The following is a 111,734-nucleotide window of genomic DNA, read 5'->3' on the forward strand; positions in this document are numbered from 1 at the left end:
AGTTACGGCGGCCATGGCGAGAGGGAAACGCCCGGTCACATTCCGAACCCGGAAGCTAAGCCTTTCAGCGCCGATGGTACTGCCCTGGAGACGGGGTGGGAGAGTAGGACGCCGCCGGACAACCATTACCGAACGGGGGTCAGAGCCACAGGCTCTGGCCCCCGTTCGCGTTGTCCGCATGTCAGCACCCGGCGGCTTGTGCGAGTGCGCCGCTATTCTATGAGGTACCCCGAAGACATGACTTCTCCGCGACGCGGTTCCGACGGCCCGCGCGGCTCCGGCAACGGACGCTCCGCAGGATCCGGCCGACCTGGCGCCCGGGCGCAGCGCCCGGCCGGCGCCTCGGGCCGTCCCGGCGTTGCGCGAGGTGTGGCCGGTGGGCGCTCGGGCGGCGGCGACCGGCCCGCACGTCCGCAGAGCGACCGCGACGCCCGCTACTTCGCTGAGCGGGGCGAACGGGGCGGAGCGGGGCGCACGTCGGAGGACCGCGGTGGACCGTCGGCCCAGCGGGGACGCCCGGCTGACCGGTCCTCGGGCAGTGGCGGCCGTAGCGGCGGAGCGTCACGTGACGATCGCGGCGGCTGGCAGGACCGCCGACCCGCTGGCGACCGCCCGCAGCGGGACCGCCCTCAGGGCGGCAACTGGCAGGACCGTCGCCCTACGGGGGATCGGCCCCAGCGCGACCGTCCGCAGGGAGGCGCCTGGCAGGACCGGCGCCCGTCCGGTGACCGTCCGCAGGGTGGCAATTGGCAGGACCGTCGGCCGGCGGGCGATCGCCCCCAGCGTGGGGGCTGGCAGGACCGGCGCCCGCAGGGTGACCGGCCGCAGCGTGATCGTCCGCAGGCTGGTGGCTGGCAGGACCGGCGGCCCTCGGGTGACCGCCCCGAGCGTGGTAACTGGCAGGACCGGCGTCCTCAGGGTGACCGCCCCCAGCGGGACCGTCCGCAGGGTGGCGGCTGGCAGGACCGACGTCCGTCCGGTGACCGCCCGCAGGGTGACCGCCCGCAGCGGGACCGTCCGCAGGGTGGCGGCTGGCAGGACCGGCGCCCGTCCGGTGACCGCCCGCAGGGCGATCGTCCGCAGGGTGGCGGCTGGCAGGACCGGCGCCCGTCCGGTGACCGCCCGCAGCGGGACCGTCCCCAGGGTGGCGGCTGGCAGGACCGGCGCCCGTCCGGTGACCGCCCGCAGGGCGCTCGTCCCCAGGGTGGCGGCTGGCAGGACCGGCGCCCGTCCGGTGACCGCCCGCAGCGCGATCGTCCCCAGGGTGGCGGCTGGCGCGATCGCCGTCCGTCCGACGACCGCCGTGGTGGTGGCGAGCGGCGGCCGGGGCCGGCCGAGCGCACCGACCGTCGTCCGCCGCTGCCCCCCGGTCCGGACATCCCCGAGTGGGCCGACCCGCGCGACCTCGACCCGGCTGTCCGCTCCGCGCTGCGCGGGCTCGACCCCCGCGGCGTCGACAAGGTCGCCGCACACCTGGTCGCCGCCGGCTCGCTGGTCGAGGACGACCCGGACGCAGCGCTGGCCCACGCCCGGGCCGCTCGCGACCGCGCGTCGCGCGTCGCGCTGGTCCGCGAGGCGGTCGGCATCGCGGCCTACCATGCCGGCGACTACGCCGAGGCTGCCCGCGAGCTGCGCGCGTACCGGCGGATGAGCGGCGACCACGGCTACCGTGCCGTCCTGGCCGACTGCGAGCGCGCCCTGGGGCGCCCCGAGGTCGCCCTGCGGCTGGTGGCCGAGGCGCTCACCGAGTCCCCCGGCGAGGAGGAGCTCGCGGAGTTGCGGCTCGTCGAGGCGGGCGCCCGCCGGGACCTCGGCGAGGACGCCGCCGCGCGTCTCGTCCTGGAGGCCGCCATGGGTGGACGCCCGACCACGGAGTCGCTGCGCGAGGGCGACGAGATCGGACTGCGCTTCGCTGCCGCCTACGCCGACCTGCTGCACGCCCAGGGTGAGGAGGCGCTGGCCCAGCAGTGGCACGACGCCGTGACCGCCCTGGACCCGGAGGCGCTGGCCGACTCCGTGGAGTTCACCGACCTCGCCGAGCTCGAGGACGACGAGGACGAGCTCGACGACGCGGAGACGGTCGAGGCAGCCATCGAGGCCGAGATCGAGGCCCCCGCCGGCGACGGGCCCGACGCGGACGGCACCTTCCCCACGGCGGGTCGATCCTTCCAGGACGAGGTGGAGGCCGAGGTGGCCGAGCTGCTCGGCGAGTCCGGTGAGGACGTCGCCGGAAGCACGACCGAGGACGGGTCGGACAGCACGGACCGCTGACGACCGGCGGCGGGTCGTCCACACCCGCCGCCCGGATCCACAGATGGCGGTCGCCCCTGGGCCGGGGGCGGCCGCCCGTCCAGGCTCGGTGCATGAGCGTGGCTGTGATCGACCGGAACGACGTGGTGCTGCGCGGACGGCTGTCCGCACCGGCGGAGGTGCGCACGCTGCCCAGCGGCGACACCCTGGTGAGCTTCCGCCTGGTGGTGCGCCGGCCCGAACCGCGTGCCCGCGGTCAGTCGGTCGACGTGCTGAGCTGCATCACCTACGACAAGGCGCTGCAACGGCGGGTCGCGGCCTGGCAGCCCGGGGACGTCGTCGAGGTGGAGGGCGCGCTGCAGCGTCGCTTCTGGCGCACCGGGTCAGGCACCGCCTCGGTCTGCGAGGTGAACTGCCGGCGCGGCCGGAAGGTGCCCCGCGCCGCAGGGACGGCGGGGGAGCGGACCGCGTGAGCTTCTCAGTCGGCGAGCGGCCGCAGGACCAGGCCGGTGCGCGGCTTCGGCACGAACAGGGTCGACTTCCGCGGCATGCGGGCCCCCGCCCGTGCCACCGCGGCGACGTCGGCCGGCGACGGAGGGCGCAGCAGCAGGGCGACGCCGGCCCGCTCGGCCGCGGTCTGCAGCGCCTCCTCGACGGTGTGCGCGATGAGCACGCCGTCCGGCTCGTCCGGCCGGTGCCACAGGCCCTCGATCAGCCCCTTGTGCGCGAGGACGACGTCCAGACCTCGCCACGCGGCCGGCGCCTCCGGGGGGACCAGCGCCCGGACCGGCGCCTCGGGCTGGCCGAGGTGCAGCAGCCGGATCCCGTCGCTGATCAGGTAGCCCGTCCCGCCGGAGTCGGCCGACCACGCCCGCACGGCGTCCGCGAGAGCGCCCGGTCGGTCCGGACCTTCGGGCACCGGGACCTCGCTCACGGTGAAGCCCGCCGCGGCGGCGTGTGCGGCGTCGTCGAGCGCCAGGTCGGGGACCACCCGGTGGATGGCGGCCACCCGCAACCCGCCGGGTCCCATGGGCGTCAGCAGCGCGAGCACGGCGTCGCAGCCGGGGCAGCCCGGGTCGGTGCGCTGGTGCGCGCGGGCGGCGGCGAAGCGGTGGTGCCCGTCCGCGATGACCGCGCCGGTGCGGCTCAGCGCGTCCACGACCTCGGCGACCAGCGCCGTGTCGGTGACCCGCCACAGCCGGTGCAGCACCCCGTCGTCGTCGAGCACCTGCAGGGTCGGGTCGCCCTCCCGGGCCCGATCGGTGAGGGCCGCGACGTCGGCGTCGCGGTCGTGGGCGAGCACGATCGGCTCGAGGTCGGTGCGCGTCGCGGCCAGCAGAGCCCGCCGTCCCTCGACCGCAGCCGGGAAGGTGTCCTCGTGGGGCAGCACGGCGGCGGAGCCGGGAGGTGGGAGCGCCACGGCACCGAGCCAGCCGACGGTGGCGGGGCCGCCGCCGGAGGGCTGCAGCTCGTACACCCACAGCGCGGCGGAGTCGTCCCGGACCAGGACACCCTCGCGCTCCCAGGCGCCCAGCAGCCGTGCGGCCCGGCCGACCCAGCGGGGTCCGCCGTCGGGGGTCGGCGGCGCGGCCTCGGCGGGCTCGCCGGCCTCGGGCAGGATGAGGTGCACGATGTTGTGCGGGTGGAGACCGGCGAGGCGCTCCCGTCCCGAGGCGGTGACCAGGTCGTAGGCCGGTGAGCTCACCCGGGCGAGGTGCCCGGGGTCCTGCACCCGGTAGGTCAGCGCCCGGAAAGGGCGGACGTCGAGACCGGTCGCGGGATCGGACGGGCGGCGGTCCGGCGACGACGGGGGCACGACGAGATCGTAGGAGCGCCACCCCGGGGCGCCGCAGCCGCACGATCGAGCGCGAGGAGAACGACAGCGATGACCGGCACCAGCCCCGTACCGCCCCTGGCCGCCGGGTCGGCGTCCCCGCTCACCGCGGCCCACGACGTCGCCCTGCTCGACCTCGACGGCGTGGTCTACGTCGGGCCGGACGCGGTGCCCGGGGTGCCCGAGGCGCTGCAGGCGGTGCGGCGCGCCGGCATGCGCCTGGGCTTCGTCACCAACAACGCCGCCCGGACCCCCGAGGACGTCGCAGAGCACCTCACCGAGCTGGGCATCGCGGCCGACGCCGCGGACGTCATCACCAGCTCGCAGGCGGCCGCGACGGTCGTGGCCGAGCTGCTGGGCCCCGGCGCCCGGATCCTCGCCGTCGGCGGCCCGGGCGTTGCGACGGCGATGCGGGCCGCGGGCCTGGTCGTCGTCGAGCGGGCCGAGGACGGGCCCGCCGCGGTCGTGCAGGGCTACGGCCGGGAGGTGGGCTGGGCGCAGCTGGCCGAGGCGGTGGTGGCCGTGCGCAACGGCGCCCGGCACGTCGCCACGAACGCCGACGCCACCATCCCCTCGCCGCGCGGGCCGCTGCCCGGCAACGGGGCGATGGTCGGGGTGGTCCGCGCCGTCACGGGGCAGGAACCGCTCGTCACCGGCAAGCCCGATCCGGCGATGCACGCCGAGTGCGTGCGCCGCACCGGGGCGGCTCGGCCGCTCGTCGTCGGCGACCGGCTCGACACCGACATCGAGGGCGCCCGGCGGGCCGGGGCTGCCAGCCTGCTGGTGTTCTCCGGGGTCACGGATCCGCGGACGCTGCTCGCCGCCCCGCCGGTGCAGCGTCCCGACCACCTCGCGCCCGACGCCGGCGGGCTGCTGACGGCCCACCCGGCGGTCGCCGGCACGAGCACCGGATGGCGCTGCGGGACCTGGGAAGCCCGGACCGGTGAGAGCGACGTCCTGCTGCTCGTGGACCCCGGGCGCGTCGGCGCCGGGACGTCCCCGGAAGACGGGCTCGACGGGCTGCGTGCACTGTGCGTGGCGCACTGGGCCCGGCACCCCGGGCAGGGAGCGCCGGCACGCGTCCTCGGGGAGGGGGCGGCCGCGACCGCGGCCCTGCGCGCGTGGGGGCTGGCCGACGGCTGAGTGCGGGCGCCTGTCAGCCGGACGCGGTCAGAGCAGCTTGCGCAGGCGCAGCATGTCGCGCAGGCCGGCCTCGAGCTTGACCCGGCCGGTCGCCCACGCCGAGCCGAAGGAGAGCTGCCCGGCGGTGAGCGCGACGAGGTCGTCGCTGGTCATCGTCAGGCGGATGTCGGCCTTGGCCACCGAGGGGCCGTCCGGGATCACCTGCAGGTCGTGCACAGCGCCGGACGCCAGCCGGCCCACGACCACCTGGTCGAGGTCGGTCAACCGGCAGGACAGGCTCCGGTCCAGACCGGCGGCGGCCGGGTTGGACGCCAGGTCGCCGAGGATGCCCCGGAGGGCGGTCAGGCACTGATCCATCGTGGCCACGCGGGGGACTCTCCTGCCGACGTCGGTACGTTGCGGGCGCCAGACGGTAGCGTCCGGCCTCCGTCGCGCCGTGCCCCGTCGGCGCTGACCGGTAACCTCGGCGCAGCACCCGGACGGTGCCCGACCGGCAGGCGGCGGCACGCGGGCGACGCTCCGCCGGCCGCCGGCGGCCCCAGCGCGAGAGGCAGGACGATGACCGAGCCGAGTCCGCAGCGACCCGTGCCGGGTCCGCCGCGCCCGGCTCCGCCCGCCGCGGAGGAGGCGACGACCGAGGACCGGTTCGCCGGCCTGGAGCAGCGTCCCGTCGCCGAGCACGTCGCCGTCTTCGAGGCCGAGCACGGTCGGCTCCAGCGCGAGCTCGGCACGATCGACCAGCTCTGATGGCCCGTCGCAGACTCGATGCCGAGCTCGTGCGCCGGGGCCTCGCCCGCTCCCGCGAGCACGCCGTGGCGCTCATCGCGGAGGGGCGGGTCGCCGTCTCGGGCCGGGCCGCGACCAAGCCCGCGACCGGCGTCGACGCCGGCGATCCCGTCGTGGTGCGCACCGACCCGGACCGGCCCAGCTGGGTCTCCCGGGGGGCGCACAAGCTGCTCGGCGCGTTGGAGGCGTTCCCGGTCGCGGTCGAGGGGCGCCGCGCGCTCGACGCGGGCGCCTCGACCGGCGGCTTCACCGAGGTGCTGCTCGACCGCGGCGCCGCCGAGGTCGTGGCGGTCGACGTCGGCTACGGCGAGCTCGCCTGGTCGCTGCGCACCGACGAGCGGGTCCGGGTGCACGAGCGCACCAACGTGCGCACCCTGACCCCCGAGGCGATCGACGGCGCGGTCGACCTCGTCGTCGCCGATCTGTCGTTCATCTCGCTGCGCCTGGTGCTGCCGGCGCTCACCGGGTGCGCCGGCCCGGACGCCGACCTGCTGCCCATGGTGAAACCGCAGTTCGAGGTGGGCCGCGAACGGCTCGGCGCCGGTGGCGTCGTGCGCGACCCCGAGCACCGGGTCGGCGCCGTCCTGGAGGTCGCCGCCGCGGCGCAGGCGCTCGGGTGGGGGACCGCCGGGGTGGTCGCGAGCCCGCTGCCCGGCCCGGCCGGGAACGTGGAGTTCTTCCTCTGGCTGCGTCGCGACGCGGCGCCGGCGCAGGAGGACGACGTCCGTCGAGCAGTCCAGGAGGGACCGCAGTGAGTTCGACCAGCGAGGGCGGGAGCGCCCCGCAGCGGCGCGTCCTGCTGACCGTGCACACCGGGCGGCGCGACATCGTCGCGCTGGCCCAGAGCTCCGCGGCGCGCCTGCAGGCCGGCGGCATCGTCGTTCGCCTGCTCGAGGACGAGGCCCGCGACCTCGGGATCAGCGGCGCGGAGGTCGTGCCCGCCGACGCCGAGGCCGCGCACGACACCGAGATCGTCATGGTCTTCGGCGGGGACGGCACCTTCCTGCGCGCCGCCGAGCTGGCCCGCTACACCGACGCCGCGCTCATGGGCGTCAACCTCGGCCGGGTCGGCTTCCTCGCCGAGACCGAGCCCGAGGCCGTCGAGGAGACCCTCCAGGCCATCGAGGGCTGCGAGTACTCCGTCGAGGAACGCCTGGCCATCGAGGTCGACGTGCTGGACGCCGACGGCGCGGTGGTCGGCGGCACGTGGGCGCTCAACGAGGTGTCGGTCGAGAAGGCCGAGCGCTCCCGCGTCCTCGACGTCGTCATCTCCATCGACGGCCGGCCGCTGACCAGCTTCGGCTGCGACGGGGTGCTGTGCGCGACCCCGACGGGGTCGACGGCCTACGCCTTCTCCGCCGGCGGGCCGGTCGTGTGGCCCGACGTCGAGGCGCTGCTGCTCGTGCCGACCAACGCCCACGCGCTCTTCGCCCGGCCCCTGGTGACCTCGCCCAACTCGGTGCTCACCGTCTCGATCCCCGCCGACGGCAACCGCGCCCGGGTCGCCGCTGACGGGCGCCGCATGGTCGTCGTCCCCGACGGCGGGCGGGTGGACGTCCGCAAGGCCTCCCGGCCGGTGCGCATCGCCCGCGTGCACGCCTCGACCTTCGGCGACCGGCTGGTCGCGAAGTTCGGCCTGCCGGTGCGCGGCTTCCGGGACGCCCGCCACGCCGGGCCCGGCCACGAGCTGACGACCAGCCGGAACGTCCTGACCCGCGGGGTCGTCGGTGGCGACGGGTCCGCCGTGGCCGGAGGGGAGGCGGCCGGTGCCGGCCCGCGCGACGACACCTGAGCGGCCCGCTGCGGCGGCGGTGTCCGACGCGGGTCCCGCGGCCGGCGGGCCCGGGCGGCTGACGGAGCTCCGCATCCGCGGCCTGGGCGCCATCGACGACGTCACGCTGGAGTTCGGGCCCGGCCTCACGGTGGTCACCGGCGAGACCGGTGCCGGCAAGACGATGGTCGTGACCGGGCTGACGCTGCTCTTCGGTGGGCGCGCCGATCCCGGCCGGGTGCGCGCCAACGGCCGCGCCGGCGTGGAGGGCCGCCTGGCGCTGCCCGCCGACGCGCCGGTGTGGCAGCGCGCGGCCGACGCCGGCGCCGACCCCGACGACGACGGCAGCCTCATCCTGGCCCGCACCGTGAGCGCCGAGGGCCGCTCCCGGGCCTACCTGGGCGGGCGCAGCGTGCCGGTCGGCGTCGTCTCCGAGCTGGCCGAGAGCCTGCTCGCCGTCCACGGGCAGACCGACCAGCTGCGGCTGTCCCGCCCGGCCGAGCAGCGCCGCGCGCTGGACCGCTACGCGGGACCTGCGCACCTGTCCCTGCTCGAGCGCTACCGCGCGGCCCACGACCGCTGGCGGTCGGCGGCCGCCGAGCTGGACCGCCGGCGCACGCAGGCCCGGGAGCTCGCCCAGGCGGCCGACGTGCTGCGGCACGGCCTGGAGGAGATCGACGCCGCGGGCCCGGAGCCCGGCGAGGACGAGGCGCTGGACACGCAGGTGAAGCGGCTCAGCGACGCCGACGCCCTGCGGGCCGCCGCCGACGAGGCGCGCATGGCGCTCATCGGGGACGTGACCGGTGACCTCGGCGGGGGCGAGGTCCCCCAGGACGCCACGGCGGCGCTGGCCATCGCCGAGCGCGCGCTGGCCGGCTCCGACGACCCCACCCTGGTCATGCTCGCGCAGGACCTGGCGGACGCCGTCGCCGTCGTGTCCGACGTCGCCGGGCAGCTCGCCGGGTACGTCGCCGACCTGGACGCCGACCCGGCGCGCCTGGCCGAGGTCATGGACCGGCGGGCGCTGATCACCGGGCTGGTCCGCAAGTACGCCGACGTGGGGGAGGGGCTGGCCGGGGTGCTCGCCTGGGCGGCCGACGCCCGCGAGCGGCTGTCGGCCCTGGACGTCTCCGACGAGGCCCTCGACCAGCTCGCCGCCGAGCGGGACGCCGCCCGGGCCGAGGTCGACGCGCTCGGCGCCGAGATCTCCGCCGGGCGGCGCGCGGCCGCCGAGGGGTTCGCCGACGAGGTGGGCCGCGAGCTGGCCGGCCTGGCGATGAAGAGCGCCCGCGTCTCCTTCTCGATCGAGAGCGACCCCGCCGAGCCCGGGCCCGACGGCATCGACCAGGTCGCGCTGCTGCTCGCCGCCCACCCCGGGGCGCCGGCGCGCCCCGTGCACAAGGGCGCCTCGGGCGGAGAGCTCTCGCGGGTGATGCTCGCCATCGAGGTCGTCTTCGCCGGAGCCGACCCCGTGCCGGTCATGGTGTTCGACGAGGTGGACGCCGGCGTCGGCGGCCAGGCCGCGGGCGAGATCGGCCGACGGCTGGCGCGGCTGGCCCGCCAGCACCAGGTCGTCGTCGTCACGCACCTTGCCCAGGTCGCCGCCTTCGCCGACACGCACCTCGTCGTCGACAAGTCGCCGGACACCGGAGCCGGGGTCACCGCCACCGACATCCGGGCGGTCGAGGCCGACGACCGGGTGCGCGAGCTGGCCCGCATGCTCTCCGGCCTCGCCGACAGCGACACCGGTCAGGCCCACGCCCGGGAGCTGCTCGCCGTCGCCGCGGAGGCGCGCGGCTGAACGATGGGTGCCCGGTCGGGTGATCCGGGCGTGCACGACCTATCTGCGGGGTAGGGGTGGCCGGTGACCTGCTTCTCCTCGGCCGACGAGTCGGCTCATTACGGCTTCTCCGTGTGCATGCTCCTCGAGCACTACCGCGAGCAGCTCGGTTGGGAGCGCGACGGGGTCGTCGAGCTGGGGAGCGGCGACGCCACCGCCATCGCCGACGTCGTCGCGAGCCTCTCGGGGCTCCGCGTGCGTGGTTTCGACATCAGCGAGCCCTCGGTCGAGAAGGCCCGCGAGAACATCCGCGCCCGCGGCGTCGCCGACCGCTACACCGTGGAGCTGGGCGACTTCTTCGACCAGGCCGACTCCTCGGGCGGGCCGCAGGTCACCACCGTGATCTCCAACCCGCCCTACATCCCGGCCCCCGACCGCGACATCCTCATGCCCGAGCTCTGGGGCGGCGTGCACGGCAACGACCTGGTGCTGCAGCTGCTCAAGAGCGGCTACGACAACGTGATCGCCGCCGTCGCCAGCTACTCGGACCCGGTGGCCACGGTGCGCACCGCCGAGGACGCCGGCTACCGGGTGGCGAACTTCCTGGCCATGGGCCTGGACTACGGCACCTACAGCAGCGAGCCCAAGGTGCGCCACCACATCCGGCAGCTCGTCGCCGACGGGCGCGGCTGGGCCGGGGAGGACGAGTACATGGTCGCCGTCGCGCTGTTCACCCGGGACCCTGCCGTCCCCGGCGACCGCGCCGACCAGCTGCTCAAGGCGCTGCAGCTCTGACGGTGCGGGGCCCTGCGGCCCCGCACCGTCGGCCGGCTAACGCCGCTTCGCGTAGCCGGCGAGACCGAACTGCAGCAGGGCCAGCCCGCGGCGGCCCTGGCGGCGCAGCTCGCCCGAGAGCTCCGGGCCGCTGACCCCGGCGAGCACCCGGTCGCGCGCCAGCTCGAGCAGCGAGGCGTACAGGCCCAGCACGGCGTGCGCGGCCAGCCACGGCTCCACCTGGCCCGGCCACGCCCGCGTCTCCTCGGCGATGAGGCCGGCCAGCGCGTCGGTGAGCTCGCCCAGGATCTCGCGCTCGCGCACCTGCAGCGTGCGGCTGCCGCGGATGACCCGCGCCATCCGCCCGACGCCCTCGGCCGCCTCCGGCGCGCCGAGCAACCCGACCGCTGCGACGACGAAGCTGCCCGCCGCCGCGGACACCGACTCGCCGGACGGGCGGGTGCGCACCGCCTCCAGCAGCGCCTCGCGCATCGGCGGGTCGGCGTCGAAGACCAGGCCCTCCTTCACCGGGAAGTGGTTGAAGACCGTCTTCTCCACGACGCCGGCGCGCCGGGCGATCTCCACCACGCTCACCGCGTCGAAGCCCCGCTCGGCGAACAGCTCCGCGGCCGCGTCGACGATCCGCGCCCGTGTCTCCTGGTAACGCTGCTCACGTCTCCCGGGGGCGCGGGCGGCGCGCCGTGCGGCGTCGGCGTCGCCCTCGCGGGGCGGTGCGGCGGCCGCACCGGCTCCCGGGCCGCCCGAGGGCGCACCGGCCGTCCCCGGGGCGGTGGTCGAGCCCTCCGCGGGAGCCTCGGACGGCGGGGGTGCCGTCGGGAACGCCCTGATCAGCGGCGAGGGGACCGGGGGCGCGGGCTCGGCCGCCGGCGCCGCCGGAACGGGGGGAAGAGGGTCGGTACGGGGCACTGCGCGGGCCACTCCAGTCACGTGCGCAACGCTAGTCACGAGTCGGTAACGGTCCCGCGCATGCACCGACGGCGCCGTTGCTGGCGTGTCGCGCGCCCCGCGGTGTCGTGCACTGTGCGTGACTGGAACATCGCACTCGCGCGTCGGAGGAACGGCCGGTGACGCGTGCGTGAAAGCATGGAGGTCATGCGCATCGGCACCCTCGGACGTGGCCGGGCACAGGAGTCGGGGCCCGGCATCGGCGGGACCGTCCGGCTGGACCGCCGCACGAAGAACCTCACCAAGCGGCTGCGTCCCGGCGACATCGCCGTCATCGACCACGTCGACATCGACCGGGTCAGCGCCGACGCGCTCGTCAACTGCAAGGTCGCCGCCGTCGTCAACGCCGCGCCCAGCATCTCCGGCCGTTACCCCAACCTGGGCCCCGAGATCCTGGTGAACGCCGGCATCCCGCTGCTCGACGACGTCGGCCGCGACGTGTTCGCCGCCCTCAAGGAGGGCACCGCGGTCCGCCTGGTCGACGGCGAGCTGCGCACCGAGGACGGCACCGTCGTCGCCAGCGGCGTGGCGCAGGACGCCGAGCGGGTCGCCGCGTCGATGGCCGAGGCGCGCGCGGGCCTGTCCACCCAGCTGGAGGCCTTCGCGGCCAACACGATGGAGTACATGAAGCGCGAGCGCGCGCTGCTCCTCGACGGCGTGGGCGTGCCGGACGTGACCACGCCGATCGACGGCCGCCACGTGCTGATCGTCGTCCGGGGCTACGACTACAAGGAGGACCTGCACGCCCTGCGGTCCTACATCCGCGACTACCGGCCGGTGCTCATCGGCGTCGACGGGGGCGCCGACGCGCTCATCGAGGCCGGGTACCAGCCCGACATGATCATCGGCGACATGGACTCGGTGAGCGACGCCTCGCTGACCTCCGGCGCCGAGGTCGTCGTGCACGCCTACCCGGACGGGCGGGCCCCCGGCCTGCCCCGGGTGCAGGAGCTCGGCGTCGACGCCATCACCTTCCCGGCGGCCGCCACCAGCGAGGACATCGCGATGCTCCTGGCCGACGAGAAGGGCGCCAAGCTCATCGTCGCCGTCGGCACGCACGCCACCCTCGTGGAGTTCCTCGACAAGGGCCGCGGCGGCATGGCCTCGACCTTCCTCACCCGGCTGCGGCTGGGCGGCAAGCTGGTCGACGCCAAGGGCGTCAGCCGGCTCTACCGCAGCCGCATCTCCACGGCCGCCCTCGTCGTGCTCGTGCTCGCGGCCTTCGTCGCCATCGGCGCCACCCTCGCGGTGTCGGCGGCCGGGCGGGTCTACTTCGACCTGCTGCTCGACCAATGGAACAGCTTCGTGTTCTGGCTGGAGAACCTCTTCTCGTGATCGACTTCCGCTACCACCTGGTCTCGCTGATCGCCGTCTTCCTGGCGGTGGCGCTCGGGATCGTCGTGGGCACCACCCAGCTCAACGGGCCGATCCTCGACCGCCTCGAGGCCCAGGTGGACGCCCTCGAGCAGGACAAGCGGGCGCTGGAGGACTCCACCCGGTCGCTGCAGGGCGAGCTCGACACCTCCGACGCCTTCGAGACCGCCGTCGCCCCGGCGCTCATCGGTGGCGCGCTGACCGGCCAGAGCGTGCTCCTCGTGGTCGCCAGCGAGGAGGTCGAGGACGAGGACGTCGAGGAGGTCAGCACGCTGATCACCGACGCCGGCGGCAGCGTCAGCGGCCGGATCAGCCTGACCCCCGAGTACACCGACCCCTCGTCGGAGTCGAGCCTGCTCAGCTACGCCACCGGGTCCGGCCTCCCCGCCGGGATCACGCTGCCCGACGTCGAGGACGCCGGCCAGCTCATCGGCTCGCTGCTGGCCCAGGTGCTCATGGTGCCGCCGGGCGGGGTCGCCCCGGACACCGCGGCGACGTCGTCGGTCCTGGCCGGCCTGCCGGCGCTGGACGTCCTGAGCACCGACAGCGACTCGGTGAGCCCGGCGAACCTCGCCCTCGTGCTCACCGCCGGTGAGTTCACCGGCGAGCAGGCGGCCGAGCGCAACGAGACCCTCGTGGAACTGGTCACCGCCCTGGACGCGGGCGGCTCCGGCGCGGTCGTCGCCGGGGACGCCGTCGCCGCCCGGGAGGACGGGCTGATCGGCGTGGTGCGCGACGACCCGGCCGTCTCCGCCGCCGTCTCCACGGTCGACAACCTCGGGTCCCCGGCCGGCCGGATCAGCACCGTCCTGGCCCTGCGCGCGGAGGCCGAGGGCACCTCGGGTGCCTACGGCACCGGCGAGGAGACCCAGCCGGTGCCGCCGCTGGCCCCCGCGACCCCGTGACCCGGCGGTCCTCCGCCCGGGACCGCGCCGGGCTGGTGCTCGCCGGCGCGGCGGCCGGGCGGGCGGCGCTCGCCGCGGCCGGGGCGCTGTCCTCCACCGACGCCGGCGCGCCGTGGCGCCGCACCAACTACGCCGGTCGGCCGGTGACCCTGCTCGGCGGGCCCGCGCTCGCCGTGGCCGCCACGGCCACCGGCGTCCTGGGCGCCCCGGCGGGGCTGCGCACCGCGGCGGCGGTCGTCGGCGGGGTCTCCGGGCTGGTCGGCGGTTACGACGACCTGGCCGGCGCCCGTCCGGAGCAGGCCCGAGACAAGGGCCTGGCCGGTCACCTGCGGGCGCTGCGCGCGGGGCGGGTCTCCGCCGGAGCGGTCAAGGTGGCGGGGATCGGTGCCGCCGGGGCGGTCGCCGCGCTGCTCACCGCGCGCGGCCGCGGCGCCGGGGCGCTGACCGACGCCGTCCTCACCACCGGGCTCGTCGCCGGCACCGCGAACCTGGTCAACCTGCTGGACCTGCGCCCCGGACGGGCGGCGAAGGCCGGCGTCCTCGCCGCCGCCGCCACGCTCGGCGGCCCCGCCGGGCCGCTGGTCGCCGGCCCGCTCGGCGCGACCCTCGCGGTGCTCCCGGCCGACCTCGGCGAGCGGGTCATGCTCGGCGACGGCGGGGCCAACGCGCTCGGCGCGCTGCTGGGCCTGCGGCTGGCCGCCGCCCCCTCCCGCGGGCGCCGCGCCGGGCTGCTCGCCGGCATCGTCGCGCTCACCCTGGCCAGCGAGAAGGTCAGCTTCACCTCCGTCATCGAGGCGACCCCCGGCCTCCGGGACCTGGACCGGCTCGGCCGCCGGACCTCGTGACCCGCCGCACGGTCGTCCAGGGGGTCGCGGGCGCCGCGGCGCTGATCGCCGTGCTGACCCTGCTGGCCCGCGTGGCCGGCTTCGGCCGCACCCTCGTGTTCACGAACGCGGTGGGCGCCGACAGCACCGGCGACACCTACCAGGCGGCGAACACCGTCCCGAACATCGTCTTCGAGGTCGTCGCCGGGGGAGCGCTGGCCAGCCTGGTCGTGCCGATGCTGGCCGGTGGCATCGCGGCCGGCGACCGGGAGCAGGTCCGCCGCACGGCCTCGGCGCTGCTGGGCTGGACCCTGCTCGTCCTGACCCCGCTGGCGGTGCTCCTCGCGCTGTGCGCCGAGCCCGTCGCGCGGCTGCTGCTCGGCGACGGCGACCGAGACGAGACCGACCTCGCCGCCCGCTTCCTGGTGGTCTTCGCCCCGCAGGTGGTGCTCTACGGCATCGGCATCGTGCTGGCCGGCGTGCTGCAGGCGCACCGGCGCTTCTCCGCCCCGGCGCTGGCGCCGCTGCTGTCGAGCGTCGTGGTCGCGATCGCCTACCTCGTCTTCGCCGCCCTGGACGGCGGCCGCGACGTCGGCTCGCTGTCCACGCCCGCGGAGCTGGTGCTGGGCGTCGGGACGACGCTCGGCGTGGTGGCGCTGAGCCTCAGCCTGCTCCTCCCGGTGCGCAGGCTCGGCCTGGGGCTGCGGCCGGCGCTGCGCTTCCCGGTCGGTGCTGCGCCGCGGGTGCGCCGGCTGGCGGTGGCCGGGGTGCTCACCCTCGCCGGCCAGCAGCTGGTCGCGGCGGTCGCCATCCGGCTGGCCAACGACGGCGTCCCGGACGGCACCCAGGTCGTCTACGCCGCGGGCCTGACCCTCTTCCTGGTGCCGTGGGCGGCGCTGGCGGTGCCGCTGGCGACGTCGGCCTACCCCGGGCTCACCGAGCGCGCCGACGCCGGCGACGCCCCGGGGTTCGCCCGGGCGCTCGCCCCCGTCGCGGTCCTCACCGTCGCCGCCTCCGCCGTGGCCGCGGGGCTGCTCGCCGCCGTCGCCGGGCCCATGGCGCGCGTCTTCCTGGCCTCCGGGTCCGACGCCGCGGTGGCCGCGCTGCGGGACACGACCATCGCGTTCGCGCCCGGGCTCGTGGGCTACGGGCTGGTCGCGCTGCTCACCCGCGCGCTCTACGCGCAGGGGCTGTGGAAGGCGCCGACCGCCTGCGTGGTCGGGGGCTGGCTGGTCGCCGTCGCGGCCGACATCGCGCTGGCCCGGGCGCTCGACCCGGCCGACCGCGCCCTCGCCCTCGGGCTCGGGCACACCCTGGGCGTGACCGTCGCCGGGGTCGGGCTGCTCGTGGTGGTCGCCAGGGTCAACGGGCCGGCGGCCCTGACCGGTGTCGCGCACGCGGGTGGCGCGGCCCTGCTGGGCGCGGCGGCGGGCACCGCCGCAGGCCTCGCCGTCGCCCGCGCCCTGGGTGCCGACCCGGTCCCGTCGGCGGGTGTGCTCGCCGCCGTCGGCGCGGGGGTGCTCGTCGCGGCGGTCGTGCTCCTGGTCGCCGCGGCGGTCATGATGGGTACCGCGCGCGGCCCGCTGACCGCCGCGCTGCGCGCCCTGCGCGCCCCCGACCGGCAGGAGGTGCACCGTGGCTGAGCGGCCGCCGCTCGCTGGTCGCCGCGTCGTCGAGGTGCTCGCCACCAGCGCCGGCGGCGTGGGCACGCACGTCCGGGCGCTGCTGCCGGTGGTGCGCGAGGCGGGCGCCGACGTCGGGGTGTGCGGCGCCCCGGCCACCGAGGAGCTGTTCGGCTTCACCGCGACCGGTGCCGACTTCACGCCGGTCGGGATCTCCAACGGGCTGGCACCGGTCGCCGACGCGCGCGCCGTCCTCGCGCTCCGGCGCGCCCTGGCCGGTGCCGACCTGGTGCACGCCCACGGGCTGCGGGCCGGCCTCGTCGCCGCGACGGCGCTGCGCCTGCCGGGGCGGCCGCGGCCCCCGCTGGTGCTCACGCTGCACAACGCCCTCCAGGAGGGCGGCGGCCGGCTGCGCGCAGCGATGCAGGCGCTGGAGCGGGTGACCGTCCGCGGCGCCGACCTGGTCCTGGCCGTCTCCAGCGACCTCGCCGCGAACGCCCGGAGCGCCGGCGCCCGCGACGTGCGGGTGGCCCCGGCGCTGGCCCCGCCGCTGGCTCCCGCGCAGCGCGGGAGCGCGGAGGTGCGCGCCGACCTCGGCGTCCCCGACGGCAAGCCGCTGGTGGTCGCGGTGGGCCGGCTGCACCCGCAGAAGGGCTACGACGTGCTCCTCGACGCCGTCGGTCGCTGGGCCGGCCGGGAGTCCGCGCCGCTGTTCGCCGTCGCGGGCGACGGGCCGCTGCAGGACGAGCTGGCCGCCCGGATCGCCGCCGAGCGGCTGCCGGTCGTGCTGCTGGGCCGACGCGGCGACGTCGCCGACCTCCTCGGCGCCGCCGACGTGTGCGTGCTGCCCTCCCGGTGGGAGGGCAGCCCCTTCACCGCCCAGGAGGCGCTGCGCGCCGGGACCCCGCTGGTGTCCACCCGCGCGGGCGGCATCCCCGAGCTGGTCGGCGACGGCGCCGAGCTGGTGCCCGTCGGTGACGCCGGAGCTCTCGCCGACGCCCTCGAGCGGGTGCTCACCGACCCGGCGCACGCCGCCGCGCTGGCCGAGGCGGGCCGGCGGCAGGCCTCGGGGTGGCCCGACGAGGAGGGGGCCGGGCGCCGCGTCGTCGCGGTCTACCGGGAGCTGCTCGGGGCGGCGGGGACCGCGCCGCCGGAAGCAGCGCCGCGGTGAGCAGCGCCCGGCGGTGGGCGCTGCCGCTGGTGCTGCTGCTGACCGCCCTGCTCGGCTGGACCCCTCCGGCCGCCGCGGCGGAGGGTGATCCGCCGCCGGTCGACCGCGTCGTGGTCGTGGGCGTGCCGGGCCTGGTCTGGACCGACGTCGACCCCGACACGACCCCGAACCTGTGGGCGATGGCCGAGGAGGGGTCGATCGGCGCCCTCTCGGTCCGGGCCGCCCGCGGCACCACCTGCCTGCTGGACGGCTGGGCCACCCTGGGCGCGGGCAACCGCGCCCGGTTCCCGGGCCCGGACGAGGGCCTCCCTCCCGTGCCGCTGCCCACCGTCCCCCTGCCCGAGGAGGGGCCCGGCGAGCCGGTGCCCGACGGCTCCGGCGACCCGCCGGCCACCGACCCCGGCAGCGACGAGGAGCCCGAGCCGCGGGTGGACACCTCGCTGTCGCACTGCGGCCTGCAGGAGCGGATCGCCGCGGTGGCGCTCGAGGACCCGGCCGCGACCGTGCAGCGCACCGCCGACGACCCGGGCACCGCCCGCTTCGGCGCCGAGCCGGCGGCGCTGGGCGAGGGCGTCGGCTGCGCCGCCGTCGCGGGCCGGGCCGCCGCGCTCGCCGCCGCCGCACCCGGGGTGTCGCTCGACCGCGTCCCCACCCCGCCCGCCGAGCCGGCCGAGCTCGCCGCCTTCCTCGACGGCTGCCCGCTGGCGCTGCTGTCGCTGGACCAGCTCACGATGGCCGGCACCCCCGGCGCCGACCAGACCGACGACGGCACCGAACCTCGCCCGCGAGCCGGCGCGCTGACCCGCATCGACGAGTCGGTGGGCCGGCTGCGCGCGGCGGTCGACACGCTGCCGGGGGAGACCCTCGTGCTGCTCGCCGGCATCTCCGAGGTCAACGACGGCCGCCCCCAGCTGCACGTCGGCATCGCCACCGGGCCGGGGTTCGCCGACGCCGGCTGGCTGCGCTCGGCGAGCACCGGCCGGGCGCCCTACGTGCAGCTCATCGACCTGGCGCCCACCGCGCTGCGCGCCCTGGACCTGGACGTGCCGGCCTCGATGAACGGGCAGCCGCTGCGCGTCTCACCGGACCGGCCGGCGCTGGCCACGGCGGTGGAGCAGCTGGCGGACATGAACGTCGCGGCCACCGTGCACCACCGCAACGTCGCGGACTTCTTCTGGCTCGTCGTGCTCGCGGGAGCCGCCCTCGTCGGCTCGGCGATCCTGGTCCTCGGGCTGACGCGTGGGAAGGGTCTCCGCGGGCGGTCCGGCCGCGGTGCCCGGCGGGCGCTGCGCCTGGCCTGCCTGGCGGTCGCGGCGCTGCCCGTGGCCACCTACCTGGTCAACGTCGTGCCCTGGGAGCGCTCCGGGTCGCCGCTGGCCACGCTGGCCGTGTCGACGGCGGGGGTCGTCGCCGTCCTGACGGCGCTGGCCGCCGCCGGCCCCTGGCGCGGGGCCCGGCTGGGGCCGCCGCTGTTCCTGCTCGCCGTCACGCTCGCCACGCTGATCGGCGACGTGCTGACCGGCTCCCGGCTGGAGCTCAACGGCCTGCTCGGCTACAGCGCCATCGTCGCCGGGCGGTTCACCGGGTACGGCAACCTCAGCTTCGGCCTGCTGTCGGTGAGCGCGCTGCTGGTCACCGCGGCCGTCGCCACCGCCGTGGGCCGTCGCGTGCGCGAGGCGCGCCGGCGGACCGTGGTGGGGGCGGTGGTCCTCGCCGCCGGGGCCGTGACCGTCGTCGTCATCGGTGCCCCGCCGCTCGGCCGTGACTTCGGCGGGGTGCTGGCCGCGCTCCCCGGCTTCCTGCTGCTGGCGATGCTGCTGGCCCGGGTGCGGGTCACGGTGGTCCGGCTCGCCGCGATCCTGGCCGCCGCGGTGGTCGCCGTCGGCAGCATCGCCGTCCTCGACTGGTCCGGGCCGGCCGCCGAGCGCAGCCACCTCGGCCGGTTCGTCGAGCAGGTGCTCACCGGCGAGGCCTGGACGGTCATCAGCCGCAAGGCGCAGGCCAACGTCAACATCCTCCTGGGCAGCCCGCTGGCCTGGATGCTCCCCGTGGCCCTGGTCGCCGCCGTGTGGCTGCTGCGCCCGGGCGGGTTGCTGCGCAGCGCCGGCGGGACCCCGCCCGCCGGCCTGCCCGCGGCCGACGCCGGCGTGCTGCGCGCCGGCCTGCTCGCCACCGCGCTGAGCCTGACCGTCGGCGCGGCCGTCAACGACTCGGGCGTCGCGCTGCCGGCCACGGCGGCCGCGCTGCTGGTGCCCCTGCTCGTCTGGCTGGCCGCAGCCCCGCCGGAGCACACCCCCGGGACGGGGGAGGGCGCGCGTGGCACTGCCCACTCCGGCCCGGACGACGACCCGGACCGTGTTACGGTCGTCTCCCGTGGATCGACCGTCTGGAACGCCTGAATCCGTCGCGTCACGCGGCCTCCTCCGCAACTCCCAGCCGACGAAGTTCGTCTTCGTCACCGGCGGGGTTGTCTCCTCCCTCGGCAAGGGCCTGACCGCCAGCTCGCTGGGCGCGCTGCTGTCCGCGCGCGGGCTGCGGGTCACCATGCAGAAGCTGGACCCCTACCTCAACGTCGACCCCGGGACGATGAACCCGTTCCAGCACGGCGAGGTGTTCGTCACCGAGGACGGCGCCGAGACCGACCTGGACGTCGGGCACTACGAGCGCTTCCTGGACATCGACCTGTCCGGCCGCGCCAACGTGACGACCGGGCAGGTCTACTCCGACGTGATCGCCAAGGAGCGCCGCGGCGAGTACCTGGGCGACACCGTGCAGGTCATCCCGCACATCACCAACGAGATCAAGTCGCGGATCACCGCCGTGGCCGAGGGCCCCGAGCGGGTCGACGTCGTCATCACCGAGATCGGCGGCACCGTCGGCGACATCGAGTCGCTGCCCTTCCTCGAGGCCGCCCGCCAGGTGCGGCACGAGATCGGCCGGGACAACTGCTTCTTCCTGCACATCTCGCTGATCCCGTTCATCGCGCCGTCGGGGGAGCTGAAGACCAAGCCGACCCAGCACTCGGTCGCCGCCCTGCGCAGCATCGGCATCCAGCCCGACGCGCTGGTCTGCCGCTCGGACCGGGAGATCTCCGAGGGCCTCAAGCGCAAGATCAGCCTGATGTGCGACACCGACGCCGAAGGGGTCATCTCCTGCCCCGACGCGCCGTCGATCTACGACATCCCGAAGGTGCTGCACAGCGAGGGCCTGGACGCCTACGTCGTCCGCCGCCTCGGGCTGCCCTTCCGCGACGTCGACTGGACGGTGTGGGGCGACCTGCTCGACCGGGTCCACGCGCCGAAGCAGACGGTGACCATCGCGCTGGTCGGCAAGTACATCGACCTGCCCGACGCCTACCTGTCGGTCACCGAGGCGCTGCGCGCGGGCGGCTTCGCCCACCGCAGCCGGGTGCAGATCCGCTGGGTGCCCTCGGACGACTGCGAGACCCCCGAGGGTGCGGCCAAGGCGCTGGCCGGCGTCGACGGCGTCTGCATCCCCGGCGGGTTCGGCGTCCGCGGCATCGAGGGCAAGCTGGGCGCGATCCGGCACACCCGCACCAACGGCATCCCGACCCTGGGCCTGTGCCTGGGCCTGCAGTGCATGGTCATCGAGTACGCCCGCGACGTCGCCGGGCTGGAGAAGGCGAACTCCACCGAGTTCGACCCGGAGACCCCCGAGGCCGTCATCGCCACGATGGCCACGCAGGTCGACGTCGTCTCCGGCACGCGGGACATGGGCGGCACGATGCGGCTGGGCAGCTACCCGGCGACGCTGCAGCACGGCTCGGTGACCGCCGGCGTGTACGGCTCGACCGAGATCACCGAGCGGCACCGGCACCGCTACGAGGTGGCCAACGCCTACCGCGACCGGCTCACCGAGGCCGGGCTGGTCTTCTCCGGCACCTCGCCGGACGGGACGCTGGTCGAGTTCGCCGAGCTGCCCAAGGACGCGCACCCGTTCTTCGTGGGCACCCAGGCGCACCCGGAGCTCAAGAGCCGGCCGACCCGCCCGCACCCGCTGTTCGCCGGCTTCGTCCAGGCCGCGGTCGACTACCAGGAGTCCGGCCGGCTGCCCGTCGTCCTCGACGAGGCGCAGCAGGTCGGCATCTGATGCCTGACGGGCACGACTACCGGCTGCTGGCCAGCGAGACTGTCTTCGAGGGGCACGTCGTCTCGCTGCGCCGGGACACGGTGGCCATGCCCGGGGGTGGCGACTCGGTCCGCGAGGTCGTGACCCACCCCGGAGCGGTGGCCGTCGTCGCGCTGGACGACGACGGCCGGGTGGTGCTGCTCCGGCAGTACCGGCACCCCGTCGGGCAGTACCTGTGGGAGCTGCCCGCCGGGCTCCGGGACGCCGACGGCGAGCCGCCGCTGGAGACGGCGAAGCGGGAGCTGGCCGAGGAGGTGCAGCTGGCCGCCGAGCGCTGGTCGCTGCTGACCACCACCTACAGCACGCCGGGCTTCTGCGACGAGCTGGTGCTGGTGTACCTCGCCGAGGGGCTCACCGACGCCCCGCGGCCGGACGGGTTCACCGTCGAGCACGAGGAGCTGGACATGACGGTCGAGCGGGTGCCGCTGGCCGACGCCGTCCAGCGGGTGTTCGACGGCGGCATCCGCAACGCGTCCGCGGTCATCGGCCTGCTCGCTGCTGCGCAGGCGCGCAGCGCCGGTCCGCGGCTACGGGACGTCGACGCCGGCTGAGGCGGCCCCGGTCCCGGGTGCCGACACGATCGGGACGAAGAGCTCGTCGTGGTCGAACTGCTCCCCGGTGCTGTGGTAGCCGAGGTCCGCCAGCAGGGCGCGGAGGTCTGCGTCAGAGGTGGGGCTGCGGCCCAGCGAGTCGTCCTTGATCTCGACGTAGACGGCGCGGGGCCGCCAGCGCGCCAGGGACGCCCGCATGCCGCGCAGCGCGGCCGCCTCGTGCCCTTCGACGTCGAGCTTGACGACGTCGAGCCGTGCGAGCCGGCTGCCCTCCGGCGTGCCGGCCACCCAGTCGTCGAAGCGGACCGCCCGCACCTGCCCCACGGCCGGCCCGTCGGCGTGCAGCGAGCGCACGCCCGCGTCGGCCGGTGAGTAGCGGGGGTCGGCGTGGAGCGCGGGTCGCCCTGGCCGGTCGCTGCAGGCCGCCTGTTCCAGGGTGATCTCGAGCGCGTTGACCGACGCCGCTGCACGCAGCTTGGCGGCGGAGTCGTGGGCGGGCTCGAAGGCGACGACGGTGCCACCGCCGAGCTCGCGGAGCCTGCGCGCCGTCGGGAGGGCGTGCACGCCGATGTGTGCCCCGATGTCCGCGACGACGTCGCCGCGGCGCAGGTTCCGGAGCAGGTGCCGGCGGAACGCGGGCTCGTAGGTGCCCGTGTAGAACAGGATGGCCTGCAGGTTGTCGCGGAGGTCCAGCTCGAGGCGCAGACCCAGGCGGTGGACGCGCACCACGGGCCGCATCTCGGACCACCGGTCGGGGATCTTGACCAGCCGCGGGCTCTCGTCCCGCAGCCGCGGCGATACCCGGTGCGCCGTCCTGAGGTAGCTACCGGGACGCCGGGCTGCGATGCGCAGCGTCAGGGCGGCCGCGGTGCGGGCGGCCCGCACGCCGATCAGCCGTTCCGCTGCGCCGAGCACACGCCAGCAGGCCCGGGACAGCGGGCCGTCGGCGAGTGCCGGGGCCCCTCCGCCCCCGGAGGTGTTTCGTTCGCCCTGGCTCACCTGCCCAGCCTGGTCGCCGACGTGGACGGGCGCGACCACGGCCGACCGATCGTCCCTCTGACCAGCGGGAACTGTCAGAGGTGGCCCGTAGGTTCGGGGCATGGAGACGCTGGCCGGCAGGTCCCTCGTGGAGGGGGTGCTGATCGACTGGGTGCACGCCCAGCCGGAGCCGCGCAGGCGCTTCTCGCCGCCGGCCGAGTGGCTGGACGACGTCCAGGTCGCCCGGGAGCTGGCCGCCATCCAGCGCGACCGGGCCCGGCAGACCGCCCGCGAGGCCGAGCTCATCCTGCGGCTGGCCGAACTCCGGCCGGACACCGACGACCCGGCGCCCGGGGCGGCCGGTGCCCGGCGGAGGACCTGGCGGGCGACCGACTCGGAGTTCACCGGCGTGAGCGAGTTCTTCCCCGACGAGCTGGCCCACGCGATCAACCTGGGCCGGGGCACCGCGTCGTTCCGGGCCCGGCGTGCGTTCACCTGGCGGGAGAACCTGCCGGCGACGTTCGCGGCCCTCAGCGAGGGGCGGCTCGACGAGCGGCGAGCCGGTGTCCTCGCCGAGGCGCTGCAGTCCGCGGCGCCGGAGCTGGCCCGGGCGGTGGAGGCGGCGCTGCTCGCCGAGGCCGACCAGCTGTCGCCGAACCGCCTGCGAACGCGGGCGCTGGAGCTGCTGGCCGAGCTGGACCCCGACGCAGGGGAGGCCCGCCGCCAGGAGGCCCGGCGGGCCGCCGACGTCACGGCCGTGCCCGCCCCCGACGGCATGGCCACGCTGACCGCGGACATGACCGCCGAGGAGGCGGCCGCCTGCTACGCGGTCGTCGACCAGCTGGCCGCGATGGCGAAGGCCGACGGCGACGAGCGGCCGATCGGGCAGATCCGCTCGGCCATCACGGCGATGCTCATCCTCCGCCCGGCCGACCACGGGCTCCCCGGTGTGACGGTGCAGCTGACCGTCACCGCCGCCCTCGACGGGCTGGAGGGCACCAGCACCCGAGGTGGCGAGGTGGACGGGTTCCCGATCACCGCCGCGCACCTGCGGGAGCTGCTCCGCCGGATCGAGGCGATGGGCCTGACCACCCCGGCCGGCGGTTCCCTCGCGTTCGCGATCACCGACGAGCGGGGGCAGTTGCTCGCCACCGTGACCGCCGCCGAGCTCGCCCGACGCGCGGCACGGGGGTGCGTCGAGCACCCTGGGTCCGACGACTGCGGGTGCGCCGTGCTCGGCCCACCCGACGACGTTGACTCCTACGTCCCCGGCGCCGCGCAGCGCCGGTTCGTCACGACCCGCGACCGGCGGTGCCGGTTCCCGAACTGCGGTCAGCGGGTCGGGCTGGCCGACCTCGACCACGTGGTCGCGCACTCCGCCGGTGGCCGGACCGCCTGCGGCAACCTCTGCTGCGCCTGCCGCTCACACCACCGGTTGAAGACCTTCGCCCCGGACTGGGCCTTCCGCCTGGACGGCGACGGGACGCTGCACGTCACCAGCCCGTCAGGTGTCACCCGGACGACCCGGCCGCCGGGTCTGCGACCACCGCGACGCGAGCCGCCGGGATCGCATGAGGACGACCCGCCACCGTTCTGACCGACGACACCGACATGTCGACGCAACCGCACGTCGACGAGTCGACATGTCGCGTGCCCGATCGAGGATCAGCTCCCGGGCAGCCGCAACCCCAGCCGGTCGAGCTCGAGAGCGGCCAGGCTCCGCACCGCCGCCGGGTCGCCCGCCCGCCACGCGGCGCCGGTGCCCTGCGGCAGGGCGGCCAGGCGGGGGAGGGGTGCGGTCGCCATCGCCCGGGCGGCCAGCAGTTCCAGATCCGGCGCGCCGGTCGGGCCACCGGCCAGGACGCGGCCGGCCGCCGTGGCCTCCTGCACCCAGCGGGTGCGCCACGGCAGCCAGCGCAGCAGCAGCCATCCGACCGGCAGCACCACCAGCGCCACGGCCAGGACGGCGGCCAGCGTGCCGACGGCGTCCTGCGCACTCTGCCCGGCGCCGCGCACCGAGCCGCTGGCCTCGGCCAGCGCCTCGAACGGGGAGGCGAGCTCGTCGCCGACCACCGGCACGTCCTCGGCGGCCCCCGCCGCCGAGCCCATGCTGCCGGCCACCGAGCGCCCGAGGTCCTCCACCGCCTCGCCGGGGCCGGCCAGCAGCAGCACCGCCCCGTGCGCCGCCCGCGCCGCGAGCACCCAGCCGACGGTCCACACCAGCAGGCCGACGTCAGCGGCGAGCTGACGCAGGCGGAGGGCGGGGTTCTGGGCGTACAGGCGCATCCGCCCATCCTTGGATCGGCCGCGGAGGACCGCAGGTCGGAGGTGCGGCACGGGGCTCGTGCCTAGACTCCGGCGCATGCGGATCGGGGTGCCCCGAGAGGTCAAGAGCGGCGAGTACCGCGTCGCGCTCACCCCGGCCGGCGTGACCGAGCTGACGCGGTCCGGGCACGAGGTGCTCGTCGAGCGCGGCGCGGGCGAAGGATCCTCGATCCCCGACGACGACTTCGGGTCCGCCGGTGCGCGGCTGGTCCCGGGCGCCGACGACGTGTGGGCCGACGCCGAGCTGCTGCTCAAGGTGAAGGAACCGGTCGCCGAGGAGTACGGCCGGATGCGCCGCGACCAGACGCTGTTCACCTACCTCCACCTGGCCGCGTCCAAGGAGTGCACCGACGCCCTGGTCACCTCCGGCACCACCGCGATCGCCTACGAGACGGTGCAGACCGCCGGCGGCGCGCTGCCGCTGCTCGCGCCGATGTCCGAGGTCGCCGGGCGGATGGCACCCCAGGTCGGCGCGCACGCCCTCGAACGCGCCCACGGTGGCCGTGGGGTGCTGCTCGGCGGGGTGTCCGGCGTGCACGCGGCGAAGGTCGTCGTCCTGGGGGCGGGGGTGTCCGGCATGAACGCCGCCGCGATCGCTCTCGGCATGCAGGCCCACGTCGTCGTGCTGGACAAGGACATCGACAAGCTGCGCGCCGCCGACCGCATCTACCAGGGGCACCTGCAGACCGTCGCCTCCACCGCGTTCGAGGTGGAGCGGGCGGTGCTCGACGCCGACCTGGTGATCGGCGCGGTGCTCGTGCCCGGCGCCCGCGCGCCCGTGCTGGTCACCAACGAGCTGGTCGCGCGGATGAAGCCGGGGTCGGTGCTCGTCGACATCGCCGTCGACCAGGGCGGCTGCTTCGAGGACACCCGGCCCACGACGCACGACGAGCCGACCTTCCGCGTGCACGGCTCGGTCTTCTACTGCGTGGCCAACATGCCCGGCGCGGTGCCCAACACCTCGACCCACGCGCTGACCAACGTGACGTTGCCCTACGTCATGGCCCTGGCCGAGCTGGGCACGGCCGCCGCGGTGGCGGCCGACCCGGCGCTGGCCCGGGGCGTGAACGTCGCCGGGGGCTCGGTCGTCCTGCCCGAGGTGGCGGAGGCGCACGGGTTGACCGCCGCACCGCTGGGCGAGGTGCTGTCCTGACCGTCGCCGACGTCCCGCCGCGCGTCGCCGGGTCCGACGTGGACCGGGCCGTGACCGGCTACCTAGACCACCTGACCGTGGAGCGCGGCCTGGCCGCCAACACCATCGCCTCCTACCGGCGCGACCTGCGCCGGTACACGGAGTACCTGGACGCGGCGGGCGTGCGCGGGCTGCGCGAGATCAGCGAGTCGGACGTCGCCGGCTTCCTCGCGGCCCTGCGGCGCGGGGACGACGACCACCCGCCGCTGTCGGCGACCTCGGCGGCCCGGGCGGTCGTCGCCGTCCGCGGGCTGCACCGGTTCTGCCTGCTCGACGGCCTCGTCCCGGACGACGTCGCCGCCGAGGTGCGTCCGCCGACCCCGGCCCGGCGGCTGCCCAAGGCGGTACCGGTGGAGCAGGTGGTGGCCCTCATCGAGGCGGCCGGCTCGGTCGAGGGACCGCGGGGGCTCCGCGACCGGGCATTGCTCGAGCTGCTGTACGGCACCGGCGCGCGCATCTCCGAGGCCGTCGGGCTGGCCGTCGACGACCTCGACCGGGGCCAGGCGACGGTGCGGCTCGCGGGCAAGGGCGGCAAGGAGCGCATCGTCCCGGTCGGCAGCTACGCGCTGAGGGCTGTCGAGGACTACCTGGTGCGGGCGCGGCCGGAGCTCGCCGGGAAGAGCCGGGGCGGGGTGCGCGGGGGCGCGCTGTTCCTCAACGTGCGGGGCGGTCCGCTCTCGCGGCAGAGCGCCTGGCAGATCCTCCGGACCGCGGCCGAGCGGGCCGGCAGCAGCGAGCTGGCGAGCTCGGTCTCGCCGCACACCCTGCGGCACTCCTTCGCCACCCACCTGCTCGACGGCGGCGCCGACGTCCGGGTCGTGCAGGAGTTGCTCGGCCACGCGTCGGTGACCACCACGCAGGTCTACACGCTGGTGACCGTGGACCGGCTGCGCGAGATCTACGCGACCAGCCACCCGCGGGCGCTCAGCTGACAGCTGGACGGTCGGGTCTTCGGCAGGTTCTGCTGCCGTTTCGGCTGTAGCAGTCACATCCGTTGTCACTCGTCGCCATGTCGACATGTCCACGGCGCGTTGCCTTGGGCAGCAGGGCGACTGTTCGTAGCTTCTTCCTCACCCGAGCGGACAGGACGGCTGACCGCACCCGGAGCACCGGGATCGGGCACGAGTGCGGAGGCGACAGACCCATGGCGATCCGAGCGGACGCGGCCCCCGCCGTCGCGCGCCCGCGCGACGGCGACCCGGAGATGGGTGCCGCCGCCTCGCGGCAGGACCCGGCACGCGCCCGGCAGCGGCCGCTGCCGGACCCCAAGCCGCTGACCGAGCACGGTCCGGCCCGCGTCATCGCGATGTGCAACCAGAAGGGCGGCGTCGGGAAGACGACGTCGACGATCAACCTGGGTGCCGCGCTGACCGAGTTCGGGCGCAAGGTGCTGCTCATCGACCTGGACCCGCAGGGTGCCCTGTCGGTCGGTCTGGGCGTGCCGGCGCAGACCATGGACCGCACGATCTACAACGCGCTCATGGAGCGCCGGACCTCGCTGCGGGACGTGCGCGTGCACACCGACGTCCCCGGCCTGGACCTGGTGCCCAGCAACATCGACCTCTCCGCCGCCGAGGTGCAGCTGGTCAGCGAGGTCGCCCGCGAGCAGACCCTGCTGCGCGTGCTCGCCGACGTGCGCGACGAGTACGACTACATCCTCATCGACTGCCAGCCCTCGCTGGGCCTGCTCACGGTCAACGCCCTGACCGCCGCGCAGGGCGTGATGATCCCGCTGGAGTGCGAGTTCTTCTCGCTGCGCGGGGTGGCGCTGCTGGTCGACACCATCGACAAGGTCAAGGAGCGGCTCAACCCGCAGCTGGAGATCTCCGGCATCCTCGCCACGATGTACGACCCCCGCACCGTGCACTGCAAGGAGGTGTTCAGCCGGGTGGTCGAGGCCTTCGGCGACACCGTCTTCCAGACCGTCATCCAGCGCACCGTGCGCTTCCCGGAGACCACCGTCGCCGGGCAGCCCATCACCACGTGGGCGCCGACCTCCTCCGGCGCCTCGGCCTACCGCGACCTGGCCAAGGAGGTGCTGGCGCTGTGACGAGGCGACCCGTCCTCCCCGGTGCCTCGGAGCTGTTCCGCCGCACCGACTCCAGCTCCTCGGTGCCCGAGGTCACCGAGCTGCCCAGCCTCAGCAGCACCGTGAGCTCGCCGGCCCTGCGCGGCTCGGCGAGCCGGCGCGCCGAGGAGCCGGCGGCCGAGGCCGCCCCGGCCAGCCCGCTCACCCTGGTCCCCGGGGGTGCCGAGTCGACCGGCGACGACGAGCTCGCCGCCTTCCGCAGCGCGCCGGCACCCGCCCCGGTGCTCAAGCCGACGGTGCCCACCCGGGGCCGGCCGGCCCGCGGCCGCGAGCGGACCAAGCACGACGAGAAGATCACCGTCTACATCTCGGCCGACGAGCTCATGGCCCTGGAGACGGCGCGGCTGACCCTGCGCGGACAGCACGGCGTGGCCGCCGACCGCGGCCGCATCGTCCGCGAGGCGATCTCGGTGATCCTCGCCGACCTGGCCGAGCGCGGCGAGGACTCCGTCCTGGTGCGCCGCCTCCAGGGCTGAGCCCCGGGCGGTCCTAGGCTGCGGGGGTGACCGAGGCGCAGCCGGCATCGCGCTTCACCGTCCGGCTGACCAACTTCGAGGGTCCCTTCGACCTCCTGCTGCAGCTGATCGGCAAGCACAAGCTCGACGTCACCGAGATCGCGCTGTCGCAGGTCACCGACGAGTTCATCGCCCACCTGCGCGCACTCGGCGACGAGCTGGACCTGGACCAGGCCAGCGAATTCCTGGTCGTCGCCTCCACGCTGCTCGACCTCAAGGCCGCCCGGCTGCTGCCGGCCGCCGAGGTCGACGACGAGGAGGACCTCGAGCTGCTCGAGGCGCGCGACCTGCTCTTCGCCCGGCTGCTGCAGTACAAGGCCTACAAGCAGGCCGCGGCCTTCCTGCGCGAGCGCGAGGCCGACGCCGTCCGCCGGTTCCCGCGGGTGGCCGCGCTGGAGCCGCGCTTCGCCGACCTGGTGCCCGAGGTGCGGCTGGACCTCACGCCCGAGCAGTTCGCCGCCCTGGCCGCGCGCGCCCTGGCGCCGAAGGCCCCCGAGGTGGTCGGCGTCGGGCACCTGCACGCCCCGCCGGTCAGCGTGAGCGAGCAGCTGGTCGCCGTCCGCGACCACCTGGCCCGGGCCGGGACCCTCTCCTTCCGGGCGCTCACCGCGGACTGCTCGCACACCCTCGAGGTCGTCGCCCGGTTCCTGGCGCTGCTCGAGCTCTACCGGCAGCAGCGGGTGACCTTCGAGCAGCTGACGCCGCTGGGGGAGCTGCACGTGCGCTGGTCCGGGCGGGCGCCGGCCGGTGAGCCGGTCGACGTCGACGGCGCGCTGCCCGACGCAGCCCCGGACGACGCGGACGACACCGGGACCGACATCGACGAGGAGTACTCGTGAGCAGCGACGACGACCGGCCGGTCGAGCCGGCGCCGATCTCCTGGGAGGCGCTCGCCGCCGAGCTCGCGGCCACCCGGGAGGAGGCCGCCCGCCGCGGCGAGGACGACCCCGCCGCCTGGGACGCCGTCGCCGCGGAGCTCGCGGCCCGCGTCTCCGAGCTGCCGGTCGACGAGCCGGACGTCGCCCCCGTCCCGCTGGAGGACGACGCCGACGCACCGGCCGCCGTCCCCGCGCCACCGCCGGCCGACCCGGAACCGGAGCCGGAGCCGGAGCCCCTGGAGCTGCTCGACCCGGGTGAGCTGCGCGGCGGGCTGGAGGCCCTGCTGTTCGTGGTGGACGACCCGATCGACGAGGCGACCCTCGCCGGGGCGCTGCGCTGCGACGTCGGCCAGGTCCGCGAGGGCCTGGCCGAGCTCGCCGAGCACTACGACGCCCGCTCGGCCGGGATCACGCTGCGCCGCGTGGGGGAGGGGTGGCGGCTCTACACCCGCGAGGAGCACGCCGGCGTCGTCGGGCGGTACCTCGTCGACGGGCAGCGCAGCCGGCTGACCCAGGCGGCGCTGGAGACCCTCGCCGTCATCGCCTACCGGCAGCCGGTCACCCGCGCGCGGGTGGCGGCCATCCGCGGCGTCGGTGTGGACGGTGTCATGCGCACGCTGATCACCCGCGGCCTGGTGTCCGAGGTGGGCAGCGACCCGGACAGCGGGGGTGGGCTGTACGCGACGACGCCGCTGTTCCTCGAGCGGCTCGGGCTGACCAGCCTCGCGGACCTGCCGGAGCTCGCGCCGCTGCTGCCCGAGACCGCGGCCGTCCTGGACGAGCACCCCGACAGCTGAGCCGGCGGAGGTGTGCCCCGACGGCGTGGCGTTCGGCGGGCTGCGGAGGTGGGAGACTGGGCGGCGATGAACGCTGCGATCCCGGACGACGAGCACACCACCGAGGCCGGCGAGGGCTGGTCGGAGGACATGGAGCTGGCTCCTGCCCACCCCGGCGACCGCGCCCCCTCGGGCGACGGCGACCGCGAGGGGGAGCGGCTGCAGAAGGTGCTCGCCCGGGCCGGCGTGGGGAGCCGGCGGGTCAGCGAGGACATGATCGACGCCGGCCGGATCAGCGTGAACGGTTCGGTCGTGCGGGTCCAGGGCATGCGGGTCGACCCGGTCAACGACAAGATCGCCGTCGACGGCGTCCGGATCGAGATCCGCGACGACCGGGTCACCTACGCGCTGAACAAGCCGCCGGGCGTCATCACCGCGATGAGCGACGACCGCAACCGCCCCACCGTGGGGGACATGGTCGGGGACCTCGCCCCGGGCCTCGTGCACGTCGGCCGGCTCGACCAGGACACCGAGGGCCTGCTGCTGCTCACCACCGACGGCGAGCTGGCCCACCGGCTGGCCCACCCGTCCTACGGCGTGCGCAAGACCTACCTCGCGCAGGTGTCGGGATCGGTCCCGCGCGACCTGGCCAAGCGGCTGCGCGGCGGCATCGAGCTGGAGGACGGGCCGGTGAAGGTCGACTCGTTCCGGGTCGTCGACACCCACGCCGGCCAGTCCGTGGTCGAGGTGGTGCTGCACGAGGGCCGCAAGCACATCGTCCGCCGGCTGCTGGCCGAGGTCGGGCTGCCGGTCTCCCGGCTGACCCGCACCGCGGTCGGCCCCATCGAGCTGCGGGCGATGCGGTCGGGGACCATCCGCAAGCTGAGCCGTCAGGAGCTCGGCGCGCTGTCGGAGCTGGTCGGGCTCTGAGCGGGCGGCCCCTCGACGGGCCGAAACTAGACTTCGCGTGGCCCCGTGGTCGGGGCTGCCGTCTGAACGAGGAGTGTGCATGGCCGTCCGAGCCATCCGGGGCGCGACCCAGGTCGACGCCGACGACCGGGAGCAGGTGCTCGAGGCGACCCGCGAGCTGGTGAGCACCGTGCTGGAGCGCAACGCGCTGGAGCACGACGACGTCATCAGCATCCTGTTCACCGCCACCCCCGACCTGGTGTCGGAGTTCCCGGCGCTGGCCGCGCGCGAGCTGGGCATGGGCGACGTGCCGCTGATGTGCGCCACCGAGATCGCCGTGCCGCACGCGCTGCCGCGGGTGCTCCGCCTCATGGCGCACGTGGACACCCCCCGTCGCCGTGCCGAGATCCAGCACGTCTACCTGCGCGGCGCGGCCGCGCTGCGCCGGGACATCGCCCAGTGACCGCGCAGCACGGCTTCCGCGGCGCGGTGACCCTCGACGGCCCGTCGGGCACCGGCAAGTCCAGCGTCGCCCGGGGCGTCGCGGCCCGGCTGGGGGCGGCCTACCTGGACACCGGCGCGATGTACCGCGCGGCCACCGTCGCCGTCCTGGACGCCGCCGTCGACCCCGAGGACGCCGAGGCCGTCGCCCGGGTCGTCGCCGGGGCGCGCATCGAGGTCGGCACCGAGGCGGGCACCGAGCGCGTCGAGGTCGACGGCGTCGACGTCGCCGTCCGCATCCGGAGCGCGGAGGTGACCGGTGCGGTGTCCGCCGTCTCCGCGGTGCCGGCCGTGCGCCGGCAGCTCGTCGCCCAGCAGCGCGACCTGGTGGCGGCGCACGACGCCGTCGTCGTCGAGGGCCGCGACATCGGCACCGTCGTGCTGCCCGACGCGACGCTCAAGGTCTACCTGACCGCGGCCCCGGAGATCCGCGCCCAGCGCCGGGCGGGGCAGCTGGGGCTCACCGACCCCGCGCGGATCGATGCCCTGGCCGCGGATCTGCGCCGCCGGGACGAGTACGACAGCAGCCGGGCCGACAGCCCGCTGCGACCGGCCGCGGACGCCGTGGTCGTGGACAGCAGCGAGCTGGACCAGCAGGCCGTGGTGGACCGCATCGTGGAGCTGGCCGGCTCCGCGCTGGTGACGGGGGATCGCTCGTGACGGAGAACCAGGGCGGGCCGCTGCCCGTCGTCGCCATCGTGGGCCGCCCGAACGTGGGCAAGTCGACGCTGGTCAACCGCATCCTCGGCCGGCGCGCCGCCGTCGTGCAGGACGTCCCGGGCGTGACGCGCGACCGCATCTCCTACGAGGCGCTGTGGAACGGCAAGCGCTTCACCGTGATGGACACCGGCGGCTGGGACCCGAAGGCCAGCGGCATCGGCGCGTCGATCACCCGCCAGGCCGAGTTCGCCATGGGGACCGCCGACGTCATCGTCCTGGTGGTCGACAGCCAGGTCGGGGCCACCGACACCGACCTGGCCGCCGCGCGGGTGCTGCGCCGCAGCGACCGGCCGGTCATCCTCGTGGCCAACAAGGTCGACGACGAGCGCAGCGAGGCCAACGTCGCCGAGCTGTGGGGCCTGGGCATGGGGGAGCCCCAGCCGGTCAGCGCGCTGCACGGCCGCTCCAGCGGCGACCTGCTCGACCTGATCCTCGACGCGCTGCCCGAGGCACCGCGCGAGCAGGAGCACGAGGAGGGCCCGCGCCGCGTGGCGCTGGTCGGCCGGCCGAACGTCGGCAAGTCCAGCCTGCTCAACCGGCTGGCCAAGGACGAGCGATCGGTGGTCGACTCCGTCGCGGGGACCACGGTCGACCCGGTCGACTCGATCGTCACCCTCGGCGGCGAGGAGTGGCGCTTCGTCGACACGGCGGGGCTGCGCCGCAAGGTGAACACCGCCAGCGGCATGGAGTACTACGCCAGCCTGCGCACCGAGGCCGCGATCCAGGCCGCCGAGGTCTGCGTCGTCCTGCTGGCCGCCGACGAGGTGATCAGCGAGCAGGACCAGCGGGTCATCACCCAGGTCGTCGAGGCCGGCCGCGCCCTGGTGCTGGCCTTCAACAAGTGGGACACCCTCGACGAGGACCGGCACGACCAGCTCGAGCGCGAGATCGATCGCGACCTGGCCCACGTGAAGTGGGCGACGCGGGTGAACATCTCCGCCTCCACCGGCCGGGGCGTCGGCAAGCTCGCCGATCACCTGCGCTGGGCCCTGGCCTCGTGGGAGAAGCGCATCCCGACCGCCGAGCTCAACCAGTTCGTCCGGGCGCTGGTGCAGGAGACGCCGCCGCCGGCGCGCGGGGGCCGCGCGCCCAAGATCAAGTACGTCACGCAGGCCGACGTCCGCCCGCCGCGCTTCGTGGTCTTCTCCACGGGCTTCCTGGAGGCCGGGTACCGGCGGTTCCTGCAGCGCAAGCTGCGCGAGCAGTTCGGCTTCTCCGGCACCCCGATCGAGGTCTCGGTCAAGGTGCGCGAGGGCCGCGACCGGGACGCCAAGCGCGGCTGACGGGGGAGGGCCGGCGGGCGCCGGCCCTCCCACCGCTCACTGCCCGGGGCGGACGCCGCCCGGGGCGTCCTGCCGCGTCCGGGGTGCGGGCACCTTCACGTCCGCGGCGCGGACGGGCTCCGGCTCGTCCTCCTGCTGCGCCAGCCGGCTGGGCCACCACATGTGCCGGCCCACGTCCAGGTTGAGCGCGGTGACCAGCACCGACCGCACGACGATCGTGTCCAGCAGGACGCCGAGCGCCACGGCGATGCCCAGCTGGGTGAGGAACGTCAGGGGCAGGGTGCCCAGGACTGCGAACGTCGCGGCGAGGACCAGGCCGGCCGAGGTGATCACGCCACCCGTGGCCGCCAGCCCGATGAGGGCCGCGCGCCGGGTGCCGTGGTCGTGCGCCTCCTCGCGCACCCGGGTCATCAGGAAGATGTTGTAGTCGATGCCCAGCGCGACCAGGAAGACGAAGACGAACAGCGGGAACGAGCTGTCCGTCGTCCCGACGCCGAGGGCCCAGTCGAAGATCAGCGCGCTGATGCCGAGCGCGGCCCCGTAGGACAGCACGACGGTGGCGATCAGGATCAGCGGTGCCACGACCGCCCGCAGGAGCACGCCCAGCACCAGCAGCACGACGCCCATGATGAGCGGGATGATCACCCGGTTGTCGCGCTGGGAGGCGGTCTGCACGTCGAGGTTGACGGCGGTGTTGCCGCCCACCAGCGCCTCGCCGTCGCCCACGTCGTCGAGCTCGGCGCGCAGCCGGTCGATGGTGTCGTAGGCGGCCTGGCTGTCCGCCGGGTCGGCCAGCGTCGCCTCGATGAGCGCGGCGTCCCCGGTGAGCTGCGGGTCGGCGGTGGCCTCGATGCCCTCGGTGGCCAGCGTCGCTGCGGCGACGTCGTCCGCGTCGGCCGCGGTGGTCAGCACGTAGACCGGGTTGCCGGCCGACGCCGGGAAGTGCCGGCTGGCGACCTCCTCGCCGGTGATCGACTCCGGCGTGCCGCGGAAGCCGTCGGCCTGGCTGAGGCCCTTGGCGTCCAGGCCGAAGAGCCCGAGGCTCGCCGCGAGCAGCAGCACGGTGGTGACGATCCACACCGCGCGGGGGCGAGGCTTGATCAGCCCGCCCACGCGGGACCAGAACCCCGTCGCGCTCGGCTCGGGGCTGCCCAGCGCGGGGCGCACCGGCCAGAAGACCCAGCGGCCGCAGATGACCAGCAGGGCGGGGAGCAGGGTCATGAGCACGACGAGCGTGACGCCCACGCCGATGGCCGCGACCGGGCCCAGGCCGGCGGTCGAGTTCATCGTCGCGAAGACCAGGCACAGCATGCCCAGGATCACGGTGCCGCCGCTGGCCAGCACCCCCGGACCTGCGCGGTGCACGGCCTCGGTCATCGCCTCGTGCCGATCGGCGTGCAGCCGCAGCTCCTCCCGGTAGCGGGCGACGAGCAGCAGCGCGTAGTCGGTGCCGGCGCCGATCACCAGGACGGTCAGGATGCTGGCGCTCTGCGCGTTGACCGTGAGGTCGGCGTGGCGCGCCAGCAGGGTGATCAGCGCCTGCGAGCAGAACAGCGCCACCACCGAGGAGAAGATCGGCAGGATCCACAGCACCGGGCTGCGGTAGGTGAACAGCAGGATCAGGATGACCACGCCGAGGGCGGCGAACAGCAGCGCACCGTCGATGCCCTCGAACGCCTCGGAGGAGTCGGCGGCGTTGCCGGCGGGTCCGGTGACCCAGGTGTCCAGGCCGTCGGGTCCGTCGGCGGCGACCTCGCGCATGTCGTCGACCAGCGGGGCGATCGCCTCCCAGCCCTCGGCGCCCATGTTCAGCGGCACGACCAGCTCGGCCGCCTCGCCGTCCTCGGAGAGGATCGGGCCGACGATCTCCCCGTCGAGGTCCTCCAACCCACCGAAGGCGGTGGCGTCGTCCGTGATCGCGACGAGGTCGTCGTCGGTCAGGCCGCTGGTCCGCTCGTAGACGACGACGGCCTGGATGACGTCGGGGTCCGAGCCCAACTCGGCCTGCAGCTCGATCGCCCGCGTGGACTCGGCATCACCGGGCAGCCACGAGGAGACCTCGTTGTCCTGCTCGTCGGTGAGCGCGCCTGCCAGCGGTCCCGAGGCGGCGGCGAGCACCAGCCAGAAGACGAGGATGACCCACTTGAAGCGCCGGTGGCTCACCTTGGATGCGAACGTCCTGCCCATGACGCGGTCCCTCCGGCGCCCCGCGGCGCCCTGGTCGAGGAGGATGACGACGGCTCGTCCGGGAAAGGCTGGCACTACCGTCATCGGGTGTCACCGGGTTTGACGCCGCGGACCCGAGGAACTGATCGCAGCGCCTCGTGGGCCGGTCGGGGCGCTGCCGGACGGCGGGTGGCGGTGCGGTAATCTTCCGGGGCGGTCGTCGCGCGCCCGGATCTCCGGGAGAGCACGGCGGAGCGCGGGCTGTAGCGCAGCTTGGTAGCGCACTTGACTGGGGGTCAAGGGGTCGCAGGTTCAAATCCTGTCAGCCCGACAGAGGGAACACGCAGGTGAGGGGCGGGTCGGCCGTGAGGCCGGCCCGCCCCTGCTGCGTCTTCCGCGCCCGGCCGCTACGTCCCCCTTCATGCCGCCGGGGGGAGGCGCGGCCAGGCGCTCGGCGGGGATGCTGCCGTCGGCGGGAGGAGGCCGGCGATGACGGTGCAGCTCGGCAGGTCGGACGTCGACGGTGGACCGGCGGTGGCCAAGGAGCCGATGTGGGGGACGAAGGGCTGGACGCCGGCCCACACCGAGGCCGTGGTGGTCCTCGGTGAGTGCGTCGCGGTGGGGGCCGTCGTCGGCTTCCTCACCGAGCTGGCCCGGTTGACCGGGGAGCGGCACGCCCGCCGGTGACGCTCACCTCCGGCGCGTGGGACGCCCCGATCGTCCGGGCGCTCGACGGCGGTGCGGGTGAAGCGGACCCGCCGGCGGTGGTCCTCGCGGCCCCGCTCCCGCTGCAGGTCGACGTCGGGGGCAGGCATCGCGGTCACGCCCGGCGCGTCGAGGTGGTCGAGCACCTGCCCGCCGCCCCGGTGCTCGTCGCGGGTGCGGCGCACGACCATGCGCCCACGTAGCCGTGGTCGGCGGGGACGTGCAGGACGCGGACGCGCGGGTCCGGCCGCGCGATCACGGCGCCGAGTATGCCGGACCCCGTGGTGCGCCACCCGGCCGCGTCCGGCCCGTCCGTGCCACGATCCGCGGCATGGACACCCCCGCCCCGCACCGGTTCACCGCCCGCGTGGTCGAGGAGGCGGCCAACCGGATCCACTCCGACGACGTCGCGCAGCAGTTCGGCTTCACCGGCGCGCTCGTGCCCGGCGTCGAGCTGTTCGCCCGGCTGACCACGCCGCTGGTCGAGGCCTGGGGCGAGGAGTGGCTGGCCGGCGGGCGCATCGACGTGCGCTTCCGGCGCCCGGTCTACTCCGGCGAGGAGCTGCTGGTGCAGGTCCGCGACGGGGCGCTCACCGCCACCGGGCCCGACGGCGTCGTGCGCTGCGTCGGCACCGCCGCGCGCACCGGGGACCGCCCCGACCTCACCGGTCTCGACGAGGTGCCGGGTGGCGCCGGGATGGTGGACGACCCGGTCGTCGGGCCGTTCCCCAGCGTCGAGGAGCCGGTCACCGTCGAGCAGAACGAGTGGTACCTGGACGCGGTCGGCGAGCCGCTGGCGCTGTACCGCGAGCGCTCGCTGGCCCACCCCGGGATGCTGCTCAAGGCCGTCCACCGGCTGCTCACCCGCACCGTCGTCCTCGGGCCGTGGATCCACACGGCGAGCGACTGCACCTTCCTCGGCGTCGCCCGGCTGCCGGCGCTCGTCACGTCGCACGGTCGCGTGACCGCGGTCGGCAGGCGCGGGTCCCACGACGAGGTGCGCTACGACGCGCTCGTCCTCGCCGACGGCGAAACCGTGCTGCACACCCGGCACACCGCGCTGTACCGCCTCGGCACATCCACCTGAGACCGCGGCGGTAACGTTGACGTCATCGCGTTACCGCCCTAGGTTCCGCGCATGGCCCGCTCGCTGCTTGCCCCGCCGGAGCGGCCGCGCCCCGTGCTCGACCGGGAGCGGGAGGAGCAGCTCACGGGGCGGCAGCGCGAGGTGCTGCGGCAGCTCGACGCGATGTTCCGCGAGGGGTTCGCCGAGCTGACCATGGCCGAGATCGCGGCCCGGGCCGGGTGCTCGCTGCGCACCCTCTACGCCCTGGCGCCCAGCAGGGACGCCCTACTGCTCATGGTCGTCGACCGCCAGCTCTGGCGCATCGGTGGCACCGCGCAGCGCACCATCGGCGACGGGATGCCGCCCCTGCAGGCGATCCGCGCCTACCTGCGGGCGGCGCACGTCGCCGTCGGCCGCGCGACCGATGCCTGGTCGCGCGACCTCACGACGGTGCCCGCCGTCCGGGCGCTGGTCGACAGCCACAACCAGTACCTCGTCGACGTCACCCGCAGCCTGCTCGACGCCGCCGTGGCCCGCGGGGACGTCGCCGACGTGGACACCGCCGCCGTGGCCCGCGTGCTCGCCGGCCTCGGCCGCGGCTTCGCCGACCCCGAGGTGGCGCGCACGCTGCGCAGCCCGCCTCCGCGGGCCGCCGACGAGGCCGTCGAGATCATCCTCCGGGGGCTCGCGACGTGACCCCGGCGCCGCACCGCCGCACCTGAATCCGCTCCGACCCGCTCCCGAGAGGCAGTACCCGTGCGCACTCCCGCCACCGACCTGGTCGGCATCGACGTCCCGATCTTCGCCTTCAGCCACTGCCGCGACGTCGTCGCCGCCGTCACCAACGCCGGTGGGCTCGGCGTGCTGGGCGCCGTGGCGCACACCCCCGAGCAGCTGGACATCGACCTCGCCTGGATCGAGGCGGAGGTGAAGGGCCGGCCCTACGGCGTCGACCTGCTCGTCCCGGAGAAGTTCGCGGGCTCGGAGTCCGGCGGCCTGGACCGCGCGGCGCTCGGCGACCTGCTGCCCGCGGAGCACCGGCAGTGGCTGGACGGCCTGCTCGACCGGTACGGCATCCCGCCGCTGCCGGCCGACGTCCCGACCGGCGGGCGCAGCTCCGGCGTCGGCGGCATGCGCGTCGACCCGAGGAGCATGGCGCCGCTGCTGGACGTACTGTTCGCCCACGAGACCAAGCTCGTCGCCTCCGCGCTGGGCCCCCCGCCGCCGCACTTCATCGAGCGGGCGCACGGCGCCGGCATCCCGGTCGCGGCGCTCGCCGGCTCGGTGCACCACGCCGTCCGCCACAAGGAGGCCGGCGCGGACCTGATCGTCGCCCAGGGGACCGAGGCCGGCGGGCACACCGGCCAGATCGCCACGATGGTGCTCGTGCCCGAGGTGGTCGACGCCGTCGGCCCGCTGCCGGTGCTGGCCGCCGGCGGGATCGGCCGCGGCCGCCAGCTCGCCGCCGGCATGGCGCTGGGCGCCGACGGCGTGTGGTGCGGCTCGGTGTGGCTGACCACCGAGGAGGCCGAGACCCACCCCGCGGTCAAGGAGAAGTTCCTGCGCGCGGGGCTGGGCGACACGGTCCGCTCCCGCTCCATGACCGGCAAGCCCGCGCGCATGCTGCGCAGCCCGTGGACCGAGGAGTGGGAGTCCGCCGACGGCCCGGGCACCCTGCCGATGCCGCTGCAGCCGATGCTCGTCGGCGAGGCGCTGGCCCGCATCAACCGGGTCGCGGCGACGCAGGGCACCCCCGCCAACGACCTGGCCACCTACTTCGTGGGGCAGATCGTGGGCAGCGCGAGCATGAGCAGCGTCCGGCCCTCGCGGCGGGTGGTGCTGGAGATGGTCGAGGAGTTCGTCGAGGCCGTCGAGCGGCTCAACCGCTTCGTGGACAGCTGACCCCGAGCCGCACCCGGGTCGAGCCGGCGTCCGGCTCGACCTGAGTACGACCGTTATCCCCAACATGGGACCGCCGATAGGCGGACGAGCCACACCGCTGTTGCGGAGAGGGGGTCCCGCGGTCAGGTCCCGGTGAGCCGCCGGCACTCGGCGCAGGGGTCGGCCGAACCGAGGCCGCGCGGGCCGTGCCACTTCCCCTGCACGACGCCGACCGACGCGCCGCAGATCGCCGCCCACGGGGCGGGCAGGTCCGCGGTGGAGGCCAGGACGGCGTGCGCCGTGCCGGTGGCCTGGTCGCGGCCGGCGGCGTGGTCGGGAGCGCTCATGGTCTCCAGCATGCGCGGGCGGGTGCGGGACGCCCGCGCGGGGTAGCGGGCACGCCATGGCGACAGGGACGACGGCGGCGGGGGAGCGGCTGCCGTCGCGGGCCTCGGGGCTGCTCTACGGCATCGGGTTCGGCGGCTTCGTCGACGGGATCGTGCTGCACCAGATCCTGCAGTGGCACCACATGGTCAGCTCCGTCGAGGGCCGCGACCCGGGGACGCTGGCCGGACTGGAGGCGAACACGGTCGCCGACGGCTTCTTCCACCTGGGCACCTGGGCGGCCGCCGTGGCCGGCATGGTCACGGCGCTGATCGCCTGGCGGCAGGGCCGGATCGCACCGAGCTGGAGCTTCCACCTCGGCCTCGTGCTCGTCGGCTGGGGGCTGTTCAACCTGGTCGAGGGACTGGTCGACCACCAGATCCTGGGCGTGCACCACGTCCGCGACGACCTGGGCGCGCCGCTCAGCTGGGACATCGGCTTCCTGCTGTCGGGTGTCCTGCTGATCGCCCTCGGCTGGCTGGTGCACCGCCGCGGGGTGCGCGACCTCGAGCAGCGGGCGGCCCGGCGGCGGCGGGACGCGGTCCCTTGATCCGCTCCCCGGCGCGGGGCAGGCTGTGACGCAGACCACAGTCGCACCTCCAGGAGGCCGCCGTGGAAGCGCACGTCGGAGACCGCATCGTCGTCCACGCCACCCGCCAGGGGGAGCCCGACCGCACCGGTGAGGTGGTGGGGTGCGCCGAACCCGGCGGCGGGCCGCCGTACCGGGTGCGCTGGGAACCCGACGGGCACGTCGGGCTGTTCTACCCCGCCGGCACGGCCACCGTGCTGCACGCCGCCGGCTCCCAGAGCTGAGCCGGGCCGATGGCGAAGGAGACCGTGGCCGCGCCCGCTCCACGCGCGGCCGAGCAGGTGCGCAACGTCGCCCTGGTCGGCCACTCGGGCGCCGGCAAGACGACGCTGGCCGAGGCGCTGCTCGTGGCCACGGGCGCGCTGCCCCGCGCCGGCCGGGTCGAGGACGGCACCACGTGCCTGGACACCGAGGACGTCGAGGTCCGCCAGCGGCGCTCGGTGTCGCTGGGCGTGGCCACCGTCGAGCACGCCGGTCACCGGATCACGCTGCTGGACACCCCGGGCGCGCCGGACTTCGTGGGGGAGCTGCGCGCCGGCCTGCGGGCCGCGGACGCCGCCCTCTTCGTCGTCTCGGCCGTCAACGGGGTCGACGCCACCACCGTCGCGCTGTGGCGGGAGTGCGCCGCCGTCGACATGCCGCGCGCGGTGGTGCTCACCCAGATCGACCGCCCGCAGGCCGACGTGGACGACGCCGTCCGGATGTGCCAGGTGCTCCTGGGGGAGGGCGTCTACCCCGTCCACCTCGTCGACCGGGCCCCGGACGGCTCGGTCCGCGGCCTGGTGTCGCTCCTCGACCCCGGCGCCACCGGGTCGGCGGGGGAGAAGGACGCCGACCGGCTCCGCTCGGAGCTGATCGAGGGGATCATCGGCGAGAGCGAGGACGAGGCGCTGATGGAGCGCTACCTCGCCGGTGACGAGTTGGTCCAGGCCGACCTCATCGCCGACCTGGAGACGGCGGTGGCCCGCGCCCACTTCCACCCGGTGCTCTGCGCCGCCCCGCCGTCGGGCACCGGCGTCGACGCGCTGCTCGAGCTCGTCGTCGCCGGTTTCCCCGGCCCGACCGAGCACGGCTGCCCGCCGGTGACGCGGCCCGACGGGTCGCCCGCCCCGGCGCTGTCCTGCGACCCGGACGGCCCGCTGGTCGCCGAGGTGGTCAAGACGACGACCGACCCGTACGTCGGCCGGGTCTCGCTCGTCCGCGTCTTCTCCGGGACGCTGCGCCCGGACGTCGCCGTCCACGTCTCCGGCCACGGCATGGCCGACCGCGGGCACCCCGACCACGACGTCGACGAGCGGATCGGCGCCATCACCTCACCGCTCGGCACGCTGCTGCGGCCGGTCGCAGCCTGCCCCGCCGGGGACGTCTGCGCCATCGCCCGGCTGACCAGCGCCGAGACCGGCGACACGCTGTCCTCGCCGGAGGACCCGCGGCTGGTGCCGCCGTGGCAGCTGCCGACGCCGCAGCAGCCGGTCGCCGTCGAGGCCGCCTCGCGCGCCGACGAGGACCGGCTGGCCACCGCCCTGGCCCGGCTGGTCGCGGAGGACCCGACCGTCCGGCTGGAACGCCGGCCCGAGACCGGCCAGCTGCTGCTGTGGTGCGTCGGCGAGGCGCACGCCGAGGTGCTGCTCGAGCGGCTGCGCAGCCGGCACGGGGTGTCGGTGGCGACGGTCCCGGTGCGGGTGCCGCTGGTCGAGACGCTCGCCGGCCCCGCGCGGGTCACCGCCCGGCACGTGAAGCAGTCCGGCGGGCACGGGCAGTACGCCGTGGTCGTCGTCGAGGGCGAACCCGGCCCGCCCGGCAGCGGCATCGTCTTCGACCAGCGGATCGTCGGCGGCACCGTCCCCAGCCAGTTCCACGCCAGCGTGGAGAAGGGCATCCGTGCGCAGGCCGAGCGCGGCCTGGGCAGCGACCGTGCCGTCGTCGATGTGCACGTCACCCTGGTCGACGGCAAGGCGCACTCGGTCGACTCCTCCGACGCCGCCTTCCAGGCCGCCGGCGGGCTGGCCCTCCGCGAGCTCGCCTCCGCCGCCGGGACGCGGGTGCTCGAGCCGTGGTGCGCGGTCGCGGTGCAGGTGCCCGCCGAGTACGTCGGTGCCGTGATGAGCGACCTGTCCTCGCGGCGGGCGCGGGTCACCGGCAGCGACACCGACCCCGGCGAGGACCGGGCGACCGTCCACGCCGAGGTGCCCGAGATCGAGCTGCTCGGCTACCCCGGGGCGCTGCGCTCGCTCACCCACGGCACCGGCTCGTTCGACCGCCGGCCGCTCGGGCACGAGCCGGCTCCCGCCTCCCTCTCGGTGCCCGCCTGAGCACTGCGGCCCGTCCACTAGCCTGCTCCCAGCCGGACAGCAGGGTGGGGGGATCGTGACGTCGTCCAACGGGCCGTCGGCCGAGACGGCGGCGGCGCACGGGGCCGCCCCCCTCGGGCGGGACGAGCTCCCCGACCGGGTGTGGACGCTGCCGAACGCGCTGTCGGTGCTGCGCCTGCTCGGTGTGCCGCTGTTCCTCTGGCTGCTGCTGGGACCCGAGGCCGACGGCTGGGCCGTCATCGTGCTCATGGTCTCGGGCGTCACCGACTGGGCCGACGGCAAGCTCGCGCGGTGGCTGGACCAGAGCAGCCGGCTCGGTGCCCTGCTGGACCCCGCGGCCGACCGGCTCTACATCGTCTGCACGCTGATCGCGCTGGCGCTGCGCGAGATCGCGCCCGCCTGGCTGGTCGCGCTGCTGGTGGGCCGCGAACTCGTGCTCGGCGTCATGCTGCTGGTGCTGCGGCGCTACGGCTACCCGCCGCTCCAGGTGCACTACCTGGGCAAGGCGGCGACCTTCCTGCTGCTCTACGCCTTCCCCGGCCTGCTGCTCGCGGACGGCGACGGGTGGCTGGCCACGGCCATCGCGCCCTTCGCCTGGGCGTTCACGATCTGGGGCACCGCCCTGTACCTGCTGGCCGGCGGCTTCTACGTCGTCCAGGTGCTCGGCATCGTGCGGGCCGAGCGGGCGGGCGCGGTGCCGTGACCGGGCCCCGGCCGGGTGGAGGGCCCCGCTCCCTGGGTGCCTCGCTGCTCGACGACGTGCTCGCCGAGACCCTCGACCCCGCCTACGCCCAGGCAGCCGAGGCCCGGCGCACCGGTGCGTCCGCCGCGCCCCGCCCGTGGTGGCGGGGCCGGGTGCTGGTGGCGCTGACCATGGTCGTGGCCGGGGTGCTCGTGGCGGTGACCTACGACCTGGCCGCCGCACGGGTGCAGGGCCGGGAGGAGATCCGGGCCGCGCTGGTCGCCGACATCCGCGCCGAGTCCGACGCCAGCGACGCGCTGGCCGCGGAGCTCGAGGAGCTGCGGGCCGAGGTGACCCGTGCGCGCGACGAGCTGCTCGCCTCCTCGACGACCGGCCAGCGCGCGCTGGACGAGCTGGCCCGCGCCGAGGCAGGGGCGGCGGCGGTCCCGGTCACCGGCCCGGGCCTGCTCGTCACGCTGGCCAACGCCGGCTCCGACCCGGACGACGACCCCGTGGGCGGTGGCACCGAGGCCGACGCCCGCGGGCGGGTCCGGGACGGCGACCTGCAGCTCGTGGTGAACGCGCTGTGGGCCGCCGGCGCCGAGGCGATCAGCATCAACGGCCAGCGGCTGGGCCCGACCAGCGCCATCCGGTTCGCCGGCGAGGCCGTGCTCGTCGACTTCCGGCCGGTGACCAACCCCTACGAGGTGAGCGCCATCGGTGACCCCGGCGCCCTCTCCAACGGTTTCCTCGCCAGCCCCGAGGTGCGCGCGCTCGCGCTCATCGAGGAGTCCTTCGGGCTCCGCTTCGACTTCTCCCGCGAGGAGGAGCTGGAGCTGCCCGCGGCGAGCACCCCCGAGTTGCGCTCCGCCCGGCCGGTGACCGAGGACCCCGCCGAGCCCGACGACCCGCCGACCGACCCCGCGACCGGAGACTGACCCGTGATCCCGATCCTCGGCCTGGTGGCCGGCGTCCTGCTCGGCCTGCTGCTCGACCCGACGGTGCCGCTGTGGCTGCAGCCCTACCTGCCTATCGCGGTCGTGGCGGCGCTGGATGCGGTGTTCGGCGGGTTCCGCGCCCGGCTGGACGGCATCTTCGACGCGAAGGTCTTCGTCATCTCGTTCGTCTCGAACGTCGTCGTCGCGGCGCTCATCGTCTTCCTCGGCGACCAGCTCGGTGTGGGCGCGCAGCTGTCCACCGCCGTCGTCGTGGTGCTCGGCATCCGCATCTTCGGCAACGCCGCGGCCATCCGGCGGCACGTCTTCCGCGCATGAGCACCGACGAGCCCGGGCCGCCGCCGACCGAGGACGACGCCCCGCCGCCCGCACGCCGCCCGGACCGGCCGGCCGCCGTGCTCATCGGACTGCTCACCCTGCTGCTCGGCTTCGCCTTCACCGTGCAGGTGCGGAACTCCGACGACGAGCAGGCGCTCGCCGGTGCGCGCGAGGAGGACCTGGTCCGCATCGTCGACGAGGTGAGCTCCCGCGGCGTGCGGCTGCGCGAGCTCATCGCCGACCAGCGCAGCGCGCTGCGGCAGCTCACCAGCTCCGACAGCGAGAGCGCCTCGGCGCTGGAGGAGGCCCGGTCCCGGGCGGCCTCGCTCGGTGTCCTCAACGGCACCGCCCCCGCCGAGGGGCCGGGGCTGCGCCTCACCGTGCGGGACCCCGACGGCGAGCTGCGGGTCACCGACCTGATCGACGTCATCCAGGAGCTGCGCGGCGCCGGCGCGGAGACCATGCAGTTCGACGGCGTGCGCGTCGGCCTCACCACCGCCGTGACCGGCACGCCCGGCGCGCTGCTCATCGACGGGCGCCCCGTCACCGCCCCCTACGACGTCCTGGTCCTCGGCTCGCCGCAGGACATCGAGACGGCGCTCAACATCCCCGGGGGCGTGGTGCAGGCCGTCGGCTCCCGCGGGGGATCGGTCACCGTCGAGCAGGTGCCCGAGCTCGTCGTCGACGCGTTGCGACCGCTGCCCGAGGCTCAATACGCTCAGCCGGACGACTGAACGACCCCCGGGCGCCCCTCGCGCGCACCGGGGACGATCCGCGACCACACCACCATGGAGACCTGCCGCATGAGCACCCCGGACGACCGTCGCTACACCGACCAGCACGAGTGGGCGCTGGTGCAGGGCACCGACGGGACGTCGACCGTCGTCCGCGTCGGCATCACCGACCACGCCCAGGACGCGCTGGGCGACATCGTTTTCGTGCAGCTGCCCGCCGTGGGGGACGAGGTGACGCCGGGGACGCCGATCGGCGAGGTGGAGTCCACGAAGTCCGTCTCCGACGTGTACGCGCCGGTCGCCGGCGTCGTCGCCGCGGTCAACGACGTGCTCGACGGCGCGCCCGAGACGATCAACGCCGACCCCTACGGCGCGGGCTGGCTGGTCGAGATCAGCGTGCCCGGCGAGGGGGGCGACCCGATCGGCGCGCTGCTGGACGCCGACGCCTACCAGGCCCTCGTCGACGGGTCCTGACGGCCCCGCCTGCAGGGCCGATCGCGTCGGCTCTCACTATGATCGCGACGGGGGACGGAACGCACCGGCACCAGCCGCGCAGCTCCCCACCCCGCACCCGCACGCGCGGTTGACCCCCGGGTCCACCGCTGGTTCCATGACCACGGCCCGCCGCACCCGCGGTGGCCGACACCCGACGGGCCGTCCGGCCCGTCGTCCGCCGGCCGCCCGCCGGCCTCTCGAGGCCCGCGGCGACGCCCCCTCGCACCGGAGGAGACGCAACGTGCACTGCACTCGATGTGGACACGAGAACCCCGAGGGCAGTCGCTTCTGCGCGCAGTGCGGCTCGGCGCTCTCCCCTGAGCGCATCGGCGAGTCCACCAGCGTGATCCCGAAGGTCGGCGGTGAGGACTCCGGCGAGCAGCCGGAGACCTCCGAGTCGCCCGCGGACGCCCACGCCGGCGCCGTCGAGTCCCTCCCGGCCGGGTCGGCCCTGCTCGTCGTCAAGCGCGGGCCCAACGCCGGCAGCCGCTTCCTGCTCGACCAGGACGTCACCACGGCCGGCCGGCACCCCGACAGCGACATCTTCCTCGACGACGTGACCGTCAGCCGCCGGCACGTGGAGTTCCACCGCGAGGGCGGCGGCTTCTCCGTGCACGACGTCGGCAGCCTCAACGGCACCTACGTCAACCGCGAGCCGGTCGACGTCGCCACCCTGGCCGGCGGTGACGAGGTGCAGATCGGCAAGTTCCGCCTCGTCTACCTGACCGGTCCGCGCACCGGCGAGCCGGCCGCTCGCTAGTGGGCGTGCCCGAGCGCGAGAGCGCGCTCGGGGACGCCGCCGACCAGCACACGCCCCGCCTGACCATCGGCGAGGTGCTGGCTGTTCTTCGCGACGACTTCCCCGACGTGACGATCAGCAAGATCCGGTACCTCGAGTCCGAGGACCTGGTGCACCCGCAGCGCACGCCGTCGGGGTACCGGAAGTTCTCGCGGGCCGACGTGAGCCGGCTGCGCTACGTCCTGACCGCGCAGCGGGACCACTACCTCCCGCTGCGCGTCATCAAGGACCACCTCGAGGCCCTCGACCGCGGCGAGCCGGTGCCCGGCACCTCCGGTCCGGCCACCGTGCCGCCGCCGGCCCCCGGCGGTGCCGACGGCGAGGCGGCGCCGCTGACCCCCGACCAGTTCGCGCGGGCCGCCGGGCTGGAACCCCAGCAGCTGGCCGACTGCGTGCAGTTCGGCCTCCTCGCGACCGACGCCGACGGCCGGCACCCGGTCGCCGACCTGGCCGTGGCCCGCGCCGCCGCCGGGCTCGCGCGGCACGGCATCGAGCCGCGCCACCTGCGGGTCTACCGCAGCGGCGTCGAGCGCGAGGCCGGCCTGGTCGAGCAGCTCGTCGCCCCGGTCCTGCGGGCGCGCTCGGAGGAGGCGCGCACCCGGGCCACCGAGAAGCTGCGCGAGCTCGCCGGCCTGTCCGCGCAGCTGCACACCGCGTTGCTGGAGGCGCGGCTCCGGGACCTCCTGCGCCCCTGACCCGGCGTACGGTGAACCCGTCGCCGTCCCGCCCCGCGAACCAGCCACCACCCCGCCCCAGCCGGCCGACACCGTCGGTCCGCACCACCGGGCACGCAGCCGAGGGAGCCGTACCGTGCAGGAGCTTCGAGTCGTCGGCGTCCGGGTGGAGCTGCCCGGGAACCAGCCGATCCTGCTGCTCAAGGAGACGCAGGGGGAGCGGTACCTGCCGATCTGGATCGGCGCGGTCGAGGCCGCGGCCATCGCTTTCGAGCAGCAGGGCGTCCGGCCCGCCCGTCCCATGACCCACGACCTCCTGCGCGAGGTCATCACCGCGCTCGGCGCCGAGCTCGAGGCCGTCCACATCACCGAGATGCGCGACGGCATCTACATCGCCGAGCTCGTGCTGGGTGACGAGCGGGTGGTCAGCGCCCGGCCCTCGGACGCCGTCGCGCTGGCCGTGCGCACCGGCTCGCCGATCTTCGGTGCCGAGGACCTGCTCGACGAGGTGGGCATCGAGATCCCCGACGAGCAGGAGGACGAGGTCGAGAAGTTCCGCGAGTTCCTCGACCAGATCTCGCCGGAGGACTTCGGGGCCGGCTCGGGGTCCGGCGGAGGGTCCGGCGGCCCCGCCTGAACGGGCCCATCCCGAGAGCATCGGCAGCTCGCCGCGGCACTCCACCCGAAATGATGAGCGGAGCGACACGCCGCCCCGCTCAGTTGACCGACCCCCGGGCCCGGCTTACGGTCGGCGAACAACAACGGTGTGACACCTGAGGTCGGTGGGCGGGATCCCCACGGATCGCCCGCCTGGGGTGCCGGCCGTGGACCCGCCCCGCACCAGCGGAGCGGGACGGAGGAGGACGCCGACGTGAGCGACCAGGACCAGGGCTCCCAGGGTCAGCTCTTCAGCGACGCCGCAGTGGGAGCGCCCGCGTACGACGAGGTCGACACCGACCTCGTCGGCTACCGCGGCCCGACCGCCTGCGCCGCTGCGGGCATCACCTACCGCCAGCTCGACTACTGGGCCCGCACCGGCCTCGTCGCCCCCTCCGTCCGCAGCGCCACCGGCTCCGGCACGCAGCGGCTGTACTCCTTCCGCGACATCCTCGTGCTCAAGGTCGTCAAGCGGCTGCTCGACACCGGCGTCTCCCTGCAGAACATCCGCAAGGCCGTCGACCACCTGCGCAACCGCGGCATTAAGGACCTCGCCAACGTCACGCTCTTCTCCGACGGCGCCACCGTCTACGAGTGCACCTCCGCCGAGGAGGTCGTGGACCTGCTCGCCGGCGGTCAGGGGGTCTTCGGCATCGCCGTCTCCGGCGCGCTGCGCGAGCTGTCCGGCGAGCTCGCCGAGCTGCCCGCCGAGCGCGTCGACGGCGCCCCGATGGCCGCCGCCGACGACGAGCTGTCGATGCGCCGCCGCCGCCGGGCCATGTGAGCTCGCGGTCCTCCGGGCCCCCGCCCGGGTCGACATCCCGCTGGTAGCGTTCTGCCAGTGGCAGACCGCGTGGAGACCGTCGCTGGACCTACGGACGGGGCGCTTCCGCCACTGTCCGGCTCGCTTCCGTCGCTGAGCTCGCTGAACCCCGCCGGATCCTTCGCCGCCCGGCACATCGGGCCGCGGGCGGGGGACACCGCGGAGATGCTCGCGGTGGTCGGGTACCCGACGCTCGAGTCGCTCGCCGACGCGTGCGTGCCCGAGAAGGTCCGCGACCGGACGCCGCTCGCGCTGCCCGCTGCCGCGGACGAGGCCGCCGTGCTCGCCGAGCTGCGCGAGCGGGCCGCCGACAACGACGTCCTCACCTCGATGATCGGCCTGGGCTACTACGGCACGATCACGCCGACGGTCATCCAGCGCACCGTGCTCGAGAACCCGGCCTGGTACACCGCCTACACGCCCTACCAGCCCGAGATCAGCCAGGGCCGGCTCGAGGCGCTGATCAACTTCCAGACGATGGTCGCCGACCTCACCGGCCTCGACGTCGCCGGCGCCTCCATGCTCGACGAGGCCACCGCCGCCGCCGAGGCCATGACGCTGGTCCGCCGCGCCGGCCGCGCCACGGCCGACGCGGTCTTCGTCGTCGACGCCGACACGCTGCCCCAGACGCTCGCCGTCCTCGAGACCCGCGCCGAGCCGCTCGGCATCACGCTGCACGTGGCCGACCTGTCCCGGGGCTGGCCCGCCGACCTGCCCGAGGCCGGGGCCTTCGGCGTGCTGCTGTCCTACCCGGGCGCCAGCGGCGCCGTCCGCGACCACCGCGCGCTCGCCGAGGCCGCCCACGCGGCCGGTGCCTCCGTCGTGGTCGCCGCCGACCTGCTCGCCCTCACGCTGCTCGAGGCGCCGGGGGCGTGGGGTGCCGACGTCGCCTGCGGCACCACCCAGCGCTTCGGCGTCCCCATGGGCTACGGCGGCCCCCACGCGGGCTACCTGTCGGTCCGCGAGGGCCTGGCCCGACAGCTGCCCGGCAGGCTCGTCGGCGTCTCGGTCGACGCGGACGGGGACGTCGCCTACCGGCTGGCGCTGCAGACCCGCGAGCAGCACATCCGCCGCGAGAAGGCGACCAGCAACATCTGCACCGCCCAGGTGCTCCTGGCCGTCATGGCCGGCGCCTACGCGGTCTACCACGGCCCCGAGGGCCTCGCGGCGATCGCGGCCCGCGTGCACCGCAGCGCCCACGCGCTGGCCGGCGCGCTCCGCGCCGGTGGCCTCGCCCCGGCGCACGAGCACTTCTTCGACACGCTGACCGTCCCGGTGCCCGGCCGGGCCGCCGAGGTGGTCGCGGCGGCGGCGGAGCGGCGGATCAACCTCCGCCTCGTGGACGCCGACACGGTCGCGGTCGCGTGCGACGAGACCACCACGCCGGAGATCCTGCGCGCCGTCGCCGAGGCGTTCGGGGTCGCGTTCGACGACGCCGCGCTCGACGCCGACGGCGGTGACGCTCTCCCGGCCGACCTGCGCCGCCGGACGGCCTATCTCACCCACCCGGTCTTCTCCGCGCACCGCTCGGAGACCGCGATGCTGCGCTACCTGCGGATGCTCAGCGACAAGGACCTCGCGCTGGACCGCACGATGATCCCGCTGGGCTCCTGCACCATGAAGCTCAACGCGGCCACCGAGATGGCGGCCATCACCTGGCCGGAGTTCGCCGGGCTGCACCCGTTCGCGCCCGCCGAGCAGGCCCGCGGTTACAGCCGCCTCGTCGACGAGCTGTGCGGCTGGCTGGCCGAGGTCACCGGCTACGCCGCGGTCAGCGTGCAGCCCAACGCCGGCTCGCAGGGCGAGTTCGCCGGGCTGCTGGCCATCCGCGGGTACCACCGCTCGCGCGGCGAGGAGAAGCGCGACGTCTGCCTCATCCCCAGCTCCGCGCACGGCACGAACGCAGCCAGCGCCGTCATGGCCGGCATGCGCGTCGTCGTCGTCGCCTGCGACGAGGCCGGCAACGTGGACCTGGCCGACCTGCGCGCGAAGGTGGACCAGCACGCCGAGCGGCTGGCGGCGATCATGCTGACCTACCCCTCGACCCACGGCGTGTACGAGACCGAGGTGCGCGAGATCTGCGCCGCGGTGCACGACGCCGGCGGTCAGGTGTACGTCGACGGCGCCAACCTCAACGCGCTGGTCGGGCTGGCCCGGCCCGGCCGGTTCGGCTCCGACGTCAGCCACCTCAATCTGCACAAGACCTTCTGCATCCCGCACGGCGGCGGCGGGCCCGGCGTCGGGCCGATCGGCGTCGCCGAGCACCTGGTGCCGTTCCTGCCGGGGCACCCGCTGGTCGACACCGGCACCGCCGGCCCGGCCGTCTCCGGCGCCCCCTTCGGCTCCGCGGGCATCCTGCCGATCTCGTGGGCCTACGTGCGGCTCATGGGGCCCGACGGCCTCACCCGGGCCACCGAGCACGCCATCCTCGGCGCGAACTACCTGGCCGCCCGGCTGCGCGAGCACTTCCCGGTGCTCTACACCGGCGCGGACGGCATGGTCGCCCACGAGTGCATCCTCGACATCCGGCCGCTGACCAAGGCCACCGGGATCACCAACGACGACATCGCCAAGCGGCTCATCGACTTCGGTTTCCACGCCCCGACGATGAGCTTCCCGGTCGCCGGCACGCTGATGGTCGAGCCGACCGAGAGCGAGGACAAGGCCGAGCTCGACCGCTTCGTCGAGGCGATGGTGACCATCCGCGGCGAGATCGAGAAGGTCGCGACGGGGGAGTACGACCGCACCGACAACCCGCTGCGCAACGCCCCGCACACGCTGGCCATGCTGGCGGGGGAGTGGGAGCGCCCCTACCCGCGGACGACGGCGGTGTACCCGGTGCGCGGGCTGCAGGGCCGCATGTACCTGAGCCCGGTCCGGCGCATCGACCAGGCCTACGGCGACCGCAACCTGGTATGCGCCTGCCCGCCCATCGAGGCGTTCGCCGAGGACGACTTCGGCGAGCACGCGCCGGAGGCCGACGGGTCGACGCCGGGGCGGTCGGCCGGGGCGCCGGACGACCTCGGGACGGCGGCCGACGTGGTGGGTGCCAACGCCTGAGGGCCCGCGCTGTCGGTGCCGCGTGGCAGGGTGCCGTCCGTGACCACCGAGGACGGCGTCAAGGCCGCGCTGCTGACCTACCTGCAGGAGGGCCGCGACGTCCTCGTGTTCAAGCTCGACGGGCTGTCGGAGTACGACCTCCGCCGTCCGCTCACGCCGACGGGCACCAACCTGCTCGGCCTGGTGAAGCACCTGGCGCTGGTGGAGACCGGCTACTTCAGCGTGCCCTTCGGCCGGCCGGTCGGCTTCGCGCACCCGTGGTTCTCCGATGACGCGGAGGACAACGTGGACATGTGGGCCACCGGGGAGGAGTCGAGGGAGGACGTCCTGGCCGGCTACCGCCGCGCGTGGGCGCGGACGGACGCCGCGGTCGCCGAGCTGCCGATCGACGCCGTCGGCACGGTGCCGTGGTGGTCGCGCCCGGAGGTCACGCTGCACCGCGTGCTCGTGCACGTCATCGCCGAGACCCACCGGCATGCCGGCCATGCCGACATCGTCCGGGAGCTGGTCGACGGCTCGGTGGGCAACCAGTCGGTCGGCGACAACCTGCCGGACCGGGACGCCGGGTGGTGGCGGGCCTACCGCGACCGGCTGGAGGACGTCGCCCGCCGCGCCGGCGCGTGACCGCGGGCGGGGGAGCGGTGGCCGACCCGGTCTTCGCCGACCCGCGGCTGGCCGCCGTCTACGACACCTTCGACGGCTCCCGGACCGACCTGGAGCCGTACCTGGCGCTCGCCGGGCGACTGGGGGCGGGCTCGGTCCTCGACGTCGGCTGCGGCACGGGCACCCTCGCCTGCCTGCTCGCCGCGCGCGGGGTGCAGGTGGTGGGCCTGGACCCGGCGGCCGCCTCGCTCGACGTGGCCCGGCGCAAGCCGCACGCCGAGCGGGTCCGCTGGGTGCTCGGTGACGTGCCGTCACTGCCGCCGCTGCGGGTGGACCTGGTGACGATGACCGGGAACGTCGCCCAGGTGTTCCTCACCGACGCCGACTGGGCGGCCACCCTCGCGGGCGTCCGGGCCGCGCTGCGGCCGGGCGGCCGGCTGGTCCTGGAGAGCCGGCGGCCGGAACGGGAGGCGTGGCGGGAGTGGACGCGTGAGCGGTCGTGGACGCGCGCCGAGGTCCCGGGCGTCGGTCCGGTCGAGGCGTGGGTCGACGTCACCGCGGTGCGCGAGCCCCTGGTCTCGTTCCGGTGGACGTTCGCCTTCCCGGACGGCGCGCGGGTGACCTCGGACTCGACGCTGCGCTTCCGCACCGAGCAGGAGCTCGCCGACTCGCTGCGTGCCGCGGGCCTGGAGCCCGAGGACGTGCGGGAGGCGACGGACCGGCCCGGTCACGAGCTCGTCGTGCTCGCCCGGCGGCCCGACGGCGGGCGCGGCGCGGTCAGGCGCTGACGAGCTCGGCGGCCAGCCAGGTGTGCGGGGCGGCGACGGCGCGGCCGTCGGGGAGCAGTTCCCCGTCGTCGTCGAACAGGACGACGCCGTTGCACAGCAGGCTCCAGCCCTGCTCGGGGTGGGCGCGGACCACGGCGGCGAGGTCAGCAGCCTCGCTGGCGGCGTCCGGGCACGGGGTTACGTGAGGGCACATGGCGCTTCCGTCCGTCGGGGGAGGTGGCAGGTCGTGGCCGTCCGGTGACCGGACTGCGACCAGTGTGCGCGCGCCCGCAGCGTCGCCGAGTGACCCACATCACGATGTCATCCCGAGGAGTGGTGCACATCTGCCAAGGGCCGCGGCCCGTACGGCGCGCCCCTCAGAGCTTGCGGAGCAGGATGCGGCGGACCGAGTGGTCGGCGGCCTTCTGCAGCACCAGCCGGGCGCGCGACCGGGTCGGGGCGATGTTGTCGCGCAGGTTCGGCGCGTTGACCGCCGACCAGATGCCCAGGGCGGTCTCGCGCGCCTGCTCGTCGGTGAGGTCGGCGAAGCGGTGGAAGAAGGCGGAGGTGTCCGCGAACGCGGTCCGGCGCAGGGCGAGGAAGCGCTCGACGTACCAGGTCTGGATGTCGGCCTCGGCGGCGTCGACGTACACCGAGAAGTCGAAGAAGTCCGAGGCGAAGACCTCGGGGGCGGTGCCGTCGGAGCGGCGGCCCGCCTGGAGGACGTTCAGCCCCTCGACCACCAGGATGTCCGGGCGGTCGACGGCCTGCTGGGTGCCCGGGACGATGTCGTAGGACTGGTGGTCGTAGACCGGCGCGAACACCTTCTCCCGGCCGCTCTTGACGTCGGCCAGGAAGCGCAGCAGGGCGCGGCGGTCGTAGCTCTCCGGGAAGCCCTTGCGGCCCATCAGGCCCCGGGCCTCGAGCGCGGCGTTGGGCAGCAGGAAGCCGTCGGTGGTCACCAGGTCGACCCGGGGGGAGCCCGGGCTCGCGGCCAGCAGCGTCTGCAGCAGCCGGGCCGTGGTGCTCTTGCCGACCGCGACGCTGCCGGCGACGGCGATGACGAAGGGCACCTTGGCCGTCGAGTCGCCCAGGAACTCGCTCTGCGCCGCCCACAGCCGGCGGCTCGCCGCGACGTGCAGCCCGAGCAGCCGGGCCAGCGGGAGGTAGACGGTGGCCACCTCGTCGAGGTCGATGCGGTCGCCCAGCGAGGCGAGCGCGGACAGGTCCGCCTCGTCCAGCGGGAGGCGCGTCCCCGCGGCGAGCGCCCGCCACGACTCGCGGTCGAACACCGCGTAGGGCGAGATGGAGCTGCGTGTCCCGGCCGTCACGCCCCCATCGTGCCGTCCGCCCCCCGCGGCCCCTGCGCGCGGGTCACCCGTGCGGGGTAGCGAGGACCCCCGTGCGGCTCCGGGCCGGGCCGTCCGCGGGTGCGCCGGTCTAGGGTTCGCCTGTGCCAGCCCGCCCGGGACTGCTCGAGTGCATCGAGCGCTACCACGCCGCCGCTCCGCTCCCGGACGCGCGGATCGAGCGCGCCGGGGCGCTCGACGTCCCCCTCGGTGACCCCGCGTGGCCCTACCCGGCCCGGCCGGTGGTCGGCACGACCGCGAAGGTCACCGTGGCCGACGTGCGCGCCGCGGTGGCGCTGCAGCAGGCGGCCGCGGTGCCTGCCGCCCTGGAGTGGATCCCGGAACGCACCCCGGAGGTCGCCGCCGCGGCCCGCGCCGCGGGTCTGCCGGTCGACGAGCTGCCGCTGCTGGTCGCCGACGAGCCGGTCGAGCTGCTCTTCCCGGCGGGGGTGCGGCTCTACGTGGTCGGCGCCGACGACCCGCAGCTGCCGCGCTACCAGGAGGTCTCCGCGCTGGCCTTCGCCAACCCCGGCGCCCCCGACGACGTGCCGGCCCCGCCGGAGGAGCCGGCACCGCACGACGCGGCGGCCACCGCCGTGCTGCGCGAGCGCATCGCGACCGGGCGCACGGTGATGATGGTCGCGATCGAGCGGGGCGCGCCGGTCGCCGTCGGGCTGCACCAGCCGGTCGACGTGGACGGCACCGTGGTCAGCGAGATCGTCGGGCTGGCCACCACCCCGCGGCTCCGGGGGCGCGGCCTGGGCGCCGGCATCGCCTCCGCGCTGGTCGCGCACGCCCGCGAGACCGCCGACCTGGTCTTCCTCGCTGCCGGCGACGACGACGTGGCCCGGGTGTACGAGCGGATCGGCTTCGCCTGGCTCGCCCGGCTGGGCGTCGCCGAGCTGCCCGCCTGACCCGGCAGCGGGCCGGGACGTCCAGCACCCACCGGTCACGACTGCTCGTAGGTGACCACCATCGTCGCGCGGGCCAGCGTGTGGAAGAACAGGTTGAAGCCGAGGACGGCCGGCCGCGTGCCGGCGTCCACGTCGAGCGTCTCGGTGTCCACGGCGTGGACGACGACGAAGTAGCGGTGCGGGCCGTGGCCGGCCGGGGGAGCGGCACCCACGAAGCCGGCGAAGCCGCCGTCGTTGGCCAGCTGGAGCGCACCCGCGGGCAGCTGCGGGGCGTCCTTGCTGCCGGCGTCGGACGGCAGCTCGGTGACGTCGGCCGGGATGTTGGCCACCGCCCAGTGCCAGAAGCCGCTGGCCGTCGGCGCGTCGGGGTCGTAGACGGTGACCGCGAAGCTGCGGGTGCCCTCCGGGAAGCCCGACCAGGACAGCTGGGGCGACCGGTCGTCGCCGCCCGCGCCCATGACCCCGCTCACGTGGGGCATGGGCAGCACCTCGCCGTCGGCGATGTCGGTGCTCGTGACGCTGAACGACGGCACGGGGGGCAGGAAGTCGTACGGGTTCGGCGGGAGCGGCCGGTCGGCCATGCGTTCCTCCAGGAGTCGCGGGAATCGCCCCGGTCGGGGCGGGAGCCGGCGCTCGTGCGGCCCCGCGGAGGACCCTAGGGAGCCCGGCGCGGCCCCGCGCGGCGGCTGCTGCACCCGCCGTCGCAGGTCCGGGGCGTGCGAGCGGGCCGACGCCGGTAGCGTCGTCGCCGTGCCTGCAACCGGCCTGGGCCTCCCCGCGTCCGTCCGCGCCTGCCTCTTCGACCTCGACGGCGTCCTGACCCGCACCGCCACGGTGCACATGGCCGCCTGGAAACGCACCTTCGACGAGTACCTGCACGCCACCGATCCCGGCGCCCGGCCGTTCGACCAGGACGACTACAACCGGTACGTCGACGGCAAGCCGCGGGCCGACGGCGTCCGGGACTTCCTCGCCAGCCGCGGCATCACGCTGCCGGAGGGGACCGCCGACGACGCGCCGGACGCGGCGACCGTGCGGGGCATCGCCGCGCGCAAGAACGTGCTGGTGCTCCGCGAGCTCGACGAGCACGGCGTCGAGGTCTACCCGGGGTCGATGCGCTACCTGCGCGCGGTCAGGGAGGCGGGGCTGCCCACCGCGGTGGTGACCGCCTCGGCCAACGGGGAGCAGGTGATCGCCGCCGGCGGCTTCGCCGACCTCGTCGACGCACGGGTGGACGGCGTCGTCGCCGCCCGCGACGGGCTGCGCGGCAAGCCCGCGCCCGACACGTTCCTGGCCGGCGCGCGGGCGCTGGGCGTGGACCCCGCCGCCGCCGTCGTCTTCGAGGACGCCACGTCCGGCGTGAGCGCCGGGCGGGCGGGGGAGTTCGGGTTCGTCGTCGGCGTCGACCGCGTGGACCACGCCGCGGAGCTCGCCGCCGCCGGCGCCGACGTCGTGGTGCAGGACCTCGCCGAGCTGCTGGGGGAGCAGCCGTGACGGAGGGGCGCGCGTCGTTCCCCATCGAGCCCTGGTCGCTGACCGAGGTCGGCCTGGACCACGGGTCGCTGGGCGTGCACGAGTCGGTGTTCGCGCTGGCCAACGGGCACATCGGGATGCGCGGCTCGTTCGACGAGGGGGAACCGGTCGTCGTCCCCGGCACCTACCTCAACGGCTTCTACGAGGAGCGCCCGCTGCCCTACGCGGAGGCCGGCTACGGCTACCCGGAGCAGGGCCAGACGGTCGTCAACGTCACCGACGGCAAGCTCATCCGCCTGCTGGTCAAGGACTCGCCGCTGGACCTCAACTACGGCGAGATCATCGAGCACCGGCGCACCCTGGACCTGCGCGCGGGGGTGCTGCGCCGGGTCACCGAGTGGCGCTCGCCGGGTGGCCGGACCGTCCGGGTGACCAGCACGCGGCTGGTCTCGCTGGCCCGGCGGTCGATCGCCGCGATCGAGTACCAGGTGGAGGTCGTCGACGACCTCGGCGACCTGTACGTGGCGCTGCAGTCGGACCTGCTGGCCAACGAGGTGGGCCACGGCGACAGCGACGACCCCCGGGCGGCCGCGTCGCTGGACCGGCCGCTGCAGGCGGAGTTCGGCGTCGGCCGCGGCCGGCGCGCGGTGCTGGTGCACCGGACCGCCCGCAGCCGGCTGCGCCTGGCGGCCGGCATGGACCACGTCATCGAGATCCCCGACACCAGCACCGAGGACATCCTCGCCAACGGCGACCTCGCCCGGTACACCCTCGCCGCGCGCATCCCGCCCGGTGGCTCGCTGAAGCTGGTCAAGTTCCTCGCCTACGGCTGGTCCTCCCGGCGCTCGGGGGCGGCGCTGCGCGACCAGGTCGAGGCGGCGCTGGCCACCGCCAAGCTGGCCGGCTTCGACCGGCTCATGCGCGAGCAGCGGGAGCTGCTGGACCAGCACTGGGACGAGGCCGACGTCGAGGTGGAGGGCGACGACGAGCTGCAGCAGGCCGTGCGGGTGGGCATGTTCCACGTCCTGCAGGCCGGCCTGCGCGGCGAGCGGCAGCCCATCCCGGCCAAGGGCCTCACCGGGCCGGGCTACGACGGGCACACCTTCTGGGACACCGAGACCTACGTGCTGCCGGTGCTGACCTACACCGCACCCCAGGCGGCCCGCGACGCGCTGCGCTGGCGGCACTCGATCCTGAAGTCCGCGCGCGAGCGGGCCCGGGTGCTGGGCCTGCGCGGCGCGGTCTTCCCGTGGCGCACGATCCGCGGCGAGGAGACCTCAGGGTACTGGCCGGCCGGGACGGCGGCCTTCCACATCAACGCCGACATCGCCGACGCCGTCGTCCGCTACTACAACGCCACGCTGGACGAGGACTTCGACCGCGACTTCGGCGCCGAGCTGCTGGTCGAGACCGCCCGGCTGTGGGCCTCGCTCGGGCACTTCGACGCCGAGCACGGCTTCCGCATCGACGGGGTGACCGGGCCCGACGAGTACACCGCGGTGGTCGACAACAACGTCTTCACCAACCTCATGGCGCAGCGCAACCTGCGCGAGGCGGCGCGCGCGGTGGGCCGGCAGCCCGACGTCGCGGGCCGGCTCGGGGTGTCCGACGACGAGGTCGAGGTGTGGCTGCGGGCGGCCTCGCTCATGGCCGTCCCGTACGACACCCAGCGCGGCGTGCACATGCAGTCCGACGCGTTCACCCACCACGAGGAGTGGGACTTCGCCGCGACGCCCCGTGACCACTACCCGCTGCTGCTGCACTACCCCTACTTCGAGATCTACCGGAAGCAGGTCGTCAAGCAGGCCGACCTGGTCATGGCGCTGCACCTGCGCGGGGACGCCTTCACCCTCGACGAGAAGATCGCGAACTTCGCCTACTACGAGGCGCGGACGACGCGGGACTCATCGCTGTCGGCCAGCCAGCAGGGCGTCGTCGCGGCCGAGACGGGGCACCTGGACCTGGCCTACGACTACTGGGCCGAGGCCGCGCTGACCGACCTGCAGAACCTGCACCACAACTCCGGCCACGGGCTGCACATCGCCTCGCTCGCCGGCGGCTGGACGGTGGCGGTGGCCGGGTTCGGCGGCATGCGCGACCACGACGGCGCGCTGACCTTCGCCCCTCGGCTGCCCAGCCGGCTCACCCGGCTGCGGTTCCGGATGGTCTACCGCGGGCGCAAGCTCGTCGTCTCGGTGGCGCAGCACGCGGCCACCTACCGGCTGGTGGACGGCGACCCGCTGGAGATCCGGCACCACGGTCGCCAGGTGGTCGTCGACCACGCCGACCTGGTGCTGGAGATCCCGCCCGCGCCGCAGGTGCAGCCGGTCACCCAGCCGGCCGGCTGCGAACCCCGCCGCCGCACCCGCTCCGGGACGCCGCCGCGCGAGCACCGGACCGACGACCAGCGCCTGTAGCGGCGGCTCAGCCGGCCAGCAGCCACCGGCCGCCGAGCAGCAGGGCGCCGACGTCGACGGCGAGGAAGACGCCGACCCAGACCACGCCGGGGATGCGGGTCAGGCGGGCGAGCTGGTCGGCGTCGGAGTCCGGTGCCCGCCGGCGACGGCGGGCGCCCTGCAGCTCGAGGACCGCGCGCGGCGCGGCCAGCAGCAGGAACCACGTGGTGAGCGCGGCGAAGGCGGCCTGGCCGTCGGGGGGCAGCCACCACGTGGCCGCGAGGACCAGGCTGCCGCTGACCAGCACCGACCACAGGCCGTACCAGTTGCGGATCTGCACCAGCAGCAGCGCCAGCAGCGCGACCAGGCCCCAGAGCAGGCCGACCGCGTGCCCGGCGGCGAACACGGCGGCCGCACCCAGGCCGAGGAGCGCCGGCCCGGTGTAGCCGGCGGCGCAGGTGACCACCATGCCCGGGCCGGTCGGGCGCCCCCGGGAGACGGTCAGCCCGGAGGTGTCCGAGTGCAGCCGGATACCGGCCAGCCGGCGGCCGACCGCGAGCGCGACGAGCCCGTGGGCGCCCTCGTGCGCGATGGTCACCGCGTGCCGGGTGAGCCGCCACACCGGGGTGAGGAGCACCAGGACCGCCGCGACCCCGGCCAGGCCCAGGAGCAGCTCGGGCGCCAGGTCGGGGGAGGGAGCGGTCACCCGGTCCACGATCGAGCCGAGCGCCTCCACGCCGGGCAGTCAACCGCACGGACCTGGGTGCCCCTGGGTGCGACGCCCGAACGCGGTCGACGGCGGGGGAGCGGGGTGCGAGCATCCCGGGGTGGAGTGGACCGCGTCGGTGCCGGCGTTCCTGCTGGCGGTGCTGCTGATCTGCGCGTCGCCCGGACCCGCGATGGCGCTCATCGTGCGCCGGGCGGCCCTGCGCGGGCTGGCCGGCGCCGTCCCGACGGTGCTGGGCCTCGAGGCCGGGCTGTACCTCTGGGCGATCTTCGCCGGGGCGGGGTTCGCCGCGCTGGTGGCCGCCTCCGAGGTGGCCTACCTGGTGCTGCGGGTGGTGGGCGCCGGCGTGCTGCTCGCGCTCGGCATCCGGGCGCTGCGCGCGGCGTGGCGGGGGAGGGGCGGGGCGGAGGAGGTCGTGCCCGACCCGCCGGTCACCGGCCGGCGCTGGTGGGCGGCGTTCGGCGAAGGCGTCGTGATCCAGCTGGCCAACCCGAAGGCGGCGGTCTTCATGATCGCCTTCTACCCGCAGTTCGTCCCGGCGGACGGCCCGGTGTTCGCGACCACGGCCCTGCTCGGGCTGCTGCAGATCACCGTGGAGACGGCGCTCTACCTGGGCCTGGCCGCCGGAGTCGCACGCGCCGGGGCCTGGTTCCGGCGGCCACGGATCCGCGCGCGGCTCGAGGCGGCCAGCGGCACGGTGCTCGTCGGCCTGGGGCTGCGGGTCGCCGCCTCGGGCCGCTGACTCCTAGTTCCCCGGCTTGACGTCCTTGCCCCGCTCGCGGTCCTCGTCGTCGGCCTCGTAGGCGCCGGGGACGGCGGTCGCGGACCCGGCGTCGTCGGTGCCCGGTGTCACGGGCTTGCGGATCAAGTTGTCCTGGCCCGCGGTGGGGGAGCCGCCGGGCTCGGCGTGCTCGTCGGTGTCGGGACGTGGGTCGGCCACGGGACCTCCTGCGCTCGTCGTCCCCGGCCGCTACCCGTCCGCCGGCGGATCAAAGCTGCTGGGCCGGGTTCACCGCCGCGCCGTCGGCGTCCGGGACGTGGGCGACCCGCTCGACCGACCTCGGCGGCGGGGGATCCGTCACCGTGACGGAATGCCACCCGGGGTCGGGAGGAGCAGCCACCGGGCGGCGACGGCGTCCCCGTCGAGCGGGGTGCTCCACTGCACCCAGATCCGGAAACCGTGCGCGGTGGCCCGCAGCAGCGGGCCCCCGGCGTCGTCCTGCCGCTCGTCGTAGTCGCCCGAGGTCGGCAGCGGGCCGGGGCGCTCGCGGTCCAGGGGGGCGGCCTGCGTGCCGCCGCCGTCCAGCGCAGCACTGACGAAGGCCAGCCGGCCGGTGGGCACCGCCACGTGGTCGCCGGGCTCGGCGGCCTCGTCGGGCAGCGCCAGCGCGGCCTGCACGGCGGCCGGGTAGTCGTCGGCCGCCACCTGGAGGACGGTCACGGCGCCGTCGTCGGCCCGGAAGACCTCCAGCCAGCCCTCGTCGCCGACCTCGGCGTCGGTGAGCACCACGGCGGCCCGGCCGGCGCCCACCGGGATGCTCGTCAGCTCGTAGGTGAGGTCGGGCACCAGGTCCTCGTACCGGCCGCCGGTCTCGCCCGCCCAGTCGGGCAGCAGGGCGGCGTCCAGGGCGAGGAAGGGCTCGCCGTTGGTCCAGCAGCGGCCGACGTGCGTCCAGGTGCGCATGGCCGCCATCGTGCCCGAGGAGAGGTTCCCGCCGAGTGAGTTGACATAATGTGCATTATCGGCGTGATGGCGAGGCGGGCCGGAAGGGGCTCCACCGGTCGTCGTCCAGGTGCCTGCGCTTCGTCGGTTCCGCGCACGCGATCGGCCGGCGTTCCGTTCCTCCGATCCGCGCACTGTCGCGGGCGGACGTCCCCTCGACTCCCGTGAGCCGACCGTGTGCTCGGAGTCGATCGTGTCCGGAAGCGGATCGGACGCCTCGAGCCCGCCCGGCGCGCCCGCCCGACGGTGCTCCCCCTTCCAGCCACACCACCCGCATTGCGTCACTGTGACGCAACGACCACCGTCTCCGTGCTTCGACGGGCGGCGCGCACCAGGTGTTCGTAGGGTCGAGCCATGCAGATCCGACGACCTCTGGCCGCACTGATGACCGCCCTGGCGCTGTTCGGCGGTGGCGCGACGCTGACCGCCTGCGGCGATCCGTCGACGCCGAACGAGGGGACGACGGACGACGACAGCGACAACACCGGCGGGGCCGACCGCAGCGACGACGAGGGCCGGGACGACCTGCCGAACAACAGCGACCCGGAGCAGGACACCGAGGACTCGAACGACGACTCGACCGACCCGGACTGATCGGGCGGGGATCAGCCGCGCTCGGTGATCCAGAGGCGGTCGAGGCGCCCGGTGGAGTGCAGGAGGTCGGACAGCGAGCGCTCCAGCTCCGCCTTGGTCGGCTTCTCGGTCAGCAGCGTCTCGACGTCCTCGAGGGCGCAGCGCAGCTGGTAGAGCCGGTCCTGCAGCCCGTCGAGCTCGGCCCGCGAGACCAGGACGACGTCGGCGGGCAGCCCGGCCTTGGCGGTGGCCGAGCGCTGCTCGTAGGCGCGCTGCCGGCACGCCTGGCCGCAGTACAGCCGCGGACGGCCGACCGAGCCCTGCTCGGGGAGCACCCGCCGGCACCACCCGCACCGACGCGCCTCACCGCTCCCCCGGTTGGGCGCGGGGGAGATGGGGGTGTGCGTCGCCGTGCCGGTCGCGTGCTGTGCCACGTCTCGGCACGCTAGACGGCGACGCGGGCCGGACCCGCGGAACACGCCAGGAGCGCCGCCGATCGGGGCCGGGGACGCCGCTCCCGGGTGCTCCGGTGCCGGTCACGGACACGCCGCGGCAGGGGGCCCGCAGCGAACTCGCTGGTGGCTGACTAGCGTGTCGATGTGCCCCCCGCGCGGTTCGCCTTCCTCGACGCGCCGACGCCTCTCGCGATGGCCCACCGCGGCGGCGCGATCGAGCACCTGGAGAACACCCTGCCGGCGTTCCAGGCGTGCGTGGACCTCGGCTACCGGTACCTCGAGACCGACGTGCAGATCACCGCCGACGGCACCCTCGTGGCCTTCCACGACGCCACGCTGGAGCGGGTGACCGACCGGACCGGCCGGGTCGACGCGCTGCCCTGGTCCGAGCTCGCCGACGCCCGCATCGGCGGTCGTGAGCCCATCGTGCGGCTCGAGGACCTCCTGGGCGCCTGGCCGGACGTCAACTTCAACCTCGACATCAAGGCCGCCGGCGTCCTGGCGCCGCTGGTGCGCCTCGTGACCAAGATGGGCGTGGCCGACCGGATCTGCCTGGGCTCGTTCTCCGACGCCCGCATCGCCGCGGCCCGCCGGCTCTTCGGCCCGACCGTCTGCACGTCGCTGGGCCCCCGCGGGGTGGCCGCGCTGCGGCTGTCCTCCTACTCACCCCGGGCCGCCGGTCTCGTGCGGATCCAGGCCGGCTGCGCGCAGGTGCCGCTGCAGCTCGGCGGGCGGGCGCTGGTCGACGAGCGGTTCCTCGCCGCGGCGCACGCCCGGGGCCTGCAGGTGCACGTCTGGACCGTCGACGACCCCGACGAGGCGCGGGCGATGCTCGACCTCGGCGTGGACGGGATCATGACCGACCGGCCGGCCATGCTCCGCGAGGTGCTGGAGGAGCGGGGCCAGTGGGCCTCGCGGTGACCCGCCGCCCGGAGCAGCCGTGAGCGCCGCCGACCCCGCCCCGCTGCCCGGGCCGTCGGCGGTGCCGGCGTCCGGTGACCGCCGGCGCCACCCGGCGCCCGCGCACCTGCGCTTCTTCCACGGCCCGATGGACTGCGGGAAGTCCACCCTGGCGCTGCAGGTCGACCACAACCAGAGCCGACAGGGCCGCCACGGGCTGCTGGTCACCCAGGGCGACCGGTCCGCAGCGCCGCAGATCAGCTCCCGGGTGGGGCTGTGCCGCGCCGCCATCGAGATCGACGGCGCCACGGACCTGCGGCTGCTGGTCCGGGACCGCTGGGCCGAGGGCGACCGGGTCGACTACCTGATCGTCGACGAGGCGCAGTTCCTCACCGCGGAGCAGGTCGACCAGCTCGCCGAGCTCGTGGACGAGTCGCACGTCGACGTCTACGCCTTCGGCCTGACGACGGACTTCCGCACCCTGCTGTTCCCCGGCACCCGGCGCCTGCTGGAGGTCGCCGACGACGTCCAGCGGGTGCAGGTCGAGGTGCTGTGCTGGTGCGGCCTCCCGGGGCTGCTCAACGCCCGCGTGGTGGACGGCGTCATGGTCCGCGCCGGCGAGACCGTCGTGGTGGCCGACACCGCGCCCGCCGAGCTGCCGGGCGAGGCTGCCGGGTCCTCCCCCGCCGTCCGGTACCAGGTGCTCTGCCGCCGGCACCACGTGCGCGGCCAGCTGGGCCCCACCGCGGCCGGTCCGGGCCAGCTCGCGCTCCCCTGAGCCGCCGGACTCACCCGTTCCGGGGGGCGGCGGGCGCCTCCACCCCACCCCATGCGATGATGGGAAGCCATTTGGGCGGAATCTCTTCGCCAATTCTGTCGTTCATCTCTGTGACTCCTCGGTACGTGGGTATGGGCCCTGTACCGGCGTCGAGTCCCGACCGACACCCACGTACGAGAGGACGGTGTGCAATGGGCGAGCGTTCCTTGCGCGGCAGCCGACTGGGCAGCGTCAGCTACGAGACCGAGCGGAACACCGCACCCATCGAGCGCCAGTACGCCGAGTACCGGTGCCCGTCGGGCCACCTGTTCACGGTGCCCTTCGCCGACGACGCCGAGCTCCCCGACACCTGGGAGTGCAAGTTCGACGGTGCCGCGGCCAAGCTGGTCGGCGGCTCCGAGCCGGCGCCCAAGAAGGTCAAGCCCCCGCGCACCCACTGGGACATGCTGCTCGAGCGCCGCTCCGTCGAGGACCTCGAAGAGGTGCTCGCCGAGCGCCTCGAGGTGCTCCGCGGCCGGCGGACCCGCGCCAGCTGACCTCGGCACCCAGCACGTCCGGACGGCCCCGGTGGGATCACCCACCGGGGCCGTTCCGCGTCCGCACCCGATGAGTTCCACCCGCGGCGGCGGTCGTACCGGTCATGAGCCGGGTGATCGCAGGGCAGACCGTGTCGCTGGACGGGTACTTCGTGGACGCCGAGGGTCGGTTCGGCATGCTCTACGCCGACTTCGGGGAACCGGCGGCGGAGGCGTACCTGAAGGCGTCCCAGGCCGAGACCGGCGCCGTCCTGATGGGTCGCCGGACCTTCGACGAGGCGGGTGACCCGGACAGCTACGCCGTCGACTACGAGTACCAGGTGCCGATCTTCGTGCTCACCCACCGGGCGCCGGAGCGCGAGCCCGCCCGCAACGGGAACCTCTACGTCCGGTTCGTCACCGACGGCCTCGAGTCGGCCGTCGCCCAGGCGACCGCGGCGGCCGGTGACCGGGCGGTGACGGTGGTCGGCGGCGGCGACGTCAACCGCCAACTGCTCGCCGCGGGGCTGGCCGACGAGCTCCGGGTGGACGTCATGCCGGTCCTGCTGGGCGGCGGTCGCCGGCTCTTCGACGGCCTGCCGCCCGGCGTGCGCCTCGAGAAGACGTCCGTCGAGGAGTTCGGCGCCCGGACCAGCCTGGTGTTCCGGGTCCTCCGGTAGCTCAGGCCTGCGGCCGCCCGTCCGGGCCGCGGAGCACCTCGCCCTCGATGACCAGCGGCGGGGTGGGGACGACGTCGTCGTGGCGCGGCACCTCGGCCGTGCGGACGCTGTCGACCCGCACCGGCGGCCGCAGCCCCACCGGCAGCCGTGAGGCGACGAGCCGGGTCAGGACGCCGCGCACCAGGGAGCGCGTGCCCGGCAGGAGGCAGAGCAGGCCGAGCACGTCACCGATGAAGCCGGGCAGGACCATGAGCAGCCCGCCGACGGCCACGAGCCCGGCGTCCCCCAGCTCCTTGCCGGCGGCCCGCCGCCTGCGGGCGCTCTCCCGCAGGTCGGTGAGCGCCTTGGTGCCCTGCCGGGCCAGCAGGACCCAGCCGAGAGCGCTCGTCGCCAGGGCGGCGAGCACGGTGGCGCCGGCGCCGATCCACTGGGCGACGAGGACGAACACGACGACCTCGGCCAGCGCGAAGAGCCCGGTGGCGATGCGGATGTGACGTCCCACGCCTGTTCCAACGCGCGGGACGGTCATCCTGCTCCCGGGCCAGAAGCCGACTTCCGGCGCTGCCGGACGGCGGCGGCCAGAGCGCCGACGCCCAGGCCCGTGAGCAGCCACTCGGGGCCGGCACCGAGCCGGGTCGCGATGCTGCGCGAGTCGCGCTGCGCGATCTCCTCGACGAAGACGTCCGGCGTGAACAGCTCCGACCTGCGGACGACGCTGCCGTCGGGGGCCACGACCGCCGAGATGCCGCTGGTGGCCGCCACGGCGACGGTGCGGCCGTGCTCGACGGCGCGCAACCGGCTCATGGCCAGCTGCTGCTCGCTCTCGGCGGTGTAGCCGAACGTCGCGTTGTTGGTCTGGACGACGAGCATGCCGGCGTCGGCGACGTCACCGACGAGGCCGTCGTAGACCACCTCGAAGCAGATCAGGTTGCCGACGGTGGTGCCGCCGATGTCGAGCAGCCCCGGCTCGGTCCCCGCCCGCTGGTCGGTGACCCGGTCCACCTGGGTGCTGAAGAAGCGGAAGAACCCCCGGGCCGGCACGTACTCGGCGAGCGGGACGGGGTGCTGCTTGACGTAGGTCTCCCCCGGCCCCTCGTCGGGGTCCCAGACGATCGCGGTGTTGCTGATGAAGCGGCCGGGCCCCTGCACGATCGCCCCGACGAGGATCGGGGCGTCGACGGCGCGGGCGGCGCGCTCGATCTGCCCGGCGGCGTCGGCGTTGAGGTACGGGTCGATGTCGGAGCTGTTCTCCGGCCACAGGACGACGTCCGGTTGCGTCTGCTCCCCCGCCCGGACGGCATCGGCGAGCTCGAGCGTGCGCTGGACGTGGTTGTCGAGGACGGCGCGGCGCTGGGCGTTGAAGTCCAGGCCCGCCCGGGGCACGTTCCCCTGGATGACGGCGACGGTCGCCGTCGGCCCGCCCGCGGTGAGCGAGGAGCCCGGGAGCGGCAGCCAGGCCAGCGCGCCGATGAGCGGGATCGCGAGCGCGCCGGCCAGGGCCATCGCGAGCGGCCGTGCCGCGGCGCGACGCCGGTCCCGCGGCGCGCGGAGCAGGCGGTGGACGGCGAGCACCCCGGCGGCCAGCAGCGTGCCGGTGAGGGCGACCGCGAAGCTGACCAGCGGCACGCCCCCGTAGGCGGCCAGCGAGAGCAGCGGGCCGTCGGTCTGGCTGAAGCCCAGCCGGCCCCAGGGGAAGCCGCCGAGGACGAAGCGGCCGCGCAGGGCCTCGTCGGCGACCCACAGCGCCGCCGCCCACAGCGGCCACCACCGCAGCCGCGAGGTCAGCGCGGTCGCCGCGCCCAGGAGCGCCAGGTGAACGGCCTCGAAGACCGCCAGCGCGATCCACGGGAAGGGCCCGACGTAGATGCCGGTCCAGGACAGCAGCGGGAGGAAGAAGGCCAGCCCCATCACGAGGCCCAGCCACAGGCCGCCGCGGGCGCTGCGGCCGTGCACGGCCAGGGCGAGCGCGGCGGGGCCCAGGACGGCGAGCGGCACCACGCCGGCGCCGGGGAACGCCGGCACCATGGCCAGCCCGCCGCCCGCGGCGAGCAGCGTCCGCCACGGCAGGCGCACGCCGCGGCGGGGAGCCGGTGCGTCTCCGCGGTCGTCGGCAGGGCGGAGCACCGTGCCAGCTGCTGCGGCCACGCGTGCCCTCCCCGGGATTCCGGTCGTCCCGGTCCGGTCGGACGGGGGGTCGGGACCGCGGCGCTCGTCGCTGCGGCCCTGACCCAGCATCCCATCCCCGGCGTCCCCGGGGACCGGCGACGTCGCGCGGACCCCGGACCTGCCGGGCATGCTCCGCGACCGGTGCGCGCCGGCGGACCGCCCTGGTCGTCCTCGCGTCTTCGGGCCGGACGGCGGCGCGCTGGCTGCGCGGCGCTCGACCGTTGTCTGATGACGCGGTCCTCGAGGGGCTCCGCCGGTGTCGCCGGACGACTCCCCCGGTCTCACGCCGGTCCTCGCGACCCGGTCCGCGCGGTCCGGCCGGAGGGCCGTGCCGCGCCGGCCGGAGGGCCTGCACGCTCGATCCGGAGAGGCACGCCGCGGTGCTCCCGGTGTGGAACTGCAGGGACTGTAAGGACAGTCCGCACCCGTTCGGGCACATGCGGTGATCCTGATGACCACTGTGACCCGATCGTTACCTGGACTGCCGCGGCCCTCTCCCCCGCGGTTGCAGCCGTCCGGTGGACCGCGTGTCGGCGGCGGCGCACCCGGGGTAGCTCCGCTCCGTGGACGGCGGACCGGCGGTGCTCAGCACGCGCAGGCTCCGCCTGCGCCCGTGGACGACGGCCCCGGGGGACCTGGGCCGGCTGGCCGACATCTACGGGCGGCCCGAGGTCACCGACTGGCTCGGCGGCCCCCCGACCGTGCCGATGACCGAGCTCGTCGCGCGGTGGGCGGCGGTCTCCGCGGTCGACGCCCGGCACGGCTGCTGGGCGATCGAGCCGCCCGCCGGGGCTCCCCCGGCCGGCACGCTGCTGTTCAAGCCGCTCCCTCACGGTGTGGGTGAGGTCGAGGTCGGATGGCACCTGCACCCCGACTCGTGGGGACGCGGTTACGCCACCGAGGCCGCGGCGGCCGTCATCGACCGGGCGTTCCAGGCGGGCGTCCCCGAGGTCTACGCCGTGGTCCGGCCGGGGAACGAGCCGTCGCTGGCCGTGTGCCGCCGGCTGGGCATGCAGCCGCTGGGGCGCATGACGCGCTGGTACGACGTCGAGCTGGAGGCCTTCCGGCTGATGGCGCCCGTGGTGGTGGAGTAGCGACCGCGGTCAGCGGCGGCGGACCAGCCCGGTGACGCGCTGCACCAGCGACTTCTTGGGAGCCTTCGGCCCCTCCCCCGCTGCCCGCGCGGCGTCGGCGACGGCGGCCTCCTCCGGGGTGGGAGCGGTCCCGCCGAGGTGGACGGGCAACCACCAGCGGTCCTCGGGGCCGGCCGGCTGCTCGGGGTAGACCCGCTGCGCCTCCTCCAGCAGGGCCTCCATGGCCACCCGGGTGCGGCGCAGCAGCGGCTGCACCTTCTCCCCCGGCTCCGGGACGATCGGCTCGCCCAGGAACACCATGACCGGCGTGCCACGGCGCAGTTGCACCTTGTGGCCCTTGGTGGCGACGCGGTGCCCGCCCCACACGGCGGCCGGGATGATGGGCACCCCCGCGTCGACGGCCATGCGCGCGGCGCCGGCCTTGAGGTCCTTGACCGTGAAGCTGCGGCTGATGGTGGCCTCGGGAAACACGCCGACCACCTCGCCGTCCTTGAGCGCGCGCACGGCGGACTCGAACGCGGCCGCGCCGGCCTTCCGGTCGACCGGGATGTGTCGCATGGCCCGCATGAACGGACCGGCGAACCAGTGGCCGAAGACGGCGGACTTGGCCATGAAACGCACCAGGCGGTGCTGGGAGATCGCGCCCAGCCCCAGGAAGGTGAAGTCGAAGAAGCTGACGTGGTTGCTGCAGATGATCGCGCCGCCGGTCGCCGGCACGTGCTCCGAGCCGCGGACGTCGAACCGGAAGCGGAAGAGCCGGAAGACGACCAGCGTCGCCCGGATCACGAACCGGTAGGGCCGGTCGCGCGGGTCCGGCGCCGCGCCGAACAGGTCACTCCGCACGACGTCGCGCCAGCTCGCGGTGTACATGGCCGGACCCTAACCAACCCGGCTGGGAACTGCCTGGGCGGTGCGCGGACCGAGTGGCCGCCGCCACCACCCGGTGCCCCTGGCCGACACGCCGCCCGTAGGGCGGCGCGGGGTTGTCACGGCGGATGACCACAACAACCGAGTCGGACCATTGTTGGGGATAACGGTAGTGTCCCGTCATGACGCGCGCCTGGCAGCAGCCGTTGCCCGAGATGCCGGTGCCGGACGCCGCACGTGCCTGGCGGCGGTGGCCGCCGCCCCCGGGCTACGAGGTCCAGTGGCGCCGGCTGTCCGAGGCCGCGCTCGAACTGGGGCTCGGCCCCGACCAGCTCGCCGAGACCGGTCTCGGACCGCTGGTGGCCGCGCGGGAGTGGAAGCCCGCGACCGTGGCGCTGTACAGCAAGGTCGCGCGCTACGGCGGGCTGGCGCTGCCACGGGCGCGGACGCCCGAGCCCGACCCCCAGCAGCTGGACCTCCGACCGCTCACCGAGCTGCGTGGTCCGGATCCCGAGCACGTCCGCGCCGTCGCCTGGTGCGCGCTGGCCCTGGCCTGGCCCGCGCCGGTGGGCGCGTTCCGCTCGCTGCGCCGCGACCAGGTGCACGCCGGCACCCGGCGCCTGGTGCTGCGCACCGACGAGGGCGAGTGGGCGGTGCCCGGCGCGCTCGGCGCCTGGCATGCGTGGGAGACGGTGCGAGAGCGCTATCCGGCGCTCGCCGCCAGCCCCTGGGTGCTGCCGGCGCTGCGCCGCGGGCCGGGACTGGACTCGCGGATCGGTGGCCGGCTGTCCAACCAGGCGCTGCAGGTGACCTTCGCCAAGCACGCCGGGCGGACGGCTCAGCACCTGCGGGCGACCGCTCCCCCGTCCCGGCGGGACGCCGTCGCGGAGATCGCGGCGGCGTACCGCGAGCTGTCGTACGACTCCTACCGGCGGCTGGCGCTGGCCGCCGGTGCCCCGCCGGTGTCCTCGCGCGGCGTCGTGCGTGCGGCCCGCTCGGTCGCCCGGTCGTCGCGGGGTGCCCTCCGGGCGGGTTGACGCCCGCCCGGGCCGGGCTCAGAGCAGCGACAGCTGCTCCGCGGCCTCGACCGCCGGAGCCGGTGCCGGGGGGAGCTCCCCCTTCGGCCGCACACCCGGCATCCCGCCGGTGGGCAGGCTGCCGGCCGGGAAGCCGACCTCCTCGTCCCCCGGCACGCCGGTCGCCAGCGGGCCGTCGGTCCCGCGCGCCTCTCCCCCGGTGCGGCGGTCCAGCCCGTGCCGGGCGAGCAGCGGCGCCACCCGCGCCGCCAGCCAGGCCCGGTACTCGGCGGGCACGTAGGCCCGGCGGGCGTACATCCGCTCGTAGCGCGGGACCAGCTCCGGGTGAGCCGTGCGCAGCCACGCCATGAACCACTCGCGGGCGCCGGGCCGCAGGTGCAGCGGGATCACGGTCACCCCGGTCGCGCCCGCCGCAGCGATCGCGCCCAGCGCCTCGTCGAGGGATGCCTCGTCGTCGGTGAGGCCCGGCAGCACCGGCGCGAGGAAGACCCCGCACGGCAGGCCGGCGTCGGCCAGCGCGCGGACCAGGTCCAGCCGGGCCCGCGGCGTCGGCACCCCGGGCTCGAGCGCCGCGTGCAGGGCCTCGTCCCAGATCGCCATGGAGACGCCGAGGCCCAGCGGCACCTGGCGGGCGGCCTCGACGAGGAGCGGGACGTCCCGGCGGAGCAGCGTGCCCTTGGTGAGGATGGAGAACGGCGTCCCGGACCCGGCCAGCGCGCCGATCACCCCGGGCATAAGGCGGTAGCGGCCCTCGGCCCGCTGGTAGGGGTCGGTGTTCGTGCCCAGCGCCACGTGCTCCCGGGCCCACGACGGCCGGGCCAGCTCGCGGCGCAGCACCTCGACCAGGTTCGTCTTCACCACGACCTGCGAGTCGAAGTCGCGCCCCGAGTCGAACTCGAGCCACTCGTGTGTCTTGCGAGCGAAGCAGTTGTGGCTGATGACGCCGTTCGCGACGAAATCACCCGTTCCCGTGGTGATGTCGAACATCGGCATGACGAGCCCGAGGTCGGAGATCTCCTCGACCCGGAGGTCCGCGTCGCTCTTCACCGCGCTGCCGTCGACCACGCACTTGCGGCGTATCGCCGGATCTATGAGGGCTACGAAGCGCATGTGTTCACGAAGCCCGCCGCGCAAGCGGACGCTGCGTACGCGGTTCTTGAGGCCCCTGTCCTCCAGCACGGCGTCGAAGCCGAACGCTGCGAAGGCGTCCTGCGTCCGGGCGAGGATGTCGTCGTCGGCGTTGCTGATGCGCAGGACCCCTCGGCTGCGGCTCCCCTCGGCATCGAAGATCCCGGCGAGGAAGCCCCGTTGCCAGGATGCCGAGGGGCTGGCAGGCCACTGCACCAGTTCCTGGATCCGTGCCACCGACGATGCGGCGGACGTCCGGATGGCTGTCATGGCACGCCGGCTCTCTGACGCCGCCGAGAAGTCGAAGCGATCGGTGGCCACCCCTTCCAGCTCCAGGTAGGCCTGCGTGCGGTGCAGCCCTTCGCCGTCCGCGAGGGCGAGGCGGAAGCGGTGGACGTCCCCGTGCGCCCGTCCTGCGCGCGCGTAACGATAGGTCTTCAGGTTCGCGTCGCCGCGGATCATGCCGGTGAGGTAGCCCCGGCGGTACTCCACGCAGGCCTCGCGGATCGCGACGGTGCTGCCGAAGCCGAGCAGCTTGTCGTTCGTCGTGAGGTGGGGCCGTTGCTCGGCGCCGCTCGTGGCGCCGGTGACGTGCTTCCAGCCGCGGGTCGTGAGGAACCGGTGGTCACCGCTGGCGGTGAGCCGGGTGCCGTCCCGGAGGCTGACGCGGAACGCCGGCTTGGCCGTCGACCAGTGGGCCAGCACCTCCGTCTCGACGTAGTGGCGGTAGGTGCCGCGCCGTTCCGTCCCGATGATGCGGTCGCCGACGCGCAGGTCGGCGATCGGGCGCCGGCTCCCGTCGGCCATCAGGATCTCGGTGTCACCGCTCAGGCAGTAGACGCACGAATGGCTGCAGCCCCGGTACGGGTTGATCGTCCACGGGAACGGCATGGCGGACTCGCCGGGCACGTGGTTGAGCGCTGAGCGCGAGCGCACCTCGTGGAAGGTCAGGCCCGGGAACTCCGGCACCTGCACGCTGCGCAGCAGACCGCGGATGCTCGGCATGCCGGGCAGCGTCGAGGTGTCCTCGAGGTCCAGTCGTTGCGCTTCCCACCGCATGCCGACCATGCGAACACGTGTTCGAAGCGTTGTCCAGAGGAGGAGGTCAGCTCCCGGTCTGGTAGCGGGTCAGCAGCACGCCTCCGGGGAAGGCCCGCGTCTCCACCAGGGTCAGCTGCACCCGTTCCTCGAGCTCCGTGAAGAACGGCGCGCCGCGACCGACCAGGACCGGGTGGGTGACCAGCACGTACTCGTCGATCAACCCGGCCCGCATCGCCGTCGAGGCGAGCGTGGCGCCCCCGATGTCCAGCGGGCCGCCCTCTCCGGACTTCAGCCGGGTGATCTCGTCGACCGCGTCGCCGGTGACGAGGCGGGCGTTCCCGTCGACGGTGCCGAGCGTGGAGGAGAAGACCACCTTCGGCACGGCCTTCCAGCGGCGGGAGAACTCGACGTGCGCTGCCGTGGCCCCGGGCTGCCCGTCGGCGGTCGGCCAGTGCGAGTTCATCGACTCCCAGAGCCGGCGCCCGTACAGCGCCGTGCCCGTGGCGCCCACCCGGTCCGACCACCACTGGAACAGCTCGTCGCTCTGCACGCCCCAGCCGAGGTCGTCGCCCGGCGCGGCGACGTAGCCGTCGAGGCTCACGTTCATGCCGAAGGTCAGTCGTCGCATCGCGCAGCTCCCGTGGGGTCGGTGTACGTGGACCAGACCGGCCCCGCGGGTGGAGGTCATCGGTCAGAGCGGAGGGCGGTCCTCGAAAGGCGTGGAGAGCACGACCGTCGTGCGCGTCGAGACGTTCGCGCAGCCCCGGATCTCGCGCAGCAGCAGCTCCAGCGCGTCCGGCGAGGCCACCCGGACCTTGAGGATGTAGCTCTCCTGCCCCGCCACCGCGTGGCACTCCTCGATGGCGCTCAGGTGCGCCAGCAGCGCCGGCGGGTCCTCGGTCTGCGCGCCGATCGGCGTGATGGAGACGAAGGCGGTCAGCGGCAGGCCCAGCAGCTTCGGATCCAGCGTCGCCCGGTAGCCGGTGATCAGCCCGCGCTGCTCGAGCCGCCGTACGCGCTGGTGGACCGCCGACACCGACAGCCCCACCTTGTCGGCCAGCTCGGTGTAGCTTGCCCGCCCATCGCGCGCCAGGGCCGCCAGCAGCGACCGGTCGACGTCGACCGGCGGAGCGGCGACGCCGTCCTCAGCCGGGGAGTTCGACGAGCTCACGCGGACCGACGTTGAGCGAGCGGGCACCGTCGTCGGTGCAGACGACGATGTCCTCGATCCGGGCGCCGCAGCGCCCCGCGAGGTAGATGCCCGGTTCGACGGAGAACGCCATCCCGGGCTCCAGCGGCAGGTCGTTGCCCTCGACGATGTAGGGCGCCTCGTGCGAGTCCAGGCCGATGCCGTGCCCGGTGCGGTGGATGAAGTGCTCGCCCCAGCCCGCCTCGGCGATGACCCGGCGGGCGGCGGCGTCCACCTGCTCGGCGGTCACCCCCGGCCGGACGGCGGCCACCGCGGCCTGCTGCGCGGCGTGCAGCACGCCGTACCACTCGGCGACGTCGGACGGCGCGCTGCCGCCGACCACGTAGGTGCGGGTGCAGTCCGACCGGTAGCCGGTCGCGGTCTCGCCACCGATGTCGACGACGACGACGTCGCCGGCGCGGATCGTGCGGTCCGACAGCTCGTGGTGCGGGCTGGCGCCGTTGGGCCCGGAGCCCACGATGGTGAAGTCGACGCCGACGTGCCCCTCCTCGAGGATCGCCGCGGCGATGTCGGCACCCACCGCCGCCTCGGTCCGGCCCACGGTCAGGAACCCGGCCATGCGGGCGTGCACGCGGTCGATCGCGGCGCCCGCCAGGGCGAGCTCCTCGATCTCGGCGGGCTGCTTGACCATGCGCAGCCGGTCGAGCACCGGCCCGGCCAGCTCGAGCGCCGAGCCCGGCAGCGCCCGCTGCACGCCCAGCGCGTGCTCGGCCCAGGTGCGCGCGCCCACCGCGACGCGGGAGGGCGCGGCCCCGAGGCGCGCGGTCGCGGCCTGCGCCAGCAGCGCGAAGGGGTCGTCGGTCTCGTCCCACGCGAGGACGTCCAGGCCCAGCGCACCCGCCGGGCTCACCTCGACCATGGGTGCCTCGAGCCGGGGCACGACGAGGAACGGCTCGCCCTCCCGCGGCACGGCCAGCGCGGTCAACCGCTCCATCGCGTGGGCGTGGTAGCCGGTCAGGTAGCGGAGGTCCGACCCGGGCGTGAGCACCAGCAGATCGGTGCCGGCCTCGGCAGCGAGCCCGCGGGCGGCGTGCACCCGCTCGACGGTGACGAGCGGCCGGGCGCTCGGCGTCCCTGAGGCGGATCCCACGGGCGCAGACTAACCGTGGCCTCCGACACGCTCCGCACGTGTCGACCGACCGGCTAGCGTCCCGAGCCGTGACGACCATGCTGCTGGACGCCGCCTCGCTGTACTTCCGGGCGTTCTACGGGGTGCCCACCAGCATCACCACGCCCGACGGGCGGCCGATCAACGCCGTCCGCGGCTTCCTCGACATGACCGCACGCCTGCTCACCGCCCACGGCCCCGACCGGCTGGTCGCGTGCTGGGACGACGACTGGCGGCCCGCCTTCCGCGTCGAGGCGCTGCCCTCGTACAAGGCGCACCGCGTCGCCACCGAGGGCGAGGAGGAGGTACCCGACGAGCTGAGCCCCCAGGTGCCGATCCTGGTGGAGGTCCTGGCCGCGGCGGGCATCGACCGCGTCGGCGCCCCCGGCTACGAGGCCGACGACGTCATCGGGACGCTGGCCACCCGCGCCCGCGGACCGGTCGACATCGTCACCGGCGACCGCGACCTCTTCCAGCTCGTCGACGACGGGCGCGGCGTCCGCGTGCTCTACACCGCCCGCGGCATCGCCGACATCGAGAGCGTCGACGAGGCCGCCGTCGCCGCGAAGTACGGCATCCCCGGCCGCGCCTACGCCGACTTCGCGGTGCTGCGCGGGGACCCGAGCGACGGGCTCCCCGGGGTCGCCGGCGTCGGGGCGAAGACCGCGGCCGCGCTGATCAACGAGTTCGGCGACCTCGCGGGCATCCGCGCGGCCGCCGGGCGCACGGTCGTCGCCAAGGCCCCGCTCACCGCCGCCGTGCTCAGGAAGCTGCACGCCGCCGCCGACTACCTCGACCGTGCGCCGGTGGTCGTCGCCGTGGCGAAGAACATCGACCTGCCGGCGGTCGAGGGCACGCTCCCCCGGTCCCCCGCAGACCGAGGTGCCTTGGCGGAGCTCGCCGAGGAGCACGGCCTGCAGTCCTCGCTGGGCCGGCTGGGCGCCGCGCTGGGCTGGCCCGCCGACGCCCTCGACTGAGGCGTCAGCCGACGTCCCAGCTGTAGGCGGCCGGGTCCTCGTCGGTGATGGTGACGACGAGGGTGAGGTCCTCGCCGTCGTCGGTCTCGGCGTCGCACTCGTAGGACCTGCCCTCGCTCACCTGCATGTCCCGCGGGCAGTCGACGTCCACCCCGACGTCGTAGCGCTCCTCGAACTGCTCCGCGACGTCGCTCTGCACTCGCGCGTCGTCGAGCAGCGTGGGACCCAGACCGGCCCACCGGGCGACGGCCAGGGCGGCCACGACCACGACCACCACCAGCCACCCGAGGAGCGGGCGGAGGAGGCGCCGTGGCCTCGCCGGGGCCGCCGTGCCCGGAGCGGTCTCCTCGGGTGCACCCGGGACGTCGGTCATGGTCAGCCCCCCACCGCGACGGCGACGACGCCCCGCCGCACCTTGCCCACCGCGGCCCGCGCCACGGACGCCACCGCATCGTCGGCCACCTTGGCGACCTGGTCCAGCAGGTCGATCAGCTGGCGCATCCAGCGCACGAAGTCACCACCCGAGAGCTCCGTGCCGGCCTGCTCGGCCCCGGCGAGCACCCGGTCCAGGCTCTGCCCGTCGGCCCAGCGGTAGGCGGCCCAGGCGAAGCCGAGGTCGAGGTCCCGGGTGACCCGCACGCCGTACGCGGCCTCGACGTCCTCCAGGCGGGAGCGGACCTGGCGCATCTCCGCGATCGCCGCGGCGACCTTGCCGGCCGGGATGGCCGGCAGCGAGACCAGGTCGCGGCGGGCCTCGAAGACGACGGTGGACGCGGCCGCGGCCAGCTCGGCGGCGTTCAGCCCCCGCCAGGCGCCGGCCCGCAGGCACTCGGCGACCAGCAGGTCGGCCTCGGACCAGAGCCGCGCCAGGCGCCGGCCGTCGTCGGTGACCACCGCGGCGTCGTCGGCCGCGCCGAGGACGACGGTGTCGGCCGGCACCAGCTGCACCGGCTCCGGCACGAGGTACCCGAGCTCCTCGAGGACGTCGCAGGTGGCGTCGAACTGCCGGGTCAGCGAGCCGGTGCGCTCGGCCATGGTCCGGTGCAGCTGCTCGGCCTCCCTGACCGCGCGCAGCCACCGCTCCGCGACCCGGACGCGCTCCTCGCGGTCGGGCAGCGCGTGCACCGGGTGGCGGCGCAGCGCGGAGCGCAGGTCGGCCAGCACCGGGTCGTCGGCTGCCGCCGAGCGGCCCTTGCGCACCATCCGGGCACCGAGATCGTGCTCCACGCGGGCGTTGCGCAGGGTGGAGGCGAGGTCGCGGCGGGCGTGCGGGCTGCGGTGGTTGAAGTTCTTGGGCACCCGGACCCGGGCCAGCGCGCTCACCGGCGTCGGGAAGTCGACCGAGGCCAGCCGGCCGGCCCACTTGTCCTCGGTGAGCACGAGCGGGCGCGGGTCGGCCAGGTCGGTGATGCCGGGGTCCAGCACGACGGCCAGGCCCTGGCGCCGTCCCGAGGGCACCCGGATGACGTCGCCCGGGCGGAGCGCGGCCAGCGCGTCGGCGGCCTCCATGCGGCGCTTGGCCTGCGAGTCGCGGGAGAGCTCCTTCTCGCGGTCGGAGATCTCCCGGCGCAGCTGGGCGTACTCCCCCACGTCACCGCGGTCGGAGTGCATGTCGGCCGCGAACCGCTCGGCCTCGCGCTCGTGCCGGGCGGCCGCGCGGGCCAGCCCGACGACCGAGCGGTCGGCCTGGAACTGCGCGAACGACGACGCGAGCAGCTCCCGCGCCCGGGCCCGGCCGAACGAGCCGACCAGGTTGACCGCCATGTTGTAGCTCGGCCGGAAGCTGGAGCGCAGCGGGTAGGTGCGGGTGCTGGCCAGCCCCGCGACCACCGAGGGGTCCATGCCCGGCGCCCAGATGACGACGGCGTGCCCCTCGACGTCGATCCCGCGCCGCCCGGCCCGGCCGGTGAGCTGCGTGTACTCCCCCGGCGTGACGTCGACGTGCGCCTCGCCGTTCCACTTCACCAGCCGCTCGAGGACGACGGTGCGCGCCGGCATGTTGATCCCCAGCGCCAGGGTCTCGGTGGCGAACACCGCCTTGACCAGGCCGCGCACGAAGCACTCCTCCACCGTCTCCTTGAAGGCGGGGACGAGGCCGGCGTGGTGGGAGGCGAGGCCGGCGAGCAGCCCCTCACGCCACTCCCAGTAGCCGAGGACGTGCAGGTCCTCCTCCGGCAGCGACCCGGTGCGCTCGTCGATGATCGCGGCGATCTCGGCGCGCTCGACCTCGTCGGTGAGCCGCAGCCCGCTCATCAGGCACTGGTGGACGGCCGCGTCGCAGCCGGTGCGGCTGAAGACGAAGGTGATCGCCGGCAGCAGGCCCGCCTTGTCCAGCCGCTCGATGACGTCGGACCGGGCCGGGGGGCGGTGCCGCGGCCGGTGCCCGCTGTCCCGGCGCCCGGGGCCGCCCCAGGCGTCCAGCCGCCGCTCGTGCTCGCGCACGTAGCGGACCAGCTCCGGGTCGACGACGGAGGCGCCGCGCTCGCGCGTGGACAGCGGGCGCGGGCTGTCGCCCAGCTCGGCGGCGTGCGCGGCCGGGCGCAGCGAGAACAGGTCGAAGACGCGGTTGCCGACGAGCATGTGCTGCCACAGCGGGATGGGGCGCACCTCGCTGACCACGACCTCGGTGTCGCCGCGCACGGTGACCAGCCAGTCGGCGAACTCCTCGGCGTTGCTGACCGTCGCCGACAGCGAGACCAGCGTGACCGACGGCGGGAGGTGGATGATCACCTCCTCCCAGACCGCGCCGCGGAACCGGTCGGCGAGGTAATGCACCTCGTCCATCACCACGTAGCCCAGGCCGGTGAGCGCCGGCGACTCGGCGTAGAGCATGTTGCGCAGCACCTCGGTGGTCATCACCACCACGGGCGCGTCGCCGTTCACCGCGTTGTCCCCGGTGAGCAGCCCGACGCGCTCGGGCCCGTAGCGCTCGACGAGGTCGTTGTACTTCTGGTTCGACAGCGCCTTGATCGGCGTCGTGTAGAACGCCTTGCGCCCCTCGGACAGCGCCTTGTGCACGGCGAACTCGCCGACGACGGTCTTGCCGGCGCCCGTCGGTGCGCAGACCAGCACGCCGGAGCCGCGGTCCAGGGCCTCGCACGCCTCGACCTGGAACGGGTCGAGGGAGAAGCCCAGCTCGGCGGTGAAGTCGGCGAGGGCCGGATGGGCCGTCCGGCGCCGGGCAGCGGCGTACCGCTCAGCGGGGCTGGACATGCCCCCACGTTAGGCGCGTCGCGCGTCCCCGGCTCGCTGCGTCCCGACGACGCGCACCGCGCCCGGCACGCACTCCGCGACGACGGGGAGCGGGGCCACCGGCTCGCCGTCGGCGTAGGTCGTGACACCGGGGCAGGCCAGCTCCACGCGGGTGGCCCGGAAGGTCTGCACCGCCGGGTGCCGCACGTGCGAGCCGTCGGCCAGCCGCGGCCGCGTGCGGACGAGCTCGCGGCGGCTGACCGGCCCGACGACGGTGACGTCGAGACGGCCGTCCGCGGGGTCGGCGTCGGGGCAGATCCGCAGACCGCCGCCGTACCAGGCGGTGTTGCCGACGGCGATCATCGTCGCGGGCACCGTCCGCTCCTCGCCGTCCAGGCCGAGGGTGATCGCGTACGGGCGCAGCCGGGCGAGCTCGAGCAGCACCGCGAGGTCGTACCGCCGCCGGCCGCGAGGCCAGCGCAGCCGGTTGGCCCGGTCGGTGACCGCGGAGTCGAAGCCGCAGCACAGCACCGTGGCCCACCAGCGGTCGCCGACCCGGCCGGCGTCGATCGCGCGCCCCTCCCCCGCGTGCAGGTCGGCGCCGACCGCCCGGGCTGCGGCGACGGGATCGGCCGGCACGCCCAGGGCCAGCGCCAGGTCGTTGCCGGTGCCGGCGGCCACCAGGCCCAGCGCGGTGCCCGTCCCGGCGACGGCCTGCAGCGCGGCGTGCGCGGTCCCGTCGCCGCCGACGGCCACCACCGCGGCGGCTCCGGAGGCGACCGCGGCGCACGCCTGCACCTCGGCCTCCGCGCCCGTGGCCGCGGGGAGCACCCGCGGGCTCAGCCCGGCCGCGCGCAGCTCGCCGAGCACCGTCCCGGCCAGCGGAGCGGCCCGCCCGCGCCCGGCCGCGGCGCTGACGAGGACGGCGACGTCCACCGCGTCAGCCGCGGGTGGAGGCCGACGAGGAGCCCTGCGGCTCGTCCAGCGCGGACGGGCGGGCGTCCAGCGGGGAGGCCTCGTCGTCGCCGAGACCGGGGAAGCCCGCGGCCGCCTCCCGGCGCGCCCGGCGGCGGTCGACGAACCGGGCGATCTGGATGGCCACCTCGAACAGCAGGATCATCGGCCCGGCCATGGCCAGCATGGTGAAGGGGTCCTGCGTCGGCGTGACGAAGGCGGCGAACACGATCGTCAGGAAGAAGATCCAGCGCCGGCTCTTCGCCAGCACCTCGTGGCTGAGCACGCCCACCAGGTTCAGGGCCACGGCGAGCAGCGGCAGTTCCAGCGAGAGCCCGAACGCCACCAGCAGGCTGATGACGAAGCCCAGGTAGTCCGGGGCGGTCAGCTGGAAGGCGACCTCGTCACCGGCCAGCGACAGCAGCAGCTCCAGGCCCTTCTGCAGGGTCAGCCAGGCCAGGAAGGCGCCCGCCGCGAACAGCACCGTGGCCGACGCGACGAAGGCGACGGTGTAGCGCCGCTCGTTGCGGTGCAGCCCCGGCGTGATGAACGCCCACAGCTGGTAGAGCCAGAACGGCGCGGAGAGCACCGCACCGGCGATCAGGCCGATCTTCAGCCGCAGCAGCACGCCGCCGAACACGTCGAGCACCACCAGCCGGCAGTCCTCGTCGCCCTGGAAGCGGAAGCTGCCGGGCAGGTCGCAGTAGGGCTCGGTCAGGAAGGTGAGCAGGCCGTGGTCGTACCAGAGGAACCCGACGACGGTGCCCAGCGCCAGCGCCAGCAGGGCCTTGGCGATCCGGTTGCGCAGCTCGGTCAGGTGCCCGACCAGCGGCATCGTGGCCTGCGGGTCGCGGGCCTTCCGGCGCCTGCGCCGCGGGGGCGCCTCGCTCACCGTCGTCCGGTCCGGTGCGGGGCTCAGCGGGGCTGGTCGGACGCGCGTGCCTGCTCGGCGCGGGCGCGGAGCTCCGCTGCCCGCAGCTCGGCGGCGCGGGCCTCGGCCGCCAGGGCGTCGGCCTCGAGGTCCTGGCGCGGGGCCGGGGGCACGATCTCGCCGCGGACCGTCGTCTGCGCGGGGTCCTTGCCGCGGAGACCCCCGCCCGCGGAGTCGTCGTCCTTCATGCCCTTCATCTCGCCCTTGAAGATGCGCAGCGAGCGGCCGAGCGAGCGCGAGGCGTCGGGCAGCTTCTTGTAGCCGAACAGCAGCAGGATGGCCAGGATGATCAGGCCGATCTCCAGCGGGCCGAGTGAGCCCATGACACGTCCTCCAGAAGTCGGTTCCGCGCCGATGCTACGCCCGGCGCAGACCGCTCCCCCGCAGCGTCAGCCCGCCGACGTCGTCCCGTCGGGCTCGGACCGCGCCTTCTCGGCGGTGGCCGCCACGCGGTCGAGCAGCGGCTGCACCTCCCGCTCGAAGGCGGTCACCTCGCGCGCCAGCCGCGCGCGGGCACCCAGGACGCCGTGGGCGACGGCGCCGAGGACGACGGCGCAGAGCACCACGACGACGATCCACACGACCAGCAGCAGCACGCGCCGACCCTAGCCGGTGGCGCCCGGCGCGGCGGGGGGCCGGACCCCGTACCGGGCCAGGGCCGCCCGCGCGTCGGCGGCGATCTCCGCGGCCAGGCCGGCCGGCTCGTCGACCAGCGCGTCGCCGCCCAGCGAGGCGACCAGCCGGCGCGCCCAGGCCAGGTCCGCGGTGCGCACGGTGACCGCCAGACCCCCGGGCGGGTCGTCGACGGGCGTGGCGGCGTCGACCGGGTAGTACTCGGCGACCCACCGGGCGCCGCGGGCCAGCCGCAGCCGCACCACCGGCGAGCCGGGCTCGGGCTGGTAGACGCCGCCCTCGACGTCGCGTTCGTGCGCCTGCGGCGGCGGGGCCGCCGGCTCGTCGAGGACGACGACGTCGTCGACCCGGTCGAGGCGGAACAGCCGCACGCCCTCCACCCGGCGGCACCAGGCCTCCAGGTACCAGCGGCCGTCGACCAGCAGCAGCCGCATGGGGTCGACGGTGCGCTCGGTGCGCTCGTCGCGGGTGGGCACGTAGTAGTGCAGGTGCAGGGCGCGGCTGCGCTGCAGCGCCTCGCGGACCACGGCCAGGGTCTCCTCGCGGGCGTCGACGCTGACCTTGACCGGGGTCACCTCGGCCGCGTGCCCGGCCGCGGCGGCCACCTTGGCCAGCGCCCGGCTCACCGCCTCGCCCTCGGCCAGCCCGGGCAGCTCGAGCAGGGTCTTGAGGGCCACGACCAGCGCGACCGCCTCGTCGGTGGTCAGGCGCAGCGGCCGGACCATGCCCGCGGTGAAGGTGACGTGCACCCGGTCGCCCTCGAAGGAGAGGTCGATCAGGTCGCCCGGGCCGTGGCCGGGGAGCCCGCACATCCACAGCAGCTCGAGGTCGCCGCGCAGCTGCCGCTCGGTGACGCCGAAGTCGCGGGCCGCCTCCTGCAGGCGGACGCCGTCGGGCCGTGCGGTGAGGTACGGGATGAGCGCCAGCAGCCGGGTCATCCGGTCGGTGGTGCCGGTCGTCGTCACTGCGCTCCCATCGCGGCCAGCCGGGTGAGGCGGGCGATCACGGCCTCGCGGATCTCGGCCGGGCCCTCGACGACGACGTCGGCACCCAGGGCGGCCAGCTGCCCGGCCAGACCCCACGGCTCGGTGGTGCGCAGCTCGAGCCGGTCCTCCGTGCCGTCCTCGGTGGTGCCCAGGTGGGTGGCCCACCGGCGCAGCCCGACGGCGGTGCCCGGACGGGCGCGCACGACGACCAGCGTCTCCTGGCCGCCGACCTGCGCGGCGACCATCGCGCCGAGGTCGAGGTCGGCCGGCGGCTCGAACGCCCCGGCGGGCCCGGTCGGCTTGGGGGTGCCGACCACGCGGGAGAGCCGGAACATGCGGGGCTGCTGCCGGTCGAGGTCCAGGCCGCCGACGTACCAGCGGCCGTGCCAGGCGATGACGCCCCACGGCTGCACGTGCCGGCGGGTGGGGACGTCCTCGTCGGGGCGCTGGTAGTCGAACTGCAGCGCGCGGCGGTCCCGGGCGGCGGCGTAGACCGGCTCGAAGGCGGGCTCACCGGCGTCCAAGCGGGGCTGCAGCGGGATGCCGCCGCCGGCCTCGACGTCGACGCCGGCGGCGCGCAGCTTGACCAGGGCGCTCTGCGCCGCGCCGGCGAGCTGCGCGGACTCCCACAGCCGCAGGGCCAGGCCGACGGCCGCGGCCTCCTCACCGGTCAGCCGGATCTCCGGGAGCTCGTAGTCGGCCCGGGCGATGCGGTAGCCGTCCTCGGTGTCGAAGACGCTGGTGCGCCCGGTCTCCAGCGGCACGCCCATCTCGCGGAGCTCGGCCTTGTCCCGCTCGAACATCCGCTTGAACGCCTCGTCGGCGCGGTCGGTGCCGTCGTCGGGCTCGTAGCCGGGCACCGTGGCCCGGATGCGGGCGGCGGTGACGTACTGGCGGGTGCTCAGCAGCGCGATGACCAGGTTCACCAGTCGTTCCGCCCGCTTGGCCGCCACGGGGCCCAGGCTAGCGGGACCGCGCCGTCCAGCCGTCTCCCGGGACGCTGGATAGCCTGCGGGGCATGAGCACTCCCCCGCCCTCCCGCATCCGCTGGCGGCGCGGGGAGGTGACCGCGGTGGGTCGCGTCTGGCGCGACGCGCTCGAGCTGACGGTGGCCGTGGCCGACGACGGCGAGGTCCGGGCCCTGGCGTACCCCTCGCTGGTGGGCGTGCCCGAGGTGGGCGACGACGTGCTGCTCAACACGACGGCGTGGGCGCAGAACCTGGGCACCGGCGGCTACGCGCTGGTGGTCGCCGTCCCCGACCGGCTGCCGCCGGACCCGACCGGCCCCGGGCACCTGGTCAAGGCCCGGTACACGCCGCTGCAGGTCACCGTGCAGGGCGTCGACGAGCAGGACACCGAGCACCACGCGACGCTGGCCGAGGCCGACTCGCTGGACGGCATGCCGGTGGTGGTGGCCGACCTGCACTCGGCACTGCCGGCGGTGCTCATCGGGATGCTGGCCACCGACCCCGACCTGAGGGTCGCCTACGTCATGACAGACGGCGGGGCGCTCGCGGCCGGGTTCTCCCGGACCCTCGACGCGCTGCGCCGGTCGCTGGCCGGCGTCGTCACCGTGGGGCAGTCCTTCGGCGGCGACCTCGAGGCGGTCACGGTGCACACCGGGCTCCTGGCCGCCAAGCACGTGCTGGGCGCCGACCTGGCGATCGTCACCCAGGGTCCGGGCAACCTGGGCACCGGGACGCCGTGGGGCTTCTCCGGCGTCGCCGCCGGCGAGGCGTGCAACGCCGTCACCGTGCTCGGCGGGCAGGCCATCGGGGCGCTGCGCATCTCCGACGCCGACCCGCGGCCCCGGCACCGCGGGGTGTCCCACCACTCGCTCACCGCGTTCGGGCGGGTGGCGCTGGGCGGGGTGACGCTGGTGGCGCCGCGCGGGCTCGGGTCGGAGCTGGGTGCGCAGGTCGACGAGGACCTCGCCGGCCAGCCGGCCCGGAACCCGGTCGTGTGGGTGGACACCGACGGTCTGGAGGACGCCCTCGGCCTCTCCCCCGTCCCGCTGCGGACCATGGGCCGCGGCATGCCCGAGGAGCGCGCCTACTTCCTCGCCGCCGCGGCCGCCGGCCGATACGCCGCCCTGCAGGCACCCGTGGACGTGGAACCGGAGCCCGAGCGCACCCCCTGACCCCTGCTTCTCCGCGGAAAAGCAGACCGCCTTTCCGCGGAAAAGCGGGGTCACATCGAGGCGATGAGCTTCTCCACGCGGTCGTCGACCGCCTTGAAGGGGTCCTTGCACAGCACGGTGCGCTGGGCCTGGTCGTTGAGCTTGAGGTGCACCCAGTCGACGGTGAAGTCGCGGCGCTTCTCCTGGGCCTTGCGGATGAACTCCCCGCGCAGCCGGGCGCGGGTGGTCTGCGGCGGGACGTTCTTTGCCTCGAAGACGCGGGGCTCGTGGGTCACCCGCTCGACCTGGCCGGCCTTCTCCAGCAGGTAGTACAGGCCGCGCGTGCGGCTGATGTCGTGGTAGGCCAGGTCCATCTGGGCCACCCGTGGGGAGGACAGCGTCAGGTCCCGCTTGGCCCGGTACCGCTCGATGAGGCTGTACTTGATCGCCCAGTCGATCTCGCGGTCGATGAGGCTGAGGTCCTCGGTGTCCACCGCCTTGAGCACCCGGCCCCACAGCTCGAGCATCTGGCGCTGCACCGGCTGGACGCCCTCGCGGTCGGCGAACTCCAGGGCGCGGTCGTGGTACTCGCGCTGGATCTCCAGGGCCGACATCTCCTTGCCGCTGGACAGCCGCACCTTGCGCCGCCCGGTCATGTCGTGGCTGATCTCGCGGATGGCGCGGATCGGGTTCTCCAGCGTCATGTCCCGGATGGGGGTCCCGGCCTCGATCATCCGCAGCACCAGGTCGGTCATGGCGACCTTGAGCAGCGTCGTCGTCTCGCTCATGTTCGAGTCGCCGACGATCACGTGCAGCCGCCGGTAGCGCTCGGCGTCGGCGTGCGGCTCGTCGCGGGTGTTGATGATCGGCCGCGAGCGCGTGGTGGCGCTGGAGACGCCCTCCCAGATGTGCTCGGCGCGCTGGCTGACGCAGAAGATGGCGCCCCGCGGCGTCTGCAGCACCTTGCCCGCGCCGACGACGACCTGGCGGCTCACCAGGAACGGGATGAGGACGTCGGCCAGCCGGCTGAACTCGCCGTGCCGGCCCACCAGGTAGTTCTCGTGGCAGCCGTAGCTGTTGCCCGCCGAGTCGGTGTTGTTCTTGAACAGGTAGATGTCCCCGGCCACGCCCTCCTCGGCCAGCCGCTGCTCGGCGTCGACCAGCAGCCCCTCGAGGATCCGCTCACCGGCCTTGTCGTGGACGACGAGCTCGGTGAGGTCGTCGCACTCCGCCGTCGCGTACTCGGGGTGGCTGCCGACGTCGAGGTACAGCCGGGAGCCGTTGCGCAGGAAGACGTTCGAGCTGCGACCCCAGGAGACCACCCGCCGGAACAGGTAGCGGGCGACCTCGTCCGGGGACAGCCGCCGCTGCCCCTTGAAGGTGCACGTGACGCCGTACTCGGTCTCGATCCCGAAGATCCGTCGGTCCACGCTCCGAGCCTAGGCGCCGGGAGCGACGGAGGTGGGCTGCGCGCGCACCCGCGGTGCGGTCAGCCCTCGCCCCCGTCCTCGTCGTGCGGGTCGAAGAGGCCCGTCTCGGCACCACCGGCCGTGTCGGGGTTGGCCGGGTCGCCCAGCCCCGCCGGCGTGCCCGGCTCGGAGACGCTGGGGGCGTGCGCGCTGGTCACCGGGGCATCGTCCACGTCGGGCGCCGAGTCGTCGCCCAGCAGGGTGCGCAGAGCGGCGCCGGTGATCCGCCGGAAGGCCCGCTTCGGGCGGCGCCGGTCGAGGACGGCCACCTCGAGCTGGGCGGCGGTGAGCTGGGTGGGGCCGCCGTTGCCGGCGCCCGCCGTGACCGGGCTGACCGCCGACAGCGCGCGGACGCCGACCTGCAGCGCGTCGGACAAGCCCATGCCGGGGAGGAAGTGCTCGCGGAGGTGCCCGGTGACCGCCTCGGCCTGGCCCCCCATGACGACGAAGTCCGGCTCGTCGACGACGGAGCCGTCGAAGGTGAGCCGGTAGAGCTGGTCGGCCTCCGGTCGGTCACCCACCTCGGCGACGCAGAGCTCGACCTCGTAGGGCTTCATCTGCTCGGTGAAGATCGCGCCGAGGGTCTGCGCGTAGGCGTTGGCGATGACCCGGCCGGTGACGTCGCGGCGGTTGTAGGAGTAGCCGCGCACGTCGGCCAGGCGGACCCCGGCGACCCGGAGGCTCTCGAACTCGCTGTACCGGCCGACGGCGGCGAAGCCGATCCGGTCGTAGATCTCGCCGACCTTGTGCAGCGTCGAGCTGGGGTTCTCGGCGATGAACAGCACGCCGTCGGCGTAGGTGACGACGGCGACGCTGCGGCCGCGGGAGATGCCCTTGCGGGCGTACTCCGAGCGGTCGCGCATGACCTGCTCGGCGGAGGCGTAGTACGGCATGGTCATGGCTCAGGCCCCCCGGTCCACGTTCTGGCGGTCAGCGGCGGCGCGCTCGGTGACGATCGCGTCGGCGACGGTGGCCACCTCGGCGTCGGTCAGCCGGACGGTGCCCTCGACGTCCACCCGGTAGACGATCGGGTAGAGCCGGCGCACGGGATCCGGGCCACCGGTCGCGGAGTCGTCGTCGGCGGCGTCGTAGAGGGCCTCGACCACGGTGCGGGTGGCCTCGTCGGCGGGCAGGCCGCTGCGCCAGGTCTTCTTGAGCGAGTTCTTGGCGAACAGCGAGCCGGAGCCGACGGCGGCGTAGCCGCGCTCCTCGTAGTTCCCGCCGGTGACGTCGTAGCTGAAGATGCGCCCGGGTGCGGCGCCCTCGGCGGCATCGAGGTCGAACCCGGCGAACAGCGGGACCACGGCGAGGCCCTGCATCGCAGCGCCCAGGTTGCCGCGGATCATCTGCGCGAGCCGGTTGGCCTTGCCGTCGAGGGACATCGTGAGCCCCTCGATCTTCTCGTAGTGCTCCAGCTCCACCTGGTAGAGCTTCACCATCTCGATGGCGATGCCGGCCGCGCCCGCGATGCCGATGACGCTGTAGGAGTCGGCCGGGTAGACCTTCTCGATGTCCCGCGAGCTGATCAGGTTGCCCATGGTGGCGCGCCGGTCGCCGCCCATGAGGACGCCGCCCTCGTAGGTGACGGCGACGATCGTCGTGCCGTGCGGGGCGAGGTCGCCGACGGGCATCGTCGGGACGGGGCGGCGGCCGGGCAGCAGGTCAGGCGCCGTGGTGGAGAGGAAGTCGGTGAACGACGAGCCCACCCGGTCCAGGTAGGCGGGCGGGAACCCGCTCCGGCCAGCCGAAGACTCGTTCACGCATCCGCCTCTCCCGCCTGCTCACGCCGGCGTGCCCGCATCGGTTCGTCCGGTGCTCCGCGTGCTGGTGCCGGGCGCAGCTGGACGTCGCTGCGACCCTACCGGCGGCTCCCCGGGACGGCTGGGCGCCTCCGCTGCCTCAACCGACGCCGCGACGAGCGTGTCGGATGCCTGCTGCTGCCGGTGACCTTCGACGTACAGCCCGGCGACGTGGAGGAGGTACGGATCGTCCCGGAAGAGGCCCAGGCCTTGGTTGCACCGCTGGCAGAGCAGCATGCGGATCCGGCCGGTCGAGTGGTCGTGATCGAGATGCTGGGGATCCGGTTCCCCGCAGATGCCGCACCGATTCTCCTGTGCTTGGCGCAACTCCATCAGCTCGGACCGGGTCAGCTTGTACTTCCGGTAGAAGTAGCCCGCCGAGTTCGCCGCTCGGTCGCACGGGCGGCATCGGCTGCCGAAACCCGAGGCTGTGCTGGCGTTGCGGACGTAGTCCTCGTGCGCCACAGCCTGCTCGCAGGACGGGCACCACCGGAACCCCTCGGGGACCCAGGAGTGATCGCGTACGTCGAAACCCTGGCGTTGCCGACTCGAGCGGTACCAGCGACTGTTGCGCGCGCGGTTGCACGCCAGGCAGTAGAAGGACAAGCCGTCGACCCGTGAGCGGTTCCGGCCGAACTCAGCGGGGGGCTTGGTCTCCTCGCAGGAAGGGCAGCGCTTCATCGCAAGTCGAGCGCGGCGTGCAGTCACTCAGCGTGATCACTCCCCTCCCTTCTGTACGAAGGACCGAACGAACTCCTCCGAGTTCTCCTCGAGGACCTCGTCGATCTCGTCCAGGATCGCGTCGAAGTCCTCGGTGATCTCCTTGTGCCGTTCGGCGACCTCGGTGTCGGCCGAGGCCTCGACCTCCTCGGTCTCCTCGCGCGACCGCGTCGCCTTCTGCTGCCCGCCGGTGTCCCTGGTGGCCATGGCCTGCCCCTCCCGTCGTGGTGCTGCTGGGGCTGAAGCTACCCGCCGGGTGCGACAACCGGGGTGCGGCAGAGCGGTTCGATCACCTGCCGGTGATGGTGTCGACCAGCTCCTTGGCGGTGGCCGAGGCCTCGAACAGCGCCCCGACGTGCTCGCGGGTCCCGCGCAGCGGCTCCATGGTCGGGATGCGCACCAGGTTCTCCTGCCCGAGGTCGAACACGACCGAGTCCCAGGAGGCCGCGGCCACCTGCGCGGGGAACCGGCGCAGGCACTCGCCGCGGAAGTAGGCGCGGGTGTCGGTGGGCGCGTGCACGACCGCCTGCTCCACCTCGTCCTCGGTGAGCAGCCGCTGCATCGAGCCGCGGGCGACGAGCCGGTTGTACAGGCCCTTCTCCGGCCGCACGTCGGAGTACTGCAGGTCGACCAGCTTCAGCCGCGAGTCCCCCCACCCCAGCCCGTCCCGGGTGCGGTACCCCTCCAGCAGGCGGAGCTTGGCCGGCCAGTCCAGCCGGTCGGCGCAGCGCATCGGGTCGATGGCCAGGTCCTCGAGCACCTCGGCCCACCGGCGCAGCACGTCGTCGGTCTGCTCGTCGGACTCCCCGCTCTGCGCGACGAACTTCTGCGCGTGCTCCAGGTAGGTCTGCTGCATCTCCAGCGCGGTCATCCGGCGCCCGTCGCGCAGCCGCACGGTGTGGGTCAGCGACGGGTCGTGGCTGATGGCCTGCAGTGCCTCGACCGGCTCCTCCAGCGAGAGGTCGTGCGGCAGGTAGCGGGCCTCGATCATGGCCAGCACGAGCGACGTCGTCCCGACCTTGAGGTAGGTGGAGAGCTCGGCGAGGTTGGCGTCCCCGATGATCACGTGCAGCCGGCGGTACTTGTCGGCGTCGGCGTGCGGCTCGTCCCGGGTGTTGATGATCGGCCGCTTGAGCGTCGTCTCCAGGCCCACCTCGACCTCGAAGAAGTCGGCGCGCTGGGAGATCTGGAAACCGGCCGTGCGGCTCTCCGGGCCGATGCCCACGCGCCCGGCTCCGGCGAACACCTGGCGGGTCACGAAGAACGGGATCAGGCCGCGGATGATGTCGACGAACGGCGTCCGGCGGTCCATCAGGTAGTTCTCGTGCGCACCGTAGGAGGCACCCTTGCCGTCGGTGTTGTTCTTGTAGAGCTGGATGGGCTGGGTGCCCGGGACCCGCGCGGCCCGGCGGATGGCCTCGGCCATCACCCGCTCCCCCGCCTTGTCCCACAGGACGACGTCGCGCGGGCCGGTCACCTCCGGCGAGGAGTACTCGGGGTGCGCGTGGTCGACGTAGAGCCGGGCGCCGTTGGTGAGGATGACGTTGGCCATCCCGGTGTCCTCGTCGAGGTCGTTGTGGTCCAGCGCCTGCGCGGGGGTGAGGTCGAAGCCGCGGGCGTCGCGCAGCGGCGACTCCTCCTCGAAGTCCCACCGGGGACGACGCCGTGTCGGCGCCTCGGCGACCGACCAGGCGTTGACCACCTGGCTGGACAGCGTCGTCGGGTTGGCCGTCGGCTGCCCCGGCACGGAGATGCCGTACTCGATCTCGGTGCCCATGACCCGCCGCACGCTCATGCCCCAACCCTAGGCCGCTCGCCCGCCCCCGACCCCGCGACGCCGGACCGGGGACGGGGTGGCGCGGCGCCCCGAGTCGCGTACCGTCGGAGGAGCCCGGCCGCAGCAGAGCGGTCCCGGGCCGCCCACGGGATCGTCTCGGCCGTCGCTGCCGCCCCGTGCGCCTCCCGGACACGCCGCCCGCCCTCCCTCCGCCCTGCGGCCGTGCTCCTCCGTCATCCCGGCTCCGTGGGTGGAGCGTGCCGCGCCCGTCCCGGGCCGCTTCGCGTCGGGCGCCGCCACTCGAGAGGACCATGACGAAGCGCAGCTCCACCCCTCGCACCCCTACCCGTCGCCTCACCCTCGGCCTCGCCGCCGCGGGCGCCGTCCTGGCCGGGCCGTTGCTGACCACCGGGACGGCGAGCGCCGCAGACGGCGCCACGTGGGACCGCCTCGCGCACTGCGAGAGCACCGGCAACTGGGCGATCAACACCGGCAACGGGTACTACGGCGGCCTGCAGTTCTCCCAGAGCACCTGGCAGGCTTTCGGCGGCACCGCCTACGCACCACGGGCCGACCTCGCCACCCGCGAGCAGCAGATCGCCACAGCGGAGAAGACCCTGGCCCAGCAGGGCTGGGGAGCCTGGCCTGCGTGCAGCGCGAAGCTGGGCCTGACCTCCGCGGACCGCGCCGGCAGTGCCGAGCCGCCGGCTGCCTCTCGCGCGGAGCGGCCGCCCGCGCCGGCGCCGACGCCGGCGCCCGCTCCGGCGTCCGCCGGCTCCGGTGCCTCGTACACGGTGCGGGCGGGCGACACGCTCTCGCGCATCGCCACGGCGCACGGCGTGCACTGGTCGTCCCTGCACGAGGCCAACCGGGGCGTCATCGGCGCGGACCCGGGCCGGATCTTCCCCGGTCAGGTGCTGACGATCGCCTGACCGGCCCCGCACGCGGACGGCCCGGTCACCTCGCGGTGACCGGGCCGTCCGGGCGGCGGCGCCGCTAGAGGTACTGGCCGGTGTTCGTGGCGGTGTCGATCGCCCGGCCCGACTCGTTGCCCTTGCCGCTGATCAGCGTGCGGATGTAGACGATCCGCTCGCCCTTCTTGCCCGAGATCCGCGCCCAGTCGTCGGGGTTGGTGGTGTTGGGCAGGTCCTCGTTCTCCTTGAACTCGTCGACGCAGGCCTGCATCAGGTGCCCGACCCGCAGGCCGCCGGTGCCGGTCTCCAGGCTCTCCTTGATCGCCATCTTCTTGGCGCGGTCGACGATGTTCTGCAGCATGGCGCCGGAGTTGAAGTCCTTGAAGTACAGGACCTCCTTGTCACCGTTGGCGTAGGTGACCTCGAGGAAGCGGTTCTCCTCGACCTCGGTGTACATGCGCTCGACGGTGCGCTGGATCATCCCGGCGATCGTCGCCTCGCGGCTGCCGCCGTGCTCGGCCAGGTCGTCGGGGTTGAGCGGGAGCGTCGGCAGCAGGTACTTGCTGAAGATGTCCCGCGCCGCCTCGGCATCCGGACGCTCGATCTTGATCTTCACGTCGAGCCGGCCAGGCCGCAGGATCGCCGGGTCGATCATGTCCTCCCGGTTGGAGGCGCCGATGACGATGACGTTCTCCAGGCCCTCGACGCCGTCGATCTCGCTGAGCAGCTGGGGCACGATCGTCGACTCGACGTCGGAGGAGACCCCCGACCCGCGGGTGCGGAAGATCGAGTCCATCTCGTCGAAGAAGACGATGACCGGGGTGCCCTCGCTGGCCTTCTCGCGCGCCCGCTGGAAGACCAGGCGGATGTGCCGCTCGGTCTCGCCGACGTACTTGTTGAGCAGCTCGGGGCCCTTGATGTTGAGGAAGTAGGACTTGCCCTGCCCCTCGCCCTTGAGCGCCGACACCTTCTTGGCCAGCGAGTTCGCCACCGCCTTGGCGATCAGCGTCTTGCCGCAGCCGGGCGGGCCGTAGAGCAGGATTCCCTTCGGCGGGCGCAGCTGGTACTCGCGGAACAGGTCCGCGTGCAGGAAGGGCAGCTCCACGGCGTCGCGGATCTGCTCGATCTGCCGGGACAGGCCGCCGATGTCGGAGTAGTCGATGTCCGGCACCTCTTCGAGGACCAGCTCCTCGACCTCGCTCTTGGGGATGCGCTCGTACACGTACCCCGAGCGCGACTCCAGCAGCAGCGAGTCCCCCGCCCGCAGCGGCTGGTCGGTCAGCGAGTCGGCGAGGTAGACCACGCGCTCCTCGTCGGTGTGCCCGATGACCAGCGCGCGCTGGGTGACGCCGTCGATCGGCTCGAGCAGCTCCTTGAGCATCACGACGTCGCCGGCGCGCTCGAAGCCCCGCGCCTCGACGACGTTCATCGCCTCGTTGAGCATGACCTCCTGGCCGGGCCGCAGGTCGAGCCCCTCGACGTTCGGCGAGAGGGTGACCCGCAGCTTGCGCCCGCTGGTGAAGACGTCGACCGACCCGTCCTCGTGCCGCTCCAGGAAGACGCCGTAGCCGGACGGGGGCTGCCCGAGCCGGTCGACCTCCTCCTTGAGCGTGACCAGCTGCTCGCGCGCGTCGCGCAGGGTCGTGGAGAGCTTGTCGTTGCGCTCGGAGAGGAACGCGGCGCGCCCCTCCGCCTCGCTGATCCGTTCCTCCAGCGCCCGCGCCTGGCGGGGGCTGTCGGCGACCTTCCGGCGCAGCAGGCCGATCTCCTCCTCGAGGTAGGAGATCTGGGTGAGCAGCGCAGCGACGTCACGCTCGCGTCGCGCCTTCATCTCGTCGGGACCGTCGACCGGACCTGGGCCCATCGCGCACCTCCGCACATTCGGGGGAGCCAGGACGCAAATCTATACACGCGCGACGACAGTTCGCCGTGGGCTCGCGCGAGGGCCGCAGGCCGCCCGCGCGCGGCTCAGATCTTCTGCGCCCGCCGCTGCCGGATGGGGGCGACCGCGCCCTCGGCGAGCCGCCGGGCGGTGACCAGGAAGGCGGTGTGCGCCACCATCCGGTGCTCCGGGCGCACGGCGAGACCGACCGCGTGCCAGGGCCGCAGCAGCGTCTCCCACTGGTGCGGCTCGGTCCACACGCCCTGCGCGCGCAGCGCCTCGACGTAGGTCGAGAGCTGGGTCGTCGTCGCGACGTAGCCGACCAGCACCCCGCCGGGGCGCAGCGCGGCGGCGACCGTCGGTAGCACCGCCCACGGCTCCAGCATGTCGAGGACGACGCGGTCCACGACCTCGTCGGCCGGGTGGTCGGCGAGGTCGCCCAGCCGCAGGCTCCAGTTGCCCGGCACCTCACCGAAGAAGGCGCCCACGTTGGCCCGGGCGACGTCGGCGAAGTCCTCGCGGCGCTCGTAGCTGGTCAGCGACCCGCCCGATCCCACCGCGCGGAGCAGCGAGCAGCTCAGCGCGCCGGACCCCGCGCCGGCCTCGAGCACGCGCATGCCGGGCCCCACGTCGCCGAAGCCGACGATCTGGGCGGCGTCCTTCGGGTAGATGACCTGCGCGCCGCGCGGCATGGAGAGCACGAAGTCGGCCAGCAGCGGGCGGAACGCCAGGTAGCCGGTGTTCGCGGTGGAGTGCACGACCGAGCCCTCCGGCGCGCCGATGAGGTCGTCGTGCTCGATGGCGCCCCGGTGGGTGTGGAACTGCTTGCCCGGCTCCAGGACGACGGTGTGCATCCGGCCCTTGGGGTCGGTCAGCTGCACGCGGTCCCCGGCGACGAACGCCCCCTCGACCGGCTCCGGCCGCTCGGCGGGCGCGTCGGTGGGGACGTCGAGGTCGTGCTCGGGCTGGGTGTCCACGGGCGACGAGCGTACGGAGGGGGCCGGTGTGACCCGTGTCCCTGGTGCGGCGCGGGCGCTCGGAACTGTCGGCACGCCGACCTAGCCTCGGGCCCATGACGCTCACGGTGGGGACCGACGTCGCGGAGCAGGCACCCGAGCGGGCGCCGCGCCGGCCGTCGCTGTCGCCGAGCCGCGCCGCGGACTTCAAGACCTGCCCGCTGCTCTACCGCTTCCGCACCCTCGACCGGCTGCCCGAGCGCAAGAGCCTGGCCATGGTGCGGGGCACGCTCGTGCACTCCGTCCTGGAGCGGCTGTACGGGCTGCCGCCGGCGCAGCGCACCGTCGAGGGTGCCCTCGAGCTGCTCGGGCCCGCCTGGGCGGACCTGCGGGAGGAGCCGGAGGTCGCCGAGCTGTTCGCGACGTCGCAGGCCGAGGGCGCCGAGACCGACGTGAACGCACCCGCGTCGGTGGAGGCGTGGCTCGCCTCGGCCGGGAAGCTGGTCGAGCGCTACTTCACCCTCGAGGACCCGACCCGCATCCAGCCCGAGGGCCTCGAGCAGCTGGTCGAGGTCACGCTGCCCGACGGGCTGCTGCTGCGCGGCTACGTGGACCGGCTCGACGTCGCCCGCAACGGCGCGCTGCGGGTGGTCGACTACAAGACCGGCTCGATGCCCCGCGAGGCGTTCGAGAACAAGGCGCTGTTCCAGATGAAGTTCTACGCGCTGGTGCTCTGGCGCACGCGCGGCGTGGTGGCCGCCCAGCTCAAGCTGATCTACCTGGGCGACGGCGACGCGCTCACCTACGCCCCGGACGAGCAGGAGCTCGTCCGGTTCGAGCGCACCCTGCTGGCGATCTGGTCGGCGATCGAGCGCGCGGTCAGCACCGGGGACTTCACGCCCAACAAGACGCGGTTGTGCGGCTGGTGCGACCACCAGGCGCTGTGCCCGGAGTTCGGCGGCACTCCCCCGCCGTTCCCCACCGAGGCGGCCGCCGCGGCGGGCTGGCCCACCCTGCCGGTCGTCGAGCGCGACTGAGCCCGGCTCAGCCCCCGGCGCGCACGTGGGCGACCAGGCGTCCGCGGCCCGTGGCCAGTCGCCGGTACCGGCCCGGGTCTGCCGGACGCGGCCTCAGCGGGCGGAGAGCTCCAGCGGCTCGCGGGCGGCGAGCACGTCGGCCAGCTCGGCCACACCGACCCCGGCCAGCGACGGGCGCTGCACGAGCCCCGGTGCCGGCGGCACCGACTGCAGGCCGGCCACCCCCAGCACGGCCGCACCGGAGGCGAGCCCAGCTTGGACGCCGACCAGCGAGTCCTCGATGACGACGCACTCCTCCGGCGCGACCTCCAGCGCGGCCATCGCCTGCAGGTACGGCGCCGGGTCGGGCTTGCGAGCGCGGACCTCGTCGCCGCACACCGTCACCTCGAACGGGCCGCCGCCGGGGTAGCCGGCCTCGATGTGGGCGATGACCAGGTCGGCAAGCCGGCGCGGCGTCGTCGTGACCAGGGCGGTGCGCAGCCCGGCGGCGTGCACCTCCGCGAGCAGCTCCTGCGCGCCGGGCAGCCACACCAGCCGCTCGGTCATCATCCGGGCCACGGCGCCCAGGATCTGGGCCACGTCGGCCTGCACCTGGTCGTCGGTCCGCCGACTCACCCCGAGATCGGCGTAGAGCACGTCCATGGCCACGCGCATGCTCGTGCCCACGGTCGCCGCGCGGGCCTCGGCCGACATCCGGCCGCCCAGCTGGCCGGCGAGCTCGAACATCGCCTCGCCCCAGTACTCCTCGGTCTCCACGAGGGTGCCGTCCATGTCGAACAGGACAGCAGCGAGGCGGTGCGTCATCTGGTCAGTCTCCCAGCCGGCAGGCGAGCACCACGGGCGGCCCGCGGACGACGGCTCTCGCGCCGACTACTCCTCGCCGTCCGTCGGGCGGGGCCGGGTGGCCCCGCCAGGGAAGGGCTCCCCCGATCGACGCGCGATCGCCCCCAGCACCCGGAACAGGTCCCCGTCCTCCGGGAGGGCGGCGAGGCCCCTCAGTTCCGCGTCGACCGCGGCGATCGCGGCCAGACCCGCGACGAGCAGCTCCCGCCCCCTCGGGGTCACGTCCAGCAGGGCCCGCCTGCCCCGGCCCTGATCGGCCGGCGCGACGGCGCCCGTCGCGATGAGCTCGGCGACGGTGGCGTGCATGCTCTGCGGCGTCACCCGAGCGCGTCGGGCCAGCTCGGTGTAGGACAGCCCGGGCTCCCGCCCGAGGTGCCCGAGCGCCCCCAGCAGCCGCAGCGACAAGCCGATCCGCTCCAGCGAGCCGTTGACCCATCTGTCGACCTGCCGGCCCAGCGCGACGAGCAGGAGGGCGCTGCTCGTCGCCGGCGGCCCCGGCACGTCCGGTGTCGTCACCACGGCTCCTCCCCTGTGCGGTGCCGCCATCCTCTCCCGACCGATCTTCGCCGATTGTTTCAGGGCGCCTGATACCTTCACGGCAACGACGACGGAGGTGGTCATGGCAGCGTTCCTGCTCAGCGTGCACGTGGTCGCAGCGGTGGTGTTCGTGGGTTCGGTGACGGTGGCGGTCAGCCTCTTCCCGCGCTACGCGCGGCTGGCCCTCGACGAGGCGACGGCGCCGCCTGCGGTGCCGGTGCTCCACCTGCTGCACCGGATCACCCGGGTGTACGCCCTGCTGTCGCTGGCCGTGCCGGTGTTCGGTCTGGCGACCGCGGCCCAGCTGGACGTCCTCGGCGACGCCTGGGTGCAGGTGTCGATGGGGCTGGCCGTGGTGGCCGGTCTCCTGCTGGTGGCTGCCGTCCTGCCGGCGCAGCGCCGGCTGCTGGCGCACGTGGCCGAGGTCCCCGGCCGGGACGGGGTGGCGCCGGCGTCCGCGACGGGTGCCGCTGTGCGGGCGGCCCTCCCGGAGGGGACCGCGTTGATCGGCCGCCTCGGGGCGTCCTCCGGCGTCTTCAACCTGCTCTGGGTGGTCGTCGTCGTGCTGATGATCGTCCGGCCCGGCTCCACGACGGGCGTCTGAGGTGGTGCCGCGCTGGCTGGCGGCCGCCGCGGCCGTCGAGACGGCCACCCTGGCCCTGCTCCTCGTCAACCTGGCGACCGTGCACGTGCAGTCGGTCGCGGCCTTGCTCGGCCCGGTCCACGGGTTCTGCTACCTGGTCGTCATCGCGCTCTCCTGGCAGCTGCCCGCACCGACCGGCGTGCGGGCGCTATCCCTGGTGCCGGCGGTCGGCGGCCTGCTGGTCCTGCGGGCGTGGCGCCGGCTCGCCGTCGGGAGGCCGCCGGCGGCGCGCTGACCGGCGAGCCTCCCGGCGGACGGGCTACTCGTCCTCGGTCCGGTAGCCCAGGTTCGGCGAGAGCCACTTCTCCGCCTCGGCGACCGTCCAGCCCTTGCGCGCGGCGTAGTCCTCGACCTGGTCCCGGCCCACGCGGCCCAGCACGAAGTACCGCGCGTCCGGGTGGGAGAAGTACAGCCCGCTCACCGCGGCGCCGGGCCACATGGCCATGCTCTCGGTGAGCTGGATGCCGGTGTGCGCCTCGACGTCGAGCAGCTCCCAGATGGTCTGCTTCTCGGTGTGCTCCGGGCAGGCCGGGTAGCCGGGCGCCGGGCGGATGCCGCGGTACTTCTCGGCGATCAGCGCGTCGTTGTCCAGCCGCTCGCCGGCGGCGTAACCCCAGAACTCGGTGCGCACCCGCTCGTGCAGCCGCTCGGCGAACGCCTCGGCCAGCCGGTCGGCCAGCGCCTCGAGCATGATCGCGCTGTAGTCGTCGTTGTCCTTCTTGAACGCCGAGACCCGCTCCGCCGAGCCGAGCCCGGCGGTCACCGCGAAGGCGCCGACGTAGTCCTGGAGCCCGGTCTCCCTGGGCGCCACGAAGTCGGCGAGCGACTTGCGCGCCGACCCGTCCCGGCCCTCGGTCTGCTGGCGCAGCTGGTGCAGCACGGTGCGCACCTCGGTGCGCGACTCGTCGGTGTAGACCTCCAGGTCGTCACCGGGCACCTGGTTGGCCGGGAACAGCCCGAAGACGCCGGCGGCGCGCAGCCACTTCTCGTCGACGATCCGGTCGAGCATCGCCTGGGCGTCCTCGTACAGCCGCCGCGCGGCCTCGCCGGTCGAGGGGTTGTGCAGGATGTCCGGGAAGCGCCCGCGCATCTCCCACGCGTTGAAGAACGGCTGCCAGTCGATGTAGCGGCGCAGCTCCTCGAGCGGGTAGTCGTGGAAGTGCCGCACGAACTGCGTCGCCCTCCCGAGCGTGCAGGCCGGGCCGTCGCAGACGTCCTTGGCCTGCTGCAGCAGCATCCGCGGCCGCGGCGGGGTGTACCCGGCCCAGTCGATCGGCGTGGCCGCCTCGCGCGCGGTGGCGATCGGCAGCAGCGCGCGGCTGTCCTGGCGGGCCGCGTGCCGCTCGCGCAGGGCGGCGTACTCGGCGTCGGTCTCGGCCAGCAGGCCTGGCCGCTGCTCGTCGGAGAGCAGCGCGGCCACGACCGGCACCGACCGCGAGGCGTCCTTCACCCAGATGACCGGCCCGTGGTACTTCTGCGCCACCTTGACCGCGGTGTGCGCCCGCGAGGTGGTGGCGCCGCCGATGAGCAGCGGGATCTCGAAGCCCTGCCGCTCCATCTCCGAGGCCAGGTTGACCATCTCGTCCAGCGACGGCGTGATCAGCCCCGACAGCCCGATGACGTCGGCGCCCTCGGCCTTGGCGGCGTCCAGGATCTTCTGCGCCGGGACCATCACGCCCAGGTCGACGACGTCGTAGTTGTTGCACTGCAGCACGACGCCGACGATGTTCTTGCCGATGTCGTGGACGTCGCCCTTCACGGTGGCCATGACGACCTTGCCGTTGCTGCGCTCGGCGTCGCCGGGCTTCTTCTCCGCCTCGATGTAGGGGATCAGGTAGGCGACGGCCTTCTTCATGACCCGCGCGGACTTGACCACTTGCGGCAGGAACATCTTGCCGGCGCCGAAAAGGTCGCCCACGACGTTCATGCCGTCCATCAACGGGCCCTCGATGACCTCGATGGGCCGCCCGCCCCGCTCGGCGATGAGCGCGCGCAGCTCCTCGGTGTCGTCCTCGACGTGCGCGTCGATGCCCTTGACCAGCGCGTGGGTGATCCGCTCCCCCACCGGCAGGCTCCGCCACTCCTCGGTGGCGACCTCCTTGACCGTGCCGTCGCCGGCGAAGTCGCCGGCGATCTCCAGCAGCCGCTCGGTGCTGTCGGGGCGGCGGTTGAGGACGACGTCCTCGATCCGCTCGCGCAGGAGCACGGGCACCTCGTCGTAGACCTCGAGCGCGCCGGCGTTGACGATGCCCATGTCCATGCCCGCGGCGATGGCGTGGAAGAGGAAGACCGCGTGGATGGCCTCGCGCACCGGGTTGTTGCCGCGGAAGGAGAAGGAGACGTTCGAGACGCCGCCGGACACCAGCGCGCCGGGCAGGTTCTGCTTGATCCAGCGGGTGGCCTCGATGAAGTCCAGCCCGTAGTTGGCGTGCTCCTCGATGCCGGTCGCCACGGCGAAGACGTTCGGGTCGAAGATGATGTCCTCGGCCGGGAAACCCACCTTCTGCGTCAGCACGTCGTAGGCCCGGCGGCAGATCTGCTTGCGCCGCTCCAGGGTGTCGGCCTGGCCGTCCTCGTCGAAGGCCATGACGACGACGGCGGCGCCGTACTTGCGGCACAGCGCGGCCTCGCGGACGAACTTCTCCTCGCCCTCCTTGAGGGAGATCGAGTTGACGATCGACTTGCCCTGGACGTTCTTCAGACCGGCCTCGATGACCTCCCACTTGGAGGAGTCGATCATCGTCGGCACGCGGCAGATGTCGGGCTCGGCGGCGATGAGCTTGGTGAAGCGGTCCATCGCCTCGACGCCGTCGATCATCCCCTCGTCCATGTTGACGTCGATCACCTGGGCGCCGGCCTCGACCTGCTGCCGGGCGACGGTGAGCGCGGTCGGGTAGTCCCCCGCCTTGATGAGGTTGCGGAAGCGGGCCGACCCGGTGATGTTCGTCCGCTCGCCGACGTTGACGAACAGCGTCTCCTCGACGACGGACAACGGCTCCAGGCCCGACAGGCGCAGCGCGGGCCGGACCTCCGGCACGGTGCGCGGCGCCTTGCCGGCGACGTCGCGGGCGATCGCGGCGATGTGCGCCGGCGTCGTGCCGCAGCAGCCGCCGACCAGGTTGACGAAGCCGGCGTCGGCGAACTCGGCCACGATGGCGGCCGTCTCGTCGGGCGACTCGTCGTACTCGCCGAAGGCGTTGGGCAGGCCGGCGTTCGGGTAGGCCGAGACGAAGGTGTCGGCGATGCGGGACATCTCGGCGATGTAGGGCCGCATCTCCTTGGCGCCGAGGGCGCAGTTCAGCCCCACGAGCAGCGGCTGCACGTGCCGCACCGAGTGCCAGAACGCTTCGGTGACCTGGCCGGACAGCGTGCGGCCCGACGCGTCGGTGATGGTGCCGGAGATCATGACCGGCCAGCGGCGGCCGCGCTCCTCGAACAGCGTCTCCAGCGCGAAGATCGCCGCCTTGGCGTTGAGCGTGTCGAAGATGGTCTCGACGAGCAGCACGTCCGAGCCGCCGTCGACCAGGCCGTTGGCCTGCTCGAGGTAGGCCTCGACCAGCTGGTCCCAGCTGACGTTCCGGGCGCCGGGGTCGTTCACGTCCGGCGAGATGGAGGCGGTGCGCGTCGTCGGACCCAGGGCGCCGACGACGTAGCGGGGCTTGTCCGGCGTGCGCTGCGACATCGCGTCGGCCTCGCGGCGGGCCAGGCGGGCGGACGCGTGGTTGAGCTCGTAGGCGAGCTCCTCCATGCCGTAGTCGGACAGCGACACGCGGTTGGCGTTGAACGTGTTGGTCTCGAGCAGGTCAGCGCCGGCCTCGAGGTACTCGCGGTGGATGCCCGCGATGATCTCCGGCTGCGTGATGCTGAGCAGGTCGTTGTTGCCCTGGACGTCGCTCGGCCAGTCCGCGAAGCGCTCGCCGCGGTAGCCGGCCTCGTCGGGGCGGTCGCGCTGGATCGCCGTCCCCATGGCGCCGTCGAGCACGAGGATGCGCTGCTGGAGCAGGGCGGTGAGCTCGGCGGTCGCGTCGGGGCGGAGGATGGGTGAGTCGGACACAGGCGATACCCCAGTAATGCGTGGCTGTGGGTGTGCGGGCTCTGCCTCCGTGGACGAGCTCCGGCACCCCGGCGGGTCTGCCCAGGCTTGAGCGGTCCCGATGTCGAGCCCATCGTCTCACTTCCGCGCAACGCGGTTCACGACCTCCGCGCTGTTCACACGCCCGGGTCATCCAGCCCGCGGCGTCGGTGGACCGACGTAGGCTTCCGGGGGTGATCGACCCGCAGCGCAGCGCCGAGGACCTGCCCGACCTCACCGAGCCGGTGGTGGTCGTGGCCTTCGAGGGCTGGAACGACGCCGGGGACGCCGCGACCGGGGCGGTCGAGCACCTCGAGCTGATCTGGGACGCCAAGCCGCTGGCTGCGCTCGACCCCGAGGACTACTACGACTTCCAGGTCAATCGCCCCACGGTCTCCCTCATCGACGGGGTGAGCCGCCGCATCGAGTGGCCGACCACCCGCATCTCGGTCGCCCGTCCCCCGGGCAGCGAGCGCGACGTCGTCCTCATCCGCGGCATCGAGCCGAACATGCGCTGGCGCGGGTTCTGCGCCGAGCTGATCGGCCTGCTCGAGGAGCTGGACGTGCAGACCGTCGTCGCTCTCGGCGCGCTGCTGGCCGACACCCCGCACACCCGGCCGACGCCGGTGACCGGGTCGGCCTACGACGAGGAGTCGGCGCAGGCCTACGGGCTGGAGACCTCGCGCTACGAGGGGCCGACCGGCATCCTCGGCGTCTTCCAGGACGCGTGCGTGCAGGCCGGCCTGCCGGCGATCAGCTTCTGGGCGGCCGTTCCGCACTACGTCTCCCAGCCGCCCTCCCCGCGGGCGACGCTGGCGCTGCTGCGCCGGGTCGAGGAGGTCCTGGAGATCACCGTGCCGCTCGGGGCGCTCCCCCAGCAGGCCGACGACTGGGTGTCGACCGTCGACGAGATGGCGAACGAGGACGACGAGGTCGTCGAGTACGTGCGCTCCCTCGAGGAGCGGGCCACCGAGGTCGATCTCTCGCAGGCCAACGGCGACCAGATCGCCCGCGAGTTCGAGCGGTACCTCAAGCGCCGCGACGGCTCCGCCGGCGGCGGCTGAGCGCTACCGCAGGAGCGGCGTCATGCGGGACGTCGCGTCGTCGTCGAACAACCGGTCGTGCGTGTTCAGGGCGAACCGGTCGGTCATGCCGGAGACGTAGTCGACGACCTGGGTGACCTCGTCGGCCTCGGTGTCGCGGTAGGACGCCGGCAGCAGCTCCGGATGGGCCAGGTGGTGGTCGACCAGCCGGCGGATGACGTCGACGGCCACGTGCTTCTGCCCGGCGGCGGTCTCGGACTCGTAGACCCGCTCGAACATGAACGCGCGCAGCTCGTGCATCGCCTCCAGCGGCTCGGTCGCCATGACCACCTGCGTGGCGCCGGGCACGAGCGAGCCCTCGACGACGGCGTCGATCATGGCGCCGACCATCTGGCTGCCCGGCTCGCCGAAGACGGCCCGGGTGCGGGCCGGCAGGTCGGTGGGGCGCAGCACCCCCGCGCGGACGGCGTCCAGCGCGTCGTGGGACAGGTAGCCGATCCGGTCGGCGTACCGCACGCACTCGGCCTCGCGGGTCGAGGGCGGCGGGGTGATCTTCCAGCTGTGCGCGCGGACGCCGTCGCGCACCTCCCAGGTGAGGTTGAGGTCCTCGAGCACCTCGACGATGCGCACGCCCTGGGCGGCGTGGTGCCAGCCGCCGGGGACGTAGGGGTCGAACGCGTCCTCGCCGATGTGGCCGAACGGCGAGTGGCCGACGTCGTGGGCCAGCGCGATCGCCTCGGCGAGCGTCTCGTTCAGGCCCAGCGCCCGGGCCAGCGAACGGGCAACCTGGGTGACCTGCAGCGTGTGGGTGAGCCGGGTGACGAAGTGGTCGCCGTCGGGGTTGAGGAAGACCTGCGTCTTGTGCTTGAGCCGGCGGAAGGCCTTGGCGTGCAGGATCCGGTCGCGGTCCCGCTCGAACGCCGTCCGCAGCGGGTCCTCGGCCTCGGGCCGGGCCCGGCCGCGGGTGCCCGCCGACCGGCAGGCGGCCGGCGCCAGCTGCTCCTCGGCCCGCTCGCGCGCAGCCCGGTCGGTGAAGCGGAACGGACCGGTCATCAGCAGTCCTGCAGGGCGACGCCCAGCAGCGCGTCGACGGCGTCGCAGACGATCGTCGACGCCTGCTCCTCCCGCTCCCCCGCGCCCGACAGCGTCGCCTCCGCCCAGGCGTCGACGACGGCGATGGCCCCGGGGCTGTCCAGGTCGTCGGACAGCCGCTCGCGCAGGCCGTGCAGCACCGGACCGGCCGGGGCACCGGTCTCCTGGGCGACGGCGCGCCGCCAGGTGCCCAGCCGCTCCTGCGCCTCGCGCAGCAGGGCCGGCGTCCAGGCGCGGTCGGTGCGGTAGTGCCCCGAGAGCAGCGCCAGCCGGATGGCCATCGGGTCGACGCCCTCGCCCCGGAGCTTCGAGACGAAGACCAGGTTGCCGCGGCTCTTGCTCATCTTCTCGCCGTCCAGGCCGATCATGGCCGCGTGCACGTAGGCCTCGGCGAAGGGCTTCTCGCCGGTCAGCGCCTCGGCGTGGACGGCGGAGTACTCGTGGTGGGGGAAGACCAGGTCGCTCCCGCCGCCCTGCACGTCGAAGCCCATGCCGATGGTGTCCAGGGCGATCGCGGCGCACTCGATGTGCCAGCCCGGCCGGCCCTCGGTGCCGCGCGGGCCGGGCCAGGACGGCTCGCCGGGGCGCGCCCCGCGCCACAGCATCGGGTCCAGCGGCTGCCGCTTGCCCGCGCGCTCCGGGTCCCCGCCGCGCTCGGCGAAGAAGCCGAGCATGGTGGCCTCGTCGTAGCCGGACTCGCCGCCGAAGCCGGGGGCCTGCGCGATGTCGTGGTAGACGTCGCCGGTGCCGTCGTCGAGCACGTAGGCGAGGCCTGCGTCGAGCAGCTGCTCGATGTGCGCGACGATCCGCGGGATGGCCTCGACCGCGCCGACGAAGTCCTCCGGCGGCAGCACCCGCAGCGCCGTCATGTCCTCGCGGAACAGCGCCGTCTCCCGCATGGCCAGGACGACCCAGTCCTCGCCGTCGCGCTCGGCGCGCTCGAGCAGCGGGTCGTCGATGTCGGTGACGTTCTGGACGTAGTGCACCGCGTGCCCGGCGTCCCGCCAGACGCGGTTGACCAGGTCGAAGGCGAGGTAGGTGGCCGCGTGCCCCAGGTGCGTGGCGTCGTAGGGCGTGATGCCGCAGACGTACATGCGCGCCGTGCGGTCCGGGCTGGTGTCCACGACCTCGCCGCGGGCGGTGTCGTGCACCTTGAGCGCGGGACCGGTCCCGGGCAGGGTCGGCAGGAGCGGGGCGGGCCAGGAGAGCACGCCCCGAGCCTAGAAGGAGACGCGATGCACACCGATCAGTACCTGCCGGTGCTGCGGCGGGCGGACGACCGGTTCGCCGAGGCCGCGGCCGCGGCCGTGCTGCAGCGCGGCTGGTCCGCGACCGTCCCGGGGTGCCCCGGCTGGACGCTGGCCGACCTGGTCTGGCACCTGGCCGAGGTGCAGCGCTTCTGGGCGTGGGTGGTGCGCACGCGGGCGCAGGACCCCGGCGGTTACGTCGGGGCCGCCCGGCACCCGGACGACGAGCTGCTCGGCTACGGAGCCGCCCGCAGCGCCGAGCTCGAGGCGGTCCTGGCCGCCGCCGACCCCGCCGAGCCGGTGTGGACGTGGGCGCCGCAGAAGGACGTCGCCTTCGTGCTGCGCCGGCAGGTCCAGGAGGCGACCGTGCACGTGGTCGACGCCGAGCAGGTGCTCGGGGACGTCCGCCCCGTCCCCGCCGACGTCGGCCTCGACGGGATCGACGAGTGGCTGGAGGTCATGGTGCCGGGCGCGCTGCCCGAGGGCCCGCCTCCCGGGGCGCACCCGGTCGTCCTGCACGCGGTCGACGCCGGCGCGGAGCGGACGCTGTTCCCCGGCTCCCGCCCCCTCCCCGTCGCGGCCCTGACCGGCACGGCGGGCGACCTGCTGCTGGCGGTCTGGCGGCGGGTCCCGCTGGAGGTGCTCACCGTGGACGGCGACGGCCTGCAGGCCGCCGCGATGATCGACCTGGTGGAGCTGACGTGACCGCTCCGCAGGGGCACGCACCGCTGCCCGCGTTCGCGGCCTGGCGCTTCGTGGACGCCGTCGACGGGTTCGAGGTCGTGTACCCGGGGCCGCGTGGCCTGCGCGGGTACACCAGCGCGGTCGAGGACGGGCAGCCCTACGCCGTCCGCTACGAGGTCGAGCTGGACGAGCACTGGCGCACCCGGGAGGTGCGAGTCAGCTCCGACACGGTGGCCGGCACCCGGTCGACGGCGCTGAGCTCGGACGGCGCCGGCCGCTGGACCGTCGACGGCGTCCCGGCCCCGCACCTGGACGGGCTGGTCGACGTCGACCTGGAGGCCTCCGCCTGCACCAACACCCTGCCCGTGCACCGGCTGGCGCTCCCCGAGGGCGAGGTCGTGGCGGCCCCGGCGGCGTACGTGCGGGCGCTGGACTGCTCGGTCACCCGGCTCGAGCAGACCTACCGTCGCACCGGCGAACGCACCTTCGACTACACGTCCGAGGGTGGCTCCTTCCGGGCCGCGCTCGCGTACGACGGCGCCGGGTTGATCGTCGACTACCCGGGCATCGCAGTCCGGTCCGCCTGACGCTCAGCGCTCGAGGAGCGCCGCCAACCGCTCCAGGGCCATCCGCCAGCCACGCTCACCGCGTGCCGGTCGAACCCCTCGCCGAGCCGCACGCGCACGGCTGCATCCTCCGGCGAGATCGGCGATGTCGCACGCTCCGTGGCCCCACGGTGTGCGAGATCGGCGATCTCGCCGGGGAAGGTCAGAACGGCGGCCACGGGAGGGCCGGCCAGTCGCCGCTGGGCTCGGGGTGCAGCTTCGTGCGCAGCAGCTCGGCGACCCGCTGCTGGGTCCTGCGCACCTCGCGGCGGGTGAGGTGCTCGTGCAGCTGCTCCCCCAGGTCGCCCTGCAGGTCCTCGGCCAGCCGCTCCAGCACCTCGAGCGCGGCCAGCGGGATCGGCCGGCCGGCCCAGCGCCACAGCAGCGTGCGCAGCTTGGGCTCGACGGAGAAGCAGATGCCGTGGTCGACGCCGTAGGCGTGGCCGTCGGGCATCGGGATGATGTGCCCGCCCTTGCGGTCGGCGTTGTTGACGACGGCGTCGAAGACGGCCATCCGCCGGAGCGCGGGGTCGTCGCGGCGCACGTACTCGGCGAGGTCGACCTCCTCGTCGCCGTCGATCCACAGCTGCACCATCCCGGGGCCGAACGGGCCCTCGCGCAGCACCGTCGGCGGCACGATCCGCCAGCCGGTGGCCTCCGACACGAGGAACGCCGAGATCTCCCGGCCGGCCAGCGTGCCGTCCGGGAAGTCCCACAGCGGGCGCTCGCCGGCGACCGGCTTGTAGACGCACTCCGCGCCGACCTCGCCGGAGCGGATGCTGCCGACCAGCGTCACGTTCGAGGCGTCCAGCATCCGGCCCTCGAGGTCGATCTCGCCGGTCTCGAGCAGGTGCCGGGCCTCGGCGTCGTCGGCAGGTGCCCGGAGGACGGGCTCGGCGGGTTGCTCGCTCATCGCTCGCCGCCGGTCAGCGGCGGTAGCCGTTCTGCCGGGGGCACACGTGGCCGGTGGCGTCCAGCGGCATGGAGCACAGCGGGCACGACGGCCGGCCGGCGGCGATGACGCGGCGGGCGCGCGCGATGAACGCCCGCGCCGCCATCGGGGTGATGGTCACCCGCAGCGCGTCGGGGCCCTCGTCGCTGTCGGAGAGGATCGCGTCCTCCTCGATCGGCTCCTCCCCCGCGGCCACCGCCTCGACGACGACGGCCTGCGCCGCGCCGTCCCACGCCAGGCCCATGGCGGCCACCCGGAACTCCTCGTCCACGGGCGGGGTGAGCGGGTCGAGGTCGTCGACGTCGGCGTCGGGCGGGATGACCGCGTCGGCGCGGCCGGCGACCTCGTCGAGCAGCTCGGCCATGCGGTCGGCCAGCACCTGGACCTGGTTCTTCTCCAGCGCGACGCTGACCGTGCGGCCGTCGCCGTCGGAGGCCTGCAGGTAGAAGGTGCGGTCCCCTGGCTGGCCCACGGTGCCGGCGACGAACCGGTTCGGACGATCGAAGAGATGGACCTGACGGGGCACGTGCCCAGGTTACGCGGGCGCGCCGCTCGGGCGCGGGGTCAGGCGGGCGCGCCGGCGCCGCCGCCGACGACGGCGTCCGAGGAGGCCTTCCGCCGCCCGCGCTTCCTCGGCGGCGGCGGGATGAGCGCAGAGACGTCACCGCCGGTGTCGTTCATGCGGACGACGAACGGCCGGGTGTCGGTGTAGGTGATCACCGAGATCGACGCCGGGTCGACGACGATCCGCTGGAACTGGTCCAGGTGCAGGCCCAGGGCGTCGGCCAGGACCGCCTTGATGACGTCGCCGTGGCTGCACGCGAGCCAGACGGCGTCCGGGCCCAGCTCGGCGTTGTACGCCCGGACGGCGGCGACGGCGCGGGCCTGGGTCTGCGCCAGCCCCTCCCCCTCCGGGCCGGGGAACACCGCGGCCGAGGGGTGCTGCTGCACGACCTTCCACAGCGGTTCCTTGGCCAGCTCCTTGATCGTCCGGCCGGTCCAGTCGCCGTAGCGGGCCTCGCCGAGCCGGTCGTCGGTGCGCAGCTCGAGGTCGCGGCCGGCCGTGACCGCCGTCGCCGTCTGCACGCAGCGCTCCAGCGGGCTGCTGACGACGGCCGCGAGCGGCACCCGCGCCAGTCGCTCCCCCACCGCGGCGACCTGCGCCGCCCCGGCCTCGTCGAGCTGCACCCCGGGGGTCCAGCCGGCGAGGATGCCGCCGGCGTTGGCCGTCGTCCGCCCGTGCCGGAGCAGGATCACCGTGGTCATGGGAGCGGAGCGTAGGTCAGGGCACCGCGGAGGCGGCCGGCTCCGGATCGAGGACGCCGGCGAACACCAGCACGAGCACCAGCACGCCGAGCGCGATCCGGTAGACCACGAACGGCGTGAACGACCCCCGGTCGAGGTAGCGCAGCAGCCAGGCGATGACGGTCAGCCCGACGCCGAAGGCGAGCACCGTCGCGAGGATCGTGGGCCCCCACGAGACGCCGGTGCCGGTCGCGTCGCCGCTGAGCTCGTCGTAGGCCTGGTAGAAGCCCGAGGCCAGGACCGCCGGGATGGCCAGCAGGAACGAGTAGCGGGCGGCCGCGGCGCGGGAGTAGCCCAGGAACAGCCCGGCGGTGATCGTGCCGCCCGAGCGGGAGACGCCCGGGATGAGCGCCAGGGCCTGCGCGAAGCCGTAGCCGATGCCGTGCGGCACGGTCAGCCGGTCGAGCTCGCGCCGCTTGGTGCCCACGCGGTCGGCCGCGTAGAGGATCAGCGCGAACACGATCAGCGTCGTCGCGACGATGCGCAGGTCGCGGAACGTGGTCTCGATGTCGTCCTCGAACAGCAGGCCGAGGATCCCGATCGGCAGGCTGCCGACGATGATCAGCCAGCCCATCCGCGCGTCCGGGTCGCCCGTGCGCCGGCCGCCCAGCGAGGCGACCCAGGCGGTGACGATCCGCCAGATGTCGCGGCGGAAGTAGAGGAGCACCGCGGCCTCGGTGCCGATCTGGGTGATGGCGGTGAACGCAGCACCCGGGTCCTCCCAGCCGAACGCCTCGCCGACGACGCGCAGGTGGGCGCTGGAGGAGATCGGCAGGAACTCGGTGAGCCCCTGCACGACACCGAGGACGACGGCCTCGAACCAGCCCATCAGCTCGTACCGGACGGGGACGGGGTCAGCCAGGAGCGCACGAGCGGTCACCCTAGGCGGCGCCCGTCCCGGGTCCGGGGCGCGCCGCTCCGAGGCTGTGGGTGGTCGCCGGTGGGCGCGGCTCCGCGCCGGTAGGTTGGCCGGTCGTGGAACAACGGGCGCTGGGGCGCAGCGGTCTGGTCGTGAGCAGCCTGGCGCTGGGCACCATGACCTGGGGCCGCGACACCGACGAGGACGAGGCTGCGATGCAGCTGACCGCCTTCGTCGACGCCGGCGGCACGCTGGTCGACACCGCCGACGTCTACTGCGACGGCGAGAGCGAGCGCATCGTCGGGCACCTGCTGGCCGACGTCGTCCCGCGCTCGGACGTGCTGGTCGCCACCAAGGCCGCCGGCCGCACCGCGCCCGGTCCGATGGGCCGCGGCGCCTCCCGCGGGCACCTGCTCTCCGCCCTCGACGCCTCCTTGCAGCGGCTGGGCCTGGACCACGTCGACCTGTGGCAGGTGCACGCCTGGGACGACGCGACCCCGATCGAGGAGACCCTGGCCGCCTGCGACCTCGCCGTCGCCTCCGGGCGGGCCCGGTACATCGGGATCAGCAACTTCACCGGCTGGCAGACCGCGCAGGCCGCCACCTGGCAGCGCGCCTGGCCGGGCCGCACGCCGATCGTGAGCACCCAGGTCGAGTACTCCCTGCTGCAGCGCGGCGTCGAGCGCGAGGTCGTGCCGGCGGCCGAGGCGCTCGGGCTGGGCGTGCTGGCGTGGTCACCGCTGGGGCGCGGCCTGCTCACGGGCAAGTACCGGCACAGCACCCCCTCGGAGTCCCGGGGCGCCTCGCAGCAGTGGCAGGCGTTCATCGACGGGCTGCGCTCGCCGAAGTCCGACCGCATCGTCGAGGCGGTCATCACCGCGGCCGAGGGCCTGGGCACCAGTCCGCTCGGCGTGGCCCTGGCCTGGGTGCGGGACCGGCCCGGCGTCGTCGCCCCCGTCGTCGGCGCGCGCACCGCGCAGCAGCTCCAGGCCTCCCTCGACGCCGTCGGCGTGCGGCTGCCGGCCGCCATCCGCACCGCGCTGGAGGACGTCTCCGCAGCACCGGCCGGCTACCCCGAGCGCCGGGCGGACCGGTGAGCGCGCCCGCGGCCGCCCCCGGCGGCGACCCGGTCTTCGCCGCCTTCTGCGCCGCCGGCCTGTGGCCCGGGCTGGGCCGGCGGGCGGCGGCCGAGCTTCCCGCGGCCGGGATCACCACCCCCGACGACGTCACCGCCGACCGGCTGCTGAAGATGCCCCGCGTCGGGCGGCAGCGCGCCGAGCGGCTGTTCTCCAGCTTCCTCGCCTCCCAGCCCACCTACGAGGTGGTGGAGATGCTGGTCGCGGCGGGGCTGCCGGCGAAGCTGGCCGCGGGCGTCGCCGACACGCTCGGCCCCGACGCCGCCCGGCGGCTGCGCGACGACCCGTGGGCGCTGCTCAGCCTGTCCGGGGTGACGCTGGCCGACGCCGACCGGCTGGCCATCGCCGTCCTCAAGGGCGCTGACCGGCAGGACGGGCGCCGCGGCCGCGCCATCGTGGGCCTGGCGCTGCGGACGGCGACCCGGGACGGGCACACCGTGCTGCCGGCCGATCTCGTCGTGGCCGCGCTGCGCGCCGAGGGCATCACCGACCCCGCGGC

116 protein-coding genes, 1 tRNA gene and 1 rRNA gene (1 of these 118 running past the window's edge) are annotated in these 111,734 nt (G+C 74.9%); 71 read left to right on the forward strand and 47 right to left on the reverse strand.

What is annotated here, in order from left to right; translation table 11 throughout:
• Window positions 1–3 precede the first annotated feature (3 nt).
• A 5S ribosomal RNA gene (gene rrf / locus ACI79H_RS08910) occupies window positions 4–120 on the forward strand.
• Window positions 121–561: 441 nt separating this feature from the next.
• On the opposite strand, the gene ACI79H_RS08915 is transcribed toward rrf, so the two are convergent.
• Window positions 562–1,599, reverse strand: coding sequence for a hypothetical protein (locus ACI79H_RS08915; RefSeq protein ID WP_456554015.1), 1,038 nt, complete (start codon window positions 1,597–1,599; stop codon window positions 562–564).
• Between the two features lie 48 nt (window positions 1,600–1,647).
• On the opposite strand from ACI79H_RS08915, the gene ACI79H_RS08920 reads away from it, so the two are divergent.
• Window positions 1,648–2,271 (forward strand): hypothetical protein, encoded by a 624-nt coding sequence (locus ACI79H_RS08920; protein WP_456554016.1) that lies wholly within the window; start codon window positions 1,648–1,650, stop codon window positions 2,269–2,271.
• Window positions 2,272–2,363: 92 nt separating this feature from the next.
• A complete protein-coding gene (locus tag ACI79H_RS08925; protein ID WP_456554017.1) occupies window positions 2,364–2,723 on the forward strand; it encodes a single-stranded DNA-binding protein in 360 nt (119 codons plus the stop codon).
• Between the two features lie 5 nt (window positions 2,724–2,728).
• Here the strand turns inward: ACI79H_RS08925 and ACI79H_RS08930 are convergent, their stop codons facing one another.
• A complete protein-coding gene (locus tag ACI79H_RS08930; protein ID WP_456554018.1) occupies window positions 2,729–4,066 on the reverse strand; it encodes a DUF1015 domain-containing protein in 1,338 nt (445 codons plus the stop codon).
• A 69-nt stretch (window positions 4,067–4,135) separates the two neighbouring features.
• Between ACI79H_RS08930 and ACI79H_RS08935 the strand changes: the two genes are divergently transcribed.
• Window positions 4,136–5,227: an HAD-IIA family hydrolase gene (locus ACI79H_RS08935; RefSeq protein WP_456554019.1), complete on the forward strand. Its 1,092-nt coding sequence runs from the start codon at window positions 4,136–4,138 to the stop codon at window positions 5,225–5,227.
• 27 nt (window positions 5,228–5,254) lie between these two features.
• Here the strand turns inward: ACI79H_RS08935 and ACI79H_RS08940 are convergent, their stop codons facing one another.
• Window positions 5,255–5,584, reverse strand: a complete 330-nt coding sequence (locus ACI79H_RS08940) for an alkyl sulfatase C-terminal domain-containing protein (protein WP_456554409.1) — start codon at window positions 5,582–5,584, stop codon at window positions 5,255–5,257.
• Window positions 5,585–5,785: 201 nt separating this feature from the next.
• On the opposite strand from ACI79H_RS08940, the gene ACI79H_RS08945 reads away from it, so the two are divergent.
• The 5 genes from ACI79H_RS08945 (at window position 5,786) to ACI79H_RS08965 (ending at window position 10,359) form a co-directional block, all read left to right on the forward strand.
• Complete coding sequence (locus ACI79H_RS08945) at window positions 5,786–5,974, forward strand: hypothetical protein (RefSeq protein WP_456554020.1); 189 nt, start codon at window positions 5,786–5,788, stop codon at window positions 5,972–5,974.
• Window positions 5,974–6,768, forward strand: coding sequence for a TlyA family RNA methyltransferase (locus ACI79H_RS08950; RefSeq protein WP_456554021.1), 795 nt, complete (start codon window positions 5,974–5,976; stop codon window positions 6,766–6,768). The genes ACI79H_RS08945 and ACI79H_RS08950 overlap by 1 nt, the downstream gene beginning before the upstream one ends.
• The gene (locus ACI79H_RS08955) at window positions 6,765–7,805 is read left to right on the forward strand and encodes an NAD kinase (protein WP_456554022.1); all 1,041 of its coding nucleotides are present in this window, start codon (window positions 6,765–6,767) and stop codon (window positions 7,803–7,805) included. The genes ACI79H_RS08950 and ACI79H_RS08955 overlap by 4 nt, the downstream gene beginning before the upstream one ends.
• 19 nt (window positions 7,806–7,824) lie before the next feature.
• Window positions 7,825–9,585 (forward strand): DNA repair protein RecN, encoded by a 1,761-nt coding sequence (recN, locus tag ACI79H_RS08960; protein ID WP_456554023.1) that lies wholly within the window; start codon window positions 7,825–7,827, stop codon window positions 9,583–9,585.
• 63 nt (window positions 9,586–9,648) lie between these two features.
• Window positions 9,649–10,359: a methylase gene (locus ACI79H_RS08965; RefSeq protein WP_456554024.1), complete on the forward strand. Its 711-nt coding sequence runs from the start codon at window positions 9,649–9,651 to the stop codon at window positions 10,357–10,359.
• Between the two features lie 36 nt (window positions 10,360–10,395).
• Here the strand turns inward: ACI79H_RS08965 and ACI79H_RS08970 are convergent, their stop codons facing one another.
• Window positions 10,396–11,286 carry a TetR/AcrR family transcriptional regulator gene (locus ACI79H_RS08970; protein ID WP_456554025.1) on the reverse strand — a complete coding sequence of 297 codons (891 nt, stop codon included), beginning with the start codon at window positions 11,284–11,286 and terminating at the stop codon, window positions 10,396–10,398.
• 165 nt (window positions 11,287–11,451) lie between these two features.
• Between ACI79H_RS08970 and steA the strand changes: the two genes are divergently transcribed.
• From steA to ACI79H_RS09010, 8 genes are read left to right on the forward strand one after another with little or no spacing between them, the layout of a single operon-like run.
• Window positions 11,452–12,639, forward strand: a complete 1,188-nt coding sequence (gene steA / locus ACI79H_RS08975) for a putative cytokinetic ring protein SteA (protein ID WP_456554026.1) — start codon at window positions 11,452–11,454, stop codon at window positions 12,637–12,639.
• Complete coding sequence (locus ACI79H_RS08980) at window positions 12,636–13,583, forward strand: copper transporter (protein WP_456554027.1); 948 nt, start codon at window positions 12,636–12,638, stop codon at window positions 13,581–13,583. The genes steA and ACI79H_RS08980 overlap by 4 nt, the downstream gene beginning before the upstream one ends.
• Window positions 13,580–14,428, forward strand: a complete 849-nt coding sequence (locus ACI79H_RS08985; protein WP_456554028.1) for a hypothetical protein — start codon at window positions 13,580–13,582, stop codon at window positions 14,426–14,428. Before ACI79H_RS08980 ends, ACI79H_RS08985 begins: the two co-directional genes overlap by 4 nt.
• Window positions 14,425–16,050 carry a murein biosynthesis integral membrane protein MurJ gene (murJ, locus tag ACI79H_RS08990; RefSeq protein ID WP_456554029.1) on the forward strand — a complete coding sequence of 542 codons (1,626 nt, stop codon included), beginning with the start codon at window positions 14,425–14,427 and terminating at the stop codon, window positions 16,048–16,050. The genes ACI79H_RS08985 and murJ overlap by 4 nt, the downstream gene beginning before the upstream one ends.
• Window positions 16,043–17,200, forward strand: coding sequence for a glycosyltransferase family 4 protein (locus ACI79H_RS08995; protein WP_456554030.1), 1,158 nt, complete (start codon window positions 16,043–16,045; stop codon window positions 17,198–17,200). Before murJ ends, ACI79H_RS08995 begins: the two co-directional genes overlap by 8 nt.
• Complete coding sequence (locus tag ACI79H_RS09000) at window positions 17,197–19,599, forward strand: hypothetical protein (RefSeq protein ID WP_456554031.1); 2,403 nt, start codon at window positions 17,197–17,199, stop codon at window positions 19,597–19,599. Before ACI79H_RS08995 ends, ACI79H_RS09000 begins: the two co-directional genes overlap by 4 nt.
• On the forward strand, window positions 19,574–21,310 hold the full coding sequence (locus ACI79H_RS09005; RefSeq protein ID WP_456554032.1) for a CTP synthase: 1,737 nt from the start codon (window positions 19,574–19,576) through the stop codon (window positions 21,308–21,310). The genes ACI79H_RS09000 and ACI79H_RS09005 overlap by 26 nt, the downstream gene beginning before the upstream one ends.
• Window positions 21,310–21,900 carry an NUDIX domain-containing protein gene (locus ACI79H_RS09010; protein ID WP_456554033.1) on the forward strand — a complete coding sequence of 197 codons (591 nt, stop codon included), beginning with the start codon at window positions 21,310–21,312 and terminating at the stop codon, window positions 21,898–21,900. Before ACI79H_RS09005 ends, ACI79H_RS09010 begins: the two co-directional genes overlap by 1 nt.
• Here the strand turns inward: ACI79H_RS09010 and ACI79H_RS09015 are convergent.
• Window positions 21,877–22,815 carry an FkbM family methyltransferase gene (locus ACI79H_RS09015; RefSeq protein ID WP_456554034.1) on the reverse strand — a complete coding sequence of 313 codons (939 nt, stop codon included), beginning with the start codon at window positions 22,813–22,815 and terminating at the stop codon, window positions 21,877–21,879. The two genes, ACI79H_RS09010 and ACI79H_RS09015, sit on opposite strands and share 24 nt — an antisense overlap.
• Before the next feature lie 184 nt (window positions 22,816–22,999).
• Between ACI79H_RS09015 and ACI79H_RS09020 the strand changes: the two genes are divergently transcribed.
• A complete protein-coding gene (locus tag ACI79H_RS09020; protein WP_456554035.1) occupies window positions 23,000–24,475 on the forward strand; it encodes a DUF222 domain-containing protein in 1,476 nt (491 codons plus the stop codon).
• A gap of 68 nt (window positions 24,476–24,543) precedes the next feature.
• Here ACI79H_RS09020 and ACI79H_RS09025 read toward each other — a convergent pair whose 3' ends face one another.
• Window positions 24,544–25,164 carry a hypothetical protein gene (locus ACI79H_RS09025; RefSeq protein ID WP_456554036.1) on the reverse strand — a complete coding sequence of 207 codons (621 nt, stop codon included), beginning with the start codon at window positions 25,162–25,164 and terminating at the stop codon, window positions 24,544–24,546.
• Window positions 25,165–25,240: 76 nt separating this feature from the next.
• Between ACI79H_RS09025 and ald the strand changes: the two genes are divergently transcribed.
• From ald to der, 10 genes are all read left to right on the forward strand, one after another.
• A complete protein-coding gene (gene ald, locus ACI79H_RS09030) occupies window positions 25,241–26,356 on the forward strand; it encodes an alanine dehydrogenase (RefSeq protein WP_456554037.1) in 1,116 nt (371 codons plus the stop codon).
• A 50-nt stretch (window positions 26,357–26,406) separates the two neighbouring features.
• Window positions 26,407–27,327: a site-specific tyrosine recombinase XerD gene (gene xerD, locus ACI79H_RS09035; protein ID WP_456554038.1), complete on the forward strand. Its 921-nt coding sequence runs from the start codon at window positions 26,407–26,409 to the stop codon at window positions 27,325–27,327.
• Window positions 27,328–27,539: 212 nt separating this feature from the next.
• A complete protein-coding gene (locus tag ACI79H_RS09040; RefSeq protein ID WP_456554039.1) occupies window positions 27,540–28,445 on the forward strand; it encodes a ParA family protein in 906 nt (301 codons plus the stop codon).
• Window positions 28,442–28,960 (forward strand): hypothetical protein, encoded by a 519-nt coding sequence (locus ACI79H_RS09045; RefSeq protein ID WP_456554040.1) that lies wholly within the window; start codon window positions 28,442–28,444, stop codon window positions 28,958–28,960. Before ACI79H_RS09040 ends, ACI79H_RS09045 begins: the two co-directional genes overlap by 4 nt.
• Before the next feature lie 26 nt (window positions 28,961–28,986).
• Entirely contained in the window at window positions 28,987–29,838 is an 852-nt protein-coding gene (locus tag ACI79H_RS09050; RefSeq protein ID WP_456554041.1) for a segregation and condensation protein A, read from the forward strand.
• Window positions 29,835–30,674, forward strand: coding sequence for an SMC-Scp complex subunit ScpB (gene scpB / locus ACI79H_RS09055; protein ID WP_456554042.1), 840 nt, complete (start codon window positions 29,835–29,837; stop codon window positions 30,672–30,674). The genes ACI79H_RS09050 and scpB overlap by 4 nt, the downstream gene beginning before the upstream one ends.
• A gap of 66 nt (window positions 30,675–30,740) precedes the next feature.
• On the forward strand, window positions 30,741–31,583 hold the full coding sequence (locus ACI79H_RS09060) for a pseudouridine synthase (RefSeq protein WP_456554043.1): 843 nt from the start codon (window positions 30,741–30,743) through the stop codon (window positions 31,581–31,583).
• A 79-nt stretch (window positions 31,584–31,662) separates the two neighbouring features.
• Window positions 31,663–32,025, forward strand: coding sequence for a chorismate mutase (gene aroH, locus ACI79H_RS09065; RefSeq protein WP_456554044.1), 363 nt, complete (start codon window positions 31,663–31,665; stop codon window positions 32,023–32,025).
• On the forward strand, window positions 32,022–32,723 hold the full coding sequence (gene cmk / locus ACI79H_RS09070; RefSeq protein ID WP_456554045.1) for a (d)CMP kinase: 702 nt from the start codon (window positions 32,022–32,024) through the stop codon (window positions 32,721–32,723). The genes aroH and cmk overlap by 4 nt, the downstream gene beginning before the upstream one ends.
• Window positions 32,720–34,066, forward strand: coding sequence for a ribosome biogenesis GTPase Der (gene der, locus ACI79H_RS09075; RefSeq protein WP_456554046.1), 1,347 nt, complete (start codon window positions 32,720–32,722; stop codon window positions 34,064–34,066). Before cmk ends, der begins: the two co-directional genes overlap by 4 nt.
• Before the next feature lie 36 nt (window positions 34,067–34,102).
• Here der and ACI79H_RS09080 read toward each other — a convergent pair whose 3' ends face one another.
• The gene (locus ACI79H_RS09080) at window positions 34,103–36,253 is read right to left on the reverse strand and encodes an MMPL family transporter (RefSeq protein WP_456554047.1); all 2,151 of its coding nucleotides are present in this window, start codon (window positions 36,251–36,253) and stop codon (window positions 34,103–34,105) included.
• Window positions 36,254–36,489: 236 nt separating this feature from the next.
• Between ACI79H_RS09080 and ACI79H_RS09085 the strand changes: the two genes are divergently transcribed.
• From ACI79H_RS09085 to ACI79H_RS09110, 6 genes are all read left to right on the forward strand, one after another.
• A tRNA-Pro gene (locus tag ACI79H_RS09085) sits at window positions 36,490–36,563 on the forward strand.
• Between the two features lie 158 nt (window positions 36,564–36,721).
• Entirely contained in the window at window positions 36,722–36,919 is a 198-nt protein-coding gene (locus ACI79H_RS09090; protein ID WP_456554048.1) for a hypothetical protein, read from the forward strand.
• The gene (locus ACI79H_RS09095) at window positions 36,916–37,140 is read left to right on the forward strand and encodes a hypothetical protein (RefSeq protein WP_456554049.1); all 225 of its coding nucleotides are present in this window, start codon (window positions 36,916–36,918) and stop codon (window positions 37,138–37,140) included. The genes ACI79H_RS09090 and ACI79H_RS09095 overlap by 4 nt, the downstream gene beginning before the upstream one ends.
• Window positions 37,141–37,268: 128 nt before the next feature.
• On the forward strand, window positions 37,269–38,024 hold the full coding sequence (locus tag ACI79H_RS09100) for a hypothetical protein (protein WP_456554050.1): 756 nt from the start codon (window positions 37,269–37,271) through the stop codon (window positions 38,022–38,024).
• Between the two features lie 51 nt (window positions 38,025–38,075).
• Window positions 38,076–38,699 (forward strand): TetR/AcrR family transcriptional regulator, encoded by a 624-nt coding sequence (locus ACI79H_RS09105; RefSeq protein WP_456554051.1) that lies wholly within the window; start codon window positions 38,076–38,078, stop codon window positions 38,697–38,699.
• Window positions 38,700–38,759: 60 nt separating this feature from the next.
• Window positions 38,760–39,905: an NAD(P)H-dependent flavin oxidoreductase gene (locus tag ACI79H_RS09110; protein WP_456554052.1), complete on the forward strand. Its 1,146-nt coding sequence runs from the start codon at window positions 38,760–38,762 to the stop codon at window positions 39,903–39,905.
• A gap of 122 nt (window positions 39,906–40,027) precedes the next feature.
• Here the strand turns inward: ACI79H_RS09110 and ACI79H_RS09115 are convergent, their stop codons facing one another.
• Window positions 40,028–40,231 (reverse strand): hypothetical protein, encoded by a 204-nt coding sequence (locus ACI79H_RS09115; protein ID WP_456554053.1) that lies wholly within the window; start codon window positions 40,229–40,231, stop codon window positions 40,028–40,030.
• A gap of 56 nt (window positions 40,232–40,287) precedes the next feature.
• Here ACI79H_RS09115 and ACI79H_RS09120 point away from each other — a divergent pair, with 56 nt between their 5' ends.
• From ACI79H_RS09120 to ACI79H_RS09190, 15 genes are all read left to right on the forward strand, one after another.
• Complete coding sequence (locus ACI79H_RS09120; RefSeq protein ID WP_456554054.1) at window positions 40,288–40,818, forward strand: DUF2243 domain-containing protein; 531 nt, start codon at window positions 40,288–40,290, stop codon at window positions 40,816–40,818.
• Window positions 40,819–40,880: 62 nt separating this feature from the next.
• Window positions 40,881–41,081: a DUF1918 domain-containing protein gene (locus ACI79H_RS09125; RefSeq protein ID WP_456554055.1), complete on the forward strand. Its 201-nt coding sequence runs from the start codon at window positions 40,881–40,883 to the stop codon at window positions 41,079–41,081.
• 9 nt (window positions 41,082–41,090) lie between these two features.
• Window positions 41,091–43,169 (forward strand): elongation factor G-like protein EF-G2, encoded by a 2,079-nt coding sequence (locus tag ACI79H_RS09130; RefSeq protein WP_456554056.1) that lies wholly within the window; start codon window positions 41,091–41,093, stop codon window positions 43,167–43,169.
• 55 nt (window positions 43,170–43,224) lie between these two features.
• Window positions 43,225–43,872: a CDP-alcohol phosphatidyltransferase family protein gene (locus tag ACI79H_RS09135; protein WP_456554057.1), complete on the forward strand. Its 648-nt coding sequence runs from the start codon at window positions 43,225–43,227 to the stop codon at window positions 43,870–43,872.
• Window positions 43,869–44,789 (forward strand): DUF881 domain-containing protein, encoded by a 921-nt coding sequence (locus ACI79H_RS09140; RefSeq protein ID WP_456554058.1) that lies wholly within the window; start codon window positions 43,869–43,871, stop codon window positions 44,787–44,789. Before ACI79H_RS09135 ends, ACI79H_RS09140 begins: the two co-directional genes overlap by 4 nt.
• A 3-nt stretch (window positions 44,790–44,792) precedes the next feature.
• A complete protein-coding gene (locus ACI79H_RS09145) occupies window positions 44,793–45,125 on the forward strand; it encodes a small basic family protein (protein WP_091771409.1) in 333 nt (110 codons plus the stop codon).
• Window positions 45,122–45,859 (forward strand): DUF881 domain-containing protein, encoded by a 738-nt coding sequence (locus tag ACI79H_RS09150; RefSeq protein ID WP_456554059.1) that lies wholly within the window; start codon window positions 45,122–45,124, stop codon window positions 45,857–45,859. Before ACI79H_RS09145 ends, ACI79H_RS09150 begins: the two co-directional genes overlap by 4 nt.
• Before the next feature lie 69 nt (window positions 45,860–45,928).
• On the forward strand, window positions 45,929–46,333 hold the full coding sequence (gcvH, locus tag ACI79H_RS09155; protein WP_456554060.1) for a glycine cleavage system protein GcvH: 405 nt from the start codon (window positions 45,929–45,931) through the stop codon (window positions 46,331–46,333).
• Window positions 46,334–46,595: 262 nt separating this feature from the next.
• The gene (gene odhI, locus ACI79H_RS09160) at window positions 46,596–47,114 is read left to right on the forward strand and encodes an oxoglutarate dehydrogenase inhibitor Odhl (protein WP_456554061.1); all 519 of its coding nucleotides are present in this window, start codon (window positions 46,596–46,598) and stop codon (window positions 47,112–47,114) included.
• 5 nt (window positions 47,115–47,119) lie between these two features.
• Window positions 47,120–47,848 (forward strand): transcriptional regulator FtsR, encoded by a 729-nt coding sequence (gene ftsR, locus ACI79H_RS09165; RefSeq protein ID WP_456554062.1) that lies wholly within the window; start codon window positions 47,120–47,122, stop codon window positions 47,846–47,848.
• Window positions 47,849–47,963: 115 nt separating this feature from the next.
• The gene (locus tag ACI79H_RS09170) at window positions 47,964–48,464 is read left to right on the forward strand and encodes a bifunctional nuclease family protein (RefSeq protein WP_456554063.1); all 501 of its coding nucleotides are present in this window, start codon (window positions 47,964–47,966) and stop codon (window positions 48,462–48,464) included.
• A gap of 234 nt (window positions 48,465–48,698) precedes the next feature.
• Window positions 48,699–49,268: a MerR family transcriptional regulator gene (locus ACI79H_RS09175; RefSeq protein ID WP_456554064.1), complete on the forward strand. Its 570-nt coding sequence runs from the start codon at window positions 48,699–48,701 to the stop codon at window positions 49,266–49,268.
• 69 nt (window positions 49,269–49,337) lie between these two features.
• Window positions 49,338–52,367: an aminomethyl-transferring glycine dehydrogenase gene (gene gcvP / locus ACI79H_RS09180; protein ID WP_456554410.1), complete on the forward strand. Its 3,030-nt coding sequence runs from the start codon at window positions 49,338–49,340 to the stop codon at window positions 52,365–52,367.
• Window positions 52,368–52,406: 39 nt separating this feature from the next.
• Entirely contained in the window at window positions 52,407–52,991 is a 585-nt protein-coding gene (locus ACI79H_RS09185; protein WP_456554065.1) for a DinB family protein, read from the forward strand.
• A gap of 17 nt (window positions 52,992–53,008) precedes the next feature.
• Window positions 53,009–53,758, forward strand: coding sequence for a class I SAM-dependent methyltransferase (locus ACI79H_RS09190; protein WP_456554066.1), 750 nt, complete (start codon window positions 53,009–53,011; stop codon window positions 53,756–53,758).
• Here ACI79H_RS09190 and ACI79H_RS09195 read toward each other — a convergent pair.
• Both ACI79H_RS09195 and coaA read right to left on the reverse strand, forming a co-directional pair.
• A complete protein-coding gene (locus tag ACI79H_RS09195) occupies window positions 53,748–53,951 on the reverse strand; it encodes a DUF5999 family protein (protein WP_456554067.1) in 204 nt (67 codons plus the stop codon). The genes ACI79H_RS09190 and ACI79H_RS09195 overlap by 11 nt on opposite strands.
• A 163-nt stretch (window positions 53,952–54,114) precedes the next feature.
• On the reverse strand, window positions 54,115–55,068 hold the full coding sequence (gene coaA / locus ACI79H_RS09200) for a type I pantothenate kinase (protein WP_456554068.1): 954 nt from the start codon (window positions 55,066–55,068) through the stop codon (window positions 54,115–54,117).
• 122 nt (window positions 55,069–55,190) lie between these two features.
• On the opposite strand from coaA, the gene ACI79H_RS09205 reads away from it, so the two are divergent.
• A complete protein-coding gene (locus ACI79H_RS09205; RefSeq protein WP_456554069.1) occupies window positions 55,191–56,000 on the forward strand; it encodes a GNAT family N-acetyltransferase in 810 nt (269 codons plus the stop codon).
• A gap of 35 nt (window positions 56,001–56,035) precedes the next feature.
• On the opposite strand, the gene ACI79H_RS09210 is transcribed toward ACI79H_RS09205, so the two are convergent.
• Complete coding sequence (locus ACI79H_RS09210; protein ID WP_456554070.1) at window positions 56,036–56,581, reverse strand: YbhB/YbcL family Raf kinase inhibitor-like protein; 546 nt, start codon at window positions 56,579–56,581, stop codon at window positions 56,036–56,038.
• 169 nt (window positions 56,582–56,750) lie between these two features.
• Here ACI79H_RS09210 and ACI79H_RS09215 point away from each other — a divergent pair, with 169 nt between their 5' ends.
• Both ACI79H_RS09215 and ACI79H_RS09220 read left to right on the forward strand, forming a co-directional pair.
• Complete coding sequence (locus ACI79H_RS09215; protein ID WP_456554071.1) at window positions 56,751–57,494, forward strand: HAD family hydrolase; 744 nt, start codon at window positions 56,751–56,753, stop codon at window positions 57,492–57,494.
• Complete coding sequence (locus tag ACI79H_RS09220) at window positions 57,491–59,890, forward strand: glycoside hydrolase family 65 protein (RefSeq protein ID WP_456554072.1); 2,400 nt, start codon at window positions 57,491–57,493, stop codon at window positions 59,888–59,890. Before ACI79H_RS09215 ends, ACI79H_RS09220 begins: the two co-directional genes overlap by 4 nt.
• A 7-nt stretch (window positions 59,891–59,897) precedes the next feature.
• On the opposite strand, the gene ACI79H_RS09225 is transcribed toward ACI79H_RS09220, so the two are convergent.
• A complete protein-coding gene (locus ACI79H_RS09225; protein WP_456554073.1) occupies window positions 59,898–60,605 on the reverse strand; it encodes a M50 family metallopeptidase in 708 nt (235 codons plus the stop codon).
• Between the two features lie 91 nt (window positions 60,606–60,696).
• On the opposite strand from ACI79H_RS09225, the gene ACI79H_RS09230 reads away from it, so the two are divergent.
• Window positions 60,697–61,338, forward strand: a complete 642-nt coding sequence (locus ACI79H_RS09230; RefSeq protein ID WP_456554074.1) for a LysE family translocator — start codon at window positions 60,697–60,699, stop codon at window positions 61,336–61,338.
• Between the two features lie 3 nt (window positions 61,339–61,341).
• On the opposite strand, the gene ACI79H_RS09235 is transcribed toward ACI79H_RS09230, so the two are convergent.
• Window positions 61,342–61,536, reverse strand: a complete 195-nt coding sequence (locus ACI79H_RS09235) for a hypothetical protein (protein WP_456554075.1) — start codon at window positions 61,534–61,536, stop codon at window positions 61,342–61,344.
• A 138-nt stretch (window positions 61,537–61,674) separates the two neighbouring features.
• The gene (locus ACI79H_RS09240) at window positions 61,675–62,280 is read right to left on the reverse strand and encodes a hypothetical protein (protein WP_456554076.1); all 606 of its coding nucleotides are present in this window, start codon (window positions 62,278–62,280) and stop codon (window positions 61,675–61,677) included.
• A 393-nt stretch (window positions 62,281–62,673) separates the two neighbouring features.
• Between ACI79H_RS09240 and ACI79H_RS09245 the strand changes: the two genes are divergently transcribed.
• Window positions 62,674–62,913, forward strand: a complete 240-nt coding sequence (locus tag ACI79H_RS09245; protein ID WP_456554077.1) for a hypothetical protein — start codon at window positions 62,674–62,676, stop codon at window positions 62,911–62,913.
• Between the two features lie 11 nt (window positions 62,914–62,924).
• Here the strand turns inward: ACI79H_RS09245 and ACI79H_RS09250 are convergent, their stop codons facing one another.
• On the reverse strand, window positions 62,925–63,326 hold the full coding sequence (locus ACI79H_RS09250) for a hypothetical protein (RefSeq protein ID WP_456554078.1): 402 nt from the start codon (window positions 63,324–63,326) through the stop codon (window positions 62,925–62,927).
• A gap of 165 nt (window positions 63,327–63,491) precedes the next feature.
• Between ACI79H_RS09250 and ACI79H_RS09255 the strand changes: the two genes are divergently transcribed.
• The 4 genes from ACI79H_RS09255 (at window position 63,492) to ACI79H_RS09270 (ending at window position 66,220) form a co-directional block, all read left to right on the forward strand.
• Window positions 63,492–64,268 (forward strand): glycerophosphodiester phosphodiesterase, encoded by a 777-nt coding sequence (locus tag ACI79H_RS09255; RefSeq protein ID WP_456554079.1) that lies wholly within the window; start codon window positions 63,492–63,494, stop codon window positions 64,266–64,268.
• A 19-nt stretch (window positions 64,269–64,287) separates the two neighbouring features.
• Complete coding sequence (locus tag ACI79H_RS09260; protein WP_456554080.1) at window positions 64,288–65,025, forward strand: thymidine kinase; 738 nt, start codon at window positions 64,288–64,290, stop codon at window positions 65,023–65,025.
• A 191-nt stretch (window positions 65,026–65,216) separates the two neighbouring features.
• Window positions 65,217–65,561, forward strand: a complete 345-nt coding sequence (locus ACI79H_RS09265) for an RNA polymerase-binding protein RbpA (RefSeq protein WP_040339339.1) — start codon at window positions 65,217–65,219, stop codon at window positions 65,559–65,561.
• 104 nt (window positions 65,562–65,665) lie between these two features.
• The gene (locus ACI79H_RS09270; RefSeq protein WP_456554081.1) at window positions 65,666–66,220 is read left to right on the forward strand and encodes a dihydrofolate reductase family protein; all 555 of its coding nucleotides are present in this window, start codon (window positions 65,666–65,668) and stop codon (window positions 66,218–66,220) included.
• Between the two features lies 1 nt (window position 66,221).
• Here the strand turns inward: ACI79H_RS09270 and ACI79H_RS09275 are convergent, their stop codons facing one another.
• Both ACI79H_RS09275 and lnt read right to left on the reverse strand, forming a co-directional pair.
• Window positions 66,222–66,722 carry an FxsA family protein gene (locus ACI79H_RS09275; RefSeq protein ID WP_456554082.1) on the reverse strand — a complete coding sequence of 167 codons (501 nt, stop codon included), beginning with the start codon at window positions 66,720–66,722 and terminating at the stop codon, window positions 66,222–66,224.
• 23 nt (window positions 66,723–66,745) lie between these two features.
• A complete protein-coding gene (gene lnt, locus ACI79H_RS09280; protein ID WP_456554083.1) occupies window positions 66,746–68,365 on the reverse strand; it encodes an apolipoprotein N-acyltransferase in 1,620 nt (539 codons plus the stop codon).
• Window positions 68,366–68,949: 584 nt separating this feature from the next.
• Here lnt and ACI79H_RS09285 point away from each other — a divergent pair.
• On the forward strand, window positions 68,950–69,480 hold the full coding sequence (locus ACI79H_RS09285) for a GNAT family N-acetyltransferase (RefSeq protein WP_456554084.1): 531 nt from the start codon (window positions 68,950–68,952) through the stop codon (window positions 69,478–69,480).
• 9 nt (window positions 69,481–69,489) lie between these two features.
• Here the strand turns inward: ACI79H_RS09285 and ACI79H_RS09290 are convergent, their stop codons facing one another.
• Window positions 69,490–70,350 (reverse strand): lysophospholipid acyltransferase family protein, encoded by an 861-nt coding sequence (locus tag ACI79H_RS09290; protein WP_456554085.1) that lies wholly within the window; start codon window positions 70,348–70,350, stop codon window positions 69,490–69,492.
• A 179-nt stretch (window positions 70,351–70,529) separates the two neighbouring features.
• Between ACI79H_RS09290 and ACI79H_RS09295 the strand changes: the two genes are divergently transcribed.
• Window positions 70,530–71,384, forward strand: coding sequence for a hypothetical protein (locus ACI79H_RS09295; protein ID WP_456554086.1), 855 nt, complete (start codon window positions 70,530–70,532; stop codon window positions 71,382–71,384).
• An 18-nt stretch (window positions 71,385–71,402) separates the two neighbouring features.
• On the opposite strand, the gene ACI79H_RS09300 is transcribed toward ACI79H_RS09295, so the two are convergent.
• The 4 genes from ACI79H_RS09300 to ACI79H_RS09315 form a co-directional block, all read right to left on the reverse strand.
• On the reverse strand, window positions 71,403–73,571 hold the full coding sequence (locus tag ACI79H_RS09300; protein WP_456554087.1) for an intein-containing Rv2578c family radical SAM protein: 2,169 nt from the start codon (window positions 73,569–73,571) through the stop codon (window positions 71,403–71,405).
• 46 nt (window positions 73,572–73,617) lie between these two features.
• A complete protein-coding gene (locus ACI79H_RS09305; RefSeq protein WP_456554088.1) occupies window positions 73,618–74,181 on the reverse strand; it encodes a dihydrofolate reductase family protein in 564 nt (187 codons plus the stop codon).
• Between the two features lie 63 nt (window positions 74,182–74,244).
• Window positions 74,245–74,724, reverse strand: a complete 480-nt coding sequence (locus ACI79H_RS09310; RefSeq protein WP_456554089.1) for an Lrp/AsnC family transcriptional regulator — start codon at window positions 74,722–74,724, stop codon at window positions 74,245–74,247.
• Entirely contained in the window at window positions 74,699–75,853 is a 1,155-nt protein-coding gene (locus ACI79H_RS09315; protein ID WP_456554090.1) for a M24 family metallopeptidase, read from the reverse strand. The genes ACI79H_RS09310 and ACI79H_RS09315 overlap by 26 nt, the downstream gene beginning before the upstream one ends.
• 77 nt (window positions 75,854–75,930) lie before the next feature.
• On the opposite strand from ACI79H_RS09315, the gene ACI79H_RS09320 reads away from it, so the two are divergent.
• Complete coding sequence (locus ACI79H_RS09320; RefSeq protein WP_456554411.1) at window positions 75,931–76,848, forward strand: 5'-3' exonuclease; 918 nt, start codon at window positions 75,931–75,933, stop codon at window positions 76,846–76,848.
• Window positions 76,849–76,852: 4 nt separating this feature from the next.
• Here ACI79H_RS09320 and ACI79H_RS09325 read toward each other — a convergent pair whose 3' ends face one another.
• The 8 genes from ACI79H_RS09325 to ACI79H_RS09360 form a co-directional block, all read right to left on the reverse strand.
• Window positions 76,853–77,221: a DUF4333 domain-containing protein gene (locus ACI79H_RS09325; RefSeq protein ID WP_456554091.1), complete on the reverse strand. Its 369-nt coding sequence runs from the start codon at window positions 77,219–77,221 to the stop codon at window positions 76,853–76,855.
• 2 nt (window positions 77,222–77,223) lie between these two features.
• Window positions 77,224–80,061, reverse strand: coding sequence for a DEAD/DEAH box helicase (locus tag ACI79H_RS09330; protein ID WP_456554092.1), 2,838 nt, complete (start codon window positions 80,059–80,061; stop codon window positions 77,224–77,226).
• Window positions 80,062–80,070: 9 nt separating this feature from the next.
• Complete coding sequence (locus tag ACI79H_RS09335; protein WP_456554093.1) at window positions 80,071–80,976, reverse strand: diacylglycerol/lipid kinase family protein; 906 nt, start codon at window positions 80,974–80,976, stop codon at window positions 80,071–80,073.
• Window positions 80,977–80,980: 4 nt separating this feature from the next.
• Window positions 80,981–81,886 carry a twin-arginine translocase subunit TatC gene (gene tatC, locus ACI79H_RS09340; protein ID WP_456554094.1) on the reverse strand — a complete coding sequence of 302 codons (906 nt, stop codon included), beginning with the start codon at window positions 81,884–81,886 and terminating at the stop codon, window positions 80,981–80,983.
• Between the two features lie 23 nt (window positions 81,887–81,909).
• A complete protein-coding gene (gene tatA, locus ACI79H_RS09345) occupies window positions 81,910–82,248 on the reverse strand; it encodes a Sec-independent protein translocase subunit TatA (protein WP_456554095.1) in 339 nt (112 codons plus the stop codon).
• A gap of 66 nt (window positions 82,249–82,314) precedes the next feature.
• The gene (locus ACI79H_RS09350; protein WP_456554096.1) at window positions 82,315–82,521 is read right to left on the reverse strand and encodes a hypothetical protein; all 207 of its coding nucleotides are present in this window, start codon (window positions 82,519–82,521) and stop codon (window positions 82,315–82,317) included.
• Window positions 82,522–82,530: 9 nt separating this feature from the next.
• Entirely contained in the window at window positions 82,531–83,523 is a 993-nt protein-coding gene (locus tag ACI79H_RS09355) for a helix-turn-helix transcriptional regulator (protein WP_456554097.1), read from the reverse strand.
• Window positions 83,520–84,497 (reverse strand): helix-turn-helix transcriptional regulator, encoded by a 978-nt coding sequence (locus ACI79H_RS09360; RefSeq protein ID WP_456554098.1) that lies wholly within the window; start codon window positions 84,495–84,497, stop codon window positions 83,520–83,522. Before ACI79H_RS09360 ends, ACI79H_RS09355 begins: the two co-directional genes overlap by 4 nt.
• A 65-nt stretch (window positions 84,498–84,562) precedes the next feature.
• On the opposite strand from ACI79H_RS09360, the gene ACI79H_RS09365 reads away from it, so the two are divergent.
• Window positions 84,563–85,684, forward strand: coding sequence for a DUF3866 family protein (locus ACI79H_RS09365; RefSeq protein WP_456554099.1), 1,122 nt, complete (start codon window positions 84,563–84,565; stop codon window positions 85,682–85,684).
• Between the two features lie 50 nt (window positions 85,685–85,734).
• Here the strand turns inward: ACI79H_RS09365 and pafA are convergent, their stop codons facing one another.
• From pafA to dop, 6 genes are all read right to left on the reverse strand, one after another.
• The gene (gene pafA / locus ACI79H_RS09370; protein ID WP_456554100.1) at window positions 85,735–87,093 is read right to left on the reverse strand and encodes a Pup--protein ligase; all 1,359 of its coding nucleotides are present in this window, start codon (window positions 87,091–87,093) and stop codon (window positions 85,735–85,737) included.
• 59 nt (window positions 87,094–87,152) lie between these two features.
• Complete coding sequence (prcA, locus tag ACI79H_RS09375) at window positions 87,153–88,031, reverse strand: proteasome subunit alpha (RefSeq protein WP_456554101.1); 879 nt, start codon at window positions 88,029–88,031, stop codon at window positions 87,153–87,155.
• 3 nt (window positions 88,032–88,034) lie between these two features.
• Window positions 88,035–88,892 (reverse strand): proteasome subunit beta, encoded by an 858-nt coding sequence (prcB, locus tag ACI79H_RS09380; protein ID WP_456554102.1) that lies wholly within the window; start codon window positions 88,890–88,892, stop codon window positions 88,035–88,037.
• 21 nt (window positions 88,893–88,913) lie between these two features.
• A complete protein-coding gene (locus ACI79H_RS09385; RefSeq protein WP_456554103.1) occupies window positions 88,914–89,396 on the reverse strand; it encodes an endonuclease domain-containing protein in 483 nt (160 codons plus the stop codon).
• Window positions 89,397–89,648: 252 nt separating this feature from the next.
• Window positions 89,649–89,858, reverse strand: coding sequence for a ubiquitin-like protein Pup (locus ACI79H_RS09390; RefSeq protein ID WP_456554104.1), 210 nt, complete (start codon window positions 89,856–89,858; stop codon window positions 89,649–89,651).
• A gap of 82 nt (window positions 89,859–89,940) precedes the next feature.
• Window positions 89,941–91,446 carry a depupylase/deamidase Dop gene (dop, locus tag ACI79H_RS09395; RefSeq protein ID WP_456554105.1) on the reverse strand — a complete coding sequence of 502 codons (1,506 nt, stop codon included), beginning with the start codon at window positions 91,444–91,446 and terminating at the stop codon, window positions 89,941–89,943.
• A gap of 293 nt (window positions 91,447–91,739) precedes the next feature.
• Here dop and ACI79H_RS09400 point away from each other — a divergent pair, with 293 nt between their 5' ends.
• Window positions 91,740–92,360 carry a LysM peptidoglycan-binding domain-containing protein gene (locus ACI79H_RS09400; RefSeq protein WP_456554106.1) on the forward strand — a complete coding sequence of 207 codons (621 nt, stop codon included), beginning with the start codon at window positions 91,740–91,742 and terminating at the stop codon, window positions 92,358–92,360.
• A 64-nt stretch (window positions 92,361–92,424) separates the two neighbouring features.
• On the opposite strand, the gene arc is transcribed toward ACI79H_RS09400, so the two are convergent.
• Window positions 92,425–94,206 (reverse strand): proteasome ATPase, encoded by a 1,782-nt coding sequence (arc, locus tag ACI79H_RS09405; RefSeq protein WP_456554107.1) that lies wholly within the window; start codon window positions 94,204–94,206, stop codon window positions 92,425–92,427.
• Between the two features lie 104 nt (window positions 94,207–94,310).
• Complete coding sequence (locus ACI79H_RS09410; protein WP_456554108.1) at window positions 94,311–95,201, reverse strand: tRNA (adenine-N1)-methyltransferase; 891 nt, start codon at window positions 95,199–95,201, stop codon at window positions 94,311–94,313.
• A gap of 95 nt (window positions 95,202–95,296) precedes the next feature.
• Here ACI79H_RS09410 and ACI79H_RS09415 point away from each other — a divergent pair, with 95 nt between their 5' ends.
• Entirely contained in the window at window positions 95,297–96,217 is a 921-nt protein-coding gene (locus ACI79H_RS09415; RefSeq protein WP_456554109.1) for a RecB family exonuclease, read from the forward strand.
• Window positions 96,218–96,310: 93 nt separating this feature from the next.
• Here the strand turns inward: ACI79H_RS09415 and ACI79H_RS09420 are convergent, their stop codons facing one another.
• On the reverse strand, window positions 96,311–97,021 hold the full coding sequence (locus ACI79H_RS09420; protein WP_456554110.1) for an HAD family hydrolase: 711 nt from the start codon (window positions 97,019–97,021) through the stop codon (window positions 96,311–96,313).
• Between the two features lie 66 nt (window positions 97,022–97,087).
• A complete protein-coding gene (locus ACI79H_RS09425; RefSeq protein WP_456554111.1) occupies window positions 97,088–97,576 on the reverse strand; it encodes a MarR family winged helix-turn-helix transcriptional regulator in 489 nt (162 codons plus the stop codon).
• 103 nt (window positions 97,577–97,679) lie between these two features.
• On the opposite strand from ACI79H_RS09425, the gene ACI79H_RS09430 reads away from it, so the two are divergent.
• Window positions 97,680–98,201 carry a hypothetical protein gene (locus ACI79H_RS09430; RefSeq protein ID WP_456554112.1) on the forward strand — a complete coding sequence of 174 codons (522 nt, stop codon included), beginning with the start codon at window positions 97,680–97,682 and terminating at the stop codon, window positions 98,199–98,201.
• A gap of 4 nt (window positions 98,202–98,205) precedes the next feature.
• Complete coding sequence (locus ACI79H_RS09435; protein ID WP_456554113.1) at window positions 98,206–98,475, forward strand: hypothetical protein; 270 nt, start codon at window positions 98,206–98,208, stop codon at window positions 98,473–98,475.
• A gap of 24 nt (window positions 98,476–98,499) precedes the next feature.
• On the opposite strand, the gene metH is transcribed toward ACI79H_RS09435, so the two are convergent.
• On the reverse strand, window positions 98,500–102,294 hold the full coding sequence (gene metH / locus ACI79H_RS09440; RefSeq protein ID WP_456554114.1) for a methionine synthase: 3,795 nt from the start codon (window positions 102,292–102,294) through the stop codon (window positions 98,500–98,502).
• 212 nt (window positions 102,295–102,506) lie between these two features.
• Between metH and ACI79H_RS09445 the strand changes: the two genes are divergently transcribed.
• Window positions 102,507–103,376 (forward strand): PAC2 family protein, encoded by an 870-nt coding sequence (locus ACI79H_RS09445; protein ID WP_456554115.1) that lies wholly within the window; start codon window positions 102,507–102,509, stop codon window positions 103,374–103,376.
• A gap of 3 nt (window positions 103,377–103,379) precedes the next feature.
• Here the strand turns inward: ACI79H_RS09445 and ACI79H_RS09450 are convergent, their stop codons facing one another.
• A complete protein-coding gene (locus ACI79H_RS09450; protein WP_456554116.1) occupies window positions 103,380–104,408 on the reverse strand; it encodes an HD domain-containing protein in 1,029 nt (342 codons plus the stop codon).
• Entirely contained in the window at window positions 104,408–105,658 is a 1,251-nt protein-coding gene (gene mshC, locus ACI79H_RS09455) for a cysteine--1-D-myo-inosityl 2-amino-2-deoxy-alpha-D-glucopyranoside ligase (RefSeq protein ID WP_456554117.1), read from the reverse strand. Before mshC ends, ACI79H_RS09450 begins: the two co-directional genes overlap by 1 nt.
• Window positions 105,659–105,682: 24 nt before the next feature.
• Here mshC and ACI79H_RS09460 point away from each other — a divergent pair, with 24 nt between their 5' ends.
• Together ACI79H_RS09460 and ACI79H_RS09465 are read left to right on the forward strand one after the other, a co-directional pair.
• Window positions 105,683–106,399 carry a maleylpyruvate isomerase family mycothiol-dependent enzyme gene (locus ACI79H_RS09460; protein ID WP_456554118.1) on the forward strand — a complete coding sequence of 239 codons (717 nt, stop codon included), beginning with the start codon at window positions 105,683–105,685 and terminating at the stop codon, window positions 106,397–106,399.
• Window positions 106,396–106,965 carry a putative glycolipid-binding domain-containing protein gene (locus ACI79H_RS09465; RefSeq protein ID WP_456554119.1) on the forward strand — a complete coding sequence of 190 codons (570 nt, stop codon included), beginning with the start codon at window positions 106,396–106,398 and terminating at the stop codon, window positions 106,963–106,965. Before ACI79H_RS09460 ends, ACI79H_RS09465 begins: the two co-directional genes overlap by 4 nt.
• 181 nt (window positions 106,966–107,146) lie before the next feature.
• Here ACI79H_RS09465 and ACI79H_RS09470 read toward each other — a convergent pair whose 3' ends face one another.
• The 4 genes from ACI79H_RS09470 to ACI79H_RS09485 are packed head-to-tail and all read right to left on the reverse strand — an operon-like array spanning window position 107,147 to window position 110,120.
• Window positions 107,147–107,896, reverse strand: a complete 750-nt coding sequence (locus ACI79H_RS09470) for an SCO1664 family protein (RefSeq protein WP_456554120.1) — start codon at window positions 107,894–107,896, stop codon at window positions 107,147–107,149.
• A gap of 13 nt (window positions 107,897–107,909) precedes the next feature.
• Window positions 107,910–108,461 carry a DUF3090 family protein gene (locus ACI79H_RS09475; protein ID WP_456554121.1) on the reverse strand — a complete coding sequence of 184 codons (552 nt, stop codon included), beginning with the start codon at window positions 108,459–108,461 and terminating at the stop codon, window positions 107,910–107,912.
• A gap of 38 nt (window positions 108,462–108,499) precedes the next feature.
• Window positions 108,500–109,201, reverse strand: coding sequence for an MSMEG_4193 family putative phosphomutase (locus tag ACI79H_RS09480; protein WP_456554122.1), 702 nt, complete (start codon window positions 109,199–109,201; stop codon window positions 108,500–108,502).
• 16 nt (window positions 109,202–109,217) lie between these two features.
• On the reverse strand, window positions 109,218–110,120 hold the full coding sequence (locus tag ACI79H_RS09485) for an undecaprenyl-diphosphate phosphatase (RefSeq protein ID WP_456554123.1): 903 nt from the start codon (window positions 110,118–110,120) through the stop codon (window positions 109,218–109,220).
• A 95-nt stretch (window positions 110,121–110,215) separates the two neighbouring features.
• Between ACI79H_RS09485 and ACI79H_RS09490 the strand changes: the two genes are divergently transcribed.
• Together ACI79H_RS09490 and ACI79H_RS09495 are read left to right on the forward strand one after the other, a co-directional pair.
• A complete protein-coding gene (locus ACI79H_RS09490; protein WP_456554124.1) occupies window positions 110,216–111,196 on the forward strand; it encodes an aldo/keto reductase in 981 nt (326 codons plus the stop codon).
• A protein-coding gene (locus ACI79H_RS09495) for an AAA family ATPase (RefSeq protein WP_456554125.1) crosses the window boundary here: on the forward strand, window positions 111,193–111,734 show its 5' portion. 1,417 nt of this gene lie beyond the right edge of the window; the window shows 542 of its 1,959 coding nt (coding positions 1–542); it begins with the start codon at window positions 111,193–111,195; its stop codon lies beyond the right edge, outside the window. Before ACI79H_RS09490 ends, ACI79H_RS09495 begins: the two co-directional genes overlap by 4 nt.

The organism is Blastococcus sp. SYSU D01042 (assembly GCF_054050515.1).

Excerpts from the sequence above, each read along its gene's own strand:
- ACI79H_RS09320 (WP_456554411.1), top strand. The coding sequence starts at position 75,931 with ATGCTGCTGGACGCCGCCTCGCTGTACTTCCGGGCGTTCTACGGGGTG.
- ACI79H_RS09430 (WP_456554112.1), top strand. The coding sequence starts at position 97,680 with ATGGCAGCGTTCCTGCTCAGCGTGCACGTGGTCGCAGCGGTGGTGTTC.
- ACI79H_RS09265 (WP_040339339.1), top strand. The coding sequence starts at position 65,217 with ATGGGCGAGCGTTCCTTGCGCGGCAGCCGACTGGGCAGCGTCAGCTAC.
- ACI79H_RS09150 (WP_456554059.1), top strand. The coding sequence starts at position 45,122 with ATGAGCACCGACGAGCCCGGGCCGCCGCCGACCGAGGACGACGCCCCG.
- ACI79H_RS09365 (WP_456554099.1), top strand. The coding sequence starts at position 84,563 with ATGAGCACTCCCCCGCCCTCCCGCATCCGCTGGCGGCGCGGGGAGGTG.
- ACI79H_RS09080 (WP_456554047.1), bottom strand. The coding sequence starts at position 36,253 with ATGGGCAGGACGTTCGCATCCAAGGTGAGCCACCGGCGCTTCAAGTGG.
- ACI79H_RS09460 (WP_456554118.1), top strand. The coding sequence starts at position 105,683 with ATGCACACCGATCAGTACCTGCCGGTGCTGCGGCGGGCGGACGACCGG.
- ACI79H_RS09450 (WP_456554116.1), bottom strand. The coding sequence starts at position 104,408 with ATGACCGGTCCGTTCCGCTTCACCGACCGGGCTGCGCGCGAGCGGGCC.
- tatA (WP_456554095.1), bottom strand. The coding sequence starts at position 82,248 with ATGGGCTCACTCGGCCCGCTGGAGATCGGCCTGATCATCCTGGCCATC.
- ACI79H_RS08940 (WP_456554409.1), bottom strand. The coding sequence starts at position 5,584 with ATGGATCAGTGCCTGACCGCCCTCCGGGGCATCCTCGGCGACCTGGCG.
- ACI79H_RS09480 (WP_456554122.1), bottom strand. The coding sequence starts at position 109,201 with ATGACCACGGTGATCCTGCTCCGGCACGGGCGGACGACGGCCAACGCC.
- ACI79H_RS09025 (WP_456554036.1), bottom strand. The coding sequence starts at position 25,164 with ATGCGCCTGTACGCCCAGAACCCCGCCCTCCGCCTGCGTCAGCTCGCC.
- ACI79H_RS09100 (WP_456554050.1), top strand. The coding sequence starts at position 37,269 with ATGGACACCCCCGCCCCGCACCGGTTCACCGCCCGCGTGGTCGAGGAG.
- ACI79H_RS09120 (WP_456554054.1), top strand. The coding sequence starts at position 40,288 with ATGGCGACAGGGACGACGGCGGCGGGGGAGCGGCTGCCGTCGCGGGCC.
- ACI79H_RS09290 (WP_456554085.1), bottom strand. The coding sequence starts at position 70,350 with ATGTACACCGCGAGCTGGCGCGACGTCGTGCGGAGTGACCTGTTCGGC.
- ACI79H_RS08950 (WP_456554021.1), top strand. The coding sequence starts at position 5,974 with ATGGCCCGTCGCAGACTCGATGCCGAGCTCGTGCGCCGGGGCCTCGCC.
- ACI79H_RS09040 (WP_456554039.1), top strand. The coding sequence starts at position 27,540 with ATGGCGATCCGAGCGGACGCGGCCCCCGCCGTCGCGCGCCCGCGCGAC.
- ACI79H_RS09325 (WP_456554091.1), bottom strand. The coding sequence starts at position 77,221 with ATGACCGACGTCCCGGGTGCACCCGAGGAGACCGCTCCGGGCACGGCG.
- ACI79H_RS09270 (WP_456554081.1), top strand. The coding sequence starts at position 65,666 with ATGAGCCGGGTGATCGCAGGGCAGACCGTGTCGCTGGACGGGTACTTC.
- dop (WP_456554105.1), bottom strand. The coding sequence starts at position 91,446 with ATGAGCGTGCGGCGGGTCATGGGCACCGAGATCGAGTACGGCATCTCC.
- prcA (WP_456554101.1), bottom strand. The coding sequence starts at position 88,031 with ATGACCATGCCGTACTACGCCTCCGCCGAGCAGGTCATGCGCGACCGC.
- ACI79H_RS09020 (WP_456554035.1), top strand. The coding sequence starts at position 23,000 with ATGGAGACGCTGGCCGGCAGGTCCCTCGTGGAGGGGGTGCTGATCGAC.
- ACI79H_RS09390 (WP_456554104.1), bottom strand. The coding sequence starts at position 89,858 with ATGGCCACCAGGGACACCGGCGGGCAGCAGAAGGCGACGCGGTCGCGC.
- ACI79H_RS09010 (WP_456554033.1), top strand. The coding sequence starts at position 21,310 with ATGCCTGACGGGCACGACTACCGGCTGCTGGCCAGCGAGACTGTCTTC.
- gcvH (WP_456554060.1), top strand. The coding sequence starts at position 45,929 with ATGAGCACCCCGGACGACCGTCGCTACACCGACCAGCACGAGTGGGCG.
- ACI79H_RS09195 (WP_456554067.1), bottom strand. The coding sequence starts at position 53,951 with ATGTGCCCTCACGTAACCCCGTGCCCGGACGCCGCCAGCGAGGCTGCT.
- ACI79H_RS08925 (WP_456554017.1), top strand. The coding sequence starts at position 2,364 with ATGAGCGTGGCTGTGATCGACCGGAACGACGTGGTGCTGCGCGGACGG.
- ACI79H_RS09210 (WP_456554070.1), bottom strand. The coding sequence starts at position 56,581 with ATGGCCGACCGGCCGCTCCCGCCGAACCCGTACGACTTCCTGCCCCCC.
- arc (WP_456554107.1), bottom strand. The coding sequence starts at position 94,206 with ATGGGCCCAGGTCCGGTCGACGGTCCCGACGAGATGAAGGCGCGACGC.
- aroH (WP_456554044.1), top strand. The coding sequence starts at position 31,663 with ATGGCCGTCCGAGCCATCCGGGGCGCGACCCAGGTCGACGCCGACGAC.
- ACI79H_RS08945 (WP_456554020.1), top strand. The coding sequence starts at position 5,786 with ATGACCGAGCCGAGTCCGCAGCGACCCGTGCCGGGTCCGCCGCGCCCG.
- ACI79H_RS09470 (WP_456554120.1), bottom strand. The coding sequence starts at position 107,896 with ATGAGCGAGCAACCCGCCGAGCCCGTCCTCCGGGCACCTGCCGACGAC.
- ACI79H_RS09090 (WP_456554048.1), top strand. The coding sequence starts at position 36,722 with ATGACGGTGCAGCTCGGCAGGTCGGACGTCGACGGTGGACCGGCGGTG.
- ACI79H_RS09245 (WP_456554077.1), top strand. The coding sequence starts at position 62,674 with ATGCAGATCCGACGACCTCTGGCCGCACTGATGACCGCCCTGGCGCTG.
- ACI79H_RS08920 (WP_456554016.1), top strand. The coding sequence starts at position 1,648 with ATGAGCGGCGACCACGGCTACCGTGCCGTCCTGGCCGACTGCGAGCGC.
- ACI79H_RS09305 (WP_456554088.1), bottom strand. The coding sequence starts at position 74,181 with ATGCGACGACTGACCTTCGGCATGAACGTGAGCCTCGACGGCTACGTC.
- ACI79H_RS09295 (WP_456554086.1), top strand. The coding sequence starts at position 70,530 with ATGACGCGCGCCTGGCAGCAGCCGTTGCCCGAGATGCCGGTGCCGGAC.
- ACI79H_RS09400 (WP_456554106.1), top strand. The coding sequence starts at position 91,740 with ATGACGAAGCGCAGCTCCACCCCTCGCACCCCTACCCGTCGCCTCACC.
- ACI79H_RS08935 (WP_456554019.1), top strand. The coding sequence starts at position 4,136 with ATGACCGGCACCAGCCCCGTACCGCCCCTGGCCGCCGGGTCGGCGTCC.
- ACI79H_RS09420 (WP_456554110.1), bottom strand. The coding sequence starts at position 97,021 with ATGACGCACCGCCTCGCTGCTGTCCTGTTCGACATGGACGGCACCCTC.
- ACI79H_RS09415 (WP_456554109.1), top strand. The coding sequence starts at position 95,297 with ATGACGCTCACGGTGGGGACCGACGTCGCGGAGCAGGCACCCGAGCGG.
- ACI79H_RS09105 (WP_456554051.1), top strand. The coding sequence starts at position 38,076 with ATGGCCCGCTCGCTGCTTGCCCCGCCGGAGCGGCCGCGCCCCGTGCTC.
- ACI79H_RS08915 (WP_456554015.1), bottom strand. The coding sequence starts at position 1,599 with ATGGTAGGCCGCGATGCCGACCGCCTCGCGGACCAGCGCGACGCGCGA.
- ACI79H_RS09330 (WP_456554092.1), bottom strand. The coding sequence starts at position 80,061 with ATGTCCAGCCCCGCTGAGCGGTACGCCGCTGCCCGGCGCCGGACGGCC.
- ACI79H_RS09130 (WP_456554056.1), top strand. The coding sequence starts at position 41,091 with ATGGCGAAGGAGACCGTGGCCGCGCCCGCTCCACGCGCGGCCGAGCAG.
- ald (WP_456554037.1), top strand. The coding sequence starts at position 25,241 with ATGCGGATCGGGGTGCCCCGAGAGGTCAAGAGCGGCGAGTACCGCGTC.
- ACI79H_RS09240 (WP_456554076.1), bottom strand. The coding sequence starts at position 62,280 with ATGCGCACCTGGACGCACGTCGGCCGCTGCTGGACCAACGGCGAGCCC.
- steA (WP_456554026.1), top strand. The coding sequence starts at position 11,452 with ATGCGCATCGGCACCCTCGGACGTGGCCGGGCACAGGAGTCGGGGCCC.
- ACI79H_RS09115 (WP_456554053.1), bottom strand. The coding sequence starts at position 40,231 with ATGAGCGCTCCCGACCACGCCGCCGGCCGCGACCAGGCCACCGGCACG.
- ACI79H_RS09300 (WP_456554087.1), bottom strand. The coding sequence starts at position 73,571 with ATGCGGTGGGAAGCGCAACGACTGGACCTCGAGGACACCTCGACGCTG.
- ACI79H_RS09060 (WP_456554043.1), top strand. The coding sequence starts at position 30,741 with ATGAACGCTGCGATCCCGGACGACGAGCACACCACCGAGGCCGGCGAG.